This window comes from Pseudomonas sp. NPDC088890 (assembly GCF_044900155.1).
GTDB classification, from domain to species: Bacteria; Pseudomonadota; Gammaproteobacteria; order Pseudomonadales; family Pseudomonadaceae; genus Aquipseudomonas; species Aquipseudomonas urmiensis.
The window spans coordinates 1-112,460 of record NZ_JBJDNG010000013.1 but is presented as its reverse complement, the minus strand read 5'-3'; the positions used below and the strand labels follow the sequence as shown (position 1 = coordinate 112,460).

Annotated in this window: 99 protein-coding genes and 2 pseudogenes; 37 read left to right on the top strand and 64 right to left on the bottom strand. The window is 63.2% G+C overall.

The features are described from left to right. The first annotated feature begins 336 nt into the window (after positions 1 to 336). The gene (locus ACI2JX_RS22225; protein WP_404690995.1) at positions 337 to 1,104 is read left to right on the top strand and encodes an SDR family oxidoreductase; all 768 of its coding nucleotides are present in this window, start codon (positions 337 to 339) and stop codon (positions 1,102 to 1,104) included. A 75-nt stretch (positions 1,105 to 1,179) separates the two neighbouring features. On the opposite strand, the gene ACI2JX_RS22220 is transcribed toward ACI2JX_RS22225, so the two are convergent. From ACI2JX_RS22220 to ACI2JX_RS22210, 3 genes are all read right to left on the bottom strand, one after another. Continuing rightward, positions 1,180 to 2,289, bottom strand: coding sequence for an AGE family epimerase/isomerase (locus ACI2JX_RS22220; protein ID WP_404690994.1), 1,110 nt, complete (start codon positions 2,287 to 2,289; stop codon positions 1,180 to 1,182). Between the two features lie 96 nt (positions 2,290 to 2,385). Continuing rightward, positions 2,386 to 3,018 (bottom strand): TetR family transcriptional regulator, encoded by a 633-nt coding sequence (locus ACI2JX_RS22215; RefSeq protein ID WP_186555576.1) that lies wholly within the window; start codon positions 3,016 to 3,018, stop codon positions 2,386 to 2,388. A 121-nt stretch (positions 3,019 to 3,139) separates the two neighbouring features. After that, positions 3,140 to 3,550, bottom strand: a complete 411-nt coding sequence (locus tag ACI2JX_RS22210; protein ID WP_264236783.1) for a phage infection protein — start codon at positions 3,548 to 3,550, stop codon at positions 3,140 to 3,142. 341 nt (positions 3,551 to 3,891) lie between these two features. Between ACI2JX_RS22210 and ACI2JX_RS22205 the strand changes: the two genes are divergently transcribed. Beyond that, a complete protein-coding gene (locus tag ACI2JX_RS22205; RefSeq protein WP_404690993.1) occupies positions 3,892 to 5,955 on the top strand; it encodes an AsmA family protein in 2,064 nt (687 codons plus the stop codon). A 103-nt stretch (positions 5,956 to 6,058) separates the two neighbouring features. Here ACI2JX_RS22205 and ACI2JX_RS22200 read toward each other — a convergent pair whose 3' ends face one another. Beyond that, a complete protein-coding gene (locus tag ACI2JX_RS22200) occupies positions 6,059 to 6,589 on the bottom strand; it encodes a bacterioferritin (protein WP_186555573.1) in 531 nt (176 codons plus the stop codon). A gap of 43 nt (positions 6,590 to 6,632) precedes the next feature. Further along, positions 6,633 to 6,974, bottom strand: coding sequence for an osmotically-inducible lipoprotein OsmE (osmE, locus tag ACI2JX_RS22195; RefSeq protein WP_186555572.1), 342 nt, complete (start codon positions 6,972 to 6,974; stop codon positions 6,633 to 6,635). 121 nt (positions 6,975 to 7,095) lie between these two features. On the opposite strand from osmE, the gene ACI2JX_RS22190 reads away from it, so the two are divergent. Continuing rightward, entirely contained in the window at positions 7,096 to 7,986 is an 891-nt protein-coding gene (locus ACI2JX_RS22190) for an alpha/beta fold hydrolase (protein WP_404690992.1), read from the top strand. Here ACI2JX_RS22190 and ACI2JX_RS22185 read toward each other — a convergent pair. Further along, positions 7,967 to 8,860 (bottom strand): DMT family transporter, encoded by an 894-nt coding sequence (locus ACI2JX_RS22185; protein ID WP_186555570.1) that lies wholly within the window; start codon positions 8,858 to 8,860, stop codon positions 7,967 to 7,969. The genes ACI2JX_RS22190 and ACI2JX_RS22185 overlap by 20 nt on opposite strands. A 165-nt stretch (positions 8,861 to 9,025) precedes the next feature. Here ACI2JX_RS22185 and ACI2JX_RS22180 point away from each other — a divergent pair, with 165 nt between their 5' ends. The 3 genes from ACI2JX_RS22180 to ACI2JX_RS22170 all read left to right on the top strand — a co-directional run bounded on the left by ACI2JX_RS22180 (position 9,026) and on the right by ACI2JX_RS22170 (position 11,237). Beyond that, on the top strand, positions 9,026 to 9,811 hold the full coding sequence (locus ACI2JX_RS22180; RefSeq protein WP_404690991.1) for an AraC family transcriptional regulator: 786 nt from the start codon (positions 9,026 to 9,028) through the stop codon (positions 9,809 to 9,811). Positions 9,812 to 9,885: 74 nt separating this feature from the next. Then, the gene (locus ACI2JX_RS22175; protein WP_186555568.1) at positions 9,886 to 10,158 is read left to right on the top strand and encodes a PsiF family protein; all 273 of its coding nucleotides are present in this window, start codon (positions 9,886 to 9,888) and stop codon (positions 10,156 to 10,158) included. A gap of 71 nt (positions 10,159 to 10,229) precedes the next feature. Next, positions 10,230 to 11,237: an AI-2E family transporter gene (locus ACI2JX_RS22170; protein ID WP_264235520.1), complete on the top strand. Its 1,008-nt coding sequence runs from the start codon at positions 10,230 to 10,232 to the stop codon at positions 11,235 to 11,237. Positions 11,238 to 11,415: 178 nt separating this feature from the next. Here the strand turns inward: ACI2JX_RS22170 and ACI2JX_RS22165 are convergent, their stop codons facing one another. Further along, on the bottom strand, positions 11,416 to 12,687 hold the full coding sequence (locus ACI2JX_RS22165; protein ID WP_186555566.1) for an Hsp70 family protein: 1,272 nt from the start codon (positions 12,685 to 12,687) through the stop codon (positions 11,416 to 11,418). A gap of 163 nt (positions 12,688 to 12,850) precedes the next feature. On the opposite strand from ACI2JX_RS22165, the gene cbpA reads away from it, so the two are divergent. Together cbpA and ACI2JX_RS22155 are read left to right on the top strand one after the other, a co-directional pair. Then, entirely contained in the window at positions 12,851 to 13,816 is a 966-nt protein-coding gene (gene cbpA / locus ACI2JX_RS22160; RefSeq protein ID WP_264235522.1) for a curved DNA-binding protein, read from the top strand. A gap of 2 nt (positions 13,817 to 13,818) precedes the next feature. Continuing rightward, on the top strand, positions 13,819 to 14,124 hold the full coding sequence (locus ACI2JX_RS22155) for a chaperone modulator CbpM (protein ID WP_264235523.1): 306 nt from the start codon (positions 13,819 to 13,821) through the stop codon (positions 14,122 to 14,124). A 754-nt stretch (positions 14,125 to 14,878) separates the two neighbouring features. On the opposite strand, the gene ACI2JX_RS22150 is transcribed toward ACI2JX_RS22155, so the two are convergent. The 17 genes from ACI2JX_RS22150 to cbiE form a co-directional block, all read right to left on the bottom strand. Continuing rightward, the gene (locus ACI2JX_RS22150; RefSeq protein ID WP_368971290.1) at positions 14,879 to 15,394 is read right to left on the bottom strand and encodes an N-acetyltransferase family protein; all 516 of its coding nucleotides are present in this window, start codon (positions 15,392 to 15,394) and stop codon (positions 14,879 to 14,881) included. Between the two features lie 32 nt (positions 15,395 to 15,426). Continuing rightward, positions 15,427 to 16,125, bottom strand: coding sequence for an urea ABC transporter ATP-binding subunit UrtE (gene urtE, locus ACI2JX_RS22145; RefSeq protein ID WP_264235526.1), 699 nt, complete (start codon positions 16,123 to 16,125; stop codon positions 15,427 to 15,429). 110 nt (positions 16,126 to 16,235) lie between these two features. Next, the gene (urtD, locus tag ACI2JX_RS22140) at positions 16,236 to 17,093 is read right to left on the bottom strand and encodes an urea ABC transporter ATP-binding protein UrtD (protein WP_264235527.1); all 858 of its coding nucleotides are present in this window, start codon (positions 17,091 to 17,093) and stop codon (positions 16,236 to 16,238) included. Next, the gene (urtC, locus tag ACI2JX_RS22135) at positions 17,090 to 18,169 is read right to left on the bottom strand and encodes an urea ABC transporter permease subunit UrtC (protein WP_264235528.1); all 1,080 of its coding nucleotides are present in this window, start codon (positions 18,167 to 18,169) and stop codon (positions 17,090 to 17,092) included. The genes urtD and urtC overlap by 4 nt, the downstream gene beginning before the upstream one ends. Then, positions 18,169 to 19,656, bottom strand: a complete 1,488-nt coding sequence (gene urtB / locus ACI2JX_RS22130; protein WP_404690990.1) for an urea ABC transporter permease subunit UrtB — start codon at positions 19,654 to 19,656, stop codon at positions 18,169 to 18,171. The genes urtC and urtB overlap by 1 nt, the downstream gene beginning before the upstream one ends. 138 nt (positions 19,657 to 19,794) lie before the next feature. After that, positions 19,795 to 21,060, bottom strand: coding sequence for an urea ABC transporter substrate-binding protein (gene urtA, locus ACI2JX_RS22125; protein ID WP_264235530.1), 1,266 nt, complete (start codon positions 21,058 to 21,060; stop codon positions 19,795 to 19,797). A gap of 294 nt (positions 21,061 to 21,354) precedes the next feature. Next, on the bottom strand, positions 21,355 to 22,767 hold the full coding sequence (gene cycA / locus ACI2JX_RS22120) for a D-serine/D-alanine/glycine transporter (RefSeq protein WP_186555558.1): 1,413 nt from the start codon (positions 22,765 to 22,767) through the stop codon (positions 21,355 to 21,357). 194 nt (positions 22,768 to 22,961) lie between these two features. Continuing rightward, on the bottom strand, positions 22,962 to 24,326 hold the full coding sequence (locus ACI2JX_RS22115; RefSeq protein WP_368971285.1) for a PepSY-associated TM helix domain-containing protein: 1,365 nt from the start codon (positions 24,324 to 24,326) through the stop codon (positions 22,962 to 22,964). Between the two features lie 57 nt (positions 24,327 to 24,383). After that, positions 24,384 to 26,450: a TonB-dependent copper receptor gene (locus ACI2JX_RS22110; protein WP_404690989.1), complete on the bottom strand. Its 2,067-nt coding sequence runs from the start codon at positions 26,448 to 26,450 to the stop codon at positions 24,384 to 24,386. Positions 26,451 to 26,516: 66 nt separating this feature from the next. Further along, positions 26,517 to 26,954, bottom strand: a complete 438-nt coding sequence (locus ACI2JX_RS22105) for a DUF2946 domain-containing protein (protein WP_404690988.1) — start codon at positions 26,952 to 26,954, stop codon at positions 26,517 to 26,519. 19 nt (positions 26,955 to 26,973) lie between these two features. Next, positions 26,974 to 27,456: a copper chaperone PCu(A)C gene (locus ACI2JX_RS22100; RefSeq protein WP_404690987.1), complete on the bottom strand. Its 483-nt coding sequence runs from the start codon at positions 27,454 to 27,456 to the stop codon at positions 26,974 to 26,976. Between the two features lie 49 nt (positions 27,457 to 27,505). Next, on the bottom strand, positions 27,506 to 27,895 hold the full coding sequence (locus ACI2JX_RS22095; protein WP_264235540.1) for a DUF2946 domain-containing protein: 390 nt from the start codon (positions 27,893 to 27,895) through the stop codon (positions 27,506 to 27,508). Between the two features lie 246 nt (positions 27,896 to 28,141). Then, positions 28,142 to 28,993: an SPFH domain-containing protein gene (locus ACI2JX_RS22090; RefSeq protein WP_264235541.1), complete on the bottom strand. Its 852-nt coding sequence runs from the start codon at positions 28,991 to 28,993 to the stop codon at positions 28,142 to 28,144. 26 nt (positions 28,994 to 29,019) lie between these two features. Continuing rightward, entirely contained in the window at positions 29,020 to 29,457 is a 438-nt protein-coding gene (locus ACI2JX_RS22085) for an NfeD family protein (RefSeq protein ID WP_404690986.1), read from the bottom strand. Between the two features lie 166 nt (positions 29,458 to 29,623). After that, a complete protein-coding gene (locus ACI2JX_RS22080; protein ID WP_404690985.1) occupies positions 29,624 to 30,346 on the bottom strand; it encodes a cobalt-precorrin-6A reductase in 723 nt (240 codons plus the stop codon). Beyond that, positions 30,343 to 31,437 (bottom strand): cobalt-precorrin-5B (C(1))-methyltransferase, encoded by a 1,095-nt coding sequence (locus tag ACI2JX_RS22075; protein ID WP_264235546.1) that lies wholly within the window; start codon positions 31,435 to 31,437, stop codon positions 30,343 to 30,345. The genes ACI2JX_RS22080 and ACI2JX_RS22075 overlap by 4 nt, the downstream gene beginning before the upstream one ends. Further along, the gene (cbiE, locus tag ACI2JX_RS22070; RefSeq protein WP_404690984.1) at positions 31,430 to 32,641 is read right to left on the bottom strand and encodes a precorrin-6y C5,15-methyltransferase (decarboxylating) subunit CbiE; all 1,212 of its coding nucleotides are present in this window, start codon (positions 32,639 to 32,641) and stop codon (positions 31,430 to 31,432) included. Before cbiE ends, ACI2JX_RS22075 begins: the two co-directional genes overlap by 8 nt. 252 nt (positions 32,642 to 32,893) lie before the next feature. On the opposite strand from cbiE, the gene cobG reads away from it, so the two are divergent. The 4 genes from cobG to cobJ are packed head-to-tail and all read left to right on the top strand — an operon-like array spanning position 32,894 to position 37,263. Further along, complete coding sequence (gene cobG / locus ACI2JX_RS22065) at positions 32,894 to 34,219, top strand: precorrin-3B synthase (protein ID WP_404690983.1); 1,326 nt, start codon at positions 32,894 to 32,896, stop codon at positions 34,217 to 34,219. Continuing rightward, positions 34,212 to 34,838 carry a precorrin-8X methylmutase gene (locus ACI2JX_RS22060; RefSeq protein WP_368972698.1) on the top strand — a complete coding sequence of 209 codons (627 nt, stop codon included), beginning with the start codon at positions 34,212 to 34,214 and terminating at the stop codon, positions 34,836 to 34,838. The genes cobG and ACI2JX_RS22060 overlap by 8 nt, the downstream gene beginning before the upstream one ends. Beyond that, positions 34,835 to 35,569: a precorrin-2 C(20)-methyltransferase gene (locus ACI2JX_RS22055; protein WP_186555545.1), complete on the top strand. Its 735-nt coding sequence runs from the start codon at positions 34,835 to 34,837 to the stop codon at positions 35,567 to 35,569. Before ACI2JX_RS22060 ends, ACI2JX_RS22055 begins: the two co-directional genes overlap by 4 nt. Beyond that, positions 35,557 to 37,263 carry a precorrin-3B C(17)-methyltransferase gene (cobJ, locus tag ACI2JX_RS22050; protein ID WP_404690982.1) on the top strand — a complete coding sequence of 569 codons (1,707 nt, stop codon included), beginning with the start codon at positions 35,557 to 35,559 and terminating at the stop codon, positions 37,261 to 37,263. The genes ACI2JX_RS22055 and cobJ overlap by 13 nt, the downstream gene beginning before the upstream one ends. Before the next feature lie 6 nt (positions 37,264 to 37,269). Here cobJ and ACI2JX_RS22045 read toward each other — a convergent pair whose 3' ends face one another. From ACI2JX_RS22045 to ACI2JX_RS22005, 9 genes are all read right to left on the bottom strand, one after another. Beyond that, positions 37,270 to 37,866 (bottom strand): MarC family protein, encoded by a 597-nt coding sequence (locus ACI2JX_RS22045; protein ID WP_264235552.1) that lies wholly within the window; start codon positions 37,864 to 37,866, stop codon positions 37,270 to 37,272. A gap of 172 nt (positions 37,867 to 38,038) precedes the next feature. Next, the gene (locus tag ACI2JX_RS22040; protein ID WP_264235553.1) at positions 38,039 to 40,810 is read right to left on the bottom strand and encodes a hybrid sensor histidine kinase/response regulator; all 2,772 of its coding nucleotides are present in this window, start codon (positions 40,808 to 40,810) and stop codon (positions 38,039 to 38,041) included. A 138-nt stretch (positions 40,811 to 40,948) separates the two neighbouring features. Further along, positions 40,949 to 42,241: a phosphoribosylamine--glycine ligase gene (gene purD, locus ACI2JX_RS22035; RefSeq protein ID WP_264235554.1), complete on the bottom strand. Its 1,293-nt coding sequence runs from the start codon at positions 42,239 to 42,241 to the stop codon at positions 40,949 to 40,951. A 121-nt stretch (positions 42,242 to 42,362) separates the two neighbouring features. Continuing rightward, positions 42,363 to 43,970 (bottom strand): bifunctional phosphoribosylaminoimidazolecarboxamide formyltransferase/IMP cyclohydrolase, encoded by a 1,608-nt coding sequence (gene purH, locus ACI2JX_RS22030; RefSeq protein WP_404690981.1) that lies wholly within the window; start codon positions 43,968 to 43,970, stop codon positions 42,363 to 42,365. A gap of 79 nt (positions 43,971 to 44,049) precedes the next feature. Next, complete coding sequence (gene fis / locus ACI2JX_RS22025; protein WP_101316071.1) at positions 44,050 to 44,370, bottom strand: DNA-binding transcriptional regulator Fis; 321 nt, start codon at positions 44,368 to 44,370, stop codon at positions 44,050 to 44,052. Further along, positions 44,367 to 45,380: a tRNA dihydrouridine synthase DusB gene (dusB, locus tag ACI2JX_RS22020; RefSeq protein ID WP_404690980.1), complete on the bottom strand. Its 1,014-nt coding sequence runs from the start codon at positions 45,378 to 45,380 to the stop codon at positions 44,367 to 44,369. The genes fis and dusB overlap by 4 nt, the downstream gene beginning before the upstream one ends. 175 nt (positions 45,381 to 45,555) lie before the next feature. Further along, on the bottom strand, positions 45,556 to 46,893 hold the full coding sequence (locus tag ACI2JX_RS22015; RefSeq protein ID WP_404690979.1) for a DUF3426 domain-containing protein: 1,338 nt from the start codon (positions 46,891 to 46,893) through the stop codon (positions 45,556 to 45,558). Positions 46,894 to 46,920: 27 nt separating this feature from the next. Continuing rightward, entirely contained in the window at positions 46,921 to 47,814 is an 894-nt protein-coding gene (gene prmA, locus ACI2JX_RS22010) for a 50S ribosomal protein L11 methyltransferase (protein WP_404690978.1), read from the bottom strand. 191 nt (positions 47,815 to 48,005) lie between these two features. Then, positions 48,006 to 48,404 (bottom strand): ketosteroid isomerase-related protein, encoded by a 399-nt coding sequence (locus tag ACI2JX_RS22005; protein ID WP_404690977.1) that lies wholly within the window; start codon positions 48,402 to 48,404, stop codon positions 48,006 to 48,008. 115 nt (positions 48,405 to 48,519) lie between these two features. On the opposite strand from ACI2JX_RS22005, the gene ACI2JX_RS22000 reads away from it, so the two are divergent. Continuing rightward, positions 48,520 to 49,110, top strand: coding sequence for a GNAT family acetyltransferase (locus ACI2JX_RS22000; protein ID WP_404690976.1), 591 nt, complete (start codon positions 48,520 to 48,522; stop codon positions 49,108 to 49,110). Between the two features lie 256 nt (positions 49,111 to 49,366). Here ACI2JX_RS22000 and accC read toward each other — a convergent pair whose 3' ends face one another. From accC to ACI2JX_RS21970, 6 genes are all read right to left on the bottom strand, one after another. Further along, positions 49,367 to 50,722: an acetyl-CoA carboxylase biotin carboxylase subunit gene (gene accC / locus ACI2JX_RS21995; protein ID WP_186555534.1), complete on the bottom strand. Its 1,356-nt coding sequence runs from the start codon at positions 50,720 to 50,722 to the stop codon at positions 49,367 to 49,369. Between the two features lie 17 nt (positions 50,723 to 50,739). Further along, a complete protein-coding gene (accB, locus tag ACI2JX_RS21990) occupies positions 50,740 to 51,201 on the bottom strand; it encodes an acetyl-CoA carboxylase biotin carboxyl carrier protein (protein WP_186555533.1) in 462 nt (153 codons plus the stop codon). Positions 51,202 to 51,301: 100 nt separating this feature from the next. Then, positions 51,302 to 51,754 (bottom strand): type II 3-dehydroquinate dehydratase, encoded by a 453-nt coding sequence (gene aroQ, locus ACI2JX_RS21985; RefSeq protein WP_011535870.1) that lies wholly within the window; start codon positions 51,752 to 51,754, stop codon positions 51,302 to 51,304. A 178-nt stretch (positions 51,755 to 51,932) separates the two neighbouring features. Next, a complete protein-coding gene (locus ACI2JX_RS21980) occupies positions 51,933 to 53,708 on the bottom strand; it encodes a protein-disulfide reductase DsbD (protein WP_404690975.1) in 1,776 nt (591 codons plus the stop codon). A 312-nt stretch (positions 53,709 to 54,020) separates the two neighbouring features. Continuing rightward, positions 54,021 to 55,868: a methyl-accepting chemotaxis protein gene (locus tag ACI2JX_RS21975; protein ID WP_404691000.1), complete on the bottom strand. Its 1,848-nt coding sequence runs from the start codon at positions 55,866 to 55,868 to the stop codon at positions 54,021 to 54,023. Positions 55,869 to 56,145: 277 nt separating this feature from the next. Then, complete coding sequence (locus ACI2JX_RS21970; protein WP_264235564.1) at positions 56,146 to 57,762, bottom strand: PleD family two-component system response regulator; 1,617 nt, start codon at positions 57,760 to 57,762, stop codon at positions 56,146 to 56,148. Between the two features lie 249 nt (positions 57,763 to 58,011). Between ACI2JX_RS21970 and ACI2JX_RS21965 the strand changes: the two genes are divergently transcribed. From ACI2JX_RS21965 to speA, 4 genes are all read left to right on the top strand, one after another. After that, on the top strand, positions 58,012 to 59,079 hold the full coding sequence (locus ACI2JX_RS21965; protein ID WP_186555529.1) for a DUF2333 family protein: 1,068 nt from the start codon (positions 58,012 to 58,014) through the stop codon (positions 59,077 to 59,079). Between the two features lie 2 nt (positions 59,080 to 59,081). Beyond that, positions 59,082 to 59,618, top strand: a complete 537-nt coding sequence (locus tag ACI2JX_RS21960) for an NUDIX hydrolase (protein ID WP_404690974.1) — start codon at positions 59,082 to 59,084, stop codon at positions 59,616 to 59,618. A gap of 190 nt (positions 59,619 to 59,808) precedes the next feature. Further along, complete coding sequence (locus ACI2JX_RS21955) at positions 59,809 to 60,180, top strand: translation initiation factor Sui1 (protein ID WP_186555527.1); 372 nt, start codon at positions 59,809 to 59,811, stop codon at positions 60,178 to 60,180. A 152-nt stretch (positions 60,181 to 60,332) separates the two neighbouring features. After that, a complete protein-coding gene (speA, locus tag ACI2JX_RS21950) occupies positions 60,333 to 62,246 on the top strand; it encodes an arginine decarboxylase (protein WP_264235567.1) in 1,914 nt (637 codons plus the stop codon). Positions 62,247 to 62,267: 21 nt separating this feature from the next. On the opposite strand, the gene ACI2JX_RS21945 is transcribed toward speA, so the two are convergent. Continuing rightward, the gene (locus ACI2JX_RS21945) at positions 62,268 to 63,605 is read right to left on the bottom strand and encodes an MATE family efflux transporter (RefSeq protein WP_404690973.1); all 1,338 of its coding nucleotides are present in this window, start codon (positions 63,603 to 63,605) and stop codon (positions 62,268 to 62,270) included. Between the two features lie 194 nt (positions 63,606 to 63,799). Between ACI2JX_RS21945 and ACI2JX_RS21940 the strand changes: the two genes are divergently transcribed. Further along, positions 63,800 to 68,701 (top strand): alpha-2-macroglobulin family protein, encoded by a 4,902-nt coding sequence (locus tag ACI2JX_RS21940; RefSeq protein ID WP_404690972.1) that lies wholly within the window; start codon positions 63,800 to 63,802, stop codon positions 68,699 to 68,701. A gap of 90 nt (positions 68,702 to 68,791) precedes the next feature. Here ACI2JX_RS21940 and ACI2JX_RS21935 read toward each other — a convergent pair whose 3' ends face one another. Beyond that, complete coding sequence (locus ACI2JX_RS21935) at positions 68,792 to 69,085, bottom strand: hypothetical protein (protein ID WP_186555523.1); 294 nt, start codon at positions 69,083 to 69,085, stop codon at positions 68,792 to 68,794. A gap of 59 nt (positions 69,086 to 69,144) precedes the next feature. Here ACI2JX_RS21935 and pbpC point away from each other — a divergent pair, with 59 nt between their 5' ends. Together pbpC and ACI2JX_RS21925 are read left to right on the top strand one after the other, a co-directional pair. Further along, a complete protein-coding gene (gene pbpC, locus ACI2JX_RS21930; RefSeq protein ID WP_264235572.1) occupies positions 69,145 to 71,499 on the top strand; it encodes a peptidoglycan glycosyltransferase PbpC in 2,355 nt (784 codons plus the stop codon). A 112-nt stretch (positions 71,500 to 71,611) separates the two neighbouring features. Beyond that, positions 71,612 to 73,282, top strand: a complete 1,671-nt coding sequence (locus tag ACI2JX_RS21925; RefSeq protein WP_404690971.1) for a ShlB/FhaC/HecB family hemolysin secretion/activation protein — start codon at positions 71,612 to 71,614, stop codon at positions 73,280 to 73,282. A 17-nt stretch (positions 73,283 to 73,299) separates the two neighbouring features. Here the strand turns inward: ACI2JX_RS21925 and ACI2JX_RS21920 are convergent, their stop codons facing one another. Then, complete coding sequence (locus ACI2JX_RS21920; RefSeq protein WP_186555520.1) at positions 73,300 to 73,710, bottom strand: response regulator; 411 nt, start codon at positions 73,708 to 73,710, stop codon at positions 73,300 to 73,302. Positions 73,711 to 73,761: 51 nt separating this feature from the next. After that, positions 73,762 to 73,944: a Flp family type IVb pilin gene (locus ACI2JX_RS21915; RefSeq protein WP_264235575.1), complete on the bottom strand. Its 183-nt coding sequence runs from the start codon at positions 73,942 to 73,944 to the stop codon at positions 73,762 to 73,764. 286 nt (positions 73,945 to 74,230) lie between these two features. On the opposite strand from ACI2JX_RS21915, the gene cpaB reads away from it, so the two are divergent. From cpaB to ACI2JX_RS21875, 8 genes are all read left to right on the top strand, one after another. Next, positions 74,231 to 75,163, top strand: coding sequence for a Flp pilus assembly protein CpaB (gene cpaB, locus ACI2JX_RS21910; RefSeq protein WP_404690970.1), 933 nt, complete (start codon positions 74,231 to 74,233; stop codon positions 75,161 to 75,163). Between the two features lie 18 nt (positions 75,164 to 75,181). Further along, complete coding sequence (locus tag ACI2JX_RS21905) at positions 75,182 to 76,426, top strand: type II and III secretion system protein family protein (protein WP_264235577.1); 1,245 nt, start codon at positions 75,182 to 75,184, stop codon at positions 76,424 to 76,426. Next, positions 76,423 to 77,613 carry a pilus assembly protein gene (locus tag ACI2JX_RS21900; RefSeq protein WP_264235578.1) on the top strand — a complete coding sequence of 397 codons (1,191 nt, stop codon included), beginning with the start codon at positions 76,423 to 76,425 and terminating at the stop codon, positions 77,611 to 77,613. The genes ACI2JX_RS21905 and ACI2JX_RS21900 overlap by 4 nt, the downstream gene beginning before the upstream one ends. Then, a complete protein-coding gene (locus ACI2JX_RS21895; RefSeq protein WP_264235579.1) occupies positions 77,610 to 78,866 on the top strand; it encodes a CpaF family protein in 1,257 nt (418 codons plus the stop codon). Before ACI2JX_RS21900 ends, ACI2JX_RS21895 begins: the two co-directional genes overlap by 4 nt. Further along, a complete protein-coding gene (locus ACI2JX_RS21890; RefSeq protein WP_404690969.1) occupies positions 78,863 to 79,744 on the top strand; it encodes a type II secretion system F family protein in 882 nt (293 codons plus the stop codon). The genes ACI2JX_RS21895 and ACI2JX_RS21890 overlap by 4 nt, the downstream gene beginning before the upstream one ends. 2 nt (positions 79,745 to 79,746) lie before the next feature. Next, positions 79,747 to 80,634 carry a type II secretion system F family protein gene (locus tag ACI2JX_RS21885; protein WP_312152763.1) on the top strand — a complete coding sequence of 296 codons (888 nt, stop codon included), beginning with the start codon at positions 79,747 to 79,749 and terminating at the stop codon, positions 80,632 to 80,634. Between the two features lie 13 nt (positions 80,635 to 80,647). Next, positions 80,648 to 81,325, top strand: a complete 678-nt coding sequence (locus ACI2JX_RS21880) for a tetratricopeptide repeat protein (protein WP_404690968.1) — start codon at positions 80,648 to 80,650, stop codon at positions 81,323 to 81,325. 88 nt (positions 81,326 to 81,413) lie between these two features. Beyond that, positions 81,414 to 81,668, top strand: a complete 255-nt coding sequence (locus ACI2JX_RS21875; protein WP_186555511.1) for a DUF3613 domain-containing protein — start codon at positions 81,414 to 81,416, stop codon at positions 81,666 to 81,668. 51 nt (positions 81,669 to 81,719) lie between these two features. On the opposite strand, the gene ACI2JX_RS21870 is transcribed toward ACI2JX_RS21875, so the two are convergent. After that, positions 81,720 to 82,502, bottom strand: a complete 783-nt coding sequence (locus ACI2JX_RS21870; protein WP_189661855.1) for a response regulator transcription factor — start codon at positions 82,500 to 82,502, stop codon at positions 81,720 to 81,722. Positions 82,503 to 82,614: 112 nt separating this feature from the next. Continuing rightward, on the bottom strand, positions 82,615 to 83,085 hold the full coding sequence (locus ACI2JX_RS21865; RefSeq protein WP_186555509.1) for a prepilin peptidase: 471 nt from the start codon (positions 83,083 to 83,085) through the stop codon (positions 82,615 to 82,617). Positions 83,086 to 83,160: 75 nt separating this feature from the next. On the opposite strand from ACI2JX_RS21865, the gene ACI2JX_RS21860 reads away from it, so the two are divergent. Both ACI2JX_RS21860 and ACI2JX_RS21855 read left to right on the top strand, forming a co-directional pair. Continuing rightward, the gene (locus ACI2JX_RS21860) at positions 83,161 to 83,598 is read left to right on the top strand and encodes a TadE/TadG family type IV pilus assembly protein (protein ID WP_186555508.1); all 438 of its coding nucleotides are present in this window, start codon (positions 83,161 to 83,163) and stop codon (positions 83,596 to 83,598) included. Beyond that, positions 83,595 to 86,219, top strand: a complete 2,625-nt coding sequence (locus ACI2JX_RS21855) for an ATP-binding protein (protein WP_404690967.1) — start codon at positions 83,595 to 83,597, stop codon at positions 86,217 to 86,219. The genes ACI2JX_RS21860 and ACI2JX_RS21855 overlap by 4 nt, the downstream gene beginning before the upstream one ends. On the opposite strand, the gene ACI2JX_RS21850 is transcribed toward ACI2JX_RS21855, so the two are convergent. The 7 genes from ACI2JX_RS21850 to ACI2JX_RS21820 all read right to left on the bottom strand — a co-directional run bounded on the left by ACI2JX_RS21850 (position 86,216) and on the right by ACI2JX_RS21820 (position 92,602). Further along, positions 86,216 to 87,946: a pilus assembly protein TadG-related protein gene (locus tag ACI2JX_RS21850; protein ID WP_404690966.1), complete on the bottom strand. Its 1,731-nt coding sequence runs from the start codon at positions 87,944 to 87,946 to the stop codon at positions 86,216 to 86,218. The two genes, ACI2JX_RS21855 and ACI2JX_RS21850, sit on opposite strands and share 4 nt — an antisense overlap. Positions 87,947 to 88,034: 88 nt before the next feature. Beyond that, on the bottom strand, positions 88,035 to 88,595 hold the full coding sequence (locus ACI2JX_RS21845) for a DUF4136 domain-containing protein (protein WP_264235585.1): 561 nt from the start codon (positions 88,593 to 88,595) through the stop codon (positions 88,035 to 88,037). A gap of 19 nt (positions 88,596 to 88,614) precedes the next feature. Continuing rightward, entirely contained in the window at positions 88,615 to 89,247 is a 633-nt protein-coding gene (locus ACI2JX_RS21840) for a DUF4136 domain-containing protein (RefSeq protein WP_264235586.1), read from the bottom strand. Positions 89,248 to 89,269: 22 nt separating this feature from the next. After that, positions 89,270 to 90,019, bottom strand: a complete 750-nt coding sequence (locus tag ACI2JX_RS21835; RefSeq protein WP_368972792.1) for a methyltransferase — start codon at positions 90,017 to 90,019, stop codon at positions 89,270 to 89,272. Beyond that, complete coding sequence (locus ACI2JX_RS21830; protein ID WP_186555503.1) at positions 90,016 to 90,321, bottom strand: MazG-like family protein; 306 nt, start codon at positions 90,319 to 90,321, stop codon at positions 90,016 to 90,018. Before ACI2JX_RS21830 ends, ACI2JX_RS21835 begins: the two co-directional genes overlap by 4 nt. Before the next feature lie 74 nt (positions 90,322 to 90,395). Then, positions 90,396 to 91,247: a MaoC family dehydratase gene (locus ACI2JX_RS21825; RefSeq protein WP_368972791.1), complete on the bottom strand. Its 852-nt coding sequence runs from the start codon at positions 91,245 to 91,247 to the stop codon at positions 90,396 to 90,398. A 2-nt stretch (positions 91,248 to 91,249) separates the two neighbouring features. Beyond that, positions 91,250 to 92,602 carry a 3-oxoacyl-ACP reductase gene (locus ACI2JX_RS21820; RefSeq protein WP_186555501.1) on the bottom strand — a complete coding sequence of 451 codons (1,353 nt, stop codon included), beginning with the start codon at positions 92,600 to 92,602 and terminating at the stop codon, positions 91,250 to 91,252. Between the two features lie 118 nt (positions 92,603 to 92,720). On the opposite strand from ACI2JX_RS21820, the gene ACI2JX_RS21815 reads away from it, so the two are divergent. Together ACI2JX_RS21815 and ACI2JX_RS21810 are read left to right on the top strand one after the other, a co-directional pair. Further along, the gene (locus ACI2JX_RS21815; protein WP_264235591.1) at positions 92,721 to 93,998 is read left to right on the top strand and encodes an acetyl-CoA C-acetyltransferase; all 1,278 of its coding nucleotides are present in this window, start codon (positions 92,721 to 92,723) and stop codon (positions 93,996 to 93,998) included. Positions 93,999 to 94,086: 88 nt separating this feature from the next. Continuing rightward, positions 94,087 to 94,875, top strand: coding sequence for a helix-turn-helix transcriptional regulator (locus ACI2JX_RS21810; RefSeq protein ID WP_264235592.1), 789 nt, complete (start codon positions 94,087 to 94,089; stop codon positions 94,873 to 94,875). A gap of 3 nt (positions 94,876 to 94,878) precedes the next feature. Here the strand turns inward: ACI2JX_RS21810 and ACI2JX_RS21805 are convergent. The 5 genes and pseudogenes from ACI2JX_RS21805 to ACI2JX_RS21785 form a co-directional block, all read right to left on the bottom strand. Beyond that, positions 94,879 to 95,475: pseudogene (locus ACI2JX_RS21805) on the bottom strand (methyl-accepting chemotaxis protein); the annotation flags it as partial. A gap of 261 nt (positions 95,476 to 95,736) precedes the next feature. Then, positions 95,737 to 96,669, bottom strand: a pseudogene (locus ACI2JX_RS21800) (cache domain-containing protein); the annotation flags it as partial. Positions 96,670 to 97,023: 354 nt separating this feature from the next. After that, the gene (gene cueR, locus ACI2JX_RS21795; protein ID WP_186555497.1) at positions 97,024 to 97,428 is read right to left on the bottom strand and encodes a Cu(I)-responsive transcriptional regulator; all 405 of its coding nucleotides are present in this window, start codon (positions 97,426 to 97,428) and stop codon (positions 97,024 to 97,026) included. Further along, complete coding sequence (locus ACI2JX_RS21790) at positions 97,425 to 99,824, bottom strand: heavy metal translocating P-type ATPase (protein WP_404690965.1); 2,400 nt, start codon at positions 99,822 to 99,824, stop codon at positions 97,425 to 97,427. Before ACI2JX_RS21790 ends, cueR begins: the two co-directional genes overlap by 4 nt. A gap of 53 nt (positions 99,825 to 99,877) precedes the next feature. Further along, a complete protein-coding gene (locus ACI2JX_RS21785) occupies positions 99,878 to 100,264 on the bottom strand; it encodes a hypothetical protein (RefSeq protein ID WP_186555495.1) in 387 nt (128 codons plus the stop codon). Between the two features lie 146 nt (positions 100,265 to 100,410). Here ACI2JX_RS21785 and ACI2JX_RS21780 point away from each other — a divergent pair, with 146 nt between their 5' ends. Then, positions 100,411 to 100,608 carry a heavy-metal-associated domain-containing protein gene (locus ACI2JX_RS21780; protein WP_264235599.1) on the top strand — a complete coding sequence of 66 codons (198 nt, stop codon included), beginning with the start codon at positions 100,411 to 100,413 and terminating at the stop codon, positions 100,606 to 100,608. A gap of 106 nt (positions 100,609 to 100,714) precedes the next feature. After that, on the top strand, positions 100,715 to 101,896 hold the full coding sequence (locus ACI2JX_RS21775) for a multidrug effflux MFS transporter (RefSeq protein ID WP_264235600.1): 1,182 nt from the start codon (positions 100,715 to 100,717) through the stop codon (positions 101,894 to 101,896). Here the strand turns inward: ACI2JX_RS21775 and ACI2JX_RS21770 are convergent. Further along, positions 101,847 to 102,044, bottom strand: coding sequence for a hypothetical protein (locus ACI2JX_RS21770; RefSeq protein WP_264235601.1), 198 nt, complete (start codon positions 102,042 to 102,044; stop codon positions 101,847 to 101,849). The two genes, ACI2JX_RS21775 and ACI2JX_RS21770, sit on opposite strands and share 50 nt — an antisense overlap. A 601-nt stretch (positions 102,045 to 102,645) precedes the next feature. Here ACI2JX_RS21770 and ACI2JX_RS21765 point away from each other — a divergent pair. Continuing rightward, positions 102,646 to 103,362 (top strand): helix-turn-helix transcriptional regulator, encoded by a 717-nt coding sequence (locus ACI2JX_RS21765; RefSeq protein WP_264235603.1) that lies wholly within the window; start codon positions 102,646 to 102,648, stop codon positions 103,360 to 103,362. A 29-nt stretch (positions 103,363 to 103,391) separates the two neighbouring features. Here ACI2JX_RS21765 and ACI2JX_RS21760 read toward each other — a convergent pair whose 3' ends face one another. The 6 genes from ACI2JX_RS21760 to ACI2JX_RS21735 all read right to left on the bottom strand — a co-directional run bounded on the left by ACI2JX_RS21760 (position 103,392) and on the right by ACI2JX_RS21735 (position 109,237). Further along, positions 103,392 to 104,339, bottom strand: a complete 948-nt coding sequence (locus ACI2JX_RS21760; RefSeq protein ID WP_404690964.1) for an adenosine deaminase — start codon at positions 104,337 to 104,339, stop codon at positions 103,392 to 103,394. 83 nt (positions 104,340 to 104,422) lie between these two features. Continuing rightward, positions 104,423 to 105,778 carry an 8-oxoguanine deaminase gene (locus tag ACI2JX_RS21755; RefSeq protein WP_264235606.1) on the bottom strand — a complete coding sequence of 452 codons (1,356 nt, stop codon included), beginning with the start codon at positions 105,776 to 105,778 and terminating at the stop codon, positions 104,423 to 104,425. A 120-nt stretch (positions 105,779 to 105,898) separates the two neighbouring features. Beyond that, on the bottom strand, positions 105,899 to 106,585 hold the full coding sequence (locus ACI2JX_RS21750; RefSeq protein ID WP_404690963.1) for an SDR family oxidoreductase: 687 nt from the start codon (positions 106,583 to 106,585) through the stop codon (positions 105,899 to 105,901). Between the two features lie 407 nt (positions 106,586 to 106,992). Further along, entirely contained in the window at positions 106,993 to 107,577 is a 585-nt protein-coding gene (locus ACI2JX_RS21745; RefSeq protein WP_404690962.1) for an IMPACT family protein, read from the bottom strand. 9 nt (positions 107,578 to 107,586) lie between these two features. Next, positions 107,587 to 108,249 (bottom strand): TetR/AcrR family transcriptional regulator, encoded by a 663-nt coding sequence (locus ACI2JX_RS21740; protein WP_186555488.1) that lies wholly within the window; start codon positions 108,247 to 108,249, stop codon positions 107,587 to 107,589. Between the two features lie 70 nt (positions 108,250 to 108,319). Further along, positions 108,320 to 109,237, bottom strand: coding sequence for a LysR family transcriptional regulator (locus ACI2JX_RS21735; RefSeq protein WP_264235609.1), 918 nt, complete (start codon positions 109,235 to 109,237; stop codon positions 108,320 to 108,322). Positions 109,238 to 109,355: 118 nt separating this feature from the next. Between ACI2JX_RS21735 and ACI2JX_RS21730 the strand changes: the two genes are divergently transcribed. Both ACI2JX_RS21730 and ACI2JX_RS21725 read left to right on the top strand, forming a co-directional pair. Then, entirely contained in the window at positions 109,356 to 110,702 is a 1,347-nt protein-coding gene (locus ACI2JX_RS21730) for an aspartate aminotransferase family protein (protein ID WP_404690961.1), read from the top strand. A 69-nt stretch (positions 110,703 to 110,771) separates the two neighbouring features. Next, positions 110,772 to 112,265, top strand: a complete 1,494-nt coding sequence (locus tag ACI2JX_RS21725; protein ID WP_186555485.1) for a CoA-acylating methylmalonate-semialdehyde dehydrogenase — start codon at positions 110,772 to 110,774, stop codon at positions 112,263 to 112,265. Positions 112,266 to 112,460 lie beyond the last annotated feature (195 nt).

Sequence of the window (112,460 nt, the reverse complement as noted above, 5' to 3'; positions counted from 1 at the left end):
GGCCCCCACCAAACGCCAACTATCTGTGGATAACTCTGTGCAAAAGCCTTGGACAGACTGCTGCAAGCGGCACCGCTGAAAGCCTTGCGCCATCAGCGATGGGATATCCCCAGGCTGCTTGCCTGAACATCCATTCACTCCCCTGACAAGTTGCCCCCATTCTGTGGGGAAAGCCCTGTGGATAACATGCGCATAGCCCGCGCGCTCCCCTCTGCTACAAGGCTTTGCCAGGTTTGTACGTTTTTTGAGCAGGGTACAAAACGGCTTGCTGGCGCCGCCAGTGGCGGGCATGCTTCAAGGCCTGTCGACGACCCCCTTATTGCGAAGGAGAACCGCATGACGTCCACCCTATTCATCACAGGTGCCACTTCTGGTTTTGGCGAGGCGACTGCCCGTCTGTTTGCCGATGCCGGCTGGAAACTGGTCCTGACTGGCCGACGTAAAGAGCGCCTGGATGCGCTGTGTGCCGAACTCTCGGCCAAGACCGAAGTGCATGGCATCGTTGTCGACGTGCGTGATCGCGCGGCCATGGAGCAAGCCATCGCCAACCTGCCGCCGGCCTTCGACAAGCTGCGCGGACTGGTCAACAACGCAGGCTTGGCGCTGGGCGCGGACCCGGCGCAGAAGTGCGATCTGGACGATTGGGAAACCATGGTCGACACCAACATCAAAGGCCTGATGTACACCACCCGCTTGCTGCTGCCACGGCTGATCGCCCATGGTCGCGGTGCGTCGATCCTCAACGTCGGCTCGGTGGCTGGCAACTATCCGTATCCGGGCAGCCACGTGTATGGCGGCACCAAGGCTTTCGTCGGCCAGTTCTCGCTGAGCCTGCGCTGCGACCTGCGCGGCACGGGCGTGCGCGTCAGCAACATCGAACCGGGGCTGTGCGAAAGTGAGTTCTCGCTGGTGCGCTTTGGTGGCGACCAGGCCAAGTACGACGCCACCTACGCTGGCGCCGAAGCGATCCAGCCGCAGGACATCGCCGAGACCATCTTCTGGATTCTCAATCAGCCGGCGCATATCAACATCAACAGCCTGGAGCTGATGCCAGTGAGCCAGGATTGGGCCGGGTTCTCGATCGATCGTTCGGCCAAGGGCTGATTTTAAGACCAGCGCGGGCAAGCCCGCTCCGACAGGGATAGCGACACCCTGGAGCGGACTTGCCCCGCGATAGCTTCAGCTCAACCGCTGCAAGCCTTCCAGGCAAGTCGCCAAGTGATAAGGCGTCGTCGACGGCATGTCATGCCGGCTGACGGTGCCGCTGGCATCCAGGCATTCGTTCCAGCCACCGGCGTGCAGGAATTGCTCTTCCATCGCGACCAACTGCTCCAGCAACTTGCCATCACTGCCTGCACGCAAGGCCAATGCCCGCAGATATTCCGCCTTGGCCCAAATGCGTTGGGTCGGGTCGATGACTTTGCCCTCGACATCCAGCATCGCCAGAACCGCTGAATCCTTCACCCCATACTGCTCGGCGTAGCCGAATGCCCGGCTGATGGACACGTGCAGCGGGCTGTCACGCAGCAGTGGCGAGGTATCGAGCAGGAAGAACCATTCGAACTGATGGCCCGGCTCGAACCAGTTATCCACAGCGCCGCGCGGTTTTTCCAGCATCAGGCCCTGTTCGGGCTCGATGAAGTGCGTTTGCAGCGCCTCGCACAGCTGCAGCAAGGCCTGCTGAACCGCTGCGTCGTCACGTACTTGCAAGGTCTGCAGGAAGGCTTCGGCCAAGTGCATCTGTGGATTCTGCAATGGGCCGCTGCCCAGGTCCGACCAGTCCTCGGCAAGGCTCGCTTCATACAAGCCGTCGTCGCGAGCGAAGCGCTCGGCGACGATTTCCAGCGCGGCGTTGAGCGTGGACTCGACCAGACTCTCGCGCACCTTGCCCAAGTAATGGGCACAGGCGAAGACGATGAAGGCGTGGGTGTACAGGTCTTTGCGGCGGTCCAGTGGCTGGCCGGCGGCGTCGACGCTGTAGAACCACCCGCCGTGTTCGGCGTCGTGAAAGTGCCGTTGCAGGGAACGAAACAGCGCTGCGGCCCGCTCGGCTGCGCCCGGTTGCTCGATGCGGCTACTGAACAGGTACAGCTGACGAGCGACGGCCATGGCGCGGTAGCGCTGTACCGGCAGTGGCTGATGCTGTGCGTCGAGCGCCTCAAAGGGCAGCGCCAGCTCGGCATTCCACCCCGGACCCTGCCACAGCGGCACGATCCGCTCGGCAAAATGCTGGCGGAAGCGGGCCAGGCGGGTGGTCAGCTCGGGCAGGGTGGGGCGGGGGTCGGACATGGAAGCGCTCGTCGCAATCGGGCAGTGCGCCATGGTAGCAGAACTGGTGAATGACTCTTGATTCTCAGGCGCATGCAAGGGGCGAAAATGTCTGCTTCAAGGCGAAGGGCTAAGTCCCTGCCAATGGCGCGCACCGACAAAGATGAAGCGCAGCTGTTGAGTGATCTTTTCCTGCGCGGTCAGCGGCTGCGGGTCCAGCGGGTCGGGGCTGTCGATCAGTTCGGGCAGGGTGGCGAACACGGTCTTGACCACCAGATCGGCCATCACGCTTAGCGCGGCTGCGTCCAGGTGCTTCCAGCGTGGCATCAGGCCGAGGTCGGTGGCCAGGTCCGAGCTGATGTCCTGGCGCAACCTGGCGATGGCCTGGCGCACCGGCTGCGAACCGCCGTATTGCTCGCGGGCGAGGAACAGGAACTGGGCGCGGTGGGCAGCAACCATGTCGAGGAAGATCCGCACCGAGGCATCGGTAATGCCGCCTAGCTCGAATTCGTTTTGTCGCACCAGGCGGATGGCGTGGCGGAAGGTGGCGTCGACCTCTTCGACCAGCGCCAGGCCGAGGGCGTCCATGTCCGGGAAGTGTCGATAGAAGCCAGTTGGCACGATGCCAGCGGTCTTGGCCACTTCGCGCAGGCTGATGCTGCCGAACCCGCGGCCACTTTCCATCAACTGGCAGGCGGCATCGAGCAGGGCCTGGCGGGTCTGGAGCTTCTGTTCGGCGCGCGGCAGCATGGGCAGGATTCTGTGACTGTACGGCTGGGCATTCTGGATAAAAAAACAAAGCCCGGTCAATGGACCGGGCTTGGAGGATAGCAGGCGCAGTGTCGAGGGTTGTTCTTTTCGGCCATGGCGATCAGCTCATACGGCTGATTTCAACCAGACGATCCGAGCCACCTTCGGCAACCCGGCCAGTGCGTTCGATCAGGCGATCCGAGCCACCCTCGGCAACCCGGCCAGTGCGTTCGATCAGGCGATCCGAGCCACCTTCGGCAACCCGGCCAGTGCGTTCGATCAGGCGATCCGAGCCACCTTCGGCAACCCGACCAGTGCGTTCGATCAGGCGATCCGAGCCACCTTCGGCAACGCGCGCTGCACGTTCCTGCAAGCGTTCAGCGCCACCTTCGGCCAAGGTGTTCAGCGGTTGGGCAACTGTAGCCGAGCTCGAACGCGATTCGGCGGTCAGGTGTTGATCCTGAGCGGGCAGGGCGAAGGCGTTGGCGGCGGCGATGGACAGGGTCAGGCTCAGCAGCAGATGGCGTTTCATGATTTCGGTGCTCCTCTGGGGGGCTGGAAAGTGGGTACGAAGCCAATGCTACTCCCGGTAACTCCAGAGAAAAGTTCATAAGGCTAATGGTAACAATCGACGGTATTGATACTCAGTTGCGACCCGTCTATCTCGCGTGTTTCTGGGGCTTAGGTGGCGATTTAATGGTTGGCTCGATGGGTAACAGCCGAGCTGGGAACAGACCAAAAGCTGAGAGGGGTGTCAGGAAATTCTTGGTTATCATGGGTTGTTCGATTAAACCCCGCAGCTTTTCATCAGTCCGACATACTAAGTGCCATCGTCGTGCCCGCCTTGTGCCATGCAGTCAGGAGAATTACGCAATGACGCGCCCTGCCAGAATCTTCACCTGGATCTTCACCAGCCTGATCACCGTGCTGGCGATACTGGTGGTGGTCATCGCCACGTTCGATTGGAATCGCGCCAAGCCGCTGCTCAACGAGAAGGTCTCCGAGGCCTTGCACCGGCCCTTCGCGATCAACGGCAACCTCGCTGTGCAGTGGCGCACGGAGCCTGAAGAGGGCGGTTGGCGAGCCTGGGTGCCCTGGCCGCACTTCATCGCCGAAGACCTGACTCTGGGCAACCCTGACTGGCTCAAGGAGCCCACCATGGTCGGCCTGGAGAAGGTTGAATTCCGCCTCTCGCCGTTACCGCTGATGTTCCAGCAGATCGTCATTCCGCGCATCGACCTGACCAAGCCTACTGCCAACCTCAATCGGCTGGCTGATGGCCGTGCCAACTGGACCTTCGATTTCGGCCCGAAAGATGAAAACGCCGAGCCGTCGAAATGGGTGCTGGACATCGGCGCCATCGGTTTCGACCAGGGCAACGTCAGCTTCGATGACCAGACCCTGAAAACCAGCATGAAGGTGCAGATCGATCCACTGGGCAAGCCAATCCCGTTCAGCGAGATCGTCGGCAAGGCCAGCGCCGAGAAAGCCGGTGGCGCCCAGGACTATGCCTTCGGCCTCAAGGCGCAAGGCCGCTACAAGGGCCAGCCGGTGTCCGGTACCGGCAAGATCGGTGGCCTGTTGGCCCTGCAGGACGCCCGCCAGCCGTTCCCGCTGCAAGCGGATGTGCGCATTGCCGACACCCATGTGGTGCTCGCCGGCACGCTCACCGACCCACGTAACCTGGGCGCGCTCGACCTGCGCCTGCGCCTGGCGGGGAGCAGCCTGGGCAATCTCTATCCGCTGACCGGCGTGACCTTGCCGGATACCCCGGCCTATTCCACCGACGGCCACTTGCTCGCCAACCTGCATGCGCCTAAAGGCGCGCGGTTCAGCTACGAAGGCTTCAACGGCAAGATCGGCGACAGTGACATCCATGGTGACCTGGCCTTCGTCGCCAGCCAACCGCGGCCGAAGTTGACTGGCAAGTTGGTCTCCAACCAGCTGTTGTTCAAGGATTTGGCGCCGCTGATCGGCGCTGACTCCAACGCCGAGCAGAAGGCTCGTGGCGGTGCCAGCAAGCAGCCCACCGGCAAGGTGCTGCCGGTCGAAGAGTTTCGCACTGAGCGCTGGCGCGCCATGGACGCTGACGTCAGCTTCAGCGGCAAGCGTATCGTGCACAGCGAGCAATTGCCGTTCAACGACCTTTCGGCCCATGTCCTGTTGGAGGATGGCGTGCTGCGCCTTGAGCCGCTGCGCTTTGGCGTGGCAGGTGGCAACCTGGCGTCGAACATCCGCCTCGATGGGCGCAGTGTGCCCTTGCAGGGCCGAGCCAAGCTCACTGCCCGGGGCTTCAAGCTCAAGCAATTGTTCCCCAGCTTTGCGCCGATGCAGACCAGCTTTGGTGAGCTCAATGGCGATGCCGACTTGAGTGGCCGGGGCAATTCGGTGGCGGCCCTGCTGGGTACTTCCAACGGCGATCTGCGCCTGTTGATCAACGATGGCGCGATCAGCCGCAGCCTGATGGAGATCGCCGGGCTGAACGTGGGTAACTATGTGGTCGACAAGTTGTTTGGCGACAAGGATGTGAGGATCAACTGCGCTGCGGCGGATGTCGGTATCAAGGATGGCCTGGCGACCACCCGGCTGTTCGTCTTCGATACCGAGAACGCGATCATCTACGTCAACGGCACGGCCAACTTTGCCAGCGAGCAGTTGGATCTGAAGATTACCCCGGAGTCGAAGGGGGTGCGCTTGTTCTCGCTGCGCTCGCCCTTGTACGTGCGCGGGCCGTTTGCCAAACCCAATGCTGGCGTGCAGGCAGTGCCGCTGGCATTGCGTGGGGCAGGGATGGTGGCGTTGGGGCTTGCTGTAGGGCCTGCGGCGGGGTTGTTGGCGCTGATTGCGCCGAGTGGCGATGTGCCTAATCAGTGTACGCCGCTACTGGAGCAGATGCGGGCGGGGAAGGCGCCGACGGCGGTCAAAGCCAAGAAGTGAAGCGAATCGTACACATACGTGGGAGCGGGCTTGCCCCGCGATAGCGATAGTGAATTCACCGACGCTATCGCGGGGCAAGCCCGCTCCCCCGTAAGGGTTTGAATCAAAGGCCTTGGAGCAGATCCGCCATGTCATCGGCGTGCTCTTCTTCCTGCGCCAGGATGTCCTCGAAGATCCGCCGAGTCGTTGGGTCACTCTCACCAATGAACTGAATGATCTCGCGATAGCTATCGATCGCGATGCGTTCAGCCACCAGGTCTTCCAGCACCATTTCCTTCAGCGAGTTACCCGCCACGTACTGTGCATGCGAGTTCTTGCTCAGGTTGTCCGGATTGAAGTCCGGCTCGCCGCCCAGCTGGACGATCCGCTCGGCCAGCTTGTCGGCATGCTCCGACTCTTGGTTGGCGTGCTCGAGAAACTCCGCGGCAGCAACACTGGCCTTGATACCACTGGCCATGAAGTAATGGCGCTTGTAGCGCAGGACACATACCAGCTCGGTTGCCAGCGACTCGTTGAGCACACGCAGGATCTTCTCGCGATCAGCGCTGTAGCCCTCGGTCACCGCCCCTTGCTCGACATGCTGGCGGGCACGCTCGCGCAGGGTTTTCACATCGGTCAGTTCAACGTTGCTCATGGTTATCTCCGAAGATTCAGGGTGGTCAGGGTGTCAGGAGGGCTCAGGCGCCGGGCACGGCTTCCTTGTCCTCTTCTCGTTGCTTGCAGGTCTTGAAGCCCTTGGCGTCGACATGGCCAGTGGCATCGAAGCGCACGTAGTAGGGCTGTTGGTGGCCGTCGCGGTTGAGGATGTAGTCGTTGCAGGTGCCGCCGTGGGGCAGATCGATGACATTCGATGGGCTGCCGCCGATGGCAATCACCTTCTGCATGGTCATGCCGTGTTCGACCTGCTTGACCAGCGGTTCATCGCGGTAGGTGACGTAGTCGACCGGGTTCTCTGGGCGGCTGCCGCAGGCGGCCAGAGTGGCGCTGGCCAGAAGGATTGCCAGGGTCTGCTTGTACATGGTCCCGCTCCTTGCTCAGGGTCTGTTTGGTTTGGAACCGCACGACGCGCCAGGAGTTCGATTGCGATGTTCATCGACATGGCGCTAGTGTTGGCCGACTGACCATGGAGAGGGATGGGCGATGAACCAGGATCTGGCCACGCGTTACCCGTTGGTGCTGGTGCCGGGAATGCTCGGCTTTGTGCGGCTGCTGCTCTATCCCTATTGGTTCGGCATCGTCACCGCGTTGCGTAAAGGTGGCGCGCAGGTGTTCCCGGTGCAGGTGTCGCCGCTGCATTCGAGCGAAGTGCGCGGGGAGCAGTTGCTGGCGATCATCGAGGACATCTGCCAGCGTACCGGGGCTGAGCGGGTCAATTTGATCGGCCACAGCCAGGGCGCGCTGAGCGCCCGCTATGCGGCGGCCAAGCGGCCAGACCGAGTGGCCTCGGTGACCTCGGTGGCAGGCCCCAATCATGGCTCGGAGCTGGCCGATTACCTCGATCACAAGGCACCTGGCGACTCACCCCACGGACGCATCCTCAAGGCTCTGCTACATGGCTTGGCAGTGTTGCTGGTGTGGCTGGAGACAGGTTGGCGCCGCGATCCACTGCCAATCGATGTGCACGCCTCGCATCAATCGCTGACCCACCATGGCGTGGCTCGCTTCAACCAGGCTTATCCACAGGGCCTGCCAGAGGTGTGGGGTGGCGAGGGCGCGTATGAAGTCAATGGCGTGCGCTACTACTCCTGGTCCGGCACCCTGCAACCAGGGCGCACTGATCAAGGACGCAATCGCTTCGATGGCAGTAACCGCTTCTGCCGCTTGTTCGCCCGCACCTTCGAGCGCGAGAAGGGCCAATGTGACGGCATGGTCGGGCGCAACAGCTCGCACCTGGGCCAGGTGATCGGCGATGACTATCCGCTGGATCACCTGGACATCGTCAACCAGTCACTGGGCGCGGTCGGCAAGGGCGCCGAGCCGGTGCGACTGTTCACCGAACACGCCGCTCGGCTCAAGGCTGCCGGGCTGTAGCGGCGCGGCGTACGGGGGTGGTCCAACGCTCGGCGAGCAGTACCCCGGCCAGGGTCAGCAGGCCGCCATACAGGTGATAGGCGGCCAGCTGTTCGTCCAGCACCCAGGCGGCGATCAGCGCCGTCACTACCGGCAGCAGGTTGAAGAACAAGGTCGTGCGGCTTGGCCCCAGGCGATGCACGGCCTGCATCCACAGTAGCGGGGCGATCATCGAGGCCAGTACGCAGGCGTACAGCACCAGGCTGAGGTTGTGTGGGTTGAGCCCGGTTTTCGCCGACAGCAGGAACAGCGGCAGCAGTACGATGATTGCCACCAGCACTTGCAGGTACAGCAACTGCAACGGCGGCAGGCGCAATTGCCACTTCTTCAGCAGGAAGCTGTACAGGGCGTAGGCGAAGGTCGCCACCAGCATCAACAGGTCGCCGCGATTCAAACCCTGGTCGAGCAACCCCAGCGGGTGGCCGGCCGACACCACTTCCAGGACCCCAACGAAGGACACCAGCGCCCCCAGCAGTGCGCCGAAGGTCAGCCGCTGGCCGAGCCAGGCGATCGACAGGGCCAGGGACATCAACGGCATCAGCGAGAGAATGATGCCCATGTTGGTGGCGCTGGTGATCTCTGCGGCGAAGTAGGCCAGGCTCTGGTACAGGGCCATGCCGAGGATGCCGAGGATGAAGATCTTGCCCAGGTGCGGGCGGATTGCCGGCCAATTGCGCCAGACCTTGGGCAGCAGGAACGGGGTGAACAGCAGGCCAGCCAGCAGCCAGCGGTAGAAACCGATTTCGGCCGGGAAGATGGCACCGGCCGAGAGCTTGGTGACTACTGTGTTGCCGGCCCAGATGAGGATGGCCATGAGGGGGAATGCGTAGTTCATGTAGCGGGGGCTCTTTGGCTAACGATGAGCGTGGGAGCAGGCTGCGGTGGTGAGTTCACTGCCGCTATCGCGGTGCAAGCCCGCTCCCACGATGACCGCCATTATCCTTCTGTCTGTATGCAGACCTATACTCGTATCCAGACAACCCACCCCTAGATCCAGACAATGGCCGGCAAATACCTCGACATCCCCCAGTTCGACCAGCTCCCTGCCCCGGTCTACTTTCGCTACGACGAATTCGGCGCCGACACCATCAGCGCGCCCCATCGCCACACCTGGGGCCAGCTCAACTACGCCGCCCACGGCGTGATGCACCTGGATGTCGACGGCCAGCGCTTCATCTCACCGCCGCATCTGGCGGTGTGGGTGCCGCCCGGCTGCGAGCATGGTTGTTACAACCCCCAGGCCATCGTCTATCGCTCGGTCTATCTGCACCGCGACCTGTGCCACGACTTGCCGCAGCAGCCCTGTAGCCTGGTGATCAGCGACATCCTCAAGGCGATCCTCAGCGATTTTGCCCGTCGCGACCTCAAGGTCGCCCAGGATCAATGCGACCTGCGCCTGACCCAAGTCCTGCTCGATCAGCTGCACCTGTCGCCGACCCAGGCCTGCTACCTGCCGTTCGCCCGCAGCGAAGGCTTGAGCCAGATCCTCGACGCCCTCAGCGCCGAGCCAGGCGACAACCGCCCCTTGGCCGACTGGGCCGCGCGCATCCATGTCAGCGAGCGCACCCTGGCCCGGCAGTTTCTGCGCGAGCTGGGCATGAGCTTTGGCGAGTGGCGGCTGCGCTTGCGCTTCTTGCGCGCGATCGAGGCGCTGGAGGTCGGCACGCCGATCCAGTCGATCGCCTTCGATCTTGGTTACAGCAGCGCCTCGGCGTTCATCGCCATGTTCCAGCGCCAGGCGCACTGCACGCCGCAGCAGTATCGCCGGCAGGCGCGCGCGGCCTGAGCAGGGGGTGGCCATTGTTGGCTACACTCAGGCGCATGTCCGTGCATCGGGCGCGGAGACAAGGAGACCACTCCATGAAGATGCTGCAAGTGCCGTTGCTGGTGTTGGGTGTGCTGATCAGTGCACAGGGATTCGCCGCCACTGCCCAGCAGGAAAAAATGAAGACCTGCAATGCCGAGGCTACCGAGCAAACCCTCAAGGGCGATGAGCGCAAGGCGTTCATGAGCAAATGCCTGAAAGCCACCCAGCAGGAAAAGATGAAGAGCTGCAACGCCACCGCGACCGAAAAGGCGCTCAAGGGCGATGAGCGCAAGGCCTACATGAGCGACTGCCTGAAGAAGAAATGACCTGCGCCTATGTTTGCCGGGCGAAGGCTGGCAGACTGCGGATCTTTTCCGCTGTCTGCCCCTGAGGCTGTATGACTTTCACCCCTCGCCAAGTCACCCTGGCCAGCTGGATCATCGTGTTTGCCGGCCTGCTGCTGGCGCTGCCGCTGAAGTTGCTGCCGAGCCTGCTGGCCGGCCTGCTGGTTTTCGAACTGGTCAACATGCTTACCCCCAGGTTGCAGCCATTGATCGCCGGGCAGCGTGCGCGCTGGCTGGCCGTGGCGCTGCTGGGCACCCTGGTCGTCACTACCCTGACCCTGTTGATTGCCGGCGCTTTCAGCTTCCTGCTGCACGAAGCGGAGAACCCTGGCGCCTCGTTGGACAAGTTCATGGGCCTGGTTGAGCGCGCCCGTGGCCAGCTGCCGCCGTTCATCGAAGGCTACCTGCCGGCCAGTGCGGCCGAGTTCAAAGTGGCGATTGGTGACTGGCTCAAGAGCCATCTGGGTGAGCTGCAGCTGGTAGGCAAGGGCATGGCGCACATGTTCGTCACCTTGCTGATCGGCATGATTCTCGGCGCCATCGTCGCCTTGCAGCGTATCCCGGACATTTCCCGGCGCAAACCACTGGCCGCCGCGCTGTTCGAGCGTCTGAGCCTGTTGGTCCAGGCGTTTCGCAATATTGTTTTCGCCCAGATCAAGATTTCCCTGCTCAACACCTTCTTCACCGGGATCTTCCTGGCGGTGGTGTTGCCGATGTTCGGCGTGCACCTGCCGCTGACCAAGACCCTGATCGTGTTGACCTTCCTGCTGGGGCTGCTGCCGGTGATCGGCAACCTGATGTCCAACACCCTGATCACCATCGTTGGCCTGTCGCTGTCGATCTGGGTGGCGGTGGCGGCGTTGGGTTACCTGATCGTGATCCACAAGGTCGAGTATTTCCTCAACGCGCGGATCGTGGGTGGGCAGATCAGTGCCAAGTCGTGGGAATTGCTCTTGGCCATGCTGGTGTTCGAGGCGGCGTTTGGTTTACCGGGGGTGGTGGCGGGGCCGATCTACTACGCCTATTTGAAGAGTGAGTTGCGCCGGGCTGAGTTGGTCTGAGGGTTGAGTTCGTCAGTACCTGCCTCTTCGCGGGCAAGCCCGCTCCCACAGGGTTCAGTGCAACGGTTACTACGCTGCTGAGCCTGTGAAATTTGGTTCAGCGCAATCATCAGAACAACGCTGAACCTGTGGGAGCGGGCTTGCCCGCGAAGAGGCCGGGACAGACTGGCGAAATGACTCAGACAGTTCCGTAGCGCTTGCGCGCCTCGATTGCCAGACCACTACCAATGCTGCCAAAGATATTGCCTTCGACATGCCGGGCATTGGGCAGCATCGCCGCCACGCTGTTACGCAGCGCCGGAATCCCGCTCGAACCACCGGTAAAGAACACCGTATCCACCTGGCTCTCAGTGACCCCGGCCTTGTTCAGCAACTCGCTGACACTGCCGCGTACCCGCTCCAGCAAACCGTCGATGGCCTCCTCGAACACCGCCCGAGTCAGCTCCACGCCCAGCTCAGGCTCGATCCGCCGCATGTCGATGCGCCGGCTCGGCTGCTCGGTCAGTTCGATCTTGCTGGCTTCCACTTCCATAGCCAGCCAGTGCCCGGCGCGCTGCTCGATGACCTTGAACAGGCGGTCGATACCCAACGCGTCTTCGATGTCATAGCGCATGCTGCCCAACGCCAGCTGCGATTTCTGCGAATACACCGAGTTGATGGTGTGCCACGTCGCCAGGTTCAGGTGGTAGCTGGTCGGCATCAGGGCGCCGCTCTTCATCCGGCTGCCATATCCGAACAGCGGCATCACGCCCTGCAGGCTCAGCTGTTTGTCGAAGTCGGTCCCGCCGATGTGCACACCGCCAGTGGCGAGGATGTCGCTCTGGCGCTCATCCAGCAGATGACGTTCCGGCGACAGGCGGATCAGCGAGAAGTCGGAAGTACCCCCGCCGATGTCGACGATCAGCACCAGCTCTTCGCGGTCGATGCCCGACTCATAGTCGAAGGCCGCAGCGATTGGCTCGTATTGGAACGACACGTCCTTGAAGCCGATCTTGCGCGCGACGTCGGCCAGGGTGTCCTCGGCCTCCTGGTCGGCAGCCGGGTCTTCATCGACGAAGAACACCGGACGGCCCAGTACCACCTGCTCGAACTCACGGCCGGCAGCGGCCTCGGCACGCTTTTTCAGCTCGCCGATGAACATCCCCAGCAGGTCCTTGAACGGCAGCGCGGTGCCCAGCACGCTGGTATCGTGCTTGATCAGCTTGGAGCCGAGCAGGCTCTTGAGCGAGCGCATCAAGCGCCCTTCGTAGCCTTCCAGGTATTCGTGCAGGGCCAGGCGGCCGTATACCGGGCGACGCTCCTCGATATTGAAGAAGACCACCGAGGGCAAGGTGATCTTGCCTTCTTCCAGGGCGATCAGCGATTCGGCACCCGGGCGGTGCCAGCCGACCGTGGAGTTGGAGGTACCAAAGTCGATGCCCAGGGCGCGGGCCGGGGATACGTCGGACATGAAAAATAGCTTCCGGAGGCAAAACGGCCGCGCAGTTTATGCCAGTGGCCAGCAGAATCAAGACCAGTCGTCTGCTCTCGAGCAACCCCAAGCGGCCCTTGAAAGGCTATGCTTGACCCCTATCTTCAGAAGCAACGTGCAATTTCTCATTGGTGATCCATAGATGGACTTCAAAGACTATTACAAGATACTCGGCGTAGAGCCTACTGCGGACGACAAGGCGATCAAGGCCGCGTACCGCAAGCTGGCGCGCAAGTATCACCCCGATGTCAGCAAGGAGCGCGACGCCGAGGACAAGTTCAAAGAGGCCAACGAGGCCTACGAAGTGCTCGGCGACGCGCAGAAACGCGCCGAATTCGACGAGATCCGCAAGTATGGCGGCCAACATGGCCGGCCGTTCCAGGCCCCCCCTGGCTGGCAGAGCCGGGGAGGCGCGGGGGCTGGCGGTGGCTTCGAAGGCGGCGATTTCTCGGATTTCTTCAGCTCGATCTTCGGCGCCCGTGGCGGCAGCCCGTTCGGTCGTGGCCAGCAGCAACAACAACGTAGCGCGGGCAGGCGAGGGCAGGACGTGGAACTGGAGCTGGCAGTCTTTCTTGAAGAGACGCTGAACAATGAGTCCAAGCAGATCAGCTTCCAGGTCCCGCAGACCAATGGCGCCGGCCAGCGTACCGGGTTCACCACCAAGACCCTCAACGTCAAGATTCCAGCCGGCGTTGCCGACGGCGAGCGTATCCGCCTCAAAGGCCAAGGCGCGCCCGGTGTCGGCGGCGGCGCCAATGGCGACTTGTTCCTGACCATTCGCATGGCACCGCACCCGCTGTTCGATGTCGAAGGTCATGACCTGATCATCACCGTGCCGCTGGCTCCGTGGGAGGCTGCGCTGGGTACCAAGGTTGAAGTGCCGACCCTGAGCGGCAAGATCAACCTGACCATCCGCCCCGACAGCCAGAGCGGCCAGCGCCTGCGGATCAAGGGCCGGGGCCTGGCGACCAAGCACGGCGAGCGTGGTGACTTGTACGCCCAGCTCAAGGTGGTCATGCCGACCCAGTCGGATGCCGAGACCCGCGAATTGTGGAGCAAGCTCTCCGAGAAAGCCGCGTTCAATCCGAGGACACAATGGAGTAGTTGATCATGAGTAGCACCCTGATCGTTCAACTGGACATGCGTACCCTCTGTCAGGAAGCCAACCTTTCGGCCGACTGTGTGATCGAAATCGTCGAACATGGGATTGTTGAACCTTCAGGGCGAACGCCTGAAGACTGGCTGTTCGACGACCGCGCGCCGGTGACGGTCAAGCGTGCGGTGAAGCTGCATGATCAGCTTGAGCTGGAGTGGGAAGGGGTAGCGCTGGCGCTGGAACTGCTTGAAGAAGTGCAGCATCTGCGCAGTGAGAACAGCATGCTCCGGCAGCGGTTGGGTAGATTCATCCAGATGTGATGTCGCCTGTACCGGCCTCTTCGCGGGCAAGCCCGCTCCCACAGGTGCTGCACAGGCCATGAGTGTTGTGCGGCCTCTGTGGGAGAAGTTATGTCGCCTGTACCGGCCTCTTCGCGGGCAAGCCCGCTCCCACAGGTGCTGCACAAGCCATGAGTGTTGTGCGGCCTCTGTGGGAGATGTTATGTCGCCTGTACCGGCCTCTTCGCGGGCAAGCCCGCTCCCACAGGTGCTGCACAGGCCTTGAGTGTTGTGCGGCCTCTGTGGGAGAAGTTATGTCGCCTGTACCGGCCTCTTCGCGGGCAAGCCCGCTCCCCCAGGTGCTGCACAGGCCATGAGTGTTGTGCGGCCTCTGTGGACGATGTGATGTCGCCTGTACCGGCCTCTTCGCGGGCAAGCCCGCTCCCACAGGTGCTGCACAGGCCTCGAGTGTTGTGCGGCCTCTGTGGGAGATGTGATGTCGCCTGTACCGGCCTCTTCGCGGGCAAGCCCGCTCCCACAGGTGCTGCACAGACCATGAGTGTTGTGCGGCCTCTGTGGGAGATGTTATGTCGCCTGTACCGGCCTCTTCGCGGGCAAGCCCGCTCCCACAGGTGCTGCACAGGCCTCGAGTGTTGTGCGGCCTCTGTGGGAGATGTTATGTCGCCTGTACCGGCCTCTTCGCGGGCAAGCCCGCTCCCACAGGTGCTGCACAGGCGATGAGTGTTGTGCGGCCTCTGTGGGAGCGGGCTTGCCCGCGAAGAATCCAACACGGAACTCAGGTTGGATCGGCACCCGGATTTAGCACCAGCTGCATGAAGGTCAAATCCAGCCAGCGGCCAAACTTCACCCCCACCTGCGCCATCTGCCCGGTGATCACGAACCCCAGCCGCTCATGCAGGCGCACCGACGCCGCATTGCCACTTTCGATCGCGGCCACCATCACATGCTTGCCACACGCCCGTGCCCGTTCCAGCAGTGCCTGCATCAGCACCGGGCCCAGGCCCTTGCCGCGCTGGTCATCGCGCACGTATACCGAATGCTCGACGGTGTAGCGAAACCCTTCGAACGGCCGCCAGTCGCCAAACGAGGCATAACCCAGCACGCCACTGGCATCCACCGCCACCAGGATCGGATAAGCCTGCTGCGCCCGCGCCGCAAACCAGGCTTGGCGGTTGGCCAGGTCGACCGGGGTTTCATTCCATATCGCCGTGGTGTTGCGCACGGCATCGTTGTAGATGTCGAGGATGCCCGGCACATCGCCTGGCAGGGCATCGCGGATCTCGTAACTCATGACAAGCGTCTCGCAGGGGGAATGGATGCAGATTAAATGGTTACCAGCCCGCGTACACCTTCGGCCTGCATGTTTTCACCACGCCCCTGCTGGATGATCTCGCCACGGGCCATGACCAGGTAGTGGTCGGCAAGCTCGGCGGCAAAATCGTAGAACTGCTCGACCAGCAAGATAGCCATGTCACCGCGGTCGGCCAGCGTGCGGATCACCGCGCCAATCTCCTTGATCACCGAGGGCTGGATGCCCTCGGTCGGTTCGTCGAGGATCAGCAGCCGCGGACGGCTGGCCAGGGCGCGGCCGATGGCCAACTGTTGCTGCTGTCCACCGGAGAGGTCGCCGCCGCGGCGTTGCTTCATCTGCTCCAGCACCGGGAACAGCTCGTAGATGAACGCCGGCACCTCGCGGGCTTCGCGCGCCGGGAAGCGCGACAGGCCCATCAGCAGGTTTTCCTCGACGCTCAGGCGCGGGAATATCTCGCGGCCCTGGGGCACATAGGCGATGCCGGCGTGGACCCGTTGTTGCGGCTTGAGGTTGGTGATGGTTTTGTTTTCCCAGTGCACGCTGCCTTCGCGTGCCGGGACCAGGCCCATCAGGCAGCGCAGCAGGGTGGTCTTGCCCACCCCGTTGCGCCCGAGCAGGCAGGTGACTTCACCGATCTTGGCCTCGAACGACAGGCCGCGCAGAATGTGGCTGCCGCCGTAGTACTGGTGCAGGGTGTCGATTTTCAGCATGAGTAGTCCCTTGATGTCCGTGGGAGCGGGCTTGCCCCGCGATAGCGACGGTGAATCCACTACCGCCATCGCGGGGCAAGCCCGCTCCCACGTAATGAAAATGAACGGCTTCAGCGGCCTAGATAAACCTCGATCACCCGCTCATCTGCCTGCACCTGCTCCAGCGATCCTTCGGCCAGCACACTGCCCTGGTGCAGCACAGTCACATGGTCGGCAATGCTGCCGACAAAGCCCATGTCGTGCTCCACCACCATCAGCGAATGCTTGCCCGCCAGGCCTTTGAACAGCTCGGCAGTGAATTCGGTCTCGGCATCGGTCATGCCCGCCACCGGTTCGTCGAGCAGCAACAGCTGCGGCTCCTGCACCAGCAGCATGCCGATCTCGAGAAACTGCTTCTGCCCATGCGACAACAGTCCGGCCTGGCGCGCAGCCAACGGCAGCAGGCGCACGGTGCTGAGCACCTCGTCGATACGCTCTCGCTGCTCGCCCGACAGCCGCGCAGCCAGGCTGGCCCACACCGACTTGTCGGTTTTCAGCGCCAGCTCGAGATTTTCGTACACGGTCAGCGCTTCGAACACGGTGGGTTTCTGGAACTTGCGGCCGATCCCGGCCTGGGCAATCTGGTACTCGCTCATGCGGGTCAGATCGAGGGTGTCGCCGAAGAACGCCGTGCCGGTATCCGGCCGGGTCTTGCCGGTAATCACGTCCATCAGGGTGGTCTTGCCGGCGCCGTTAGGGCCGATGATGCACCGCAGCTCGCCGACCCCGATGTACAGGTTCAGTGCATTGAGCGCCTTGAAACCATCGAAACTGACGCTGATGTCTTCCAGGCTCAACACAGTGCCGTGGCGTACGTCCAGGCCTTTGCCGCGGCGCTGGCCGAGGCCGATGGCATCGCGGCCAGCACCCAACTGGTCGAACACTGGCTCGAGCATGAACTCGGGGTGTACCGGGGGTACGCCTCTCATGGCTGGCTCCTTTTCTTCAACAGGCCGACCACACCCTTGGGCAGGTACAGGGTGACGACAATGAACAGCGCACCGAGGAAGAACAGCCAAAACTCCGGGAAGGCCACGGTGAACCAACTCTTCATGCCATTGACCAGACCAGCGCCGAGTAGCGGCCCGATCAGCGTGCCACGCCCGCCCAACGCGACCCACACCGCGGCTTCGATGGAGTTGGTCGGCGACATCTCGCTGGGGTTGATGATGCCCACCTGCGGCACGTACAGCGCCCCGGCCAGGCCGCACAGCACGGCGCTGAGCACCCACACCAGCAGCTTGAAGCCGCGTGGGTCGTAGCCGCAGAACATCAGCCGGTTTTCCGCATCACGCAGCGCGGTGAGCAGCCGGCCAAACTTGCTCACGGTCAGCCGCCAGCACAGGAACAAGCTCGCCAGCAACAAGCCGACCGTGAGCAGGAACAACACCGCCCGGGTGCCTTGCGCGGCGATGTCAAAGCCCAGGATGGTGCGAAAGCTGGTAAAGCCGTTGTTGCCGCCAAAGCCGGTCTCGTTACGGAAGAACAGCAGCATGCCGGCGAACGTCAGCGCCTGGGTCATGATCGAGAAGTACACGCCCTTGATTCGCGAGCGGAAGGCGAAGAAGCCGAACACCAACGCCAGCAGGCCGGGCGCCAGCACCACCAGGCACAAGGCCCAGGCAAAATGCTGAGTACCGGCCCAGTACCAGGGCAGCTCGGTCCACGACAGGAAGGTCATGAAGCCCGGCAGGCCATCGCCTGCGGCCTGGCGCATCAGGTACATGCCCATGGCGTAGCCGCCCAGGGCGAAGAACAGCCCGTGGCCGAGCGACAACAGCCCGGCGTAGCCCCAGACCAGGTCCAGGGCCAGGGCGACGATGGCGTAGCAGAGGATCTTGCCAACTAGCGTCAGGGTATAGGCCGATACTTGCAGCGGGTGATCTGCCGGCAGCAGCGACAGCAGCGGCAGGGCCAGCAACAGCAGGACGACGGCGATGCCGATAGCCAGCGACAAGCGCGGTCCGGCCTTTTGCGTGGCGGTGACAAGCAGTGGCTGGTTCATCAGTCGATTACCCGTCCCTTGAGGGCGAACAGGCCTTGCGGACGCTTCTGGATGAACAGGATGATCAGCGCAAGGATGAGGATTTTGCCCAGCACCGCACCTATCTGCGGCTCCAGCAATTTGTTGGCGATGCCCAAGCCGAACGCGGCCCACAGGCTACCTGCGAGTTGGCCGACACCGCCGAGCACCACCACCAGGAACGAGTCGATGATGTAGCTCTGGCCAAGATCCGGGCCGACGTTGCCGACCTGGCTCAGGGCCACCCCGCCAAGGCCTGCGATCCCCGAGCCGAGGCCGAAGGCAAGCATGTCTACCCGGCCCGTGGAGACGCCGCAGCAGGCGGCCATGTTGCGGTTTTGGGTCACCGCACGCACGTTAAGGCCCAGACGGGTGCGATTGAGCAGCAGCCAGGTCAGCAGCACCACAGCCAAAGCGAAGCCAATGATCACCAGGCGGTTGTACGGCAAGACCAGGTTGGGCAGCACCTGGATGCCGCCCGATAGCCAGGCCGGGTTGGCCACTTCGACGTTCTGCGCACCGAACAGCAGGCGGATCGCCTGGATCAGGATCAAGCTGATGCCCCAGGTCGCTAGCAGGGTTTCCAGCGGCCGGCCATACAGATGGCGGATCACCGTGCGCTCCAGCGCCATGCCGACCCCGGCACTGACGGCGAAGGCCACAGGCAGGGCGATCAGCGGGTAGAACTCGATGGCGCCGGGCATGTAGCGCTGCAGCAGCACCTGGACCATGTAGGTGCTGTAGGCGCCGAGCATGAGCATCTCGCCATGGGCCATGTTGATCACCCCGAGCAGGCCGAAGGTGATGGCCAGGCCCAGTGCCGCGAGCAACAGGATCGAACCCAGCGACAGGCCGCTGAAGGCCTGGCCGAGCAGCTCGCCGATCAGCAACTTGCGTTTGACCTGGGCCAGGCTGGTTTCAGCCGCGGTGCGTACGGCTGCATCGTTTTCGGCGCCAGGCTGCAGCAGCGCCTCCAGGCGCGTGCGGGCCAAGGGGTCGCCGGTTTCACCGAGCAAGCGCACGGCCGCCAGGCGTACGGCCGGTTCGCTGGCGCCCAGTTGCAGGTTGGCCAGGGCCAGGCCGAGGGCGGCGTGCACGGCGGCGTCCTGTTCGCTGGCGAAGCGTCGGTCGAGAAAGGCCATTTGCGCGGGTTGGGCGCTGCGTTGCAGTTCACTGGCAGCGGCCAGGCGCACGCTGGCATCGTCGCTGAACAGTTGGTGGCTGGCCAAGGCGTTGTCGATCAGCCCGCGCAGACGGTTGTTCAGGCGCACTTTGCGGGTATCGTCGGGCGCGATGCGGCCTTGCTTGAGCGAGCTGAGCAGGGCCAGCCGAGTGGGGTCTGGCTGCGCCGCCCAGTCCTGGAGCAGGCGCGCCTGCTCAGCGGGTTTGGCGCTGAGGAAGAATTCGCCTTCGCTGGCCTGGGTTGCCAGGGGCAGCAGCAGGAGCAGGGCGAGCAGAAGTCGATACATGGGGTATCCCTGGAAAAGGGTGGTGTATTCATCGCGGGGCAAGCCCGCTCCCACGGAGATTGCACAGGTTTTCGAAACGTGCTCGTTACCTGTGGGAGCGGACTTGCCCGCGAATGGCCGCGTAGCGGCCACAGCCAATCAGTTACCTTTCACGGCGTAATCAGGCCGCTTGTCATTCCCCGGAATGAACGGGCTCCAAGGCTGCGCCCGCAGTGGCTGCTCGGTTTCCCAGACCACGCTGAACTGACCGTCATCCTGGATCTCGCCGATCATCACTGGCTTGTGCAGGTGGTGGTTGGTCTTGTCCATGGTCAAAGTGAAACCGGACGGTGCCTTGAAGCTCTGCCCGGCCAGCGCCTCGCGCACTTTGTCGACATCGGTCGATTTGGCCTTCTCGGCCGCCTGCGCCCACATATGGATACCGACGTAGGTGGCTTCCATCGGGTCGTTGGTCACGGCTTTGTCAGCGCCTGGCAGGTTCTTGGCCTTGGCATAGGCCTTCCAGTCGGCGACGAACTGCTGGTTGACCGGGTTATCCACCGACTCGAAGTAGTTCCACGCCGCCAGATGCCCCACCAATGGCTTGGTGTCGATGCCGCGCAGTTCTTCTTCGCCGACCGAGAACGCCACCACCGGCACGTCGGTCGCCTTCAGGCCCTGGTTGGCCAGCTCTTTGTAGAACGGCACGTTGGAGTCGCCGTTGACGGTGGAGATCACCGCCGTCTTGCCGCCTGCGGAGAACTTCTTGATGTTGGCGACGATGGTTTGGTAGTCGCTGTGGCCGAACGGCGTGTAGACCTCTTCGATGTCCTTGTCGGCCACGCCTTTGCTGTGCAGGAAGGCGCGCAGGATCTTGTTGGTGGTGCGCGGATAGACGTAGTCGGTGCCCAACAGGAAGAAGCGCTGGGCGCTGCCACCGTCTTCGCTCATCAGGTACTCGACCGCCGGGATCGCCTGCTGGTTGGGCGCGGCGCCGGTGTAGAACACGTTCGGCGACATCTCTTCGCCTTCATATTGCACCGGGTAGAACAATAGGCCATTGAGCTCTTCGAACACCGGCAGCACCGACTTGCGCGACACCGAGGTCCAGCAGCCGAACACCACCGCCACCTTGTCCTGGGTCAGCAGCTGGCGGCTCTTCTCGGCGAACAGCGGCCAGTTGGACGCCGGGTCGACCACCACCGGTTCGAGCAGCTTGCCATTGACCCCGCCCTTGGCGTTGATCTGCTCGATGGTCATCAGGGCCATGTCCTTGAGCGAGGTCTCGGAAATCGCCATGGTCCCGGACAGCGAATGCAGGATGCCGACCTTGATGGTCTCGGCGGCCTGGATGCTCCAGCTAAGACCCATCGCCGCAATCGATGCGCTGAGGGTAAAGGCCTTGATCAGACTGCGACGCTTCATGTGCTCTCTCCGTTGAGTTTTTTTATGGTGTTGGCAACCCGGGAGAGGGCATGTGCAAGGGGTGTGCCCAGTTTTTGGACACGGCAAAGCCGCCGTTTTTCGGGGCGTGCAGAGGTGGGGGTGGAGAAATGAGGTCCAGCTTGGTGCCAGTAGGCCCTGCGTGCACAGGATTGGGGCCGCTGTGCGGCCCTTCGCGGCGGTTCGGCGTCCTAACAAGCCCACCCTAACAGGTGCGCGCTATCCCTGTGGGAGCGGGCTTGCCCGCGAAGGGCCGCACAGCGGCCCCAAAGGTTTTCAGTCTTGCGCGTTGCTGACAGCCGCACGCGGATGACGACGGCTACGCACGAACTGATAAGTCACCGCCAGGATCACGAACCACAACGGCGTCACGATCAACGCCTTGCGCGTGTCGTCTTCCAGGGCCAGCAGCACCAGGATGCCGGCGAAGAACACCAGGCACACGTAGCACATGAAGCGCCCGCCCGGCATCTTGTAGGTCGAAGCCTGGTGCAGCGCCGCGCGCTGGACGCGGTACTTCAGGTACGACAGCAGGATCAGCGTCCAGACGAACATGAACAGCAGCGCCGATACGGTCGTGACCAGGGTGAACGCCTCGACCACATCAGGGATCACGTAGATCAACACCGCCCCCAGCAGCAGGCAGGTACACGAGAACAACAGACCATTGGCCGGTACCGCACGGCGCGAGAGTTTCTCGAACGCCTTGGGCGCATCGCCTTCCTGGGCCAGGCCGAACAGCATGCGGCTGGTGGAGAACACGCCGCTGTTTGCTGAAGAGGCCGCCGAGGTCAGCACCACGAAGTTGATGATGCTCGCCGCTGCCGGTAGGCCAGCCAGCACGAACAACTCAACGAATGGGCTCTTGCCCGGCACCACGTCGCGCCATGGCGTGACGGCCATGATCGCGATCAGCGCCAGCACGTAGAACACGATGATGCGAATCGGGATCGAGTTGATCGCCCGTGGCAGGGTGCGTTGCGGATCCTTGGCTTCGGCGGCAGTGGTGCCGACCAGCTCGATGCCGACGAAGGCGAACACGGCGATCTGGAAGCCGGCGAAGAAGCCCATCAGGCCATGCGGGAACATTCCGCCGTCGTTCCATAGGTTGGCCAGTTGTGCGGTGCGCCCGCTTGGCGATTCGAAGCCGGTGATGACCATGTACAGGCCAGTGGCGACCAGGCCGAGAATGGCGACGATCTTGATCATGGCGAACCAGAACTCAAGCTCGCCGAACATCTTCACGGTGACCAGGTTCAACGACAGCAGCAGCGCCACGCAGGTCAGCGCCGGTATCCACTGGGGCAGGTCAGGAAACCAGAACTGTGAATAGGCGGCGATGGCGACGACGTCGGCGATACCCGTGACCACCCAGCAAAACCAGTAGGTCCAGCCGGTGAAGTAGCCGGCCCAAGGCCCGAGCAGGTCGGCCGAGAAGTCGATGAAGGATTTATAGTTGAGGTTCGACAGCAGCAGCTCGCCCATCGCCCGCATGACGAAGAACAGCATGAAGCCGATGATCATGTAGACAAAGATGATCGACGGGCCGGCGAGGCTGATGGTCTTGCCCGAGCCCATGAACAGGCCGGTGCCGATCGCGCCGCCGATGGCGATCAATTGGATGTGGCGGTTGGTCAGGTTGCGTTGCAGGTGCTGGTCATCAGCAGGCGTGGAGGAGGTCCGGGTCATTGGCTGCATTCCATTGAGGGTCAGTCTTTTTGTGCGAGCCGAGTAGGCTAACACGCGCGTCCCAATTCGGGGCGCGACAGATCGACACGACATCTGTGCTGTTTTTGTCCTCATCGCGGGGCAAGCGCGCTGCCACGAATTGCAAATGCTTCGTGGGAGCGGGCTTGCCCCGCGATGAGGCCATCAGTTCAGAATCAGGCCCTAGCCATCACCCTGCGCCGCACCACCAGGCTATCGACCACCCACATCACCAGCATCGACACCCCCACCAGCGGGAACGCCACACCCAGCACCAGCATCACTACCGTTGCCGTCTTCCAGCGCGGCAGGTCATGACGCAACGGCGGTACCCCCAGCCGCCCCGTTGGCCGGCGTTTCCACCACATCACCAGGCCACTGACCGAGCCCAGCAAAATCATCAGGCATACCAGCAAAATGATGATCTGGTTCAGCGCCCCGAACATCTTGCCCTCATGCAACATCACCCCAAGCTCGGTGGCCCGGGCGACTGGGCTGTAGTCCTGCCAGCGCACATCCGCCAGCACCTTGCCGGTGTACTGGTCGACATGGAGGGTGGCGTCGTTACGCGGATCATCAGCGAACACCGCCAGCGTGAACACACCATCGGCAGTGGTCGGCAGGGTAATGCTGTAGCCAGGCTCGACCTGGCGATGGGTGGCGATGTCCTCAACGTGCTGCAGGCTGACCTGCGGCGCGGCCGGGGCGCTCGACATCATGTGATGGCCAGCATGTTCGGCATGTGCGCCGGACTGCGGCATGGGCGTGTTCTCCATCGCCCAAGGCACGGTCTGGCGATGCGCCTGGTTGAGCACGCGGGCTTGTTGGTCAGACGTGGGCACGTCATTCCACATGGCCGCCGGGAAGCGATTCCACAAATCGGCATACTGCTTGCCCCACAGGCCGGTCCAGGTCATGCCGCTGAGCAGCATCAACAGCAGCAGCGCCGAGCCCCAGAAGCCACTGACCGCATGCAGGTCGCGCCACAGCACCCGGCCGCGGGCAGACAGGCGTGGCCACAGCACACCGGCACTGTTGCGCCCGCGCGGCCACCACAGGTACAGCCCCGACACGACCAGGACGATGCCCCAGCCAGCCGCCAGCTCCACCAGGCGATCGCCCACGGTGCCGACCATCAGCTCGCCGTGCAGGGCGCGGGCCACGGCTTGCAGGTTCTGCTTGGCGTCTTGCTCACCGAGCACCTTGGCGCTGTATGGGTCGACGAACACGTTCAGTTCGCGGCCGCCGTCATGCACCACGAACTGCGCGCTACGCTCGGCGTTGAGCGGGGGCAGGTATTGGGCCACATGCCCCTGCGGGTAGGCCTGGTGCACCTGGCTGAGCAGGGTGTCGGCGTCTTGGCGGTGATGACCGGCCTCGACCACCATCAGCTCGCGGTACATCAGCGGGTCGAGCTGTGGCTTGAACAGGTAGATGATCCCGGTGATCGCCAGCAGGATCATGAATGGCGCGACGAACAGCCCGGCGTAGAAATGCCAGCGCCAGGCCAAGTTATAGAAGGAAATGCGTGGTCCGCTCATGGAACCTCCCATCGGCAAGGTGAAAGGGCGCGTCCGTAGCCGCGCCCATTGTTGTTGTCAGAAGCTGATATCGACCTTGGTCCAGAAGGTCCGGCCTGGTTCGCTAACCGGCTGTGGATCGCTGGCCGGATAGCCGAACCCGGCGTTCCCGGCCAGGTTCAAGTGCTCGGCGTAGGCTTTGTCGAACAGGTTGTCGACGCCCGCGCTGAGCTTGAGGTTGTTGTTCACCTTGTAGGCACCATTGAGCGAGAACACCCCAAAGCCTGCGCTTTTTTCGTAGTCCTTGCCGACCACGTTGCCTTGGTTTTCGGCGATGCGATTTTGCGCCGCCACCAGTCGCCACAACGCCCCGGTGCTCCACTTGTCCTGGCTGTAGGTCAGGCCCAGGCGGCTTTCCAGGGGCGGCATCTGTGGCAGCGCTTTGCCATCACTGCTGTTCTTGCCCCAAGCGTAGGCCAGGGTCGCGTCGGCTTTCCAGTTTTCCGACAGCTTGTAGGCTGCGCCAAGTTCGCCGCCCATGATCCGAGCGTCGATGTTCTGCGCCTGGGAGGTGCTCATGCCCATCATGCCGGTGCGGTAGTCGAACAGGATGTAGTCGCGGATCTGCCCGACATAGCCCGAGGCCCAGGCCTCCATGCGCTCGTCGCGGTACTGGATACCGAAATCGAGTTGGGTGGTCTTCTCTGGCTTGATGCCGTCAAAGGCATTGGCTGCGCCGGCCGGGCCTTGCTTAGGCGAGAACAGCTCCCAGTAATCGGGGAAGCGCTGGGCATGGCCGAGGCCGATGTAAGTGGTTGCAGAGAGCGCCGCCAGATCATGCTCATAACGCACGAAACCGCTGGGCAGGGTATCGGCGCGGGTGGCGCCGCCGGTGGCGCTGGTCTGGCGGAAATCGCGGGCAGAGGCGCGGTCCAGGCGTGCACCGGTAATCAGGCGGTCAGCACCTGTGGCGTACCAGGTCAGTTCGCTGAACAGCCCATAGTTATGGAAGTCGGCATCCTTGGTCCAGGACTGGCCCTTGTGCGCATCGACGCCCATGCCGCCGCGCTTGCGGTGCTCGTTGGTCTGCGCATCGATACCGCTGATCAACTGCACATCGGCCCAGCGCCAAGTGGCCTTGATCCGCGCGCCCAGGGTGCGACGGTCGACGTTGCTGACCATCGGCATGCCCATCATGCCGCTGCCTGACGGTGTGCGCAGGCTGTAGTTGTCCATCACGTGGTCGGCGTAGTTGTAGTAGACCTGCGCCTCGATCTTGTCGAGCACCTCGCCGAGGTTGGATTTCTCGAAACGCAAGCCAAGGCTTTCGCGCTTGAACTGCGAGCCGTCCATGCCACGTCCGGCGTAGCGCGCTTCGCCATCGCCCTTGCCGGCGGTGAGTTCAAGCAGGGTGTCGGCGTCCGGGGTCCAGCCGAGGGTGACGTCACCGTTCCACTTGTCCCAGCGCGAGGGCACGCTGTCGCCGGTGCCGTCTTGATAGTCGTCGGAGCGCGACTGGTTGCCGACAAAGCGCGCATAGGCCTGGCTGTTGCCGGCGGCTGCGTCGAGGACTTTGTCGAAGCGGCCGTTGGAACCGGCCAGCAGGCTGGCGTTGACCCGGCTGCCGAGCGTGCCGAAGCGTTCCGGCTCGCGTTCGAAGAGGATGGTCCCCGCCGAACCGCCCGGCCCCCAGATCACGCTTTGCGGGCCTTTGATCACGGTCAGGCGGTCGTAGGTTTCCGGCGAAATGTAGGAAGTCGGGGCGTCCATCCGGTTGGGGCAGGCGCCGAGCATCACACCGCCGTTGGTGAGGATGTTCAGGCGCGAGCCGAACATGCCGCGCAACACCGGATCGCCATTGGTGCCACCGGAGCGAATCGCCGAGAAGCCCGGGATGGTCTTCAGGTAATCGGCGCCGTCGCTGGCCGGTACTGGCTGGCGTGGGTCCTTGGGGTTGGTGACGATGGTCAGCGGCGAGCTGGGCGCGACAGCGGTGATTACCGTCGGGCTGAGCTCGGCAGAATCGTGCTCATGGCCCTCGTGGCCGGGCTCGGCCGCTAGCGCCAAGGGGGCCAGCAGCGAGCCGCAGAGCACGGCGATGGTCCCGCGCAAGGACAGGGCAAATACAGGGGTGCAGCCGGACATAATGATTCCAGTCGATCAGTCATGAGTGGGCGCGAAGCCTCCTGGCTCCGTGCGGTCAATAGGTGTTCAGACGTCGATCGACAAGACGGGCGGGGCGCGGCTGCGCGCACCAGGGAAGACGGCCTGGCCGGCGTGGCCCTGGCGGGTAAGCGCATGCAGGGGTGGGGCGGGTGGGGTACTACTGGCGTTGAGCGGGCTGAAGGTCTGCGGCAGGGCTGGGCAGTTGAACAGCAGGCTGCAATAGCCGCACTTTTCCCACAGTGCGTGCAGCTCGCCATTGCTGCCATGGCCAGGGTGCCCGGCGTCGGCATGGCTGTGGCCGGCGGACATGCTCATGTCCATCGGCATGGTCATACCGGCGTGGTGATCCATCGGCATCGACTGGGAAACCAGTGGGCCGATGAAGATCATCCACATGGCGAACAGGCTCAGCCAGCCGCCACCGGCGCGCCTGCGATCAGGGCGGGTGGTACGGCGGGTGGGTCGTTCGCGCAGCACGCTCATGGCGAGTGCCTGTCAGCGATCAGTGCGCGTGCTGGTGCTCTGGCTGGTCAGCCGGTGGTTGTTTCTGCACCGCGACCTGCACGGTGATGTCACCGGCCTTTTCGAAGTGCAAGGTCAGCGGGAAGCGCTTGCCGTCGCTGAGCAGGCTGCGGTCCTTGGGCTGCATGAGCATCACGTGGTAGGCGCTGGGGGCGAATACCAAGTCCTGGCCTGCTGGGATCGCCACGCTGGGCACCTGCTGCATTTTCATCAGGCCTTCGGCGGTCTTGGCGTGCTCGTGCAGTTGCGCGTCATCGCTGATCGGGCTGGCCACGCTGAGCAGGCGATCCTCCTGCTTGCCGTTGTTGTGCACGACGAAATAGGCCGCCACGTTGGGCGCGTTGGGCGGCAGTTCCAGCGACCACGGGTGGGCAATGTGCAGGTCGCCCTGGGTGTATTCATGGGCGTTGGCGAAGGTGCCGGGCAACAGCAGGGCGGCCAGGACGAGGGCTTGCTTGAGCATGGAATGAGATCTCCGATCTGTGCAGGTTCAGGGCGATAGCGTCGAGAACTCAGGCCAGCGGAGAGGCACGCGGGTTTAACGCCGGCCAGAGCTGGCGAGGCGTAGGTTGATAGCGGGCGAGGTTGGGTAGTTGGCCAATGCTCAGGTGCGCCGGGCTGTGCAACTGCGGCGGCTGGCCGGGTAGGGCCAGTAGCGGCGCTGCGCCCGAGCAGCACCAGCAGTGCTGCATGTTGGCGTGCGCGTCGCCTTGATCGCCGAGATCGATCTTGGCCAGGGCCTTTACATCGAGCTTGGCTTTGGCGCCCATGCTGGAACAGAAGGCCCCCCACAGCAGCTGCTCGGCCGCGCTCTTGGGCACGGCCGATGACAGCGGCATGGCCAGCAGATTGAACAGCACTGCAAGGCAGGCTATCCAGGCGATGTGCCGACGTGGGGGCATGGAGAGATCCGGTCAGGAATCGTGGCGGGTATTGTACGGCGGAGTATAGGTAAAAATGCTGGGGTGCGGTGAAGTGCCGCAGGTATGAGATGAGTGTTGCCGTATCGGCAGGCCCGATACCTTCCAGCGGGTGTCGTTTGGTTGGGGGCCGCAGCGCGGCCCTTCGCGGGTAAACCCGCTCCCACAGGTATCGCGTTGATCTTGCGCTCGATGCTATGCCTGTAGGAGCCGAGTTGTCGGGGTGCCTTAGGCCTTGCGCCCAAGCAACCCGCGCACGGTCTCTTGCAGATCCGCAGGCAACACCACAACCTTGGCGTTGTCGCTGCCGGCCAGGTTCTCCATCGCGCCAATGTAGCGTTCACCGAGCAGGTACATGGCCGGGGTAGTTTCCGTCCCCACTGCGTCGCGTACCAGCGAAATCGCCCGCGCCGACGCTTCTGCCAGGTTGATCTGCGCCTCGGCATCCAGCTTGGCCGACTGCAGGCGGGCTTCGGCTTCCAGAATCGCCGCCTGCTTGGCGCCTTCGGCACGGGTTACATCGGCTTTACGCTCACGCTCGGCAGCCGCCTGGCGCTCCATGGCCATCTGCATGTTCTCGGACGGCTTGATGTCCTGGATCTCTACCGAGCGTACGGTCACGCCCCAGTCTTCGGTTTGTTCGGACATCGCCTCGCGCAGGCGTGCCTTGATCTGTTCGCGGCTGGACAATGCTTCGTCCAAATCCATCGCGCCGACGATGGCCCGCAGCGAAGTCATGGTCAGACTGGTCACGGCGAAGGAGAAATTCTGCACGCCGTAGGAGGCTTTTTGCGGGTCGACCACCTTGGCGAAGCACAGGGCGTTGGCGACGATCACCGCGTTGTCCTTGGTGATGATTTCCTGCTGCTGCACATCGAGGATGATGTCTTTGGTCGGCAAGCGGTAGGCGACCACGTCCATGTACGGGATGACGATATTCAGGCCGGGCTTGAGGGTGCTGTGGTAACGCCCCAGGCGCTCGACGATCCACTCCTCGCCCTGAGGCACGATGCGCACCCCTTTGAACACGGTGATGAGAACGAACACCGCGAGGGTGCCGACGACGATAAGACTGCTCATGCTACGAACTTCCTTTTAGTACGGATTCAGGCCCGGCTGACCCGGGCGGTGTTGCCTTCGATGGCGGTCAGGCGCACGCGCTCGCCAGCGGCGATGTCGCTGTCGGCGATGCAGGTCCATTCTTCATTGCCGAGGATCGGCTTCTGGAAACGCACTCGGCCTTTCTGGAACTCAGAGACACTGGCGGTGAGCAAGCCGACTTCACCAAGCACGCTATCGGCGGTCCAGCGCACATCGGCCTTCTTGCGCCGGAATAGCTTGAACCACAGAACGGTGGTGACAGAGGAAAACAGCACCCACAGCAGCACCTGCATATCCAGCTGCAGGTCTGGCGCGAGCAGGGCAATCAGCGACACCAGTACGGCACCGATGCCGAACCAGAGGATGAAGAACGTGGGCAGGACCAGTTCGAGTAGGATCAGGGCCACGCCGAAGACGAGCCAGATCCACCATTGCATTTCCATATGGGTGGGCCTTCCAGGAGAGGAGGGCGGAGTTTACGGCAGATTGCAGGCACAGGGCCATCTGCTTGTACGGTATGAGGGGGCTGAAAACTCTGAATATTGCGTAGGGCGAAACCTGGGAAAAGCTAGATCGATGTCACCCAGTCTTCGACCCCAGGGCGCGCTCCTAGTCGGTAGCTAGCGCCGTCAGCAACGACTCGATCTGGCTGAACTCGCGATCCACAGCCGGTAACGCCGGCCGCTTGAGCACCAGCACAGGCACGCCCAGCTCGCGTGCCACCTCAAGCTTGGGCTCTGTGGCCACGCTGCCGCTGTTCTTGCTGACCAGCACATCGATGCGCCGTCGTGCGAACAGTGCGCGTTCATCGGCAATCTGGAAAGGACCGCGGGCGCCGATGACTTCGCAGCGATCATTGCCAGGGCAGGCGTCGAGGGCGCGCAAGGTCCAGAACTGCTGCGCGGGGATTTCGTCCAGATGCTGCAAGGGCTCGCGGCCCAGGGTGAACAGCGGGCGCGCGAAGGGTTCGAGCGCTTGCATCAGCTCAGCCCAGTCCGCCACCTCACGCCAGTCATCACCGGGCTGCGCCTGCCACGCAGGGCGGCGCAAGGCCCAGCACGGGATGCCCGCCGTCTGCGCCGCGCGGACTGCGTTGCGGCTGATCTGGGCGGCGTAGGGATGGGTGGCGTCGATCAGCAGCGTGATGCGCGCCTCGCGCAAATAGGCGGCAAGCCCTTCGGCACCGCCATAGCCGCCGACCCGCACCGTGCAGGCCAGGTCCTGCGGCACCCGGCCGACTCCGGCCAGACTATAGACGTGCTCGGGGCCCAGGCGCCGGGCGATCGCCAAGGCCTCGGTGACGCCGCCTAGCAGCAGGATGCGCTCGCTCATTGCACACCTGCCTGGCCAACGATACCGCCTTGGCGGTCGATGGCGAAGACTTCGACGTGCACCTGAGCGGGGACCACACTGCGGGCGAACGCCTGGGCATGAGTGCACACTGCGTCGCCCAGTTTGATCCCTGCTGCATGGGCCAGGGCCAGCGCTTGCTGGCTGGTATTGGCGGCAATGATCGCCTCTTGCAGGGGTTGATCGGCGCCAATCTCCCGCGCCCAGCCGGCCAGTTGCGGCAGGTCGATACTCGAGTGGCGGCTGTGCAGGTCCATGTGCCCGGCGGCGAGCTTGCTGATCTTGCCAAAACCACCGCACAGACTCAGGCGCGCCACCGGCACTTTGCGCAGGTGCTTGAGTACCGCGCCGACGAAGTCGCCCATCTCGATCAGGGCGATCTCCGGCAGGTTGTAGACCCGGCGCATGGTGTCCTCGCTGGCATTGCCGGTGCAGGCAGCGATGTGCGTGTAGCCATTGGTGTGGGCGACATCGATGCCCTGGTGGATCGAGGCGATGTAGGCCGAGCAGGAGAACGGTCGGACGATCCCGCTGGTGCCGAGGATCGACAGGCCGCCGAGAATACCTAGTCGTGGGTTCATGGTTTTCAGCGCCAGTTGATCGCCATCGCGCACATTCACCGTAACCTCGAAACCGCCGCTGTAGGCGCAATCGCTGGCCAGCTGTTGCAGGTGCTCGGTGATCATCCGGCGAGGCACCGGGTTGATCGCCGGCTCCCCAACCGCCAGCACCAGCCCTGGGCGGGTGACAGTGCCGACGCCGATGCCGGCGACAAAGCGGATACCTGGGGCATCGAGCAGGCGCACCTGGCTGTAGAGTAGCGCGCCGTGGGTGACGTCGGGATCGTCGCCGGCATCTTTCAGGGTGCCGGCCTCGGCGCACTCGCCATTGCGTCGACAGAACTCCAGGCGCATCTGTACTTCCTTGCCCTTGGGCAGGGTGATGGCTACGGCGTCATGGCGCTGCCCGGTCAGCAGCAACCGGGCAGCAGCCAAGCTGGTGGCGGTCGCGCAGCTGCCAGTGGTCAGGCCGCTGCGCAGAGGCGCGGGTTGTTCGCGGGTCTCTTCACGCATCGAAGGGTTTCACCACGTCGAGCAGGGTGATCGGCAAGGCCTGGCGCCAGGTATCGAAGCTGCCCAGGGGGTGCGTCTGGGCGACATGGATGCGGGTCAGCTCGCCGCCATGCTGCTGGCGAAACTGCGCCAGGGCCACTTCGCTTTGCAAGGTCACCGCGTTGGCCACCAGCCGGCCGCCGGGGCGCAGGCGCTCCCAGCACAGCGGTAACACGCCTTCGCGGGTGACGCCGCCGCCGATGAAAATGGCATCGGGCCGTTCCAGCTCAGCCAGGGCTTGCGGAGCCTTGCCGCAGATCAGTTGCAGGCCGGGCACGCCGAGCGCGTCGCGGTTGTGTTCGATAAACCCCTGGCGGCCTTCGTCGGCCTCGATCGCCAATGCCCTGCAGCTGGGATGGGCTCGCATCCATTCGATGCCGATCGAACCGCAGCCGGCGCCGACATCCCACAGCAGCTCGCCGGGCTGTGGGGCCAGGCGGGCGAGGGTGATGGCGCGGACATCGCGCTTGGTCAGCTGGCCATCGTGACGAAAGGCGCTGTCGGGCAGTCCGCAGGCTGTCGACAAACGCGGTGCGTCGGGCGTTGCCAGGCACTCGATGGCTACCAGGTTGAGGGCGGCGCTGTGGGCATGCGGCCAGTCTTCAGCGGTGCCGCTGAGCTGGCGCTCTTGAGGGCCGCCCAGGTGCTCGAGGACGTGCATCCGGCTTGGGCCAAAGCCGCGTTCGCGTAGCAGTGCGGCGATCTGCGCAGGGCTGTCGCCATCGTTGCTCAGCACCAGCAGGCGCACGCCGCTAAAGAGCTGGGCATTGATCGCGGCCAAGGGGCGGGCGACGATCGACAGTATGTGCACCTCCTGCAATGGCCAGCCGAGGCGGGCTGCGGCCAGGGCGCAGGAAGAGGGCGTGCTGAGCACGCGCATGTGCTCGGCAGGTACCTGCCGCGCCAGGCTGGCACCGACGCCGTAGAACATCGGGTCGCCGCTGGCCAGGACACACACCGGTTCGCCGCTTTGGGCCAGCACGGGGGCCAGTGAGAATGGGCTCGGCCACTGCACGCGTTCGCCGTTCACACAGCGTGGCAGCAAGGCCAACTGGCGTGGGCTGCCGAAGATCCGCGAGGCGCCCAGCAGAGCACGCCGGGCGGGTTTGCCCAGGCCGCTGAAACCGTCTTCACCGATACCTACTACTGTCAGCCACGGGGCCATTAATTTCACTTCCATCATTTTGGGGCCGCTTCGCGGCGGTGCGGCGCTCCGACAAGCCCGCTCCTACAGGATTAGCGCAGCTCTTGCGGCTGGCGCAGTCCCTGTGGGAGCGGGCTTGTCGGAGCGCCGAGCCGCCGCGAAGGGCGCGAAGCGGCCCCTGAATTCCATACGATCTTCGACCGCCGGTTTTTCATGCCGCCGGACAAAGCAGGCATAATACCGCGCCTTCTACACTCAAGCGCACTTTGACGATTGCCGGATGCCCTCTTGAACCCGTCCCTGCCCCCCACCATTTCGCCCCGCCCCTCGGCCTGCCCGGGGTTGTGGCGTATCGTCGCCGCGCGCGATGGCGGTATCTGCCGGATCAAGCTGCCCGGTGGTGTGCTGCTGGCCGATCAGGCCGATGCCGTCGCCGAGGCGGCAGAGCGATTTGCTGGCGGCGTGATCGAGGCGACCAACCGCGGCAACCTGCAGATTCGCGGCATTGGCGCGCAGCATCGCCAGCTGATCGAGCACCTGCTCGCAGCCGGCCTTGGCCCGCGTGAAGCGGCGGGCGACGATGTGCGCAACCTGATGCTCAGCCCATTGGCCGGCCTCGATCCGCTCATGCTCGTCGATACCCAGCCGCTCGCTGCGCAGATTTTGCAGATGCTCGAAAGCACCCCGCGTTTGCACCAGCTGTCGGCCAAGTTCGCCGTGCAGCTCGATGGCGGCGAAGGCCTGGCGATGCTTGAACACCCGCATGACCTGTGGCTCTCGGCTGTTGAACTCGATGGCGAGCGTTGGTTGGCATTCGGCCTGGCAGGTTGCCCAGGCCGAGCATTGGGTGCAGTCCCTGTGCAGGCTGGGCTGGCGCTGACCCGTGCCGTGCTGGAGCGCTTCCTCGACTTGGCCAGCCCTGAGCAATCGCGGATGCGCCAGTTGCTCGAAACCTGTCCGGCCGAACACTTCATCGCGGGACTCGGGCTTGAGATCCGTCGCGACGCCGCGGTGCTTGGCTGGCAGCGCTCAGCGACCCGCACGAGCTGGTTAGGCAGACTGACGCAACGGCAGGGCCTGGCCCTGGGCATCGCCCCGCCCTTGGGCCGCTTGACCCCCACCATGCTGCGCGGTGTTGCCCGTATTGCGCGCGAGGCAGGCGACGGCCAACTGCGCCTGAGCCCCTGGCAGAGCGCGGTACTGACCAATATCGACCCCGCGCAGATTGATGCCGCCCAAGCCGAACTCAACGCCCTCGGCCTGCTTTGCGATGCTGCGCAGCCCTTGGCGCGTCTCACCGCCTGCACCGGCTCCAGCGGCTGCGCCAAAGCCCAGGCCGACACCAAGAACGATGCCCTCACCCTGGCCAGCGGGCTGCCTGCTGGCGCACTGGGCAGTGTGCACCTGTCCGGCTGCAGCCGCTCCTGCGCCGCCGCCCATGTCGCGCCGGCCACCCTGCTGGCCCGCGCGCCGGGCCGCTATGACCTTTATCTGCGCGATGCGCGCCTGCCGGGCTTCGGCGCCCTGCGCGCGAGCGACCTTACCTTGAAAGAAGCAGGCGCCATGCTCGACCTGCCCACGGAGCACCTTGATGATTGACTACATCCGCGATGGTCAGGAGATCTATCGCAATTCCTTTCGGATCATCCGTGAGGAAGCCAGGCTCGAGCGGATCCCCGCTGACCTGGAAAAACTCGCTGTACGGGTGATCCACGCCTGCGGCATGGTCGAGGCCATCGACGGCCTGCAATTCTCCGAAGGTGCGGGTACGGCGGGGCGTGAAGCCCTGGCCAAGGGCGCGCCAATCCTGTGCGACGCGCATATGGTCGCCGAAGGCATCACCCGCGCGCGGCTGCCGGCCAACAATCCGGTGATCTGCACCCTGCGTGACCCGAGCGTGCCAGACCTGGCCAAAGCGCAGGGCAACACGCGCTCGGCCGTGGCCCTGGAACTGTGGCGGCCGCACCTGGAAGGCAGCGTGGTGGTGATTGGCAACGCGCCGACCGCACTGTTCTACCTGCTGGAAATGATCGATGCCGGCGCGCCGAAACCGGCACTGATCCTGGGCTTCCCGGTGGGCTTCGTCGGCGCCGCCGAATCCAAGGCCATGCTGGCTGCCGACAGCCGTGGCGTACCGTTCGTGATCATGCAGGGCCGCCTGGGTGGCAGCGCCATGGCGGCGGCGGCGGTCAACGCACTGGCCACGGAGGTCGAATGATGCAGGCACGTGGACGTCTTCTCGGCCTGGGCGTAGGCCCTGGCGATCCTGAACTGATCACCGTCAAAGCCCTGCGCCTGCTGCGCGAGGCGCCGGTGGTGGCCTATTTCGTCGCCAAGGGTAAGCGCGGCAATGCCTTTGGCATCATCGAGGCGCACCTGCAAGCCGAGCAGACCCTGCTGCCGCTGGTGTACCCGGTAACTACCGAAGTGTTGCCGGCGCCGTTGTCCTACGAGCAGGTGATCAGCGATTTCTATGATGAAGCCGGCCAACAAGTGGCCGCGCATCTGGACGCCGGCCGGGATGTGGCGGTGATCTGCGAGGGTGATCCGTTCTTCTATGGCTCCTACATGTACCTGCATGATCGCCTGGCCCAGCGCTATGAGGCCGAAGTGATCCCAGGCGTGTGTTCGATGCTCGGTGGTGCTTCGGTGCTGGGTGCGCCGCTGGTCTATCGCAACCAAACGCTGACCGTGCTGTCTGGCGTGCTGCCTGCCGAAGAGCTCAAGCGTCGCCTGGCCGATGCCGATGCAGCGGTGGTGATGAAACTGGGGCGTAACTTGCCCAAGGTGCGCCAGGTGCTTGGCGAGCTCGGTCTGCAAGGGCGTGCGCTGTACGTTGAACGCGCGACCATGGCCAACCAGAAGATCGTCCCGCTGCAAGAGGTCGATCCGCAGTCTTCGCCATATTTCTCGCTGATCATCGTGCCGGGGGAAAAATGGCAGGGATGAACATGCGCAAGACCCCCGCAATCGTCATCCTCGGCGTTGGCAGCCTGGCCACCGCGCAGCGGATCCAGCAGCTTTATCCACAGGCCACCCTTCACGGCCTGCGCGGTCGGGTCGAGGCGGTCGACAGCCTGTATGAATCCTTTGGCGAGACGCTGCGTGGCCTGTATCAGCAGGACACGCCGATCATTGCCCTGTGCGCGGCGGGTATCGTGATTCGCACCCTGGCCGGCCTGCTCAGCGAAAAGGACGTCGAGCCGCCCGTGCTGGCCGTAGCCGAAGATGGCAGTGCAGTGGTACCGCTGCTCGGCGGCCTGGGCGGGGTCAACCTCATGGCACGGGAGATCGGCGAGGCGCTGGGTGTGGCGCCTGCCATCACCACCAGTGGTGAGCTGCGCTTCGGCACCTGCCTGCTCAACCCGCCAGAGGGTTACACCCTGGCCGATCTGGAGCAGGGCAAGCGGTTCGTTTCTGATCTGCTGGCCGGCCAGAGCGTGCGCATCGAAGGCGATGCGCCGTGGCTGGCGCACGCGCAGCTGCCGGCTGATGCTCACGCGCAGCGCACTATCCATGTGGGCTACCAAGCCCGCCCGGACCATCGCGATGAGCTGCTGATCCACTCGCGCTCGGTGCTGGTGGCGGTCAGCGCCACCCAGGCGGACCTCACCACTGAAGTGCGCGCGGCGCTGGCCGAAGCCAACATCGCCGAGCAAGCTTTGGCCTGCTTGCTGGCCAGTGAGCAGGATATGGCCGCCCCCGCGCTGCACCAAGCTGCGCGCGCCCTGGACGTACCGCTGCGTTTCGCGGCGCCAGCCGGCAGCCTGCAGAGCATGGTCGCGCACGTCTTGCCTGAGGCGCAGACGCTGGCAGTTTCAAACGTGGTAATCGCCGCGACCCCAGCACCCATCGAGGTCGCCAAGCTCGGGCGAGCACGGGGCCGGCTGGCGGTGATTGGCCTCGGCCCAGGCGCGGCCGAGCTGATGGTGCCGGCGGTCAAGGCCGAGCTGGCGCGCGCCGAGGATGTGCTGGGTTATGAAACCTATGTGCGCATGGCTGGCCCGTTCCGCGCTGATCAGGTGCTGCACTGCACCGATAACCGCGAAGAAATGCAGCGTGCCCGGCATGCGTTCGAGCTGGCCGCTTCCGGGCGTTCGGTGGTGGTGGTGTCGTCGGGTGATCCGGGCGTGTTCGCCATGGCTGCGGCGGTGCTTGAAGCGCTGCACGAGTCCAGCGATCCGGCCTGGCATCGGGTCGATCTGGAGATCCTCCCAGGCGTCTCGGCATCGCTGGCCACCGCTGCGCAAGCGGGAGCGCCGTTGGGCCACGATTTTTGCGTGATGTCGCTGTCCGACAACCTCAAGCCGTGGTCGATCATCGAGAAGCGTCTGGACCTGGCGGCTCAGGCCGACCTGGTCTTGGCGTTCTACAACCCGATCTCCAAGTCCAGGCCGACCCAACTGGGCGTGGCCCTGGATATCGTCCGTCGCCATCGCCAGGGGCAGACGCCGGTAGTGCTGGGGCGCGACATTGGCCGGCCAGGGCAGACGCTACGGGTGGTGACCCTCGCCGAGCTGCAGCCGGAAATGGTCGACATGCGCACCATGGTGCTGATCGGCTCGTCGCTGACCTGTACCTTCGCGCGTGACGGTGGTGGTCAGTGGGTGTACACCCCGCGCTGGTATGGCCAAAAACCCTGATGGGGTTCAGGACACCAGGTAGCCTTTGATCCCGGTGAAAATGATCTGCGCCGCCAGGGCGCAGACGAACAGCCCCATCAGCCGGCTGACGATCTGCAAGCCCTGGTCGCCGAGGATCCGCTCGATGCGGTGGGACAGGTAGAGGACCAGGCCGACGGTGAAGCTGGCCAGGGTAATGCTGACGATGGCCAGCAACTTATCGTCCCAGTGCGGCTGGCCGACGCCCATCACCAGCAGCGCGCCGATGGTGCCGGGGCCGACGGTCAGGGGGATGGTCAGCGGTACGATGGTCACATCCTGCTGGACGTTGTCGGCCTGCACTGCCGGCTTGCCTTGAGCCATGCCCAGCGCCGAGATGAACAGCACGCTGCCCGCGCCGATGCGAAAGGCGTCGGCGGTGATGCCGAACACGCCGAAAATCACCCGCCCGAACAGGTACAGCAGGACGCTGGCGATCAGCACGGCAATGGCCACGCGCCAGGCCAGTTGCTTGCGCTCTTTGCTGGAGTGGCCGCGGGTCAGGCTGATGAAGCAGGACAGCACGAAGAACGGGCTGTAGAGCACGAGCATTTTCAGGTAGACGCTGAACAACTCATGGAGCATGGCCGAGGTCCATGGCGGGGGAGGGTGCGAGGAAGTGTATCAGTTGTGCAGGCCGTAGCGCGTTGAGCAGTACAGGCGCTATCGCGGGGCAAGCCCGCTGCCACGAGGATCATGTAATCACCCTGCGACTGCGTGGGAGCGGGCTTGCCCCGCGATAGCGCCCACATTGTCATCATGAGGTATGCAGTGTGTCGGACTTGGCCTCACGCTGCCCCGCCCAATACTGGATCAGCTCGCGCAACTGCGACAATTCCACCGGCTTGGCCATATGCCCATCCATCCCGGCCAGGCGCGCGCGTTCCTTGTGCTCGTTGAGAATGTGCGCGGTCAGGGCCACCACCGGCGTGCGCTGGCGCTGATTCTCGGCCTCCCAGGCACGCAACTGCTGGGTCGCGGAGAAGCCATCGAGTACCGGCATTTCACAGTCCATCAGCACCAGGTCATAGCGCCGCGCCTTCATCGCGCGCAGGGCTTCTTCGCCATTGCTGGCGGTGTCCGGCTCCAGGTTGAGCTTGCCGAGCATGCCGCGGATGACCTTGGTCGAAATGCTGTTGTCCTCGGCCACCAGCACATGGAAATCGACCGGCAGTTCCACCGCTGGCGTCGGTGCGGCGAACGCCGCTGGGATCGCTTGTTCGCGCCCCCGCTGGGCCAACTCTTCGGCCAGGGTGGTTTTCAAGGTATAGCCGGCCACCGGCTTGGCCAGGATGCGTTTGACGCCCGCGTTGCGGGCAATCACTTTGCTCGGTGCATTGCTGATACCAGTGAGCATCACCACCAGGATGTCGTGGTTAAGGCTTGGGTCTTCCTTGATCTTCGCCGCCAACTGCATACCGGTCATGCCGGGCATGTTCTGGTCCAACAGCACCGCATCGAAGTAGTCGCGCAAATGCGCCTTGGTGCGCAGCAGGGCAAGCGCTTCCTTGCCCGAGGGCACGGCACTGACGTTCATGCCCCAAGCGCTGCACTGCTGCACCAGCACCTTGCGGCAGGTGTCGTTGTCGTCCACCACCAACACCCGCGCATCGCGCAGCGGGCCGTCGAGGTCGGCCGGTGGTTGCTCCAGGCGCGAGGGGTCGAGTGGCAGGGTCAGCCACAGGGTGTTGCCCATGTTGCTGCTGCTCTTGATGCCGAACTCGCCCTGCATCAGGCCGATCAGCTGCTTGGCAATCACCAGGCCCAGGTGGCCACCGAGCTTGTTGCTGGAAAGGAACTGGTGGCTGTGCAATTCGGCCTGCAGTAGCGCTTCGCGCTCGGCTTGGGGCATGGCTGTACCGCTATCCTGCACAGCGATGCGCAGGCGTGGCTGGTCGGCGCGTTGGTCGAGCGCCACTACCAGCAGGATCTCGCCTTGCTCGGTGTTTTTCAGGGCGTTTTCCAGCAGGCTCGACAGGGCCTGGCGCAGCCGCGTCGGGTCGCCGCTGATAACCCGGGGGACTTGCGGCTGGGTAAAGCTGATCAACTCGATATTCTGTTGTTCGGCTTTGGCCCGGAAGATGTTCAGGCAATCTTCGATCAGGGCGTTGAGGTCGAACTGCACATCGTCCAGCTCGATCTGCCGCGACTCCAGCTTGGAGATGTCGAGGATCTCGTTGATCAGCGTCAGCAGCTCGTTGCCGGCGCTATGGATGGTCTGCACGTAGTCGCGTTGCTTGACCGACAGCGGCGTGCCGAGCAGCAGTTCGGTCATGCCCAGCACACCGTTCATCGGGGTGCGAATCTCGTGGCTGATCTTGGCCAGGAATTCGGCCTTGGCGTTGATCTCGGCATCGCTGGCGGCCAGTGCGCGGCTGGCACGGAAGCGCTCCTCGCTGATCCTGCGCAGGCGCTCGCTGACCGCCAGGTTGAGCAGCAGGCCACTGGTTACCGTCAAGGCCATGAGGATGCACAGCAACCAGGGCGTCGAGGTCCGCGTGAGGCCCAGCAGGGCCGGCAGCAGCACCAGGCCGCCGAGGTTGAACACCAGCATCGCCAGGGCAAACAGGCGCGCCGGGCCGTAGCCTTTGTACCAGTGATAGCTGCTGACCAGCAGCATGCTCACGCTGCCCACGGCGAGCAGGGCGTAGGTCATCAGGTTCAGCGGCAAGGTGTCGACGAACAGCAGCACCAGGCCGCTGACGGCAGCCACCAGCATCTCGCCTTGCAGTAGCCGGTTAAGCCGCGGCGAGCCACAGGGGCTGAAGAAGTGTTGGGTGAAATACAAGCCGGCCAGGCCCGCCAGCACCAGGGTCAAATAGGCGGCTGGGGTCTGGGCGCTATGCCACAGGTGCCACCAGGGCCCGCTGAGGTTGAGCAGGATCAACCCACTGAGCAGCATCAGGCCGTGATACAGCGCCAGGATCAGGGTGGTACTGGAGCGGCTGTAGAAGAAGCGAATCAGGTTGTGCAGGATCAGCATCACCAGCCCGCCGAACAGCAGGCCGAACAACAAGGGGCGGGTCTGGTCGGTCGCGGCCGAGGCCGCGGTCTCCAGGCTGATCGCGGGACGCAGTTGATGTTCCGAGACCAGGCGCAGGTAGATATCCAGCGGCTGGCTGCTATTGGGTAGCGGTAACACGTGATCACTGCCGCGCAGGGTCGGGCTGGCATCGCCGGCCTGTTGCCCATGGTGCAGTTGGCGCAGCAGCTTTTCGCCGTTCAGTGCGTAGAGATCAAGGCGCGACAGGTCTGGGGCGAATACCCGCAGTAGGCGTTCTTGCTCGCCGGGCTCCAGGCGATAGTGCAGCCAGAGTGCTTGATCGGCGGCGGAGGCTTGTAGCTCGTTGAGCTGCAAGGGACTGAATTGGTTGCGGTAGCGGTCCGAGCGCACATCGCTCAATTGCAGGTTGGCCTGTTCGTCGAGCAGCACCGTCCAACCACCGCCTTGATCGGCCGAAGCCGGGAGCAGGCAGAGCAGGGTCAGCAGGCTGACGATAAGGGCAGTGGCAATCCGAAGCCGACGCACGACGAAATCCCTTCTTAGCTAATGTGCCGGATAACAACTATGCGCGGCGCGCCAAGGCGAAGGCAAGGCCCATCGGGGCCTTGTCGACGAGCCGAAGGCCGCGCGCCAGGGGCTTCACGGCCATTCGGTAATGCAATGTTACTGTTGCTCACCGCGCTCGCGGGCAATGGCCCGGTAGCCGATGTCGCTGCGATGGAAACTACCGTCCCAGCTGACTTCCTTGGTCAGGCGATAGGCTTGCTGTTGCGCTGCCTCGACAGTCTGGCCCAGGGCAGTGGCGCACAGCACGCGGCCGCCGTTGGTCACGACCTGGCCATCCTTCAGGGCGGTACCAGCATGGAACACCTTGCCTTCCAGCTTGGCGGCAGCATCCAGGCCGTTGATCACCGCGCCTTTAGCGTAGTCGCCCGGGTAGCCACCGGCAGCCAGCACCACGCCCAGGCTCGGACGCGGATCCCACTGTGCTTCGACCTTGTCCAGGGCCTTGGCGAAGGCCGCTTCGATCAGCAGCACCAGGCTCGACTCCAGGCGCAGCATGACTGGCTGGGTTTCTGGGTCGCCGAAGCGGCAGTTGAACTCGATGACCTTGGGGTTGCCCGCCTTGTCGATCATCAGGCCGGCGTAGAGGAAGCCGGTGTAGACGTTGCCTTCTTCGGCCATGCCGCGCACGGTCGGCCAGATCACCTGGTCCATGACCCGCTGGTGCACATCGGCAGTGACCACTGGCGCCGGGGAGTAGGCACCCATGCCGCCGGTGTTCGGGCCGCTGTCGGCATCGCCAACGCGCTTGTGGTCCTGGCTGGTGGCCATTGGCAGCACGTTGTGGCCGTCGACCATGACGATGAAGCTGGCTTCTTCGCCATCGAGGAATTCTTCGATGACGACGCGCGAACCGGCTTCACCGAAGGCATTGCCGGCGAGCATGTCGCGTACAGCGTCTTCGGCTTCCTGCAGGGTCATGGCGACGATCACGCCTTTGCCCGCGGCCAGGCCGTCGGCCTTGATCACGATCGGTGCGCCTTTTTCCTTCAGGTAAGCCAGGGCAGGCTCGATCTCGGTGAAGTTCTGGTAGTCGGCGGTAGGGATCTTGTGGCGCGCCAGGAAGTCCTTGGTGAAGGCCTTCGAGCCTTCCAGCTGGGCGGCGCCGGCGGTTGGGCCGAAGCAATCCAGGTTGCGGCTGCGGAACAGGTCGACGACACCGGCGACCAGCGGCGCTTCCGGGCCGACGATGGTCAGTTGGACATTCTTTTCGGCGAAGTCGGCCAGTTGCTCCAGGGCAGTGACCTGGATGTCGACGTTCTCGCACTTGGCTTCGGTGGCGGTGCCAGCGTTGCCGGGAGCGACGAAGACTTTCTCAACGCGTGGGTCCTGGGCGACTTTCCAGGCCAGGGCGTGCTCACGGCCGCCGTTGCCGATGATCAAAACTTTCATGTCAAAACCTCGAATTCTGTAAGCGCTGTGATCTATAGGGGCGGTAACGTGGGAGCGGGCTTGCCCCGCGATCGCTATCGCGGGGCAAGCCCGCTCCCACGTTCTACACACTCACTGGTGATCAGTGGCGGAAGTGGCGCATGCCGGTAAACACCATCGCGATGCCAGCTTCGTCGGCAGCGGCGATGACTTCAGCATCACGCATCGAACCACCTGGCTGGATAACCGCGGTGATACCAACTTTAGCCGCATTGTCGATGCCATCACGGAACGGGAAGAACGCGTCCGAGGCCATGACCGCGCCCTGTACCTGCAGACCCGCATGCTCGGCCTTGATCGCAGCGATACGGGCGGAGTTGACGCGGCTCATCTGGCCGGCGCCGACGCCGATGGTCTGGCGCTGCTTGGCGTAGACGATGGCGTTGGATTTGACGAACTTGGCCACTTTCCAGGCGAAGATCAGGTCGTGGATTTCTTGCTCGCTCGGCGCGCGCTGGGTGACGATCTTCAGGTCGTCAGCGCCAATCATGCCGATATCGCGGCTCTGTACCAGCAGGCCGCCGTTGACGCGCTTGAAGTCCCAACCGGCAGTACGCTCGGCTGGCCATTCGCCGCACTCGAGCAGACGCACGTTCTGCTTGGCCGCGACCACGTCACGGGCAGCTTGGGAGATTTTCGGCGCGATGATCACTTCGACGAACTGGCGCTCGACGATGGCTTTGGCGGTCTCGCCATCCAGCTCGCGGTTGAAGGCGATGATGCCGCCGAAAGCCGACTCGGTGTCGGTGGCGTAGGCCAGCTCGTAGGCCTGGCGGATGCCGCCTTCGTTTTCCGGGACCACGGCAACGCCGCACGGGTTGGCGTGCTTGACGATCACACAGGCCGGCTTGACGAAGCTCTTCACGCATTCCAGCGCGGCATCGGTGTCGGCGACGTTGTTGAACGACAGCTCTTTGCCCTGCAATTGAACGGCAGTCGAGATGCTCGCCTCGCCCTTGTTCGCTTCAACGTAGAACGCCGCGCTCTGGTGCGGGTTCTCGCCGTAGCGCATTTCCTGGGCTTTGACGAACTGGCTGTTGAAGGTGCGCGGGAAGGCGCTGCGCTCTTGCGTCGACAGGGTGTCTTTGGCCTGGTCGATGGTACCCATGTAGTTGGCGATCATGCCGTCGTAGGCGGCAGTGTGCTCGAACGCCTTGAGCATCAGGTCGAAGCGCTGGGCGTAGGTCAGGCCACCGGCCTTGAGGCTTTCGAGTACTTGGCTGTAGTCGCTGGCGTTGACCACGATGGCCACGTCTTTGTGGTTCTTGGCCGCCGAGCGGACCATGGTCGGGCCGCCGATGTCGATGTTCTCGATCGCGGTCGGCAGGTCGCAGCCTGGCTTGGCGATGGTGGCTTCGAACGGGTACAGGTTGACCGCAACCAGGTCGATCGGCTTGATGCCGTGCTCGTTCATGATGGCGTCGTCCGTGCCGCGACGGCCGAGGATGCCGCCGTGGATTTTCGGGTGCAGGGTCTTGACCCGGCCGTCCATCATTTCGGCAAAGCCGGTGTAGTCGGCCACTTCCACCGCGTCGACGCCGTTGTCCTTGAGCAGCTTGTAGGTGCCACCGGTGGACAGGATCTCGACACCGAGCTGTTGCAGCTCACGAGCGAATTCGAGGATACCGGTCTTGTCGGAGACGCTGATCAGGGCGCGGCGGATCGGCAGGCGGGTAGTCTGGTCGGTCATTTCGGATTCCATAACGCGGTGGAGTCAGCAAAAAAGGCGCCTCCTTCGGGAGCCGCCTTTTCTGATTGGGATTCTGGCTTTACAACAAGTCGTACTGCTTGAGCTTCTTGCGCAGGGTGCCTCGGTTGAGTCCGAGCATCTCGCTGGCCTTGGTCTGGTTACCCTTGACGTAGTTCATCACACTTTCGAGCAGCGGCGCCTCGACCTCCGAGAGCACCAGGTTGTACACGTCCGTGACGGAAGCGCCTTCGAGGTGGGCGAAGTAGTTATGCAGCGCCTTCTCGACGCTGTCGCGAAGGGTCTGGCCCTCTTCGCTTGGCGTATTGAGGTGCTGTTTGAGGTTGGCGTTGTCGCTCACGGGCGTTGTTCCACTCACTAAAGTCTCGGTCATCATCGTCATGCGGCCACCCCTTGTTCGTCCTTTGTTTCAAGGCTCTGTCGACATTCACGAAAGAACTCGCGAACGTTGGCGCACTGCGCTTGTGTCTCTTCCAAAGCGTTGAACCGGGAGCGAAACTCCTTGCCGCCGGGTCGTGTTGCCAGGTACCAGCCAACGTGCTTGCGGGCGATACGTACGCCCATCACATCGCCATAGAAGGCATGCAACGCGGCCAGGTGCTCCAGCAGAATGCGTTCCACCTCGTCCAGCTCGGGAGCTGGCAGGTGTTGGCCGGTCCGCAGGTAATGCTCGATCTCGCGGAAGATCCACGGCCGCCCTTGGGCGGCACGGCCGATCAGCAGGCCGTCGGCACCGGTGGCGTCGAGCACCAGTCGGGCCTTTTCTGGCGAGGTTACATCGCCGTTGGCAAACACCGGGATCGACACCGCCTGCTTGATCGCAGCGATGGTGTCGTACTCGGCTTCGCCGGTGTACAGGTCGGCGCGTGTGCGGCCATGCACCGCAAGCGCCTGGATGCCAGCCTGCTCGGCGATCTTCGCCACGTTCAGGCCGTTCTTGTTCGCCCGGTCCCAGCCGGTACGAATCTTCAGCGTCACCGGGACCTCCACTGCGCCGACCACGGCATGGAGGATCTCGCTGACCAAGGCTTCATCTCTCAATAAAGCAGAGCCTGCGGCCTTGTTGCAGACTTTTTTTGCCGGGCAGCCCATGTTGATATCGATGATCTGGGCGCCCGCCTCGACATTGGCCAGGGCCGCCGCTGCCATCATCTGCGCATCACCGCCGGCGATCTGTACCGAGCGTGGCTCGGGATCGCCTTCATGGATGCGGCGCAGACGCGACTTGCGGCTGTCCCACAGGCTCATGTCGCTGCTGACCATTTCCGAGACCACCATGCCTGCGCCGAGGCGTTGGCAAAGCGTGCGGAAAGGTTGGTCCGTAACCCCGGCCATGGGCGCAAGGATCAGGTTGTTTCGCAGTGTATAAGGGCCGATGCGTACCGCCGACATAGGTGTTCCCTGTTGTGGGGCCGAATCATTGGAGTTCGAAAAAGGGTTGGCATAATACCCGCTCTCGATGACCGGATAAAGATGAATCTGGATAAAATCTGAACAGCTGCGGCCTTATGCCCCTGGGTTTGGGACAGCCCTCCGGCGCCGGTAAACCGGCGCCCGGGTGGGGTGGTTATTCCGGAGAGCGGAAGCTGAGGCTGTAGTTCACCGCCTTCGGGCCTGGGTCGAGGATATCCAGGGCGATGTGGATGGGCGTCTGGCTGGGCATTTCGCCGCGACCGGCCAATTCGCCGGAAAGGTATTCGCTGGGTTTGAAGCGACGGCTGGCAATCAATTGACCGTTGAGGTCGGCGAAGCGCAGCTCCAGCAGCGGGAAGGGCTGGGAGAATGGTGCGCGGTTGTAAATGATTGCATCGACGATCAGGGCACCTTTGAAGTCCGGGTGGCTGCGTACTACCAGGTTACTGCTCTTGATCCGGGCGATATCGACCCGGGTGGGTACTTGGCAGCCGACCAGCGGACACAGCTGCTGGAACCACGGGCGGTACTGATCCTGACGGGCCATCTCGTCGAAATGAAACCACACATACTGGAACGCCAGCAGCCCGGCAGCGAGCAAGGTCAAGGTGCCCCACAGCAGGCGCTTGGCCCAATTGGCCTTGGGTTTTTGCCAGTCCAGTTGCAAGGGGTCGTCGACCACATCGATCAATGGCTCTTTGCGCCGCGTGGCGCGGGCGCTGAGGCCGGGTTCGATGCGATCGTTGCGGGCGGGGTCGAGGTCGTCGTCGGCATGGGCCGAGAGGTGCTCGCTGCGCATTTCGTCGTCGAGCGCGGATATGCCTTTTTCCGTCAGCTCGTCGTCATCGCGCGCGGCCAGCCGGTCGTGCTGATGCAGTTCAGGCTCCGGCTGGTCCAGGGCAATGGTCGGTTGCTGGCGAACCGGTTCGTCGTCGGCTTGCAGGTCCAGGCTTAGCGTTGGCTCGGTGCGCTCGCCGGGGGCCGGTTCCAGGTCCAGTGGTTGTGCCTCGATCAACGGCGGCTGTGGCTCGAGCAGCGCCGGGAGCTCTTGCGCGGGCTCGTCGGTGGCATTGCCGAACGGCTGGTCGTGGTGGTCGTCCAGGCTGTGATCGTCACGCCGGGCTTGCAACGCATCGTTGCGGCCTTCGGCCTGGCTTTCTACCGGCTGGTCACGGCGCTCCAGATGAGCCAGCGCCTGGTCCAGGTCGAGATCATCCAGGGCTTGCGAGGTGGCCGCCCAGTTGTCGGGGAGTGGCGCTTGGACCGGCGCTGGTGCTGGCGCTGCGACAGCTTCAGGGATCGGCGCGACGGCCGTCGCCGGAGCGGGCTGGGCAGTGCCGGCGCGGTTCTGCTCAAGCAACTGCTTGGCGGCGTTGAACACCTGTAGGCACTGGCCGCAACGAACCACCCCACGGGCCACGCTCAACTGATGATGAGTGACGCGAAAGCTGGTCTGGCAATGCGGGCACTGGGTGACGAAACTGTCGGTCATGCGGCAATCCGGGGGTTGTGCAAGGAATTATTCTAGGCCGGCCGAACGACGGCGACCACTGATGCGCACCCAACCGTCGCGTTCAGCGATCGGATCCAGGTCGAAGTCCTTGGTGTAGGCTGCGGCGACTTCCTCACCTTGTTCGGCGAGGATCCCCGACAACGCCAGCAGGCCACCGGGGCGAACCAGCCCGGACAATTGCGGGGCCAGCGAAACCAATGGGCCTGCGAGAATATTGGCGACCAGCACGTCGGCCTGCAGGGCCGGCATGTGTTCCGGCAGGTACAGCGGGAAGCGCCCTGCGCCTATGCCATTGCGCCCGGCGTTGTCGCGCGAGGCTTCCAGCGCCTGTACGTCGATGTCGGTGCCGACCGCTTCGCGGGCGCCGAGCAGCAGCGCGGCGATGGCCAGAATGCCCGAACCGCAACCGAAGTCCAGCACTTGGCTGTCCTGGAGCTGTTGGCCATCGAGCCATTCCAGGCACAGCGCGGTGGTCGGGTGGGTGCCGGTACCGAAGGCCAGGCCCGGATCGAGCAGCAGGTTCACCGCATCTTTTTCCGGCGCTTCATGCCAGCTCGGCACGATCCACAGACGACGGCCAAAACGCATCGGCTGGAAATTGTCCATCCAGCTGCGTTCCCAGTCCTGATCCTCGATCACCTCGGCGTGGTGCTCGGGCAGTTCGGCGTTGGTCAGCAGGCGCAGGTGGGCGAATACCTGCTCAGGCTCGGCATCGGCTTCGAACAAGGCCAAAAGGTGGGTGTGCGACCACAGCGGGGTGGTGTTGAGGTCCGGCTCGAAGATCGGCTGGTCCTCGGCGTCCATGAAAGTCACCGAGACAGCACCCACTTCCAGCAGGGCATCTTCGTAGGTTTCGGCTTGTTCTGGGCTGATGGCCAGGCGTACTTGCAGCCAGGGCATGGCGGGTACCTTTGATGAATCGAGTTGGGGGCAGCACTGGGCTGCGCGAAGGGGTGCAGTTTACTTGAGTGCGTGGGGTTTGTGCGATTTGCTGCTAGTGGCAGAGTGGATGATGGCGCACCAGGCAGATGCCGTTTTGGCTCTGGCGCGCCTTGAATCAACAGCACGCGGGCTACAGCGCTGGCCAGGCCTCACACCACTTGCTCAAGCCAATCATTGAGGTTGGAGTAATGACTTACCCGGGCAATCTTGCCGCAGTGAATATAGAAGAACGCCCCAGCCGATAGCACGTACGTCTGCCCTTTGGCTGAGGGCAACCCAGGGGCATCGGCAAAATAGGTCCCATGCACGGTAAATTCGGCCGCTGCGCGAGTGCCCTCGGCATTTTCCATGACCACCAGATCGGCCAAGCGCTCGCTATAGCAGTGGTTGAAGTTGTCCATGAACGCGGCAAACGCTCGCTTGCCCATCTGCCGCTCGCCTTGGTTGATGTCATGGATCACATCTTCGCTGAGCAGGGCGAGCAAGGCTGGCAGGTCCTTGGCGTTGAGGGCGCGGTAGTAGGCGTTGACCAGTTCAGTAGCGGTCATGGCAATGTTCCTGTCGTGTTCGGGAAAGGAGGGGGCATGCAAGCGATGATAGGGTCTTGACTCAGGCCCGGCTTAGCCGAGTACGTCATCCACATCGACAAAACGACCGCCCCGCATGGAAATCCGCCTGCTGCACGGCGCCGCGATTGCGCCTTACATCGATGACCTCGCTCGCCTGCGCCTGACGGTGTTTCGCGAATTTCCCTACCTCTATGATGGCACCCTGGAGTCTGAGGCCGACTACCTGGCCAGTTACGCGCGCTCTGGGCGTAGTCTGGTGGTCCTGGCACTGGACGATGGCAAGCTGGTTGGTGCCTCGCTTGGCCTGCCGCTGGTCGATGGATCGAGCCAGTTGCAGCAGCCGTTCCTGGCGCAGGGGCGGGATCCGGCAAGCGTTTATTACTTTGCTGAGTCGGTGTTGCTGCCCGCCTATCGAGGCAGGGGCCTGGGGGTGCGCTTTTTCATCGAACGCGAGTCTTATGCGCACAAGCTGGCTGAATTCGACTATTGCACGTTCTGCACGGTGGAGCGCCCGAATGGTCATCCACTAAGGCCGACGGACTACAAGCCACTGCACGGGTTCTGGCGCAACCGGGGGTTTCTCCACGAGCCATCCTTGCGCAGCTCACACGCCTGGCGCGATCTGGATGAGCAGGAGGAATCGGCCAAGATCATGTCGTTCTGGCTCAAGCCGCTGCCGCTATGAGCGTCAGGCGTCCTGAAGGCTGTGTAGAGAGGCTACTAATTCGAGGAGATGCGCCGTGCAACCACGGCGAATAATGCTGTTCACTTAAGATTTTGGGGCCGCTTTGCAGCCCTTCGCGGGCAAGCCCGCTCCCACAGGTACGGCGCCGACCGTCAGAGCGGCGCCGTACCTGTGGGAGCGGGCTTGCCCGCGAAGGGCTGCAAAGCGGCCCCAAAGCAGGCGACAAGAGCCTTAAGTGGACAGCATTAGCTCAAGATCAATCCTGGTTAGCCAGTTTGTGCTCGAGGTAATGGATGTTGACGCCACCTTTGCAGAAACCTTCATCACGCACCAGGTCGCGGTGCAGTGGGATGTTGGTCTTGATGCCGTCGACGACGATCTCGTCCAGGGCATTGCGCATGCGCGCCATGGCCTCGTCGCGATCCTTGCCGTAGGTGATCAGCTTGCCGATCAGCGAGTCATAGTTCGGCGGAACCGAATAGCCGCTGTACAGGTGCGAATCGACCCGCACGCCATTGCCACCTGGGGCATGGAAGTGCTTGACGGTACCTGGGCTTGGGATGAACTTCTTCGGGTCTTCGGCGTTGATCCGGCACTCCAGCGAGTGACCGCGGATCACCACGTCTTCCTGGGTGAACGACAGCTTGTTGCCAGCGGCGATGCTGAGCATCTCCTTGACGATGTCGATACCAGTGACCATCTCCGAAACCGGGTGCTCCACCTGAACACGGGTGTTCATCTCGATGAAGTAGAAACGACCGTTCTCGTAGAGGAACTCGAAGGTGCCAGCGCCACGGTAGCCGATCTCGATGCAGGCATCGACGCAACGCTTGAAGACTTCCTGGCGGGCCTGTTCATCGATGCCTGGGGCCGGAGCCTCTTCCAGCACCTTCTGGTGACGGCGCTGCAGGGAGCAGTCGCGATCGCCCAGGTGGATGGCATTGCCTTGGCCGTCGGACAGCACCTGAACTTCCACGTGACGTGGGTTGGTCAGGAACTTCTCCAGGTAGACCATCGGGTTGCCGAAGGCTGCACCGGCTTCGGTACGGGTCAGTTTGGCCGAGGAGATCAGATCCTCTTCCTTGTGCACCACGCGCATACCGCGACCACCACCGCCGCCGGCGGCCTTGATGATCACCGGATAACCGACTTCGCGAGCGATCGCCAGGGCGGTTTCTTCGTCTTCCGGCAGTGGGCCGTCAGAACCCGGTACGGTTGGCACGCCGGTCTTGATCATCGCGTCCTTGGCCGAAACCTTGTCGCCCATCAGGCGAATGGTGTCGGCTTTCGGGCCAATGAAGGCGAAACCGGATTTCTCCACTTGCTCGGCGAAGTCGGCGTTTTCCGCGAGGAAGCCATAGCCAGGGTGGATTGCGGTAGCGCCTGTCACTTCGGCAGCGGCGATGATCGCCGGGATGTGCAGGTAGGAATCTTTGGACGAAGCAGGACCAATGCAGACCGACTCGTCTGCCAGGCCCAGGTGCATCAGTTCGCGGTCAGCCGTGGAGTGCACGGCGACGGTCTTGATGCCCAGCTCTTTGCAGGCACGCAGGATCCGCAGGGCAATTTCCCCACGGTTGGCGATCAGGACTTTTTCCAGCTTCCCAGACATCGTTGGCTCTCCGCGAATCAAACGATGGTGAACAGCGGCTGGTCGAACTCAACCGGCTGACCGTCTTCTACCAGGATGGCGTCGATGACACCGCCGATTTCGGCTTCGATGTGGTTCATCATCTTCATCGCTTCGACGATGCACAGGGTGTCGCCCTTCTTGATGCTCTGACCGACTTCAGCGAAGTTCGGCGAGGTCGGCGAAGGCTTGCGGTAGAAGGTACCTACCATCGGCGAACGGACCACGGTGCCTTTCAGTGCAGGTGCGGCTGCAGCGGCTTCAGCCACTGGTGCGGCTGCAACTGGAGCGGCGGCGACGGGCGCTGCGTGCATCGGTTGTGGAGCGAAGTACTGCTGGGCAGCTGGGGTCTTGCTGTGACGGCTGATGCGAACGGACTCTTCGCCTTCCTTGATCTCCAGTTCGTCGATGCCGGACTCTTCCAGCAGTTCGATCAGTTTTTTGACTTTACGGATATCCATTAATCAGCAACTCCCAAGGTTCGGTCGGGGACGTAATTTGAAAACGTGTCGAAAACGTTTCTCTATGACCTCGGCCCAAAAGGGCCAAGGCCTTGTGTCATCAGGGCTGTGCGTTGGCAGCCAAGTGTTCCAGCGCAGACTCCAGGGCCAACCGGTAACCGGTGGCGCCCAAGCCGCAGATCACCCCTACAGCAACATCGGAAAAGTAGGAGTGATGACGGAACGGTTCACGCTTGTGCACGTTGGACAGGTGCACTTCGATGAATGGGATGCTCACTGCCAGCAATGCGTCACGTAATGCGACGCTGGTGTGGGTGAAAGCAGCCGGATTGATCAGGATGAAGTCGACGCCTTCGTTACGCGCGGCGTGGATACGGTCGATCAGTTCGTATTCGGCATTGCTCTGCAGGTACTGCAGATGGTGGCCTGCGGCGCGGGCACGCTGCTCCAGGTCCTGGTTGATCTGGGCGAGGGTGGCGGCACCATAGTGACCTGGCTCGCGGGTACCGAGCAGGTTGAGGTTGGGGCCATGCAGCACCAGTAGGGTTGCCATCTGCGGGTTCCTTGGTCTTGTAGGGCAATTCGACATGCGCGGCGACTATGCCGCAAAGCGACCACGAGTGTCCAGTTCCCTGCAATAGCCAGCACGATGTCCGAGATTCGCGCAAAGTATGTGACCAAATGATTAATTTTGGTCACCTATGCAGAGAAAAGTCCCAGTCAGCGGGAAGTTATAGACCGAGTTTGCCGCGCACGCGCGTGAGAACGTCTGCAAATTCGCCGGCGTTTATTTCGCCAATGACCCGATCACTGGTCATTTCGCTGCCGTTCGCGGCAAAGAACAGCAGTGCTGGCGGGCCGAACAGCTGGTAACGGTCGAGCAGACTGCGCTGCTCGGCGTTGCTTTCGGTGATATCGAAACGCAGCAATTTGAAGGTGCCCAGCTGAGCTTGCACCTGGGGTGCGCTGAGCACTTCGTGCTCGATCACCTTGCAGCTGATGCACCAGTCGGCGTACCAGTCGAGCAGCACCGGCTGGCCTGCGGCCTTGGCCTGAGCCAAGGCCGCATCCAGCGCTGCGGGGGTGGTAATGGTCTGCCAGGCATCGGTCTTGCTCACCGATGTGCCTGCGCTTGTCGCCACCGCGCCTTGCGGCAGTGGCCGCAGCGGATCGCCCTGGCCGCTCATGGCGCCGTACCAGCAGGCCAGCGCATACACCAGCAGGGCCAGGCCCAGCAGTTGCGCCAGACGCTCCCGGGGCGTTTTGATGACAAACTCCAATGCGCCAAGGAACAGCGCCACGCCTGCCGCCAGCAGACCAATCAGCAGCAGTGTCACAGGGCCTGGCAAGACTCGGCTGAGCAGACCGATCGCCAGGCCCAGCAGCAGTACGCCAATCGCGTTCTTGACGGTATTGAGCCAAGCACCGCTCTTGGGCAGCCAGGCTGCACCGCCGGTCGCCACCAGCAACAGTGGCGCACCCATGCCCAGGCCCAGGGCGAACAGCTTCAAGGCACCGCCCAGCGCATCGCCACTGGCGCTGATATACAGCAGGGCGCCGGCCAGCGGCGCCGAGACGCAAGGCGAAACCAGCAGGCTGGAGAGTATGCCGAGCACCGCCGCGCCCAGCAGCGAGCCACCTTTGGTGCGGTTGGCGACGCTGTCCAGGCGATTGCTCAAGGCTTGCGGCAGCTTCAGCTCGAATAAGCCGAACATGGCCAGGGCGAAGATCACGAAGAACAGCGCAAACGGCACCAGTACCCAGGCCGATTGCAGGCGCGCCTGCAGGTTCAGGCTGGCACCGAAGACGCCCATCAGCGCACCGAGCACGGCGAAGCAGGCGGCCATCGGCAGCACATAGGCCAGCGACAGGCTCAGGCCACGCCATCCGCCCACCTGACCGCGCAGGACCACCCCAGAGAGGATTGGCAGCATCGGCAATACGCAGGGGGTGAAGGTCAGGCCGACCCCGGCGAGGAAGAACAGCAACAGCGATTTCCAATTCCAGCCTGCTTCAGCTGAGTCAGGTGCTACGCCACCTTCGCCAGTGATTGGCAGTCGCGCGGTTTCCGGCGGATAGCACAAACCCTTGTCGGCGCAGCCCTGGTAGCCCACCAGCAGGGTGAAGGCACGTTGATCGGCGGCTGGGCGTGGGAGGGTGATGTCGAGGACACCGTGATACACCTCGACATCGCCGAAGAACTCGTCGTGCTTGGCCTCGCCAGGCGGGATCTGCGCTGCGCCCAGGGCGATGTCGGCCGGCTCGCTGCGGAACTGGAAGCGGTGGCGATAGAGGTAGTAGCCGTCGCTGGCAACGAAACGCAGCTTGATGGTGTGCGCGTCGCTACTGACCAGGCTGAGCTTGAAGGCCTCGTGCACCGGCAGGAAGTCGGCGCTGTTGCTCAGCGAAGACGCGCCGAGGGTGGCGCTGGGGCGGTTATCGAGCAGGCCGCTGGCGAAGGCGGGGCTGGCCAGCAGCAGGAACAGCAGGAAAAACAGGCGGCGCATGGCGGACTCGCGAGGTGGAACGTGGGGGCATGATAGCGGAGTTGCTCTTGATTGGGGCTGTGCCGGGCTGTGGCGCGACACATGGCCGCTGGGGTTGTGCTGCCTGGACCATCGCTATCGCGGGGCAAGCCCGCTCCCACGCGTGACCCCTCAAGGCGCTCGGCGCTATCGCGGGGCAAGCCCGCTCCCACGTATAACCCCTTGCAAGGCGCTCGGCGTTATCGCAGGGCAAGCCCACGTGTAACTCCTGGCAAGGCGCTCGGCGTGGGAGCGGGCTTGCCCCGCGATAGCGTCGGTACGGGCGAGGCCCCCTCAGAGCCTGAACGCTCGCACCGCGCTATTGAGCTGCCCACCCAGCTTGAGCAGTTGTTCGCCCTGCTCGCGGCCTTCGCCAATGCGCTGCAGATTGTCTTCGCCCAGCTCATGGATTCGCTCACTGTGATCCCGGATTTCGCTCACCGCCCCTGTCTGCTGGGCGGTGACATCGGCAATTCGCACGGCGGTATCGGAGATGGTTCGAATCGCACTGACAATCTCATCCAAGGCGCCGTCGGCGGCCTGCGCCTGGCTGGCGGTCGCCTCGGCATGCTCAAGCTGGATGCGCATGCCATTGACCGATTCGCGCGCAGCCTGTTGCAGCCGGTCGATCAGCGCCTGGATCTCACCGGTAGCGCCGGTGGTGCGCTGGGCCAGTGAGCGTACCTCGTCGGCCACCACGGCAAAGCCGCGGCCCATCTCACCCGCACGAGCGGCTTCGATGGCGGCGTTGAGGGCCAGCAGATTGGTTTGTTCGGCAATCGAGCGAATCACTGTCAGGACGCCGCCGATGGTCGCCGACTCTTCGGCCAGTTGCTCGATCATCTGCGCATTGCCCTGCACTTCATCGACCAAGGCACGTAACCCGGAAAGGCTTTGGCCAATCACCGCCTGGCCATGCTCGACGGCGCGCCCGGCATCGTGGCTGGCATCGGCGGCGGAGCTGGCGTCCCCCGCCACCTGTTGAATGGTCGCTTCCAGCTCGCCCAGGGCATCGCGGATCTGCGCAGTGTCGCCGGCCTGGCGCTCGGCGCCATCGTGCAGGGCACTGCTCATGCTGGCCAGGGCATGGCTGCTGCCGGCCACTTGTTCGGCGTTGGCGCGCAGGGTGCCGACCAGTTCGACCAGGTACAGGCGCAGGCGGTTGAGCGACTCCTGGATATCGTGCAGTTCACGGTTGGTCTTACCCAACGCAATGGCTTGGCCGAAGTCGCCCTCGGCCCAGCGTGACAGCGCTGGGGCCAGGTGGGTCAGGGTGCGGGTGAGGCGGCGCTGGAGGGTGTCGATGAGCAGCGCGATCAGCAGGATCAGGCCGATCATCAAGCCTTGGATGATGCGCACCTCGCTGGCGATCTGGCCATGTTGCGCACGTACCTGAGGCTCTAGGGCCGCGATGGCCTGTTGCACCTCATCCAGGCGTTCGCCGGTGCTGGTGGCCAGGGCTGCGCGGCGCTGGATCTGTTCGCGGGTGCGTTGCAGTTCAGCAGGATAACGACTGAGCAGGCTCTGTAGCTCGCGCTTGAGGCCTACGGCAACGTCTTCCTGTTGCTCGCTGGCCTGGGTTTGCAGGCCCATCAGCGCGGCGAAGTCGTCGGCGTTGGACTCGGCAGCGCGGGTCACGCCGAGCAGCGGTAGGGCGTCGATCGCCTCGGCCTGGGTGCGGATCAGCTGCAGTTCACGCTCGACTTCGTCGGCCAGCTCTGCTCGGCCGCTGCTGACCAGTTTGTCGCGTGCCAGTGACAAGCGCCCCAGGTGCACGGCGGCGTCCAGCACGGGAGCAAGATAGCGGGGAGCATCGCTGCTGCCGCTGTCACGGGCGTAGCTCGCCAATTGTTCGAGGTTGGCCCCCAGCTCACGTTCGGCTTGCAGCAGCAGGGCTTGCGGATCGCCTGCAAGCTTGCCGGCGGCAAGCAGCTCGTTAGTGGTGAAGGCCTGCAAGTTATCCAGGCTCGGCCGCAGTTGTTCTGCCAGTGGTTGCGGCCATTGAGCTAGCGCCTGGTGTAATTGTTGGTTGGCTTCGGTGGCGGCTGCGTGGCGCAGGGCGTCGCCACTGGCCAGATACGCCTGGATGTTGCGTGCGGCTTGGTTCTGGAACTGCTGCGACAGGCCCAGGTAGCGCTCCATCAATTGATAGGGACGCTCGAGAGCGCGTTGCGACCACCACAAGGTTGCGCCCAGGGCAATGCACACGGTTACCAGCAAGAGGGTATTGAAATTGGTCAGCCACTTCAGGCGCATGGCGCGAACTTCCGGCGGGAGTGGAGAGGTAGGTGCCTGAACTTATTGCGATTTTGTGACGCGGTGATGACGGCGGAGGGGTGGCGCCATAAAAAAGTGGCTATGTGCCTTTATCTGGGCGCTGAACGGTTTGTTGGGGCGCCGGGGCGCTAAGGCGAAGGCGCTACGGCTCCACTCGCACCACACAGTTACGGCCCGCATGTTTGGCTCGGTACAGCGCCTCGTCTGCGGCACTGGCCATGGTCAGCGCATCATGCTGTTCATCCAGTTGCACCACCCCAGCGCTGAATGTGCAATGCAGGTCCTGCGGCTGGGCTGGATAGAGAATCTCGGAGAACCGCCGACGAATTTCGTCGAGCACCTTATGCGCTGCCGCCAGGTGGGTATTGGGCATGACAATGGCGAACTCTTCACCGCCATAGCGGCCGATATAGTCGGTCTTGCGCAACCGTTGCTTGAGAAACAACGCCAGGCTCTTGATCACCCGATCGCCCATGGGATGGCCGTGGCGGTCGTTGATCTTCTTGAAGTGGTCGATATCGAGCATGGCAAAGCTCAGCGGTAGTTCTTCGCGGCGGGCGCGAAAACTGCAGTCCTCCAGCAGTTGGAGAATATGGGTGTGGTTGTACAACCCAGTCAGGCTGTCACGAACCATCCGCGCCTTGAGATGGCGCGCACGGGCGGCGCGGTTGCGCACGGTGGTGATCAGGTGGCGCGAGCGGATCGGCTTGGTCAGGAAGTCATCGCCGCCTTCGCTCATGGCATCGAGCTGCTTGTCCAGGTCATCCTCGGCCGACAGGTAGATGATCGGCACACTGACATAGCGGTCGTTGTGGCGTATCACTTTAGCCAGCTCAGTGCCGGTGCAATCGGGCATGTACATATCGAGGATGATCAGGTCGGGCTGAAAATCGGCAAGCTCGGCCATGGTGCGGATCGGTTCGGTGAGCGTACGGGTGATCATTCCGGCGCCGTTGAGCAGGCGTTCGGTGTGCATGGCTTGGGCGCGCGAATCGTCGATGATCAGCACCCGAAACGGGTCGTACTGGGCGGCGCTGGTCAGCAGTTCGACTTTCTCCAGCAGGCTGGAGGCTTCCAGGGTACCGGTGAGAAACTCCTGGCCGCCGGCGCGCACCGCGGCCAGGCGGGTAGGGGTGTCGGTTTCGTGCAGGCTGAAGAACAGCAGCGGGATGTGCTGCTCCAGGCCCTGCTGGGCCTTGGCCGCTAGCTGCAAGCCGCAACCTGGGCCGCTGAAGTCGACGTCCATCACGATCGCCGCAGGCAGCCGTTCATTCATCGACGAGCAGAACGCCTCGGCGCTGAACAAGGCCTGCACGCCCAGGCCAAAGAATTCCAGCTGCTGGGCCAGGCGTTCGGCGCGATCGTGATCTTGCAGCAGGATATATACCGGCTTGCGCAGGGGTGGCAGCGGCACGTTATCGAGCTGATCACCTTTGCGCAGGCCGGTGCGCGACAGGCGCTGCATCAAGCGGTTGAGCTCAGCGATCGACTCGGAGTTGAGTCGCGCACTGTTGGCTTCGATGGCGCGCAAGGTTTGCCCGATCGCCACCGACAGGCTGCCATGCTCGGGCTGTTCGAAGCGCTCGGCGTACCGTTGCAGGCGCAGGTTGGCCTCACTCAGCTCGCCCAGGTCGCTCGCTGACCACTCGCCACGTTGCAGGCGCTGCCAGATCTCGAGGATCTGTCGGGCCTGGTGGATGACCCGCTGGGCGAAGTGCTGCTTGAGGCGCTCGTGGCTGGGCTCTGCTGGCTGGGTCATGTCCTGACTACTTATAGATTGGGAATATGCAGGTGCGATGATGGCTCTATGCTAGCACCGCTTTTCCGACAAGCGAGTGCTTCGTGTCAACAAAGCGTTCAAGTCTGCTTATTCAGTTGCTGACCGATTGGTCGCTTATGCGTAAGGCGGTGTCTGCTTTATAGTGCTGCGACGCGGGCTTGCCGTGGCACCCTGGGGCAGACCTGAGGTCCAAGCCCTCAACCGTCGTGACAAATTAAGGACAAAGCCATGCTGGACTGGAAAAACCGCGAGGCCAAAGCTGAGCCCCGCGAGCGGGCCGACACCCGTGGCGCCGCTACTCGTAGCTACCTTGGTGGCCTTTGGAGCCGTGCCCTGGGCACCCTGATCGGGCTGTACCTGCTGGTATGCATCGGCCTGGGTTGGTACTGGAGCCAGGAGCCGGAGTTGTTCCCGGTGCAGCAAAATGCCCAGGCTGCCTCCGAGCGCACTGGCCACAAGATGGTCGTCGGCTACACCACCATCGAAACCCTCAAGACTGTCGCCGGCACGCTGCTCGACAAGCCCGGTGGCTACATTTCCAACGACCGCTTCCCACCAGGCTTGTGGATGGACAACATGCCGAGCTGGGAATATGGCGTGCTGGTCCAGGTGCGTGACCTGTCGCGTGCGCTGCGCAAGGACTTCGCCCGTTCGCAGTCGCAGTCCACCGAGGATGCTGACCTGGCCAAGGCCGAGCCGCGCTTCAACTTCGACAACAAGAGCTGGATCCTGCCGTCGAGCGAATCGGAGTTCGAAGAAGGCATCAAGTCGCTGAACCGCTATCAGGCGCGCCTGGCCGCTGGTGACCAGGGCGCGATCTTCTACACCCGTGCCGACAACCTGAACAACTGGCTGGGCGACGTCGCCACGCGTCTGGGCTCGCTGTCCCAGCGCCTGTCGGCCAGTGTTGGCCGGGTCAAGCTCAACAGCACCCTGAAGACCGAAACGGTGGTTGCCGGCCAAGCGCCGCAGCTCGATGAGGAGCTGGTCGAGACGCCGTGGCTGCAAATCGACAACGTGTTCTACGAAGCCCGTGGCCAGGCCTGGGCGCTGTCGCACCTGCTGCGTGCGATCGAGGTCGACTTTGCCGACGTGCTGGCGAAGAAGAACGCCACGGTCAGCGTGCGCCAGATCATTCGTGAGCTGGAAGCCTCGCAGGAAGCGCTGTGGAGCCCGATGGTGCTCAATGGCAGTGGCTTTGGCATGTGGGCCAACCACTCGTTGGTGATGGCCAACTATATTTCCCGCGCCAACGCCGCTGTGATCGACCTGCGCCAGCTGCTGTCGCAAGGCTGAGTATGCCCATCACCCCAGCCGAGGCCGCCCACCGCGCGGCCTCCGACCTTGAGCAGATTGCCTGGGTCGATGCCGCCGACCAACTGCTCGGGGCACTGCCCCGGGCCGAGTTGCGCGAGCGTGGCTTGATCGGTCGTGGCACCTTCATTCTGCTGTTCAACAGTGCCGGCGAGCTGTGCATCAACCGCCGTTCGTTGAGTAAAGCCGTGTACCCGGGGTATTGGGACGTGGCGGCGGGTGGCATGGTCGCGGCCGATGAGAGCTATGCCGAGTCGGCGGCCAGGGAGCTTGAAGAAGAGCTTGGCGTTTGCGGCGTCGAGTTGCAGTTTCACGAGAAGTTCTTCTTTGACCAGCCGGGCAATCGGCTCTGGTGCGCGGTGTTCTCGGCGGTCTGGGATGGCCCGCTGCGGCTGCAACCGGAAGAAGTCATCGAGGCCCGCTTTGCCAGCCTCGAACAGGTCGAGATCGATCAGCAGCAGCTGGCGTATTGCCCGGATTCTCTGGCCGCGTTGCAGCGCTACCGGCAGCGCTTGGCCTGACGTCGCGAATGCTTCGTAAAATGGCGCATTCCAGTACTTAGCAACCGGCGCATTTATCGTTACACTGCGCGCCCTTTTCGGGCTGTCGCAAGATCTGCGTCAGTAGCGCCGCCCCTGCCAGAGTGGGGCTTCGCGGTCGGTTCCAGGCAATGGCGTCGACCAGTTTTTGTCCTCAGCAAGAGGAACAAAAGTGGCCAAGAAAGCTTCTTCCTTCTCCGCCCTTGGCGGTCTCGTGTATTCCACCGATGCCGGTCGGCATTGCCCAGCGTGCGGCAAGCCGGCGGATGCCTGCATCTGCAAGCAGCACGTCATCCCCGAAGGTGACGGAATCGCCCGCGTGCGCCGCGAAAGCAAAGGCCGCGGCGGCAAGACCGTGACTACGGTCAGCGGCGTACCGCTGGCCCTCGAACAGCTCAAGGAGCTGGCCACCAACCTCAAGCGTCGCTGTGGCACGGGCGGAGCGCTGAAGGATGGGGTCATCGAGATTCAGGGCGACCACGTCGAGCTGCTGCTCGGCGAGCTGACCAAGCTGGGCTTCAAGGCGAAAAAATCCGGCGGTTGATCCGCCTGGACGCATTTTCCCCAGGGCTTTCTAAACTCGTTTCCGTAGTCAGGGTCTATCCCTGGACATGGACGAACCGTCATTTTCAGTTTCTACACTGCCAGCGCCCTTTCGGTAGGGCAGTGTCTTCGACTTTTCTACAGGGGACTTGAATGTCCGTACGACGCACACGCAAAGACGATGGTAGCCAGTGGACCGTGGCCGATAGCCGCAGTGTTTATGGCATCCGCCATTGGGGCGCAGGGTATTTCGCCATCAATGAAGCCGGGCGCGTCGAAGTGCGCCCCAATGGCCCCAACAGCGCGCCGATCGACCTGTTCGAGCAGGTCGACGAGTTGCGCCAGAGCGGCCTGTCGCTGCCGCTGCTGGTGCGCTTCCCCGACATTTTGCAGGACCGCGTGCGCCAGCTGACCGGCGCCTTCGACGCCAACATCGCGCGCCTGGAGTACCAGAGCCAGTACACCGCCCTGTACCCGATCAAGGTCAACCAGCAAGAAGCGGTGGTGGAAAACATCATCGCCACCCAGAACGTCTCGATTGGCCTGGAAGCCGGCTCCAAGCCCGAGCTGCTGGCCGTGCTGGCGCTGGCGCCCAAAGGCGGCACCATTGTTTGCAACGGTTACAAGGACCGCGAGTTCATTCGCCTGGCGCTGATGGGCCAGAAGCTTGGCCACAACGTGTTCATCGTCATCGAGAAAGAATCCGAAGTCGCCCTGGTGATCGAGGAAGCCGCTGATCTGAAGGTCAAGCCGCAGGTCGGCCTGCGCGTGCGCCTGTCGTCGCTGGCGTCGAGCAAGTGGGCCGATACCGGTGGCGAGAAGTCCAAGTTCGGTCTGTCTGCGGCCCAGCTGATCTCGGTGGTCGAGCGTTTTCGTGGCGCCGGCCTGGATCAGGGCATTCGCCTGCTGCACTTCCACATGGGTTCGCAGATCGCCAACCTGGCGGACTACCAGCACGGCTTCAAGGAAGCTATCCGCTACTACGGCGAGCTGCGCGCCTTGGGCCTGCCGGTCGATCACATCGACGTCGGCGGCGGCCTGGGGGTCGACTACGACGGCACCCACTCGCGCAACGCCAGCTCGATCAACTACGACATCGACGATTACGCCGCAGTCGTGGTGGGCATGCTCAAGGAGTTCTGCGATGCCCAGGGCCTACCGCACCCGCACATCTTCTCGGAAAGCGGCCGCGCCCTGACTGCGCACCACGCGATGCTGGTGGTGCAGGTCACCGACGTCGAGAAGCACAACGACGAAGTGCCCACCATCGAAAACAAGGAAAGCCTGCCGGAGACCGTGCAGTGGCTGGTCGACCTGCTCGGCCCGACCGATATCGAGATGGTGACCGAGACCTACTGGCGCGCTACCCACTACATGGGTGACGTGGCCGCGCAGTATGCCGACGGCAAGATCAGCCTGGCCGAGAAAGCCCTGGCCGAGCAGTGCTACTTCGCTGTATGCCGCCGCCTGCACAACTCGCTCAAGGCTCGCCAGCGTTCGCATCGCCAAGTGCTCGATGAGCTCAACGACAAGCTGGCCGACAAGTACATCTGCAACTTCTCGGTGTTCCAGAGCCTGCCGGACACCTGGGCGATTGGCCAGGTACTGCCGATTCTGCCGCTGCATCGCCTCAACGAAGAGCCGCTGCGCCGCGCCGTGCTGCAGGATCTGACCTGTGACTCGGATGGCAAGATCAACCAGTACGTCGATGAGCAGAGCATCGAGACCAGCCTGCCGGTGCATGGCATCAACGAAGGTGAAGACTACCTGTTGGGGATCTTCCTGGTCGGTGCCTACCAGGAGATCCTGGGCGACATGCATAACCTGTTTGGTGACACCGATTCGGTGAACATCTACCAGAATGCCGATGGCAGCGTGTACCACGCCGGGATCGAGACCCATGACACCATCGAAGACATGCTGCGCTACGTGCACTTGTCGCCGGAGGAGTTGATGACGCATTACCGTGACAAGGTGGCCAGCGCCAAGATCACTGCGCGTGAGCGTACCCAGTATCTGGATGCGTTGCGCCTTGGCTTGACCCGCTCTTCCTACCTGTCGTCGTAAGCTTCAATGGCTTGGGTGCTCTCAGGGCACCCACTGCCCCTGCCGCTCCAACCGCCACCCCAACCACCCCAGCGTCACCGCCCGCAACCCCATGAAGGCGAGAAACGCCAACCACAATCCATGGTTGCCGAACCCGCTCGCCATCCACGCCAGTGGGCAAGCCAGCACCACGCTTAACAGCATCGCATTGCGCATTTCCTGCGCTCTGGTCGCGCCAATGAACAAGCCATCGAGCAAATAACTCCACACCGCCACCAGCGGCAGCAACGCCAGATAGGGCAAGAACGGATACGCCGCCGCCCGTACGCTCTGGATATCTGTCTGCAAGTCGATGAACAGATGCCCGCCCAGCAGGAACAACAGCGCAAAGCCGATACTCACGATCAACGACCAGCCGCCCGCCACTACCAGCGAGCGGCGCAGGGTCTGGCGATCACGCGCGCCGATGGCGTGGCCGCATAACGCCTCGACCGCATGGGCCAGGCCATCCAGGGCATAAGCCGTCAGCATCAGCCCATTGAGCAGCAAGGCATTGGCCGCCACTGTCGCCTCGCCCAAGCGCGCGCCTTGTACCGTCAGCAGCAGGAACACCAGCTGCAAGGCCAGGCTGCGCAAAAAGATATCGCGGTTGACCGCCAGCAACGGCCGCCAGGCCTGCCAACGCTTCAACCCCGCCCAGGCGATCTGCCCAGGGTAGGCACGCAACGCCGGGCGGGTAAGGGCCAGGCCCAACAGCGCAGCACTCCATTCAGCAATCACCGAGGCCCGCGCCGAACCGACCACGCCCCAGTCCAGGCCAAGGACGAACCACAGGTTCAGGGCAATGTTCAGCAGGTTGGTAGTGAGCAGGATGGCCAGTGGCGCGCGGGCGTTCTGGGTACCGAGGAACCAGCCGACCAGGGCGTAGCTGGCCAAGGCTGCCGGCAAACCCAGCAAGCGTGTGTGGAAAAAATCTTCGGTGGATTGATGCAGCGCCGTGCTCGGCTGCATCGCGTGCAACGCCAATTGGCTGAAGGGCAGGGCGAGCAGGCCGATGACGATGGCAAAGCCCAGTGCCAGCAGCAGCCCTTGCACCAGCACCTGGCGCAACGCTGCACCGTCGGCGCGCCCCGCAGCCTGGGCGGCGAAGCCCGTGGAGCCCATGCGCAGGAAGCCCATCAGCCCGACCATGAAGGTGAACAGGGTGGCGCCCACCGCCACTGCGCCGAGCTGGTGAGCATGCGGCAGATGGCCGATGACGGTGCTGTCGACCAGCGCGACCAGGGGCACCGAAATGTTGGACAGGATCATAGGCGCGGCCAGGCCCCAGACCTTGCGGTGGCTCGGGCGATCATGCCAGTCGGCGATAAGAGAAAACATGCGAAGTCCTGGAAGTGGAACTGCCTGTAAGACTGTTTCGGGTAAGGGGTGGATTTGCCCGACGGCATTGTAGCGGCCAGGCAACCAAACTGCGCGAACGCGGTCTCACTTGCCGCTCCATACCGGGTACGGCGCTCGCGGTTGCGCTATAGTTGGTGCCCTTACGAACACGCTGCCGAAGAGTCCCCTCTCTCATGCTCAACAAAGGATTGTTGCTGGCCTGCGCGCTGGCCCTGCTCAGTGCCTGTGATTCCTCCTCCAAGGACACCCCTGCACCCGCGGAAAAACCGCCGGCCACTGCGCCTGCCGAAGCTAAACCGGCCAAGCGCGAAGACCCCGCCGTTCTCGCAAAACGCTATGCCGGTCGCGAGCTGACAGTGCTGGATGTTTCGGAAACCCAGGTCGATGGCGCCAGTGCGTTGTCGATCAGCTTTTCCGCACCGCTGGATGCCAGCCAGGACTTCGCCGCCAAGGTGCACCTGGTCGATACCGTCAAAGGCAAGGTCGATGGCGCCTGGGAGCTCTCGGACAACCAAATGGAGCTGCGCCTGCGCCACCTCGAGCCGCAGCGCAAGCTGGTCCTGACCGTCGACAAGGGCCTGCTGGCAGTCAATGGCAACGCGCTGGCCAGTGAATCGGTCAGCCGTCTGGAAACCCGCGACATGCAGCCGACCATCGGCTTCGCCAGCCGTGGCTCGTTGCTGCCCACCCGCTTGGCCGAAGGCCTGCCGGTGATCGCCCTGAACGTCGACAAGGTCGATGTCGAGTTCTTCCGCATCAAGCCGGAAATGCTCTCGACCTTCCTGGTCAACTGGGGCCGTAACAGCAGCTTGTACTACTACCAGTCCAAGGAAACGTTGCAGATGGCCGAGCTGGTGTACAGCGGCCGCTTCGACCTCAACCCTGCGCGCAACACCCGTGAAACCGTGTTGCTGCCCATCGCCGGGATCAAGCCACTGCAAGACCCAGGCGTGTACCTGGCGGTGATGCGTGCCTCCGGCACCTACGACTACTCGCAGCCGGCGACCCTGTTCACCCTCAGTGACATTGGCGTCTCCGCGCACCGTTACCGTGACCGTCTGGACGTGTTCGCCCAGGCCCTGGAAGGCGGCAAGGCGCTCAACGCAGTCAACCTCGAACTGCACGATGACAAGGGCAAGCTGCTGGCCCAGGCCAAGACCGACAGCGACGGCCATGCGCAACTGCCGATCACGGCCAAGGCCGACACCCTGATCGCCACCCAAGGTGTCCACACCACCTTGCTGCGTCTGAACACCGCTGCCCTGGACCTGGCTGAATTCGATATCACCGGGCCGCAAGCCAATCCGCTGCAATTCTTCATCTTTGGCCCGCGCGATTTGTATCGCCCGGGTGAAACCGTATTGCTCAATGGCCTGTTGCGCGATCAGGACGGCAAGCCCATCAAGGCCCAGCCGGTGAGCGTGGAAGTGCGCCGACCGGATGAGCAGGTCAGCCGCAAATTCGTCTGGGAGGCCGATGCCAATGGCCTTTATCAATATCAGCTGCAATTGGCCACTGAGGCGCCTACCGGTCGCTGGCAACTGCTGCTGGACGTGGGCGGTGGTCGCAAGCAGGTGTACGAGTTTCTCGTCGAGGATTTTTTGCCCGAGCGTCTGGCGCTGGAACTCAAGGGCAGCAGCACGCCGCTGAGCCCTGAGCAAACCGCACACATCCAGGTCAACGGCGGCTACCTCTATGGCGCGCCTGCTGCCGGCAACCGCCTGAGCGGCCAGGCCTATGTGCGGCCGCTGCGTGAGGCAGTGCCGGCGTTGCCGGGTTATCAGTTCGGTTCGGTCACCGAGACCGAGCTCAATCAGGATCTGGAACTGGACGAAGTCACCCTCGACCAGGCCGGCAAGGCAACAGTGGACATCGAGAGCCGCTGGGCCGAGGCTCGTTCGCCCCTGCAACTGACTGTGCAGGCCAGCCTGCAAGAGTCGGGTGGTCGGCCGATTACCCGCCGCCTCGAACAACCGATCTGGCCGGCCGAGCGCCTGCCGGGCCTGCGCGGGCTATTCGAGGGGGAAGAAACCGACAGCGACGGCCCAGTCGAATTCGAAGTGCTGGTGGCCGACCGCAACGGTAAAAAGCTCGCAGTCGATAACCTCAAGGTGCGCCTGATCCGCGAGCGTCGTGACTACTATTGGAACTACTCGGACAGCGACGGCTGGAGCTACAACTACAACGAGAAGTTCCTGACCCAGAGCGAGGAGACTGTCAGCGTCAAGGCCGGCTCCACGGCCAAGCTCAACTTCCTGGTCGAGTGGGGCCCATACCGGGTCGAGGTGGAAGATCCGCAGACTGGCCTGGTGTCCAGCGCACGCTTCTGGGCTGGCTACCGTGCCCAGGACAACGCCGAAGGCGGCGCGGTACGTCCCGACCAGGTCAAGCTGGCGCTGGACAAGAAGTCCTACGCCGATGGCGCCACTGCCCAGGTCACCGTCACCCCACCGGCCGCCGGCAGTGGTTACCTGATGGTCGAATCCAGCGACGGTCCGCTGTGGTGGCAAGAGATCGATGTGCCTGCCGAGGGCAAGACCTTCGACGTCAAGCTCGATAGCAAGTGGGCGCGCCACGACCTGTATATCAGTGCCCTGGTGATCCGCCCCGGTGAGCGCAAGGCCAATGCCACGCCCAAGCGCGCGGTTGGCGTACTGCACCTGCCGCTCGATCGCGCCGAGCGCAAGCTGGCGGTGACCTTGCAAGCGCCGGAGAAAATGCGTCCCAAGCAGCCGCTGACGGTCAAGTTCAAAGCCGTCAATGCCGATGGCAGCGTTCCCAAGCAGGTGCATGTGCTGCTGTCTGCGGTGGATGTCGGCATCCTCAATATCACCGACTTCAAGACCCCAGACCCGTTCGCCAGCCTGTTCGGCCGCAAGGCCTATGGTGCTGACCAATTGGACATCTACGGCCAGTTGATCGAAGCTGGCCAAGGCCGTCTGGCCAGCCTGGCGTTCGGTGGCGATGCGGGCATGGCCAAGGGCGGCAAGCGCCCCAATACCACGGTGACCATCGTCGCTCAGCAGAGCCTGCCAGTGACCCTGAACGACAAGGGTGAAGGCGAGGCCACTGTCGACATCCCCGATTTCAACGGTGAGCTGCGGCTGATGGCCCAGGCCTGGAGCGACGAGCACTTTGGCATGGCCGAAGGCAAGACGGTGGTCGCCGCGCCGCTGATCGCCGAGTTGTCGGCGCCACGCTTCCTGGCCGGCGGCGACCGCACCAACCTGGCGCTGGATTTGGCCAACCTGTCCGGTCGCGCCCAGCAACTGACTGTGCAACTGAGCACCGAAGGTCAGCTCGGCCTGGTTGCCGCCAATCAGCAAAACATCACCTTGGCCGAGGGCCAGCGCAGCACCTTGATGATTCCGGTTCAAGCCCAGGGTGGCCTTGGCCAGGGCAAGGTCCATGTGCAGGTCAACGGCTTGCAACTGCCAGGCGAGCCTGCCATGGCCTTCGAGCGTGAATGGACCTTGGGCATTCGCCCGGCCTACCCGGCGATGCTCAAGCACTACCGGGTGGCACTCAAGGATCAACCCTGGAGCTTGCCGGAGAGCGATCTGGCCGAGTTCGAACCAGCGGGCCTGGAAGCCAGCCTCGCCCTGTCGAGCCGCCCGCCATTGAACCTTGCCGAGCAGATCCGTGCGCTTGAGGCGTATCCCTATGGCTGCCTGGAGCAGACCACCAGTGGCCTGTATCCGTCGCTCTACGCCGACGCCGAAAGCCTCAAGCGCCTGGGCATCAAGGGCGAGCCGGCCGATGTGCGCAAACGCAAGATCGAGATGGGTATCGAGCACCTCTTGGGCATGCAGCGCTACAACGGCAGCTTCGGCCTGTGGAGTTCGGACAGCGAGGAAGAGTACTGGCTGACCGCCTATGTCACCGACTTCCTGCTGCGCGCTCGCGAACAAGGTTATGGCGTGCCGGCCGAAGCGCTGAAGAAAGCCAACGAGCGCCTGCTGCGTTATCTGCAAGAGCGCAACTTGATCGAAGTGAACTACAGCCAGAACGCCGAGCACACCCGCTTCGCGGTACAGGCCTACGCCGCGCTGGTGCTGGCCCGCAGTCAGCAGGCGCCACTGGGTGCCTTGCGCAGCCTGTTCGAGCGCCGCAGTGACGCCCGCTCCGGCCTGCCCCTGGTGCAACTGGCGGTGGCGCTGGACAAGATGGGCGACAAGCCGCGTTCGCAGCAAGCCTTGCAGGCCGGCCTGGGCATTGGCCGCAGCGACGGCTGGATGGCCGACTATGGCAGCGCGGTGCGCGATCAGGCGCTGATCCTGGCGTTGTTGCAGGAGAACAACCTGGCCAGTAACCAGGTCGACCAGCGTCTGTTCGCCTTGTCCGATGAGTTGGCGGCCAATCGCTGGCTGTCGACTCAAGAGCGCAACGCGCTGTACCTGGCTGGCCGTGGTCTGCTGGGTAAACCCGAAGGCAAATGGCAGGCGCGTCTGGACAGTGCCGGTGAGATTCGTGAGCTGGACAACGCAGAATCTGGCATGAAGCTCGAAGGCCCTCTGCTGGCATCGCCACTGACGGTGCAGAACCAGGGCAGCGAGACCCTCTACCAGCAACTGACCCTGTCCGGTTATCCGCGCCAGGCGCCTGCGCCAAGTGGCAACGGCATGGAGATTCGTCGCGAGTACCTGGGCATGAACGGCCAGTACCTTGATCTGCGTAATCTGCGCAGTGGTGATCTGGTCCTGGTGCATCTTGCGCTCAAGGCGCACAGCCAGGTGCCGGACGCGCTGGTTGTCGACCTGCTGCCTGCGGGGTTGGAGCTTGAGAACCAGAACCTGGCCCAGAGCGCGGCCAGCCTGGAAAACGCCAGCAGCGCGGTGAAGCAGTGGCGCGAGTCGATGCAGAACGCCAACGTGGTGCATCAGGAATACCGTGATGACCGATACGTAGCGGCGCTCAAGCTCGATAGCTACGGCACCACGCACCTGTTGTACCTGGCGCGTGCGGTCACCCCGGGCACCTATCGGGTGCCGCCACCGCAGGTCGAGTCGATGTACCGGCCGAACGTGCAGGCGGTGGGCGAAAGCCAGGGTGAGTTGGTGGTCAAGGCGCGCTAGGGGCCGCTGGCCTCATCGCGGGGCAAGCCCGCTCCTACAGGGGAGGCCCATGTAGGAGCGGGCTTGCCCGCGATGAGGACCGATCCTGGATCAATGAATGATCCAGCTCAGCACCCACAACCCTAACACCAACCAGATGATCCCAAGGATGATCGAAGCGCGCATGAACGCGCGGATCGCCGAGTACAGCAGCAACAGGCCGACGATCAGGGCCAGGATGCTGACCAACGAGGTGTCCATGCCCAAGGTGCGTGCCAGACCATCGATAAAGTTGCCGCCGGCATTGGCCAGCAGGTTGAACAGCCCGCTCAATGCGTCGACGATAAAGCGGATCAACGCGCCCAATGCCTGGCCCAGCCAATCGAAAAAACCTTCTACATGCATAATCGCTTCCTGATGATCAATCCAAGGCTTTGGCCATCACCTGGCCAGGTCGGTTCCCGATGCCAAGCTTAGTACGCCCACATAGCCGTGCGGGACGGCTACTGCGCGGCATTGTCGTGGGCTGCCTGCTGGCGATGGGCCTGCTGTGGTTGGCCGATCGTATCTGGCCATTGCCGATGCCCGCCGATGACCTGGCGCGGGTGGTCCTGGCCGAAGATGGCACGCCGCTTTGGCGTTTTGCCGATGCCGAAGGCGTCTGGCGTTATCCCATCAGCCCCGATGAGGTGTCGCCGCTGTATTTGCAGGCGCTGCTGACCTACGAAGACCGCTGGTTCTACCGCCACCCCGGGGTCAACCCGCTGGCGCTGGTGCGCGCGGCCTGGCTTAACCTCAGCGGTGGCCGGGTGGTGTCCGGGGGCAGCACCTTGTCGATGCAGGTGGCGCGTTTACTCGACCCGCACGAGCGCACCTTGCTGGGCAAGTCGCGCCAGTTGTGGCGAACGTTGCAGTTGGAGTGGCACCTGTCCAAGCGCGAGATCCTCCAGCTGTATCTCAATCGAGCACCGTTTGGCGGCACCCTGCAAGGCGTGGCGGCGGCCAGTTGGGCGTATCTGGGCAAATCACCCAAACACCTCACCCCAGCGGAGGCGGCCATGCTCGCGGTATTGCCGCAGGCGCCCAGCCGGTTACGCCCAGACCGCCATCCGCAACGGGCCCAGGCGGCTCGCGACAAAGTCCTGCAGCGCTTGGCCGAGTATCAGGTGTGGCCCGCGCAACAGGTCGATGAGGCACGCGAGGAGCCCTTGCTGCTGGCGCCGCGCCAGGAACCGGCGCTGGCTCCGCTGCTGGCGCGAAGGCTCAATAGCGCCAACAGCCCACCGCTGATTCGCACCACCGTCGATGCCTCGTTGCAGCGGCGCCTGGAAGATTTGCTGCTGGGCTGGCGCGCGCGGCTGCCCGAGCGCACTTCAGCGGCGATCCTGGTGGTCGATTCGCAGACCATGGCAGTGCGCGCCTACCTGGGTTCAATCGACCTCGCCGATGAGCGCCGCTTCGGCCATGTCGATATGGTTCACGCGCTGCGCTCGCCGGGCTCGACGCTCAAGCCGTTCCTTTACGGCATGGCCTTGGATGACGGTCTGATCCATTCCGAATCGCTGTTGCAGGACGTACCGCGCCGCTATGGCGACTACCGTCCGGGCAACTTCTCCATGGGCTTCAGTGGGCCGGTCTCTGCAAGCTCAGCCTTGGCCCTGTCGCTCAACCTGCCGGCGGTGCAATTGCTGGAGGCCTACGGCCCTAAGCGGTTCGCTGCGCAACTGCGCATGGGCGGCATGCCGCAGATACTGCCGCCATTGGCCGAACCGAACCTGTCGCTGATTCTGGGCGGTGCCGGCAGCCGTCTGGAAGACCTGGTCGGCGGCTATGCGGCCCTGGCCCGCGCCGGGAACAGTGCGCGTATTCGGCTGCAACCGCAGGATCCTCTGCTGGAGCGCCGATTGCTCTCACCTGGGGCAGCGTGGATTATCCGGCGTATTCTCAGCGGCCAGGCGCGCCCGGACCGCGACCCGCACGCAGAACTGGTACAGCGCCCGCAGCTGGCCTGGAAGACCGGCACCAGCTACGGCTTTCGTGATGCCTGGGCGGTAGGGGTAGGACCACGATATTTGATCGGGGTGTGGATTGGCCGCCCCGATGGCACTCCGGTGCCTGGCCAGTTCGGCCTGGCCTCGGCGGCGCCGTTGATGCTGCAAGTGCATGACCTGTTGAGCAATCGCGACGCCCAGCGAGGTATCAGTGCGCCAGTCGAGCAGGTGCCAGCGTCGGTTGGCGTTGCCGCGATCTGCTGGCCGTTGGGCCAGCCGATGAATCGGCAAGACCCCAATTGCCGGCGCCAACGCTTTGCCTGGACCCTCGACAACACCACCCCGCCGACCTTGCAGGCGGCTGACCAGCCATTGGGCCTGAGCCTGCGCGAAACCGTCTGGGTCAATGACCAAGGCTTGCGTGTGGATGCCAGCTGCGCCGGAGCCAAGGCGCAAGACATCGCCCTCTGGCCGGCCCCATTGGAACCTTGGCTGGCCCGGGTCGAGCGGCGTGCAGCGCGTCTGCCGCGAGTCGACCCGGCCTGCCCGCCGCAGGTGCCGGCCAGCGCGCCACCGCTGTCGATCGTCGGCGTTCGCCCCGGTGATAACCTGCGTCGCCCGGCGACCAGCAGCGAGCCTCTGCAGCTGCATGTTTCGGCGTTAGGCGGCGCTGGCCAGCGCTGGTGGTTCGTCAATGGCCAGCCGCTGGGTGAAACCCGCGGCCAGGAGAGCATGCTGGTGCGTTTCGAACAGGCCGGGCGCATCGAACTCAGCGCCTTGGACGAGAGCGGCGAGACGGCGCGTGTAGAGTTCCAGGTCAGCGAATGATTCAACGGCGCCAGGCGCGCACAAGGTTCGACGTTTACTAGGCCAGCGCCTAGGCTTTGCACGTGACGGGCGGCAATTGCGGCCCTTATCCACGGGATCATGGAGTGTCCGAATGCGCCCTCTGGTCGTGTCCCTGCTGATGCTGTCCTGGTCGGGGCTGGCCGGGGCCCAGCCTTTGCCCAGCTTTCTCAACGGTAACGACATCGAGCGACGCCTACCCAGCGCGAATTTGCCGGTCGACGCCTATCGCCCGAACATCCCGGTAATGCACGTTGCGCCGATAGCTGGCGGTCAGCCACAGGCACTGCCCCTGAGCAGCCGGTTCGAGTTGCGCAAAGTCCGCTTCGAGGGCGGTACGGTGTTCCCCTTGAGTGATCTGCGCGAGCATTACCGGCCATTGATCGGCCGCATGGTTACCTTGAGCGAACTGGTCGCGTTCACCCAGCGCTTGACCCAGCGCTATCAGCAGGATGGCTACCTGCTCTCATACGCCTACTTGCCACCCCAGGACTTTGCCGATGGCCGGGTGCGCGTGGTGCTGGTGGAAGGTTATATCCGTGATTACCAGATAGAGGGCGACATCGGTCCGGCTGCCACCTACCTGGACACCCTGATGGGCAAGCTCAAGGCTGAGCGGCCGCTGACCCGAACCACCTTCGAGCGCTATACCAGCCTGATCAATCGCATCCCGGGAGTGAGCTTTGCCGCGCATTTAGCTGCGCCAGCGAGCGCTGATGGCGCTGCGCGGCTGGTCGCCCAGGCCTCGCGCAAACCGCTCAGCACTGCCGTGCAGGTCGGCAAGGGCAGTCGCGATGATCTACAAGCGCTGATCGCACTGACCAGCAATGGGCAAACCCGTTTCGCCGAACAGCTCTCGGCCAGCGTACTGGTGCCACCTGGAGAGGATGACAGTCGTTATGGCCGGCTGGATTATGGTCAGTACCTGGATGGCGAGGGCAGCCGCCTGCTGCTTTCGGCTGCGCGCTACCGCAGCGAGCCTAGTACGCGGGTACGCCTGGACAATGGCATCGATCTGAGCCAGCAGCACGAGACGGATCGCTATTCGGTCGGAATTAGCCAGACCCTGATCGCCTCGCCCAGGCAATGGCTGGACGTGGTGGGACGCTTCTATGTGGTCAAGGACCGGATCGACTACCAGCGGGCTGGCTCTGGGCTGAAGTCAGATAGCCAGACCCACCTGCGTGCGCTGTCCTTCGAGGGCGACTGGCGCCAGGCCGACCCTGGCCGCCTGCGGATTGTCAGCGCCGGCGTGTACCAGGGGTTGGACTATTTCGGGGCGCGGACCAATGCCGACTACGACCTGGATTTTCTCCGTCTGCGCCTGTCTGCCCTGCAGAGCGATCAGTGGTTCGACAACTGGCAAGGCGTGGCTTCGGCGGCGTTGTCCTGGAGCGGTGACAGCCTGCCTGAGAGCGAGCGCGTGGTGTTTGGTGGGCAGAGCTTCGGCCGTGGTTATCCCAGTGACCAAGCCTGGGGTGACAAGGGCTGGGGTGTGGCCTATGAGCTGAACTACAGCTTCAAGCGAGAAGGCCATTGGGTGAAGGTGCTGCAACCCTACGTCGTGGTGGACGCCGCCCGCACCTGGTTCAACGAGGTTGATATCCGCGAGGCACGCCTGTCATCGGCAGCGCTCGGCGTGAGGCTGGGTGATGCGCGGTACTACAACGTCGCACTTGAAGTCGCCAAGCCGTTATCTGACATCGCCCTGGACAGCCTTGATCGGCGGCCGCGGATGACCTTGAGTTTCAGTTGGCAGTTGTGAGCTGTTAAAGGGCGACATTACTGGCGAACCACCTGCATCCTCGGTGTGGGGAACAGGTTCTCCAGCGTCTCCAGCAGGCGGGCGTGGAAGATCGGCTTGCGAAACAGATCCAGTACCTGCAAGCGCAGCAGGTCGCTGACATCTTCCAGATCGGCATGCCCGGACATGACGATCACCGGCAGGTGTTGGCGGGAGGTGTGGTCGCGCAGGCGCTTGATCAGGCCGATGCCGCTTTCTTCGGGCATACGCAGGTCGGTGATGACCAAGGCGACGTCAGGGTAGCGCGTGAGTTGCTGCAGTGCGGCTTTGACGGAGGTGGCGGTGTGGCACTTGAAACCTTCGTTTTCCAGTAATTCGGCAAGTTCGAGCAGTGCCTCTTCCTCGTCGTCGACTAGAAGGATCTGTTGACGCAAGGAAGAGGTTGGCATCGTCGGCTCCTGACGGGTAGGTAGCGCAGGGCATGCGGGTGCGGCTTGCGATCAAGGCGTGATGGCGGTCTGGATGGTAGTCATCATGGCTTTGACTTGTGCGGAGATCGGATCGACGAAGGCCGCCAGCGCTACGGCAACCATTGCCGCAATGACTGCGTACTCGATACCGGAGGCTCCGTCCTTGCGTTGCAGGAAGTTCTGGCAGTGGATGAGGATCTTGAGCAGCAACATGGCACATCTCCTTGCGCGGGCGGCGCCGGTTTGTGGGGCGTAAAGCGGTGATGCCCCTTTGCTATCACAGAATCGTCAAGCTACGCCGGAGTGCAAATGTAAGAAGGCATTAATTACAAAGTATTAGGTTGGTTCAGCGATGCTAAGCACCTGTTTTGCCTCAGCGTCAAATTCATGGCTGGAAAAACTTAGTCTCGCTCATGGCGATTTAGCCGCTCTGAACTACCGTGCAATAGCGAAATAGTTACTTTTTGCCATCATGGGTTTCAGGTGCGGGAGAGCGGTAATGAGCAGTCGCTTGACCATGATCCTTGCCGGGCTGTTTCTGGTTGCGGCATTGCTTGCAGGGTATTGGGGGTTGGTGCTGAGTCGACCGCCCGCGCCCGTCGCTGCGCCGCCGAGTGTCGAGGTGACGACTCAGCCAGTAACCGCTCCGGCACCGATTCAGGTGGAGGAACCGCGCCGCTCGCCCATCGTCGTGTTGCGCCGCGACGTGGCCGCCAATACGCCTCTGAGCGAAGACGATCTGCTGATCGAGCGCTTGCAGGTGGTGCCTCAGGGCGCTTTCCAGCACATCGAGCAAGTGCTTGGCCGGCGCAGTGAGCGCGCCTTGGCTCAAGGGGCCTGGCTCGACGAGCACAGCTTTCAATCAGGTGGCCCGCTGGCGCGGATGATCCGCAGCCATGAGCGGGCGGTGGCTGTCGCAGTCGATGATGTCGTTGGCGCGGCAGGGCAGGTGCGCCCCGGCGACTATGTGGATGTGTTGCTGTTCTTGCGTGAAGAAAACCACAACCCGCAGTCCTCCGCCCAGGTCATCTTGCCTGCGCTGCGGGTATTGAGCGTCGGTGAGCAGACGGGCTTGGCCAATGACGGCCGCCCGGCGCAAACCGCCGAAGAGCAGCAGGGGCGGCATGACCCGATCGGCACTGGCAATCGCACCGTGGCCTTGGCCGTGCCTGAAGCCTTCGCCAGCCGCCTGATGCTGGCAGCCCAGGCCGGCACCCTGCGCTTGGCCGTGCGTAGCGCCGATGAGCAGTTGCTGGCGGGCTATTGGGCCAATCCACAGGCCAAGCCCCAGGTCGAAACTGCCAGTCGCGATCTGTTTCGCTTTAGCCAATTGTCCCAAGTGCCTATCGCTAACGTCGCGCCTGCGGCTGGCAACCCAGGTATGCAGATCATTCGCGGCGCCCAGAGCAACGATTCAGCCAAGACACCCTGAACCAGCAAGGATGCAGCCATGCGTAGTTCCGCGCGGATATTCACCCCGTTGTGCCTGGCCCTGTCGCTGATAACGAGCTTGCCCATGGCACAGGCGGCGGACAAGGGCTGTGCGGCGTTTGCCGACTTGCCCTCGGTGATCGAGATGGACCAGGGCCTGCAACAAGAGCTGCGCCTGCCGGTGACTATCAGCCGGGTGGCGGTGGGCGAGCCGAAGGTCGCCGATGTCCAGGCAAGTGGCGAGCGTGGCGTGCTGCTCACTGCAGTGGGGCCGGGGAGCACCACCTTGATGCTGTGGACCGCCTGCACCCCTTCGCCGCATCGGGCGATGCTGTTCGTCAAGGGCAGGGCCAGTGCCGACATGGCCGAAGACGCGCTGCTGCCTTCGCAGGATGAGCAACTGCCGACCCAGGTGCAGGCCGATATCCGTTTCGTCGAGGTGCGCCGGAGCAAATACAAGGAAGCCGGCGCACGGTTGTTCTTCAAGGGCTCGAACAACAGTCTGATCGGCTCGCCCAATACCGTGCCAAATACCGCTGTCACCCCTGGCAACGTGCCTATCGCGCGTCCTGCCATACCGCTTGATGACAGTGTGTTCAATATCGTCTGGGGCGGCGGCAGCAGCCGCTTCCTGGCTGCGATCAACGCGCTGGAAAATAGCGGCTTTGCCTACACCCTGGCGCGCCCGAGCCTGACCGTGCTCAGCGGCCTTACCGCGAGCTTCCTGGCCGGTGGCGAGATTCCTATCCCGGTGCCCAGTGCTGGCAGTGACAACGTCTCGATCGAGTACAAAGAGTTCGGCGTACGCCTGGCCCTGACCCCGACGGTGATCAGTCGCGACCGCATTACCCTCAAGGTGGCGCCGGAAGTCAGTGAGCTGGACTACAACAATGCGGTGACTATCGCCGGTACCCAGGTGCCTGGCTTGAGCGTGCGCCGCACGGATACCAGCATCTCCCTGGCCGACGGCGAGAGCTTCATCATCAGCGGTTTGATCAGCAGCAACACCCGCTCTTCGGTAGACCGTCTGCCCGGGCTGGGCAGCTTGCCGATATTGGGCGCGTTCTTTCGCCAGTCGGCCTTGGTCCGGGATGAGACCGAGCTGCTGATGATCGTGACCCCGCACTTGGTCCAGCCATTGGCTGCCAACGCCCGCCTGCCCGAGCTGCCGGGTGAGCACCTGCGCACCTACGACCCCAGCTGGGGCCAGCTGTTCTTCCTGGAAAACGGCAATTTCGATGGCCGCAGTGGGTTATCACGATGAACGAGAGCCTCAACCAGACGTACCTGGCGATCACCCGCAATGAGCAAGACCTCAACTGGTTGCAGGGCGCTTTGACCCAGCAGGGCCAGGTGATCGGCGCCAGTGGTGGCAGCCTCGACGAGTTGCTGGCGCTGGTCGACGTGACCTTCAGCAACCTGGTGTTCATTGGCTTGGACCGCGAGCAGTTGGTCACGCAGTGCGCCTTGATCGAGGGCGTTTTGGAGGCCAAGCCGATGCTGGCGATCGTCGCCCTCGGCGATGGCATGGACAACCAGTTGGTGCTGCATGCCATGCGCGCTGGCGCCCGCGACTTCGTTGCATACGGCTCGCGGGCCAGCGAGGTGGCTGGCCTGGTCCGGCGCCTGGGCAAGCGCTTGCCAGCGGTGACCAGCAACCCCAGCCTGGGTGGCCTGACCGTGCTCTACGGCGCCCAGCGCGGTGCCGACGGTGCGCTGCTGACCACTCATCTGGCGCGGGTGGTGCAGGACAGCGGCCAACAGACCCTGCTGCTCGACCTCGGTTTGCCGCGTGGCGACAGTCTGGCCTTGCTGGGCTTGGAAGCGTCGTTCTTCTTCGGCGACGCCTTGCGCCATTTGCGTCGGCTGGACGCCACGTTGATCGACAGCGCCTTCACCCGCGACAAGAGCGGCCTGCGCATTCTTGCCTATGCCGAAGCCGACGAGCCGCTGCGCAAGACCAGTGCCGCCGAGCTGTACATGCTGCTCAGCGCGCTGCGCCAGCACTTCCAGCACATTGTCCTCAACCTCACCGGGCAGACCGACAGTGAAGCGTTGCGCACTATCGTCAGCCATTGCGACAAGCTGATTCTCTACACCGATCAGAACATCCTCGATTGCCGGCGCAACCTGGAAGTGCTCGATCAATGGCGCGACCGCGGGATCAAGCTGGAGCACGCCAGCTTGCTGGTTGACCGCTACCTCAAGCATGTCGCGCCGGACGCCGAGGCCTTGGCCAAACGTTATGGGTTGCCGTTGCTCAAAGTCATGCCGTACAGCCCTGAGGTGCGTCTGAATGCCAAGAACCAAGGCCTGAGCCTGTTCGAACTGGCCCCGCGCGAAAGCCTGACACAAGCCTTGCAGGGCCTGGGCGAGCGCCTGGCGCAGCGTTCGCAAAGCCTTGAAACGCCCACGCTGACCTGGCTGCGACGCCTGTGGGGGAGCAAATGAGCGGCGACGAACCCTTTGGCGGTCAACGCCATGCTGCGGCTGAGCCGCAAGCGCTCAAGCGCGCCTTGCACCGCCACGTCATCGACAGCATCGAGGACAGCGGGCGCAACTTGCTCGAAGGTGCCCGGCCAGCCCTGACGCAGTTCGTCTTCGAGCAGGTTGGCGACTATGTGGCGCGTATGCGCCTGGCCCTGTCGCGCTACGAAATGGAGCGCATGGCCGAGGAGCTGGTCGACGAACTGACCGGCTATGGCCCACTTGAGGTGCTGCTACGTGATCCCAGCGTTACCGAAATTCTGGTCAACGGCCCGCACCGGGTGTTCGTCGAACGCGCCGGTTTATTGCAGCTGACGGACCTGCGCTTTATCGACGCGCACCATGTCGAGCGGGTCATGCAACGCATCCTGGCGCCCTTGGGGCGGCGCCTGGATGAGTCTTCGCCAATGGTCGATGCGCGCCTGCCCGATGGCAGCCGGGTCAATGCCATCATCCCACCGGTGGCCTTGGATGGGCCGTGCCTGTCGATCCGAAAATTTCGCCGCGACATGCTCAAGAGCGCCGACCTGCTCGCGACCCGGGCGATCGATCAGGCCATCTTCGACTTTCTTGAACGCGCGGTGGGACGGCGCTGCAATATTCTGGTCAGTGGCGGCACCGGGACCGGCAAGACCACCTTGCTCAATATCCTCAGCCTGATGATTGCCCCGCAGGAGCGCCTGGTGACCATCGAAGACGTCGCTGAACTGCAGCTCAATCACCCCCATGTGGTACGCCTGGAGACGCGCCCGCCGAACGTCGAGGGGCATGGTGAGATCAAGGCCAGCGAGCTGATTCGCAACGCCTTGCGGATGCGCCCGGATCGCATCCTGCTGGGTGAGATCCGCGGCGCCGAAGTGCTCGATGTGCTCACGGCGATGAACACCGGTCATGATGGCTCGATGAGCACCGTGCATGCCAACACCGCCCAGGACGCCTTGTTGCGCCTGGAAACCCTGGTCGGCCTGAGCGGCCGGCAGATTGCCGAGAAGACCTTGCGCCAGATGATCTGCGCGGCGCTCGATGTGGTGATTCAGCTGACGCGGCTGGCCGATGGCCGTCGCTGCGTCAGCGAAGTGCTCGAAGTGGTGGGGGTGCGCGACGATGTGTACGTGACCAACACGCTGTTTCGTCTCGACCGCCGCGGCGGCACCAGCTTTCTACGCGAAGCACCGAACCCGGCTGGCGCCAAGTTGCGCAACGAAGGTGTGCTGTGACTGGCGCCCTGCTGCTGGCGCTGTCGCCGCTGTTGCTCGGCGTCGCCCTGCTGCTGTTTCGCCTGGCCCTGTACAAGCGCGGCGAGGAGCGCATTCTGCAGCGCCTGGGCCGCGCCTATCGCTCGGTGCGCAGCGGCAAGGCGCGGCGTGACTGGTTCGACCCGCTGCTGCAACGGGCGGGCGTGGATACTGCCGCGTTCAATCCCAGGCCATGGCTGCTGGCGTGGGGCGGATTGGTCATGGCTGGCTTGCTGGTCTCTGGCTGGGCGGTCGGCTTGATGGTGCTGTTGAGTGGGCCTGCGCTGGGCTACTTGTACCTGGGCTGGCGTTATCGGCTGCGCGTGCGCCAGATCATCCAGCAACTGCCGGGCCTGTTGGACTACAGCGTGCGTAGCTTGAAGGCTGGGCGGACGTTGAACGATTCGGTGCTGGGCGGAATCGATGGCACTCGCGAACCACTGCGCTCGGCCATGGAGCGGGTGCGGCGCAGTGTCCGCCTGGGGGTAGCGCTGGAGGTGGCGGTCAGCGAGCTGGCCGAACTCTATGACCAGGACGAAATGCGCCTGTTCGCCCTTGGTCTGCGGATCAACCAGCAGTATGGCGGCAATGCCAGCGAGTTGATGGAGAACCTCATCAAGCTGATCCGCGAGCGCGAACAAGGCACGCGCCAGCTCAAGGCGTTGACCGGTGAAACGCGGGTCACCGCATGGATTCTCGGGGCGCTGCCGTTGAGCATGGTCGGCTACTTCCTGCTCGGTAACCCCGGCTACTTGCTGGGTATGTGGCGCGATAGCCAGGGGCAGATGCTGTTGTTACTGGCCTTTGCCTTCCAGGCACTCGGTTGCCTGGTGCTATGGCGCATGATGAGGAGCCTGTGAGCATGGCCTGGCTGATCTGCGCGGTGTTCCTGCTGGCTGGATTCGCCTTGCTCGGCATGCAGGCCTTGAAGCAGTTGCGCGGACGTTTGCTGATCGCGCGGCGCTTGCAAGGTCAGCTGGCACGCGAGGAGCGGTTGGGCGACTGGCTGCACTGGCTAGGCAGCAGCAACCTGGGGCGGCGCTTGCAGCGGCTCGATGGCGAAACCCAGGCGCTGCTCGATCGTGTGGGTTGGCGCCGCAGTCGCCAGCGAGCGCTGTTTGCCGCTGTCCAGTTGGGGCTGCCGCTACTTGCAGTGGGCCTGACGCTGCTGTTGCAACACGGATTGATGGGCGCCTGGACTGGCCATTGGTTGGTGCTGCCGTTGTGTGCCTTGGGGGTCGGCTATCTACTGCCCAAGCGCCTGCTGGCGCTGGCGGCTGCGCGTCGTCAACAGCGCATCGCCCTGGAAGTGAGCTTGCTGATTCCCTTGTTGCGCATCCTCTTTGAAACCGGCCTGGCCGTCGAGCAAGCCCTGCGGGTGCTCAGTCACGAAGGGCGTACCTTGGTGCCCGAAATCAGCGAAGAGCTGCGCCTGGTCCTGCAACGGGTGGACTCCGGCCTGGCGCTGGCGCCTGAGCTGGAAAAGACCGCGAAACTGCTGGCGGTCGATGAGCTGATCGACACCTGCGTGATCCTGCGCCAGTTACTGGTGCAGGGCAGTGGGGCGATGAAGTCGCTGCAAGCCTTGAAGACCTTGCTCGATGACCGCCGGATGACGCGTTTGCAGGAGCGGGTGTCGAAGATGTCGGCGAAGATGTCGGCGGTGATGATGATATTTCTGTTTCCGGCCCTGCTGATTGTTTTGGCCGGGCCTGGCTTGACCGCGTTGGCGCGGGCTTTGGGATCGTGAGGGGAGGGTGGGGATGAGAACAATACTGATAGCCCTGGGGCTGTTGCTGCTTAGCGGTTGCGCCGGGCACTCGCCGGAGGGCCTGGCGCAAGTGTTCGCTGGCAACAAATGCGGCAAGCCCGACGCTGACCAGCAGTTGGCCCTGAACCTGGCGGATGAAATGCTCAACGACGGCCGCCCGCATGCCAGCCTTGCGCATTTGCAACAGTTGCCAGATGAACTCGATCAGGTGCGCCTGCGCAAAGCCAAGGTCCTGCGTCTGCTCGGGCGTAGCGAGGCCGAGCCGCTGTACCGCAGCCTGCTCGGCGGCTGCCTGGCCTCTGAAGGCGAGCACGGCCTTGGCCAGCTGGCATCGGCCCGCGGAGACGACGCTCAAGCCCTGCGCAATTTACAGCGGGCTGTGCGCCTGGCGCCGACCGATGAAAAGGTGCGTAACGATTTGGGCGTGGTGCTGATGAACCTTGGCGATCATGAGCAGGCGCGCTTTGAGTTTCTGACGGCGATCGAGCTCAAGGATGACAACCCACTGCCGGCGGTCAACCTGGTGGCCTTGTCGTTACTGCAGGACAACTGGCAGCAGGCGGCAGATCTGGTGGCCCGCCTGCGGCTCAAGCCTGCGCAGTTTGCCGAGGCCCAGGCGCGCGCCAAGCAGTTGAAGTTGACCGGGCGGGGTGTTCTGCCGGTCAGTTGAAGGGCCGGCCAGCGAATCCTATAGGCGCTGGCTTGGCTGCGATGGGCCGCAAAGCGGCCCCAATCCACGCAACAGGAGGCACTTTCCGATGCTTAGATCCTTAATTCTCCTGGCCTGCATTCCCCTGGCAGCAGTGGCCGAAGAGCCGCCACGCCAACCGCCAGCGCAAACCGCCACCGAAGCCCTGTTGCGCGTGCAATCGAGCAATCAGCAAGCCTCGACCAAGCTCCAGCGGCAAACCGCCAGCGAGCGCGACCAATCGATGTACCGCTGGCTGGAAACCTACAAGTACCCGATCCCCGACCATTTCCGCTGGGTGAAGATCAGCACTGAGAACAACTAGAGCACCGTTTCAACGCAGTATGGGCGAGTGCGGATGCATTTCGTACAGAGCCTAGTGAGTAGTGAAACGCTGGTGCAGGGGTGATGAGCGTGGCGTCAGGGCCAGCGCCAACTGGGTGCGGTTGTGCATGTGGGTCAGGCGCAGCACCTGCGACACATACAGCTTCACAGTGTTCTCGGTGATGCCCAGCTCACAGGCGATCTGGTAATTGGTCTTGCCCTTGCTGACCAGCTTGGCCACTTCCAGCTGACGTGGCGAGAGTTTCTCGAACACTGCCGGCAGTTCACCCTCTGGCTCTTCGGCATCGGTGGCGCGTCGGTGCACACCTTGGCCGCGGGCCTTTTCCAGATCCTGGTAAAGGTCGTCGATGGAGTCCGCCAGATACTGCAGGCGTTGGTTCAGGCTGCCCAGCTCGCGGAAATTGCGCCGCCGCTCCAGCAGCGCCTGCTCCTGACGACGTACGCCTTCGAGCAGTTCGTTGAGGTCCATCGGCTTTTGATAGTAATCGGCAAACCCCTCGCGCAGGGCACGGATCACATCCTGTTTGTCGGCGCGGCCCGTGAGCATGATCGCTTCGAACATGCGCTGGCGGCCAGCAATCTCTTTCAGCGCCCGGACCAGTTCGATGCCATCGCGCCCGGGCATGTGCAAATCGCAAAGCACCAGGCCGATTGCGTCTTCGGCTTGGTAGCGTTCGATCGCTTCGCCAGTCGAGTGGGCGGCAACGCACACATAGCCTTGGCTTTCGAGAAATTCACATAACTCTTCGACAATTACCGCCTGGTCATCGACAACCAGAATCTTCACCTCACTCACGGTCTTGTTCACGATCAACTCCCTGTTCGATTCGCCCCGCTCCCGTGCCAGACGCACTGACGCTTAAGAAAGTAGTCGCACTTTGCGGTTATGTACAAGGGCTGTACAAGTTATCCGACCGCATGGTCACTCATTGGATCCATACCGCGGTCAATAAAAAGCCCACCAGTACATAGGGAGCGAAGGGCTGTTTGTCGCCGACCTGTTCGGCCAGGACTTGTAGGCGTTTCTTGACCTTGGGGTTGAGCAAGGTCCATAGCCGGCGTCGGCTGAGCATCCACAGCAACACGGCAATGCCGGCACCGATGAAGGTGCCGAGCACGTATTGATGACTGGTCGCCAGCGCCAGCGCGCCCAACAACTTGACGTCGCCCGCGCCAAAGCGCCCAAGCATGTAGCCAGGCAGGGTGAGCAGCATGACGATGGCCAGCGCCCAGCCCGCATCACTGGGCTCGGCGCCGATCCAGCTGTGGCCGGTCGCGAATAGCCAGGCCAGGGCGCAAGCGGCAGCACCCAGCGTCAGGGTGTTGGAAATCTGCCGTTCACGGACATCTTGTTCAGTACACAAGGCAAGCCACATCAAGAGAACAATGCTGTGCATTGGCAAATTGCCATCCCTATTCGTTGAACGGTTCTATGCTGTCAGTCAGGTTTCATAGTCAGGGTAGACGCGATCATGCAAGCAGGCCTGGCAGGACGGCAAAAAGGCGCAGCAGCCATCGAATTTGTCGCGGTATTCATGGTGTTTTTTGCGGTGTTCTATGGTCTGGTCAGCTATGCGCTGCCGATGCTCATGTTGCAGTCGTTCAACCAGGCCAGCAGTGAGGCGGTGCGCCGCTGCGTGGCGCTCGATCCGGCTACGGCCAACTTTCAGGCGCAGGCGCAGACCCTGGCGCGCCAGGTGGTGGCTCAGCAACTGGCGTGGATGCCCAAGTCGTTGGCCTTCCAGGCCAACGATACCCAGGTCAGCCTGGTCGATGACTTGCTGACCGTGACGATCACCTACCCCAAGCAGCGCCTGACTGCCGTGGTCCCGGTGTTGGTGCTGCCGGTAATCGGTGAGGTACCGCGCTTGCCTGCACAGTTGAAGGCGCAAGCGAGTTTGCAACTGTGAGTGGCCTGTTCGATCGTTGGCGCACAGCGCCTCTGCCTGTCACCGAAGCTGCGCCGCCGGTGGCCATCGGACTACAGGTCTGGCTGGACGATCAGGCGCGGGTATTACGTCTGTCCGGCCCGCTGCGCAGCGCACTGGCGTTGCCTAGCCACAGTGGTGCGCGGGTCCATGACTATCTTGAGCGACACAGCTGGCTGGTGCTCGAAGGTGAGCCTGCCGATTGGCAGGGTTTGGCCTTGGACCTGGATTTTCATACCGTGCTTGGCCATGTCTTGCATACCCGCGGCTGGTTGCTACGCCAGGGCGAGGGCTGGATGCTGCAACTGTTCGACATCGGCGATCTGCTGCATGAGCGTGACAGTGGCCGCCACGAGCATGCCGAACATCAGTTGGCGGTTCAGATCGGTGATGCCCTGCGCGAAGCCGGCGAGGCGCATCTGGTGCAGGCAGCGACCGAACAGTTGCAACGGCTAGCCGAGCACTGGCAAGCGGCGTCGTTGCGATTGATGCTGCATGAGGGCGGACAATGGCGCAGTTACGCCAGCAGTGATGACTGGCCTTGGCCCGAGCAGCAGCGGCTGCAGTCCTGGTTGGAGCAGTTACCGCCGCACGCGCTGCTCGACACGCGTGCTTACCCTGATTGGCTGACACGCAGCGCCGGTGCCACGCTTTGCCTGTTGCCTTACCGGCAGGGCGCGCAGGTGCACGCCTGGTTGCTCTGCGCTGGCGCCAAGCAAAGGTTGCAGCTGGAGTCGGCGGAGCCGTTGATGCAGGCGCTAGCCCAGCCATTGGTCAGCCGTTTGCATCAGGCCCAGGCGCAGCGTCTGGCGTGTCATCTGGATCAATTGCAGGCTCAGCTGGGTGCCGGTTGGTGGCAATGGCCACGACAAGAGCCGCTGCAGTTGGACCCCAGTCTAGCCGCCAGCCTTGGCCTGCCGCGTGCGCTCAGCCAGGTGCAATGGCTGGCACTTGTGCACCCCGCTGATCGAGAGCCCGCGCAGTTGGCCCTGGAACAGGCCTGGGCAGGGCGCGAGCTGAACCTCAGTCTGCGCCTGGTGCACGCCGAGGTAGCGCGCTGGGTGCATTGGGCAGGGCAACTGCACGCCGGCCAGTTACGCGGATTTCTACTCGATATCAGTGCGCTCAAGGAGCAAGAGCAGCAGGCCGGCGCTGCGCGTGAGCGGCTGGAGAACCTGATCGCCAGCTCACCGGCGGTGATCTACGTTCAGCGCTGCGTCGAGGGGGCCTTGCTGGGCGAGTTCTACAGCGCCAGCCTTACGCCCCTGCTGGGGTGGGCCAACGACAGTGAGCAGGCGCGCCAGCCAGGGCTGGCGGTGCATCCCGATGATCACGGCCTGTGGTTGCAGCGCACCCGCAGTCTGCTACGCGACGGCCAGGTACGCTGTCGCCTGCGTCTGCGTGACAGCCTTGGTGGCTATCACTGGATCCTCGATGAAGCGCGCCTGCTGCGTGACGACCTTGGCCAACCGCGGGAGGTGGTCGGGCTGTGGCTGGACGTCAGTGAGGCGACCGAAGCGGCTGAACGGGTCCGTCAGAGCGAGGAGCGCTACCGGGTGCTGGTGGAAGATTCACCGGCGATGATCTGCCGCTACCGTCCAGATTTGAGCCTGGTTTTCGGCAACCGGCCCTTGGCCGATTACCTGCACTGTAGCCCAGAGCAGCTGGTCGGCATGAACTTGGGTCAGTGGATGTCCCAGGGCCAGCGCGATGACTTTCTCCAGCGCTTGCAGGCGCTGACGCCGCAGCAGCCGATGAGCAGCGCGGAAATCTGTTTGCAGTTGCCTGGGCGTGAGCATGCCTGGTGGATCTGGGCCGACCGCGGTCTGTTCGACGAACAGGGCCAGTTACTGGAAGTCCAGGCGGTAGGGCGGGACAACACCGAGGTGCGGCGCAGTCAGCGGCAATTGTTGCAGGGGGCCAAGATGGCCACCTTGGGCGAGTTGGCCACAGGCTTGCTGCACGAAATCAATCAGCCGCTCAATGTCATGCGCATGGCAACCGCCAATGCGATCAAGCGTCTGCAAAATGGCGATGCAGACCCGGCCTACCTGGAGCAGAAGCTGCAGCGTATCGAGGCGCAGATCGAGCGTACGGCGCGGCTGGTGGACCACATGCGGGTATTTGGCCGGCGCTCGGAGGTCGAAGGCACGCGCTTTGCCGCCTGGTCGGCGGTGCAGGGGGCGGTGGCACTGCTCGAGGAGGGGCTGCAAGGCAAGGGCGTGACCCTGCAGGTTGAGCAGCCCAGCGATCAGCCGCAGGTGATGGGCCATGCGGATCAGTTGGAGCAAGTGCTGATCAACCTGATGGTCAACGCCCGTGACGCGTTGCTCGATAAGCGCGGTGGCCAAGGCACGCTCTGCATTCACCAAACCCTCACTGCCGGGCAGGTATTGCTGTGGGTGCAAGACAACGGCGGTGGTATCGACCCATTGCTACTGGAGCGGATCTTCGAGCCGTTCTTCACCACCAAGGCAGCCGGTGTCGGCACCGGGCTTGGCTTGTCGGTAAGCCATGGCATCGTCGCAGCGATGGGCGGTAGCTTGAGCGTCGACAACCGCAATGGCGGTGCCTGTTTCTGCATCAGCTTGCCGTGTGCCTAGATCAGCAGCTCTGGCCGGCCGCTCTGGCAGCTGAGGTGGGCGTCGATGGTGACTGCGTTGAGATCTATGCCCAGCAGTGCCAGCAGGTTGTTGACCAGCGGATCGAGCAACGAGCCCAGCAGCCCGCCGATCAGCCCGGTGATGATATTCAGTAAGGCGCTCACCAGCGGTATCTGTGGTGAAAGCTCCAGCCCACCGAGCGTCGCGCCCAGGCTGGCAACGATGTTCTTGGTGTCCATGGTGCGGCTTGCCGGGGGTGACTGGTCGATATTCGGCGGCTTGAGGTAGTCGTAGGTTTCCGCCTGGGAAAACACCGGCGAGTTGGCGCCCAAGCCGACATCGAGGCCCAGCAGCGGCACGCGCAGCAGCACCAACGGGCTGGCGGTTACCGGCTGGTTGGAAAAGAACTTGCTGTTGTCGATGGTGCCGATCATCAGCTTGGCGGCAGCGCCGTCGTTCTTCACGCGCAGGCGTTTGCTCGAGGCGCTGCTGCAGTCGTAGCCGCGTACATGGCTACTGGCGCTGGCCACTTCCAAGCCCACGTCCAGGCTGGGGCTGGGCACCAGCTGGATGATGCCCAGGTTCAGCCCGCCCAGCAGCGGGCCGAGATTAACCTGGATAAGAATCCGGGTCTGCGCGGTGCGCACATAGATCTGCCCGGCTGCCATCGGGTTGGCCTGCGCCAGCGAAGGGTCGCCCAGGGCGGAGAACTGCGGCGGCTCGATGATTTTCAAGCGCGTGGTGATGTTCGCCAGCCCCAGCACACTGACCGGCAGCGTGGTTTCTACGGCGTGCTTGCTGTTGGCCAGCTGGATGGTGCCCTGGACCAGTTGCAGCACCTGCAAGGTTGCATCCAGCCCTGCATGGGTGCCGCCGTTCTGGATGTTGAGCAGTTCGCCCAAGACGATCCCGCCCGCATCCTTGCCTGCGACGGCCAGGTCGACCAGGCCGCTGACATTCACCAGCGGATTGTCCTGCGCGGCCACTTCGGCCATGACGTCGAGTACATCGCCTACTTTCAAGGTTTTGTGCAGCAGCTCGGTGTAGTTGCCGGCGGCCACTTTCGCCTCGATGGCGAGCGCGTCGAGAAAACGCAGCAGATTGAGATCCGCGTCGAGCAAGCCCTGCCATTGCGCCACGCCCAGGTTGATCTGTGTCCCCAACAGGGCGCCGAGCAGCTTGTTCAGTTGATCGCTCTTGGCCGTGTTGATGGTCAGCAGGCTGCTGCGAATCGACAGTCGCGCCAAGGCCGGGCCTGTGCGCCCCGCTGTTGCTTGGGCTTGCAGGCGGGTTTTGCTCTGCAGGCCGTTGCCGTCGGCCAGGGCCCAGACCCCTGCGGCAATGCTGGTCGCCACCTGGTGCGTAGCGGTGACGCGGATGGCCTGGGTCTGCTGCGGATCAACGGTGAATGCCCGGATACCGTTAGCCGCCGCTTTGACACTGCCGCATTCGACCAAGAGGGTTCTATCCGGCGAATCAGCATGGCCGTTGCGCAGCGCCGCGCGACGGGCCAGGGCATTGGCATCCGCGACCCCGGCAACACAGCTGCCGCCGCCATTGAGCGCTTCCAGGGCGGCCATGTCAGCGATGCGCTGGAGCTTGCGCTGTTCCAGGTAGAGCCGGCCGCTATCGACCACCAGCAGCATGAACAACAGCGCCATACCCAGGGTAATGGCGGCCATCAGGCCAATCGCGCCGCGTTGGCGGACAACGGAACGAACAACCACGGGCACTCCTTTGCCGGCCATGGCCATACAGCGTGGCGGCGGTCAAAGGAGTGTAGCCAAGGTGATGGCAAGTTGCCTTGATTGCGCTTCAGTGCGGTGGGTACTGGCTCAGCACCTGGGCGACGGTTTTCTGGATGGCCGCATTACGCTCCTGTGGGCTGGGCGGGTAGTTGTTCATGATCTGCTCGGCACTGCCGCGCCAGACCAGTTTGCCGTCGCGGCTATCGAACAGGTCGACCTGGATGGTGGCCACCTTGTAGTCGACGCTGCGGGTTTCGTTGTACATCGGCCCACCCCAGTAGCCGCCCCAGTAACCTCCCCAGCCGCCGCCGTAGTTGGTGGTGATCTGCTGCTGGCGTTGCTCGACGATCAGGTAGGCGCGCACGTTGACATCGGCCTGGGCATTGCCTTGTACCGGGCGTAGGCCGCGCTGGTCGAGTTGGTCGGCCACGGCTTGGCGAATGCGTTGCTCGGTGAGGTCGCTCTTGATCCGTGGGTCGTCCGGGCGGTACTGCAATCCAGGTTCCTGCCAGGCCCAACTGCGATAACCGGCGAAATCGCGACTGGCGTCGAAATCCTGCTGAACGTTGTTGCTTGAGCAGGCGGCAAGCAGCAGCGCGAATGACAGTACAACGAGACGGCGCAACATGATGATTCTCCGTTAAGCGTTAACTGGGAGGGTAGCCGCTGAGGGCCTTGTGCACCGACTCGCGCAGGGCGCTCTCGCGATCGCGGGGTGAGTCCTTGTCGCTGCCGCTTTCGGCACTGGCACTCCACACCGGTTGGCCGTTGCGCGCATCGAACAGGTCGATACGCACGACCATCACCTCGACTTCATAGGTGCGCACGATCGGCACGCTGCCATAGGCGCCATAACCATTGCGGTAGCCGCCGTAACCGACGCTGCCGTAGGGGTAGGGGCCATAGTAGGGGTCGTAGTCATAATCGCGCACTTGGCGCAGGCGCCGCTCCAAGCGCAGGTCTGCGCTTACCAGCAGGTCTGCGTCGTTATTGCGCGCTGGGCGAAGCCCGTGCTGGTCGAGCGCGCCGCTTATCGCGTCGGCCAACTGCGCCGGATCGGCATTGGCGCTGCCGCTGGGCAACTGGCCGTTGCGCCAGCTCCAGCTGCGATAGCGGCCGTAGTCGCGCGGCGGCGCTGGGTAAGCGCTGCTGTCGAAGGTGTTGGCAGCCTGAGCAGGTGCAGGCGGGATCGGGCGGCCGCTGGCGACATAAGGGTTGCTGCCCTGGCAGCCAGCCAGGGCAAGGGGTAGCAGGGCCAGGCACAGCAGACGATACGGCATGTAGTCCTCCCGGCGGGCGGGGTCAACGTGGTCGGCAGATCCAATGCAGGTAGCGGCCCAGCCCGGCGAAGCTTGGATGACGGCGGTGGGCCAGTTCCATTTCCAACAGGTCGAGCAGCTCGGCTTTGGCCTGGAACTCCTTGGGCATGTAGTCGTGGAACACCCTCACCCCACTTTCGCTTTCGACCGTCCACATGGGTTCAAGTTGCGCCTTGAGTTCACGCGGATCAAGCGGTTTTTGCGGGGTCAGGCTCTGCTTCTCACCCGCCAGGTGATTGCTGCGTAACTTGCGGAAATGGCCCTTGAGCAGATTGCGATACACCAGCGCATCGCGGTTGTAGAACGCCAGTGACAGCCAGCCGCCTGACGCGGTCAACTGATGCAGGACCGGCAGGATGCTCTCGGGCTCGGCGAGCCACTCCAGTACGGCGTGGCACAGCACCAGGTCGTAGGGCTCGGTCAGTTGGCCGAGCAAATCCTGCCAGGGCGCTTGAATGAAGGTCGCTTGCTGGCCGGCTTCGGCAAACCGCGCTCGGGCACCGTCGAGCATGGGCGCGGCCGGCTCGGCGAGGGTCAGCTGATGGCCGCGCTGGGCCAGCCACAAGGCCATGTGGCCAAGGCCCGCGCCGATATCGAGAATGCGCAGTGGACGATCCGGCAAGGTTTCAGCGAGGTCTGCCTGGAGCACCGCGAGGCGAATCGCGCCTTTGGCGCCGCCGTAGATTTTCTCGGCGAAGCGGGTCGCCAGTTGATCGAAGTGACGGTCGTTCATACGGCGAAACGCCTTTCGCTGTCGGCCAGCTTGGCGCGTACCACCTGCTCCATGTCCAGGCCCAGCTCACTGCACAGCAGCAACAGGTAAAGGACGATGTCGCCGACTTCCTGGCCGGCATGGGCGAGTTGTTCCGGCGGCAGCTGGCGCGACTGGTCCTCGCTCAGCCATTGGAAGATCTCCACCAGCTCGGCCATTTCCACGCTGGCCGCCATGGCCAGGTTCTTCGGGCTGTGAAAACCCCGCCAATCGTTATTGTCGCGGATCTGGTGCAGGCGTTCTGTCAGTTCTTGCAAGTTCATCGGGGCTCTCCTCATGGCGCATAGCTTCGGACGAGCCCCGGCGTAAAGCAAGTGAACTACAAGCGCGGCAACACTCAGAGCGAACGCCAGTGGCCGACCATGTGCAGCAACTCGCCATGCCCGTCCAGGCGCAGCTCGCCTTCAGGCCCGGCAGGACTGGCGCTGAGGATCACTTCCGACGGTAAGCGCACCGGTTTGCGGAAGTCGACGGCGAACTCAAACCCTGCACGCGGCAGATGCCCACCCAAGGCGGCCAGGCTCATGGCCTTGCTCCACATGCCATGGGCAATCGCTTTGGGAAAACCAAACAGCCGTGCGCTGGGTGCGCTGAGGTGAATCGGGTTGTAGTCGCCACAGACCTTGGCGTAGCGCCGGCCAATGTCGCTGTCGGCGTACCAGCGGGTGGCTTCGGCCAAGTTGCCGGGCTCGACCTCGACGTCTTCGCTGGCCCCGCCGTCCAGCTTCAAACCTCGCACCAGCATGCGGCTGGTCTCGCGCCAGAGCAGGCCGAGGCCGTCTTCCGCTTCGGTGATCAGGTCGAAGGTGCCGCCTTTGGCATGCGCTTGCAGGTTGTCGGCATATACCGCAAAGCGCAGCCCATCGATGCCGCCCAGCGGGCGCAGGACCTGAATGCTGTTGTGCAGGTGAACCAGGCCGAGGAGCGGGAAGGGGAAGTCACGGCCGGTGAGCAACTGCAGTTGCAGGGTGAATGCCATGACATGGGGATAAGTGCCGGGCAGGCGGCCGTCGTCGGCGAAATGACAAAGCCGTCGATACGCCGCCACATGCTCGGGATTGACGCGCAGGAAGCAGCGCAGGCCTTGCTCGGGGAGGCTGGCGCCGCTGATCTTGCGCTTGCTGGCGGCGCGCAGGTAGAGGCTGGCGCTAGAGTCGGGGCTGTGCAGGTCGTGCCATTGGCGTGTCATGGTCAGGCTCCCATCAAGGCCTGGCCACACACCCGCAGGACCTGGCCATTGACGGCACCGGAGCCGGGTTGGCTAAGCCAGGCGATTGCCTCGGCGACATCCTGTGGGCGACCTCCCTGGCCCAGCGAGCTCAGACGCCTGCCAGCCTCGCGCAAGCCCATGGGCATGGCGGCGGTCATGTGCGTCTCGATAAAACCTGGGGCCACGGCGTTGATGCTGGCGCCGCGCTCAGCCAGCTTTGGCGCCCACGCCTGGGCGAAGCCGATCAGGCCGGCCTTGCTCGCCGCATAGTTGGCCTGGCCACGATTGCCGGCGATGCCGCTGACCGAAGCCAGCAGGGTGATGCGAGCCTGCTCGCCCAGAGTACCTGCGTCAAACAGTGCCTGAGTCAGAACCTGCGGCGCCTTGAGATTGACTGCCATGACTGCGTCCCAATATTCGGGCGTCATGTTGGCCAGGGTTTTGTCGCGGGTGATGCCGGCGTTGTGCACAACGATGTCGATGCCGTCGGGCAGGGCTTTGATCAATTGTGCAGCGGCATCATTGGCGCAGATATCCAGCGCCAGTGCCCGGCCGCCCAAGCGGGCGGCGAGGCCATCAAGGTCCTTCTGCGCCTGGGGAACGTCGAGCAGCACCACATCGGCGCCATCTCGGGCCAGGGTTTCGGCGATAGAGGCGCCGATGCCGCGAGCGGCACCGGTCACCAGCGCCCGCCGTCCCGCCAGTGGTCGGGTCCAGTCCTGGACCTGGCTGGCGCAGGCTTCCAAGCGCAGCACCTGGCCGGAAACAAACGCGCTTTTAGGCGAAAGGAAGAAACGCAGGGCGCCTTCGAGTTGATCCTCAGCCTGCGGGCTGACATACAACAGCTGCGCGGTGGCGCCATTGCGCAGCTCTTTGCCCAATGAGCGGCTGAAACCTTCCAACGCGCGTTGGGCGACGCTGGCCAGCGGGTCATCGATGCGCTCGGGGGCGCGACCAAGAATCACCACGTGGGCGCAGGGGGCCAGGCTGCGCAGCAGCGGCTGGAAAAATTCTCGCAACTGGCTGAGCTGGTCGCTGTCGGACAAGTGACTGGCATCGAACACCACCGCCTTGAGCTTCGGTCCAAGCCCTGCGACCCAGGCCGGTGCTTGCAAGTCGTTGCCGGCAAAGCTGTAGAGCTCATCGGTCAGGCGCGGCGCAATGGCTTCAAGCTGGTTCGCCAAAGGCCCGCCGCCCAGCACCAGGGCGCCCTCTACCGGGCGCAGCCGGCCTGCCTGCCAGCGCTCCAGCGGTGCCGGGTGCGGCAGGCCCAGAGCGTCGACCAGGCGGCGGCCGAGGTTGGAGTTGGCAAAGCCGAGATAGCGATCACTCATGTGCGGGTCTCCCTGAAGGCAAGCATGCAAGTGTGGACCAAGTTTATGTAACGGTCGTTCGAATGCTTTAAAAAGACCTAGGCTGTACGGATCAAATTGTTTCAGGAGGAACCTACACATGCGTTCACCTCGCCGGGTCGCGATCCTGGGTGGCAACCGAATTCCCTTCGCCCGTTCCAACGGCGCCTATGCCAACGCCAGTAACCAGGCGATGCTGACTGCCGCCCTCGAAGGCCTGATCGAGCGCTACCGCCTGCATGGCCTGCGTTTGGGCGAAGTGGTCGCAGGCGCTGTGCTCAAAGCCTCGCGGGACATGAACCTGTCCCGCGAGTGCGTGCTAGGCTCGCGCTTGTCCGCGCAAACCCCTGCCTATGACATCCAGCAGGCCTGTGGCACCGGTCTGGAGGCCGCCTTGCTGGTGGCTAACAAGATCGCCTTGGGGCAGATCGACAGCGGCATCGCAGGCGGCGTGGACACCACCTCCGATGCGCCAATCGGGGTTAACGAAGGCTTGCGGCGTATCTTGCTGCAGGCCAACCGCGGCAAGAGCCTGGGCGAGCGGCTCAAACCGTTTTTAAAGTTGCGACCAGGACACCTGAAACCTGAATTGCCGCGCAACGGCGAGCCGCGTACCGGGCTGTCGATGGGCGAGCATTGCGAGCGTATGGCGCAGACCTGGCAGATCGAGCGGGCGGCGCAGGATGAGTTGGCTTTGCTCAGCCACCAGAACCTGGCCGCGTCCTTTGCCGAGGGCTGGCACGATGACCTGCTCACCCCTTACTCGGGCCTGAGCCGGGATAACAACCTGCGCACGGATCTCACGCTGGAACAGTTGGCCAAGCTCAAGCCGTCGTTCGATCGCAGCGGTCTGGGCACGCTGACGCCAGGCAACTCGACGCCGCTGACAGATGGTGCTTCGCTGGTATTGCTCGGTAGCGAGCAGTGGGCCGAGCAGCAGGGGTTGTCGGTGCTGGCCTATCTGGTCGATGGCGAGACCGCGGCCGTGGATTTCGTCAAAGGCCAGGAGGGGCTGCTGATGGCCCCAGCGTATGCGGTGCCACGCCTGCTGGCGCGCAATGGCCTGAGCCTGCAGGACTTTGACTATTACGAAATCCATGAGGCATTTGCCGCGCAGGTGCTGTGTACCCTCAAGGCTTGGGAAGATGAAGCGTTCTGCCGCACGCGGCTGGGGCTGGCTGCGCCGCTGGGCTCGATCGACCGCAGCAAACTCAATGTGAAGGGCAGTTCGCTGGCAGCCGGGCATCCGTTTGCCGCTACTGGCGGGCGGGTATTGGCCAATATGGCCAAGCTGCTGGCTAGCGCGGGCAAGGGGCGCGGGCTTATTTCAATTTGTGCAGCGGGTGGGCAAGGGGTTACGGCGATCGTGGAGCGTTGAGAGGCGGCGGCTTGCCCCGCGATGAGGCCGGGGCTGACACCCTGGCAAACCTGATACGCTTGTCTGATCACAACTACAAGATTAGGTCATGCCGAGCATCGGACAACTTTCTGCGCCCCGTCCCATTCCGAATCTGGAGCAGTTACCCAGGCCAGTCTATGCCCGCGCCGAAAGCCTCGGCGCAGGCTCTTGGACCACCCGCCATCGCCACGACTGGGTGCAGTTTTCCTACGCGATCAGCGGCGTGCTCGGCATTTACACCAGCGACGGCAGCTATTTCGCGCCGCCGCAGTGGGGCGTGTGGATCCCTGCTGATACCGAGCATGACGTTGCCAGCTCGATGCAGGCCGAAATGCGCAGCCTGTACGTGCGGCGCGACGCTTGCCCATGGGCGCCAGATCATTGCCGAGTGCTTGAGGTAACCCCCCTGGCGCGTGAGCTGATCAAGCAGTTTTGCCTGTTGCCGGTGGAATACCCGGAAGGCGACAGCGCCGAGGCGCGTTTGGTGGCCGTGCTGCTTGACCAGCTGCAAGCGCTGCCGGAGGTGGGGTTTTCCTTGCCGCTGCCGCGTCATCCCGGGCTGCTGAAGCTGTGCAACGGGCTGATTGCCGCGCCCGACCTGCCGCAGACCCTGCAGCAATGGGCGCTGGAGCTGGGTTGCTCGGAAAAGACCCTGATGCGCCTGTTCCAGCGTGAAACGGGCCTGAGTTTTCGCAGCTGGCGCCAACGCATGCGCCTGCTGTCGTCGCTGGCCTTGCTGGAGTCGGGCGAGAACGTCACTGAAGCGGCGCTGGGCTGTGGTTATGACTCAACTTCAGCCTATATCGCCGCATTCAAGCAGCTCTTCGGTTTCACCCCCGGAGAGCTGCGGCTGTAGCGCCTAGGTGCGGAAACGCCGCACCAGGGTATCGAGCTCGTTGGACAGGCCGGCCAGGCTTTCGGAGTCCTGGCGCGCCGCATGGGCAAGCTCTGCTACCAGCTGCGCATCCCCGTGGATCTGGCTGATATGGCGATTGATGTCTTCGGCGACCTGGTGTTGCTCTTCGGCGGCAGTGGCGATCTGGGTGTTCATGTCGCGGATGATGTCCACCGATTCGCGGATCTGGCCGAAGCTGTCGCGGGCCAGGCCAATGCGACTGACCGACTGCTGCGAGACATCCAGGCTGGCGTGCATCTGCTGGGCGACTTCAGCGGTGCGGCTGGCCAGGTTGCCGAGCAGGCCGTCGATCTCGGCGGTGGAGTCGGCAGTGCGCTTGGCCAGGGCCCGGACTTCATCGGCGACCACGGCAAAACCACGGCCTTGCTCGCCGGCGCGGGCAGCTTCGATGGCCGCGTTGAGGGCGAGCAGGTTGGTCTGCTCGGCGATCGAACGGATGGTGCCGAGGATCGACTGGATGGCATTGCTGTCGCGTTCCAGTTGCTGGATCGACTGCGCCGATTGCTCGATTTCCTGGCTCAGACGGTCGACGCTTTGCACGGCGGCGTCGATCTGCTGCTGGCCTTCACGGGCTTGCTGCTGGCCGCTGTCGGCCGATTGTGCGGCCTGGCTGCACGAGCGGGCCACTTCGTTGGCGGTGGCAACCATTTCGTGGAAAGCAGTCGAGACCATATCCACCGCTTCGCGCTGACGTCCGGCGGCTTCGGACATATCGGCCGACACCTGGGTCGAGCGGCTCGAGGTACTAAGGATCTTGCCGGCGGCCGAGCCAATGTGCTGGATCAGGCTGCGGATGGCGCCGAGGAACTGGTTGAACCAGCTGGCCAGTTGCGCGGTTTCATCACGGCCGCGGATTTCCAGGCTGCGGGTCAGGTCGCCTTCGCCCTGGGCGATGTCTTCCAGGCCGCTGGTGACGCTGTTGATCGGGCGCACGATGAGCTTGGCGAATGCAGCGCCGACGATGGCGAACACCGCGGCCAGCACCAGGGCGATGATGCCGATCAGCCAGGTCAGGCGGGTGGTGGTTTGCATCACTTCGTCTTGCTGGATCAGACCGATGAAGGTCCAGCCCAGTTGCTCGTCAGGGTAGACGTTGGCCATGTAGCGCTCACCGTTAAGCGTCACTTCGACCAGGCCTTTGCCTGCCTTGGCCAAGTCGACATAGCCATCGCCAAAGCTCGCCAGCTGCTTGAAATTGTGGCTGGCGTCACGCGGGTCGACCATCACGTTGCCGCTGTTTTCCATCAGGATCAGGTAGCCGCTTTCGCCTAGCTTGATCTGCTTGACGATTTCGGTCAGGCCTTTGAGCGATACGTCGATGTTGACTACACCGCCTGGGTTACCCAATTGGTTGGCCACCGCGCGTACGGTGCTGACCAGCACGGCATCATCGCCGGCCCAGTAGTAGGGCGCGGTACGCAGGGTCTTGCCGGGGTTGGCCATGGCGGTCTGGTACCACGGGCGGGTGCGTGGGTCGTAGTTGGCCATTTTCGGATCGCCAGGCCAGAAGGCGTAGCCGCCGTCTGCCAGGCCATAGGAGACATAGGCGTAGTCGGGGTGACTCTTGGCCAGGCGGCTGAAGAAGTCGAACAGCGTCTTGTCCTGGTCATTGGGCGCAATTTGCGCAGCGTCGGCGGCGAGGTGCTTTTTCACGTTGCCGTCTGCCGCGGCGATCAACGGCTGCGCGGCGAGATACTCGACGTTTTGGGTGATGCCCTGGAAGAAGATGTTCATCGCGTTGCTGACCTGACGAATCTCTCGGCTGCTGTTGTCGAGAAAATCGTCACGGGCTTCACCGCGCAGGTTGAGGACCACCAGGGTGGCCACGAGGACGATGGGCAAGCCGGCGATAACGGCAAAGGCCCAGGTCAGTTTTTGCTTGATGTTCATCCACGCTCCCGGAATTTTTCTTGTCGATGCATGAGGCAGGTACTAGGGCATCGGCAGGATTCGGGATTGTTGTAGAAAAAAGCCCGTATTTATTGGGCGAGGGCGGGTTTGGTGACTATTCGGTCGTGTCAGGGCTAATATGGCATACCAAAATCAGGCTGCGGTGCTGGGGCCGCGAAGCGACCCCTTTTTTACACGTCAGTGGCAACAGCTTTTGCCATTGGCCAGATCCTTGAGGATCGGACAGTCCGGCCGGTCGTCGCCCTGGCAGTGGGCGACCAGCTCGCTCAAGGTATCGCGCAGGCTCACCAACTCTTCGATCCGCTGGTTCAGGGCCTGGATATGCTCGGTGGCCAGCGCCTTGACGTCGGCGCTGGCACGTTGCCGGTCCTGCCACAGGGTGAGCAGTTTCGCCACCTCATCGAGCGAAAACCCCAAGTCGCGGGAGCGTTTGATGAAGGCCAGGCTGTGCAAATCTTCTTGCTGGTACAGCCGATAACCACTGTCGCTGCGCTGAGCCGGCTTGAGCAAGCCAATCGACTCGTAGTAGCGAATCATCTTGGTACTCAGCCCACTGCGGCGGGCTGCCTGGCCGATGTTCATGGTGCCTCCTGCTGGTCGTCGCTAGGTTTCCAGGTCTTCAGCCACAGGGCATTGCTCACTACGCTGACACTCGACAGCGCCATGGCCGCGCCGGCCAGTACCGGATTGAGCAGACCAAAGGCAGCCAGCGGAATGCCGATCAGGTTGTAGATGAAGGCCCAGAACAGATTCTGACGGATTTTCGCGTAGGTCTTGCGGCTGATTTCCAGCGCCGCTGGCACCAGCCGTGGGTCGCCGCGCATCAGGGTGATGCCCGCCGCGTGCATGGCCACATCGGTGCCACCGCCCATGGCAATGCCGATATCGGCGGCGGCCAGGGCCGGGGCGTCGTTGATGCCATCGCCGACCATCGCGACCACGCCGTCGCGTTTGAGCTGGCCGACCGTGGCGGCTTTGTCGGCTGGCAGCACTTCAGCGTGCACATCATCGATGCCCAGTGCCTCGGCGACCACCTTGGCACTGCCGCGGTTGTCGCCGGTCAGCAAGTGGCTGCTGATACCTTTGCCATGCAAGGCGCGAATGGCGTATTCGGCGCCGGGCTTGAGGCTGTCGCCGAAGGCGAACAGCCCCAGCACCTGGGGTTTAGGGGCCTGTTCGATGAGCCACGACAGGGTGCGGCCTTCGGCCTCCCAGGCCTGCGCCTTGCTGGCCAGGTCGCCCGCGTGCAGCCCGCTTTCATCGAGCAGACGGCGGTTACCCAGCGCCAGTTGGCGATGTTCCACGTGACCGGCGATCCCACGCCCGGTCAGCGACTGGCTGTCGCTGACTTGCGGCACCATCAGGTCCTGCTCGCTGCAGGCATCGAGCACCGCCTTGGCCAGCGGATGCTCGCTGCCGCGCTGCAGGGCACCGGCCAGGCGCAGCAGGTCGGCGTTGTCACCCACCGCAGCCTGGCTATGGACGATGCGCGGGCTGCCGGAGGTGAGTGTGCCAGTCTTGTCGAACACCACCCGGTTGACGGCGTGGGCGCGTTCCAGCGCCTCGGCGTCCTTGATCAGGATGCCGTGCCGGGCAGCGACACCGGTGCCGGCCATGATCGCTGCCGGAGTGGCCAAGCCGAGTGCGCAAGGGCAAGCAATGACCAGTACGGCGACAGCGTTGATCAACGCGGTTTCGATCGGTGCGCCGGCCCACCACCAGCCGAGCAGGGTGAACAGGGCGATCACCAGTACTGCCGGGACGAACACCTGGCTGACCCGATCGACCAGCTTCTGGATCGGCGCCTTGGCCGCCTGGGCATCTTCGACCAGGCGAATGATGCGCGCCAGTACGGTTTCCGTGCCCAGGGCCAGGGTCCGCACCAACAGCCGGCCTTCGCCGTTGATGGCGCCGCCGGTGACGTGGTCGCCGGGCTGCTTGGGCACGGGCAGGCTTTCGCCGCTGATCAACGCTTCGTCGGCGTGGCTGCTGCCTTCGAGCACTTGGCCATCGACTGGGAAGCGTTCACCCGGCTTGACCAGGACTAGGTCGTCCAGGCGCAATTGGCTGATGGCCACGTCTTCCTCACGGCCATCGACCACCCTCAGCGCACGATCCGGCCGTAGCGCTTCAAGTGCACGAATGGCGCTAGCGGTCTGACGTTTGGCGCGGCTTTCCAGGTACTTGCCGAGCAATACCAGGGCGATGACCACCGCCGAGGCTTCGAAATACAGGTGTGGCGCGACGCCCGCTTCGGCCCTGGCCCATTCATACAGGCTTAGGCCATAACCGGCACTGGTGCCCAGCGCGACCAATAGGTCCATGTTACCGGCGCCGGCTCGTACTGCTTTCCAGGCGGCCACGTAGAAGCGAGCGCCGAGGATGAACTGCACCGGCGTGGCGAGCAGGAACTGCGCCCAGGCCGGCAGCATCCAGTGCAGGCCGAATGGCTGGACGATCATCGGCAGCACCAGCGGCAGCGCCAGTATCAGGGCTGCGCCGACTGCCAGGCGTTCTTTGCGCAAGCGCCGCTGCGCTTCGGCCTGGTCATCACGGGCGGCTTGGGGCAGCGCGGCGCTGTAGCCGGCCTGCTCGACTGCGCCGATCAGCACACTGTCGTCGACTGCCTTGAGCACTTCGATATGCGCGCGTTCGCTGGCCAGGTTGACGCTGATCTGCTCGACCCCCGGCACTTTACCCAGGGCCCGTTCGACGCGGCCAGCGCAGCTGGCGCAGGTCATGCCGCCGATCTGCAGCTCGACGCTGCGGGTGGGCACGCCGTAGCCGGCCTGACGCACGGCATCGACCAACTCAGGGAGGCTGTCGGCCGGGGCCTGGACCCGGGCCTGTTCAGTGGCGAGGTTGACGCTGACCTGCTCGGCGCCGGTGACCTTGCGCAGGGCGCGCTCGACTCGGCCGGCGCAGCTGGCACAGGTCATGCCGGAGATCGGCAGGTCGAAGATGGTGGATGCAGACATGGGCTCTCCTCCTTGGACAGGCCCTCAGCATCAACCTTGCCACACGGTCAAGGTCAATAGTCCAAACTGGCCTTGTTCAAATGCAGGCCACTGTGGTCCATGGCAATGCGGTATTTACTGATCTGCCCGGCGTGCAGGGTCAGGCGCTGGCTGTGCTGATTTTCCAGCCCCGGCGCGCAGCCCGGTGCCTGACCCGGCAATAGGCGCAGGCGGATATCCACAGGCCCTGGCGGCAGGTTGAACGAGGTCGATTGTTCTTGGAACAGACGTCCGGACAGTTGGTCATTGAGGTAGACGCCGATTTCGCAGGTGGTGGCCACTTCCAGGCGCTCTCGAGAAATGATCAGCACGCTGTAGTCCGAGTTGCCTTGGGCGCTGGCCTGGGGCACGGCGGCCAGTGCACCCATTAGTCCGACAAGGCCCAATGCTGCCTTGATCATGGTGAATCTCCTGCTTGGCAAAATCGTCAAAGGCGCAGCTTGGCCGAGCTGCGCGCGGATTTCCAGTCCGGTTGATTCACGGGCTACTTGACCTTGTCCCGATGGCAAGCTTGAAACTGCGAAAAACCCATGAGGAGACAGACCCGATGCAAGTATTCAATGTGCAAGGCATGACCTGTGGCCACTGTGTAAAGGCAGTGACAGCGGCGGTGCAGGGGCAGGATGCAGCGGCCAAGGTAGAAGTCGATTTGGCCGCCAAACAGGTGCGTGTGCAAAGCCAGGTTGGGGTTGAGCAGATTCTTGCGGCGATCCGCGATGAAGGCTATCCGGCGGAAGTTGTCTGAAGCCTGAGAGGGCCAGGGACGGTCGTTATTGTTACAAAGGTTTTCATGCTGGTGAGGTGTAGTGCAGGTAGACTAAGGCACTTGCTTAGCCAGCTATGGATTCCTGATGAACCTGCGTTTTGTGCTGATCCTGGGCGCCCTCAGTGCGTTCGGGCCGTTGGCGATTGACTTCTACCTGCCCGCCTTTCCGGCCATGGCGCAGGCTTTTGCGACTGACGAACAACATATCCAGACCACGTTAGCGGCCTATTTCCTGGGCTTGTCCATTGGACAACTGGCCTATGGCCCGGTGGCTGATCGCTTTGGCCGGCGCAAGCCACTGTTGTTTGGCGTGACCTTATTTACCTTGGCCTCGTTGGCCTGCGCCTATGCACCGAATCTGGATACCTTGATCGTCGCGCGCTTCGTCCAGGCCTTGGGCGGTTGCGCCGGCATGGTGTTGTCGCGGGCGATCGTCAGCGACAAATGTGATGCGGTAGCTTCGGCCAAGGTGTTCTCGCAACTGATGTTGGTCATGGGCTTGGCGCCGATTCTTGCGCCAATGCTGGGTGGGGTGCTGGTCAACCTGGCCGGGTGGCAATCGATCTTCCTTGCTTTGAGCCTGTTCAGTGCCGCATGCCTGTTGGCCGTGAGCTTGGGGCTGCCGGAGAGCTTCCCGGCGGGTATGCCACGCCAGCCACTCTCAGGCGCATTTCGCCAATACTGGCGTCTGTTGCGGGATCGGGTCTTCATCGGCCATGCGCTGACCGGGGGCACCGCCATTGCCGGCATGTTTGCCTACATCGCCGGCTCGCCCTTCGTGTTCATCAAGTTGTATGGCGTGCCGCCTGAGCATTACGGATGGCTGTTCGGCACCAACGCTGCCGGCTTCATCCTGATGGCACAGGTCAATGCGCGGCTGCTGGCCAAACGTGGTCCGGCATTCTTGCTGGCACGGGCGGTCTGGCTGTATCTGGCGGCGGGGTTGCTGTTGCTGGGCGTAGCGGCGTTGCGTCCCGCACAGCTTTGGCCGCTGTTGGTGCCATTGTTCGTCTGTATCGCCAGCCTGGGCTGCATCATCCCCAACGCTTCGGCCTGTGCCATGAGTGGTCAGGGCGCACGTGCCGGCAGTGCCTCGGCGTTGATGGGCTGCCTGCAGTTCAGCGTGGCCGCAGGCGCGGCAGCGTTGGTCAGCTTGCTGCACGATGGCAGTGCGGTGCCGATGGCGCTGGTTATCAGCCTGTGCGGCGCGCTGGTGGTCAGTGTCGCGATGATGACTCGGCGCTTGCAGGCCAAACATCGGGTGTAAACGAGTGGGGCGCCTGCAGGCGCGCTTCCAGCGTGGCGACAAACGCGCGCGCCTCAGCCTCACTGCGAAAACTCACCACATGCTGATCGAGCCGGACTTGCCAGGGGCAATTGGGCTGACGGTTCGACGCACTGACGACAATTTTCATCGCGGCATACCTCCAGAGATCGAGAGCGGCTCAAGTTTAGCGCTGCTGCTCGGCCTCGCCATGACTTCTAGGCGGTGTCCTGACTGGCGGTCGTGGCCGTAGCTTCTACGATCGAGCATGTCCAGTTGGGGCAGCCCTGAGGTCGAAGGGATGCATCTCATTTATGCGCTGTAATTGGGGAAGTTGCTTGTCAGTACAGTCTTCAGAGTTTTCTGACATGAGCGCCGGCTAATCTAGCTACGCCGTTGATTTGATGGATGTATTAGCCAAGTCGAGTCACTGGCTAGCCGTAATGTTCCTGATCGGCGCCTTGTTATGGGGCGCTATACCCAACCCATTTTCGGCTATTGGCCGCCGATTGCAGGTAAATGTGCAGGCCTGCACGCGGCTTATACTGGCTGCGGCCTCTAACGGCAGCGAGAGATACTTCCCCGCCAGGGAACGGCACTGCTTTGGCTCATCTGGGCCTTGGCTACTCATGCGTGAGCGTCGCCAAATTTGGCCTACAGCCTCTGGATGCGCGCCCTTGGCAGGTGCGTTAACCGCGCTGTCGTGGTTGGCCATCGCCATCAGACGTGATCTTCCAGGGAGTTACAGGGATATGAGTGCAGTGAGTAGTATCAGCCAGATTGCCGGCCTGATGGCCGACCCCAAGCGCAGCGCCATGTTGTGGGCGCTGATCGACGGTTTGCCGCGTCCTGCCGATGAACTGGCGTCGATGATCGGCGTCACCTCCTCATCAGCCTGTGCGCACCTTACCTTGCTGTCGTCGGCTGGCTTGTTGAAGCACGAGGCGCGTGGTCGCAAACGATTTTTCCGCTTGGCCACACCGGAAGTGGGGGCCGCGGTTGAAGCTCTGGCCAGCCTGCGGCTGGATGATCTTCGGTTGCGCAACAGCCAGTTCAAACCCTTGCAGGTACCGCTGTCGATGCGCCGGGCGAGACGTTGCTCAAGTCATATGGGTGGTGAGTTGGCCGCAGAGTTGCTCGAGCGGTTGATCGCTTCCGGCTGGTTGGAAGGACACGACCAGCAACTGCGGGTTAGTCAGGAAGGGCGCGTGCAACTGGCGGCCCTTGGCGTCTACATCGAAGCGTTGGCGCAGCGACAGCAGGGCAGTTGTACCGTGTGCCACTGCAATGAATGGAGTGACCAAGGGCCTCATTTAGGCGGCAGCCTAGGGCAGGCACTGCTGAAGTTGTTCCTACAATCGGGCTGGATACAGGAACAGGAAGGCTCCAGGGCACTGCAGATATCCCCATTAGGGATTCAGCAGATCAACCGTATCGCTCGGCTGCAGCCCACATTGCAGGTCGGTTAGGCCGCCTGCAATGCGCTGTCGCGGATAAGTCAGATCAGCCGGGCATCCAGGCTGTTCTGAGCCAGGCGGCGGGCTTGGTCTTCGGTCATGCCCAGGTGGGTGTGAAGCGCATGGAAGTTTTCGGTGACATAGCCGCCAAAGTAGGCCGGGTCATCTGAGTTGACCGTGACTTTCACGCCGCGCTCGAGCATGTCGAGGATGTTGTGTTGGCTCATGTGGTCGAACACGCAGAGCTTGGTGTTGGACAGCGGGCAGACGGTCAGCGGGATCTGCTCATCGATGATGCGCTGCATCAGGCGTTCGTCCTCGATGGCGCGTACGCCATGGTCGATGCGCTTGATCTTCAGCAGATCCAGGGCTTCCCAGATGTACTCAGGAGGGCCTTCTTCGCCAGCGTGGGCGACCGCCACGAAGCCTTCGCTGCGGGCGCGGTCGAAGACGCGCTGGAACTTGCTCGGTGGATGGCCCTTTTCCGAGCTGTCCAGGCCAACGGCAATAAAGGCATCGCGAAACGGCAGCGCCTGGTCGAGGGTCTTTTGTGCTTCTTCTTCACTGAGGTGGCGCAAGAAACTCAGGATCAGGCCGCTGCTGATGCCCAGTTGCTCATGGCCATCCTTGAGGGCCTGGCGAATGCCGGTCAAGACTACTTCGAACGGGATGCCTCGGTCAGTGTGGGTCTGCGGGTCGAAGAACGGCTCGGTGTGGATAACGTTCTGCGCTTTGCAGCGTTGCAGGTAGGCCCAGGTCAGGTCGTAGAAATCTTGCTCGGTACGCAGGACATCAGCGCCCTGGTAGTACAGGTCGAGAAATTCCTGCAGGTTGTTGAACGCGTATGCGCTGCGCAGGGTTTCCACATCTGCCCACGGCAGGGCGATCTTGTTGCGTGCGGCCAGGGCGAACAGCAGCTCAGGCTCCAGCGAGCCCTCCAGGTGCATGTGCAGTTCCGCCTTGGGCAAGGCGTTTAGCCAGTCGTACATGTATGCAAATCTCGAATCAGGAACGGTTGGCGGTCATTCTACAGGGCCAGGCCGCGCAATGCGCCCAGCCTGGCCCTAGAGCATCAACCGGCGATCAGTTGCGCCGCTGCCTGTCGGTGATTGGCGATCAGGCCTTGCACATCCAAGCCTTCGATTTGCCCATCGATCACCCGCCAATTGCCGCCAACCATGACCCGATCGGCGCGGTCGGCGCCGCACAGTAGCAGCGCCGACAGTGGGTCGTGGCTGCCGGAGAAGCGCAGTTCGTCGAGCTTGAACAAGGCCAGGTCGGCCTGCTTGCCTACTGCCAGCTGGCCAATATCGCTGCGTCCGAGCAGACGTGCCGAACCGCGCGTGGCCCAGCCCAGTGCACGCTCAGGGGTGATCTGTTCGGCGCCATAGCGCAAGCGCTGCAAGTACAGGGCCTGGCGCGCTTCAAGGATCATGTTCGAGGCATCGTTCGAGGCCGAGCCATCTACCCCCAGGCCGACTGGGGCTCCGGCGGTTTCCAGGTCGACAGTCGGGCAGATGCCGGATGCCAGGCGCATGTTGGAACTTGGGCAATGGCAAATGCCAGTACCGGCGGCGCCCAGGCGGGCGATTTCATCGGGGTTGAAATGAATGCCATGAGCCAGCCAGGTACGCGGGCCCAGCCAGCCGACGCTGTCGAGGTAATCCACAGTACGCAGGCCAAAACGTTGCAGGCAGAAGTCCTCTTCGTCGAGGGTTTCGGCCAGGTGGGTATGCAAGCGCACGTCCAGTTCTTCGGCAAGTACGGCGCTGGCGCGCATGATTTCTGGAGTGACCGAGAACGGCGAGCAGGGCGCCAGGGCGATCTGGATCTGCGCGCCATCGCCGCGCTCATGGTAGCTGTGGATAAGTCGCTGGCTGTCGGCCAGGATCACTTCGCCCTGTTGCACCGTCTGTTGCGGTGGCAGGCCGCCATCGTCCTCACCCAGGCTCATCGAGCCGCGCGTGAGCATGGCGCGCATGCCCAGTTTGCGCACTGCCTCGACCTGTACGTCGATGGCGTTGTCCAGGCCCTGAGGGAATAGGTAATGGTGATCAGCCGCAGTGGTGCAGCCCGACAGCAGCAATTCGGCCAAGGCGACCTGGCTGGCCAGCTCCAGCTTGGCCGGGGTCAGCCGCGCCCACACTGGGTACAGGGTCTTCAGCCAGGGGAACAGGGGTTGGTTGACCACCGGCGCCCAGGCGCGGGTCAGGGTCTGGTAGAAGTGGTGATGGGTGTTGATTAGGCCGGGCAGGATGACGTGCTCGCGGGCATCGAAAACCTGATCGCAGGGCGCGCTGGGGCTCTCGCCGAGGGCTAGAAGTTGAGTGATGCGGCCGTCTTCGATGACCAGTCCGCCGCGTGCGTCGGCGTCGTTGGCAGTGAAGATGGCAAGGGGGGATTTCAACCAGGTACGGGTCGCAGGCATGGTGCCGGCTCCTCTGAAAGTGGGTTCAGGTAAGCCAGCTCAGTTTTGCCCTGTCTGCTGATCCAGGTTCGCCGCGGGGGCGAGGCATCGAGTCTACTGCCTCGCCCGCCGGCTTTCAATTCACCAGATGAGGGCTTCGCCTTTGTAGTTGATGAAGCGCAGGCCACCATTACCGCTTTGCGCCTTGATCTGCTCAAGCATGCCGCGGGTGCTGGTGAGCACGTCGATCTCGGCGTTTTCGCCGCCCATGGCAGTCTTCACCCAACCTGGGTGCATGGCCAGCACGCTGAGGTCGGGGCGCTGCAGCTCGACCGCGAAGCTGTTGATCATCGAGTTCAGCGCGGCCTTGCTGGCTTTGTACAGAGGGATCTCGCCGCCATCGGGAATGGTTACGCTGCCGAGGATCGAGCTCATGAAGGCCAGCACGCCATGGCCTTCGCGCAACTGGTCAGCCAGGCGCCGGGCGACCCTGATCGGCGCCACGGCGTTGGTCATGAACAGATCGCCAATCTGCTGGCTGTTTACCGCTTCCAGATCCTGCGGCAACGGTCCCATCACACCGGCATTGACGAACAACAGATCCAGCACCTGGCCATGCAGGCGCTGTTGCAGTGCATCCAACTGCTCGGTGTCGTTCATTTCCAGGGTTTCGATCTGTACCCCGGCAATAGTGCCCAGCTCGCCGGGGTTTTGCGCATCGCGCACGGTAGCGATGATGTTCCAGCCATCTTCGTGCAGGCGCTGCACCAGACCCAGGCCCAGGCCACGCGAGGCGCCGATGATCAAGGCTGTCTTGTTTGCAGGCATTTCGATACTCCTTCACAAAAGGGGGGCGTGTTAGCGGCCGTTACCGGAATTCGCAGCGTAGCTGCTGCGCATTGCCCAGTCGCTGTTCCCGATGCACGGCTGATTAAAAAATGTACAGTTGGCCGGGAAGCTTACGGCGTCAGCTCCAAGCCAGATGGTTCACGGGTTATCCACAGGCTCCTCCACAGTATTTGTGTGCAAGCCCAAGCCTGTGAATTAGTGGGGCCTAGCGAGCTGAAATCCCTGCTGATTGGGGATAACTAACTGAAATATGGTCATTTGCATGACCGTCATGAAAATGTGATCAAAATATGCTCAATGGCTCGGATGCCTTGTGATTCGTGGCTTGCACGAGAGTGCCCCAAGCTTATCCACAGGCAGGCCCACAATAGCTGTGGGCAAACGCTTCAGCAGGGTTGCAGCAGGATCCGTCCACGACTGAGGTCGGCCAGCTGGCGTTGCAGTGCATCAAGATGCGCTGCGCCCACCGCCAGCTGCAAATCTACGCCATTGGCGGTGAACTGCTCATCGAGTACCAGCCCGTCGACTTCGGCCAAGCGCAACTTGAGTAGCGCAAGTTCGCTGAAGCTGCAGCTGCAGCGATACTCGCTGCGCTGCACCAACAAGCGTTTGGGCGCCTGTTGCAGGCATTTGTTCGCCCCGCCGCCATAAGCTCGGGCCAGGCCGCCGGTACCCAGTTGAATGCCGCCGTACCAACGAATCACCAACACCACCACCTGATCGCAATCCTGGGCTTCGATGGCCGCGAGTATGGGGCGGCCAGCGGTGCCGCCGGGTTCGCCGTCGTCGCTGCTGCGGTATTGGTCACCCAGCTTCCAGGCCCAACAGTTATGAGTCGCGGCCAGATCACTGTGGCGTTCGATGAAGCTCATCGCCTCGGCGGCGCTGCTGATCGGGCCGGCGAGGGTGATGAAACGGCTCTTGCGGATCTCTTCACGAAACTCGCAAAGCTCGAGCAGGGTAGAAGGCATAAGTCCGGGTCAGGCAGGCGAGTGAATGCCGCAGCCTTTAAGAATGATGTGGATAAGGTTGTTGCTGGCATCTTCCATGTCTTGCTTGGTCAGGCGGCTTCGGCCGGTAACCTGGCAGATCTGCGTGGAGAAGTCGGCATAGTGCTGGGTACTGCCCCACAGCAGGAAGATCAGGTGCACCGGGTCGACCGGGTCCATCTTGCCGGCGTCGATCCAGGCTTGGAACACGGCGGCGCGGCCGCGGAACCACTCACGGTAGTCGGCGCTGAAGTACTCGCTCAGGCATTCGCCGCCGCTGATCACTTCCATCGCGAAGATTCGCGAGGCCTGAGGGTTGCGGCGCGAGAACTCCATCTTGGTGCGGATGTATTGGCTCAATGCCGGGCCTGGATCGTCATCGACGCTCAGGGCGTTGAAGGTGCTGTCCCACAATTCGATGATGTTGCTCAAAACCGCGATGTACAGGCCCAGCTTGTTGGTGAAGTAATAATGCAGGTTGGCCTTGGGCAAGCCGGCTTTCAAGGCGATGGTGTTCATGCTGGTGCCCTTGAAGCCGTGGCGGGCGAACTCGTCTTCGGCGGCCTGGATGATGGCCTGTTCGTTCTTCTGGCGAATGCGGCCAGCGGGCTTGCCCGAGGCGGAGAGGCGATGCGCAGGGACTTCTAGGGTCATGGACGATTCCGTGCCAGTCGGAGTAAACGGATGTCCGACAGATTACCTGCCTGGGCCGAAGTGACAAGCATTAGCGTGTCGCCGCCAGGCTTTCCAGGAAACTTTCCAATACAAGATTTGGCCGGCGCCCTTTACGCGTTACCCAACTCAGGCTCAATTCGTAGTGGCGTTGGGACGGTTTGAGTGCCCGCAGGCGCCCCTGCTGGACCCAGAAGCTGGCGTAGTGGTCGGGCAGGTAGCCAATAAAGCGCCCGGTCAGGATCAGAAACGCCATGCCTTCGCGGTCCGAGGCACTCGCCGTGCAGTGCAAGGCCTGATAATGCGCCTGGATGTCGGCTGGCAGGCGGAAGGTTGGGGCGATGGCATCCTGACTATTCAAGCGCTCGTCGTCGATCTTCTGGTCTTCGGCGTAGAACAGTGGGTGGCCCACCGCGCAGTACAGCAGCGAACGCTCACTATACAGCGGTTGGTATTCCAGGCCTGACAGCGGACTGGTCTGCGGCACCACGCCGACATGCAGGCTGCCATCGAGCACGCCTTGTTCGACCTGGCTCGGGGCGATCATGCGAATCTGGATACGCACGTCCGGCCCGCGGTCCTTGAGTTCGGCCAAGGCATGGGTAATGCGCATGTGCGGCAGGGTCACCAGGTTGTCGGTGAGGCCGATGTTCAGTTCACCGCGCAGATGCTGGTGCAGGCCATTGACCTCGGTGCGGAAGGTTTCGATGGCGCTGAGCAGTTGCAGGGCCGAATGGTAGACATCGCGGCCTTCCTCGGTCAGCGAGAACCCGGCGCGACCGCGCTGGCACAGGCGCAGGCCGAGGCGCTGCTCAAGATCGCTCATTTGCTGGCTGATCGCCGAGCGGCCGATGCCCAGGACATTCTCTGCTGCCGAGAAACCGCCGCACTCGACCACGCTGCGGTAGATCTTCAACAGGCGGATGTCGAAATCACTGACCTGGGCGAGGGGATCGGGGCGTCGGCTCATTAGTTTAGTCCGCTGCTAACTTAAGATTAGAAATGTTGGCTTTTCTAGACTTTATCCGCGTGACAAGTTAGCTGCAACAACACACATCGTTGCCTAATCGTCTTCCGAGGAACCGCCGATGAACATGCCCGAAACCGCGCCTTCCGGTATCGCCAGCCAGCTCAAGCTGGACGCCCACTGGATGCCGTACACCGCCAACCGTAACTTCCAGCGCGACCCCAGGTTGATCGTGGCCGCCGAAGGCAGCTACCTGGTCGACGACAAGGGCCGCAAGATCTTCGACGCCCTGTCTGGTCTGTGGACCTGCGGCGCCGGGCATACTCGCAAGGAAATCACCGAGGCAGTCGCCCGCCAGGTCGGCGTGCTGGACTACTCGCCGGCGTTTCAGTTCGGCCACCCGCTGTCGTTCCAGCTGGCAGAAAAAATTACCGAGCTGACCCCGGGTGATCTGAACCATGTGTTCTTCACCAACTCGGGTTCCGAATGCGCCGACACCGCGCTGAAGATGGTGCGTGCCTACTGGCGCCTCAAGGGGCAGGCGACCAAGACCAAGATCATTGGCCGTGCCCGTGGCTATCACGGGGTGAACATCGCCGGCACCAGCCTGGGCGGCGTCAATGGCAACCGCAAGATGTTCGGCCAGTTGCTGGATGTCGATCACCTGCCGCACACCGTGCTGCCGGTCAACGCCTACTCCAAGGGTTTGCCGGAAGAGGGCGGTATTGCCCTGGCCGACGAGATGCTCAAGCTGATCGAGCTGCATGACGCCTCGAACATCGCTGCCGTGATCGTCGAGCCGCTGGCAGGCTCGGCCGGCGTACTGCCGCCACCGAAGGGCTATCTGAAGCGGCTGCGCGAGATCTGCACGCAGCACAACATCCTGCTGATCTTTGACGAAGTGATCACCGGTTTCGGTCGCATGGGCGCCATGACGGGTGCTGAAGCATTCGGTGTGACTCCGGACTTGATGTGCATCGCCAAGCAGGTCACCAACGGTGCGATTCCGATGGGCGCGGTGATCGCGACCAGCGAGATCTACCAGACCTTCATGAACCAGCCGACCCCGGAATACGCCGTGGAATTCCCCCATGGCTACACCTATTCCGCGCACCCGGTGGCATGCGCTGCCGGCATTGCCGCGCTGGACCTGTTGCAGAAGGAAAACCTGGTGCAGTCGGCCGCCGAGCTGGCACCGCACTTCGAGAAGCTGCTGCACGGCGTCAAGGGCAGCAAGAATATCGTCGACATCCGTAACTACGGCCTGGCCGGTGCGATCCAGATCGCCGCACGCGATGGCGATGCCATTGTCCGTCCATATGAAGTGGCGATGAAGCTGTGGCAGAAAGGCTTCTATGTCCGCTACGGCGGTGACACCCTGCAGTTCGGGCCGACCTTCAACACCCAGCCGCAAGAGCTCGATCGTTTGTTCGACGCGGTGGGCGAGACCCTGAACCAGATCGACTGATCCTTTCGACTTCGACGGCAGGCGCGCACAGCCGCGCCTGTTTCATCTTTCTTGTTTCTGGAGTTATGCATGAGCATCGTTCAGCACCTGATCAATGGCGAGCTGGTTACCAAGGGCGAGCGCACCGCCGATGTTTTCAATCCTTCCACCGGCCAGGCCGTGCGCAAGGTCGAGTTGGCCAGCCGGGCTACCGTGCAAGAGGCTATCGATTCGGCCAAGGCGGCGTTCCCGGCCTGGCGTAATACGCCGCCGGCCAAACGCGCCCAGGTGATGTTCCGTTTCAAGCAACTGCTTGAGCAGAACGAGGAAAAGATCTCGCAGATGATCAGCGAAGAGCACGGCAAGACCCTCGAGGACGCTGCGGGTGAGCTCAAGCGTGGCATTGAGAACGTCGAGTTCGCCTGCGCGGCACCTGAAGTGCTCAAGGGCGAGTACAGCCGCAACGTCGGCCCGAACATCGATGCCTGGTCTGATTTCCAGCCGCTGGGTGTGGTTGCCGGGATTACCCCGTTCAACTTCCCGGCCATGGTTCCGCTGTGGATGTACCCGCTGGCGATCGCTTGCGGTAACGCCTTCATCCTCAAGCCATCGGAGCGCGATCCAAGTTCGACCCTGTACATCGCCCAGCTGCTGCTTGAGGCTGGCCTGCCTAAAGGCATCCTCAATGTGGTGCATGGCGACAAGGAAGCGGTCGATGCGCTGATCGAGGCACCAGAGGTGAAAGCCCTGAGTTTCGTCGGTTCGACCCCGATTGCCGAGTACATCTATGCCGAAGGCACCAAGCGCGGCAAGCGCGTGCAGGCCTTGGGCGGCGCCAAGAACCACGCCGTGGTGATGCCAGACGCCGACCTGGACAACGCCGTCAGTGCACTGATGGGCGCTGCGTACGGTTCCTGTGGCGAGCGTTGCATGGCTATTTCGGTTGCGGTGTGCGTGGGTGACCAGGCCGCTGATGCGCTAATCGCCAAGCTCGAACCGCAGATCAAGGCGCTGAAGATCGGTGCCGGCACCTCTTGTGGCTTAGACATGGGCCCACTGGTGACCGCCGCTGCACGTGACAAAGTGGTTGGCTATATAGATGACGGCGTTGCCGCCGGTGCCAAGCTGGTGGTCGATGGTCGTGGCTACCGGGTTTCGGGAAATGAAGATGGCTACTTTGTAGGGGGGACGCTGTTCGACAACGTCACGCCTGAAATGCGCATCTATAAAGAAGAGATCTTCGGCCCGGTGCTGTGTGTGGTTCGCGTCAACAGCCTGGAGCAGGCCATGCAGTTGATCAACGATCACGAGTATGGCAACGGCACCTGCATCTTTACCCGTGATGGCGAGGCCGCGCGGCTGTTCTGCGACGAGATCGAAGTGGGTATGGTTGGCGTCAACGTGCCGCTGCCGGTACCGGTGGCCTATCACAGCTTCGGGGGTTGGAAGCGTTCGCTGTTCGGCGACCTGCATGCCTACGGCCCGGATGGCGTGCGCTTCTATACCCGTCGCAAGGCGATCACTCAGCGCTGGCCACAGCGCAAGAGCCATGAAGCCTCGCAGTTCGCTTTCCCTAGCCTCTAACAGAGGTGGGCAGAAGCGGGGAGGCCGAAGGCCTCCCCGCTTTGCTTTTAGCGCTTTAACTGCATTGCCGCTCTCTGTTGAGCCCTGCTGCACCTGTGGGAGCGGGCTCGCCCCGCGATTCTGACCCTAATTTCAACAATATTACGGTTTATTGAAATTAAGGGTTGACGGCCTCTCAGATCCCCTTATAATGCG

What these genes read in the sequence shown, in the direction of transcription:
- urtE (WP_264235526.1), bottom strand. Translation starts at nt 16,125, where the DNA reads ATGCTGAAAATCGACACCCTGCACCAGTACTACGGCGGCAGCCACATT.
- ACI2JX_RS21830 (WP_186555503.1), bottom strand. Translation starts at nt 90,321, where the DNA reads ATGAACTTGCAAGAACTGACAGAACGCCTGCACCAGATCCGCGACAAT.
- ACI2JX_RS21785 (WP_186555495.1), bottom strand. Translation starts at nt 100,264, where the DNA reads ATGATCAAGGCAGCATTGGGCCTTGTCGGACTAATGGGTGCACTGGCC.
- ACI2JX_RS22190 (WP_404690992.1), top strand. Translation starts at nt 7,096, where the DNA reads ATGAACCAGGATCTGGCCACGCGTTACCCGTTGGTGCTGGTGCCGGGA.
- ACI2JX_RS22210 (WP_264236783.1), bottom strand. Translation starts at nt 3,550, where the DNA reads ATGAAACGCCATCTGCTGCTGAGCCTGACCCTGTCCATCGCCGCCGCC.
- ACI2JX_RS21925 (WP_404690971.1), top strand. Translation starts at nt 71,612, where the DNA reads ATGCGCCCTCTGGTCGTGTCCCTGCTGATGCTGTCCTGGTCGGGGCTG.
- ACI2JX_RS21875 (WP_186555511.1), top strand. Translation starts at nt 81,414, where the DNA reads ATGCTTAGATCCTTAATTCTCCTGGCCTGCATTCCCCTGGCAGCAGTG.
- ACI2JX_RS21755 (WP_264235606.1), bottom strand. Translation starts at nt 105,778, where the DNA reads ATGCCTGCGACCCGTACCTGGTTGAAATCCCCCCTTGCCATCTTCACT.
- purH (WP_404690981.1), bottom strand. Translation starts at nt 43,970, where the DNA reads ATGACCGACCAGACTACCCGCCTGCCGATCCGCCGCGCCCTGATCAGC.
- ACI2JX_RS21845 (WP_264235585.1), bottom strand. Translation starts at nt 88,595, where the DNA reads ATGTTGCGCCGTCTCGTTGTACTGTCATTCGCGCTGCTGCTTGCCGCC.
- ACI2JX_RS21975 (WP_404691000.1), bottom strand. Translation starts at nt 55,868, where the DNA reads ATGGAGCGCTACCTGGGCCTGTCGCAGCAGTTCCAGAACCAAGCCGCA.
- ACI2JX_RS22015 (WP_404690979.1), bottom strand. Translation starts at nt 46,893, where the DNA reads ATGACCGACAGTTTCGTCACCCAGTGCCCGCATTGCCAGACCAGCTTT.
- ACI2JX_RS21780 (WP_264235599.1), top strand. Translation starts at nt 100,411, where the DNA reads ATGCAAGTATTCAATGTGCAAGGCATGACCTGTGGCCACTGTGTAAAG.
- ACI2JX_RS22075 (WP_264235546.1), bottom strand. Translation starts at nt 31,437, where the DNA reads ATGCGTGAAGAGACCCGCGAACAACCCGCGCCTCTGCGCAGCGGCCTG.
- ACI2JX_RS22175 (WP_186555568.1), top strand. Translation starts at nt 9,886, where the DNA reads ATGAAGATGCTGCAAGTGCCGTTGCTGGTGTTGGGTGTGCTGATCAGT.
- ACI2JX_RS21865 (WP_186555509.1), bottom strand. Translation starts at nt 83,085, where the DNA reads ATGCACAGCATTGTTCTCTTGATGTGGCTTGCCTTGTGTACTGAACAA.
- ACI2JX_RS22200 (WP_186555573.1), bottom strand. Translation starts at nt 6,589, where the DNA reads ATGAGCAACGTTGAACTGACCGATGTGAAAACCCTGCGCGAGCGTGCC.
- ACI2JX_RS21750 (WP_404690963.1), bottom strand. Translation starts at nt 106,585, where the DNA reads ATGCCTGCAAACAAGACAGCCTTGATCATCGGCGCCTCGCGTGGCCTG.
- ACI2JX_RS22090 (WP_264235541.1), bottom strand. Translation starts at nt 28,993, where the DNA reads ATGAGCAGTCTTATCGTCGTCGGCACCCTCGCGGTGTTCGTTCTCATC.
- ACI2JX_RS21840 (WP_264235586.1), bottom strand. Translation starts at nt 89,247, where the DNA reads ATGCCGTATCGTCTGCTGTGCCTGGCCCTGCTACCCCTTGCCCTGGCT.
- ACI2JX_RS21935 (WP_186555523.1), bottom strand. Translation starts at nt 69,085, where the DNA reads ATGCATGTAGAAGGTTTTTTCGATTGGCTGGGCCAGGCATTGGGCGCG.
- ACI2JX_RS22205 (WP_404690993.1), top strand. Translation starts at nt 3,892, where the DNA reads ATGACGCGCCCTGCCAGAATCTTCACCTGGATCTTCACCAGCCTGATC.
- pbpC (WP_264235572.1), top strand. Translation starts at nt 69,145, where the DNA reads ATGCCAAGCTTAGTACGCCCACATAGCCGTGCGGGACGGCTACTGCGC.
- ACI2JX_RS21790 (WP_404690965.1), bottom strand. Translation starts at nt 99,824, where the DNA reads ATGTCTGCATCCACCATCTTCGACCTGCCGATCTCCGGCATGACCTGT.
- ACI2JX_RS22085 (WP_404690986.1), bottom strand. Translation starts at nt 29,457, where the DNA reads ATGGAAATGCAATGGTGGATCTGGCTCGTCTTCGGCGTGGCCCTGATC.
- ACI2JX_RS22155 (WP_264235523.1), top strand. Translation starts at nt 13,819, where the DNA reads ATGAGTAGCACCCTGATCGTTCAACTGGACATGCGTACCCTCTGTCAG.
- ACI2JX_RS21905 (WP_264235577.1), top strand. Translation starts at nt 75,182, where the DNA reads ATGCGTAGTTCCGCGCGGATATTCACCCCGTTGTGCCTGGCCCTGTCG.
- ACI2JX_RS21765 (WP_264235603.1), top strand. Translation starts at nt 102,646, where the DNA reads ATGAGTGCAGTGAGTAGTATCAGCCAGATTGCCGGCCTGATGGCCGAC.
- ACI2JX_RS21760 (WP_404690964.1), bottom strand. Translation starts at nt 104,339, where the DNA reads ATGTACGACTGGCTAAACGCCTTGCCCAAGGCGGAACTGCACATGCAC.
- osmE (WP_186555572.1), bottom strand. Translation starts at nt 6,974, where the DNA reads ATGTACAAGCAGACCCTGGCAATCCTTCTGGCCAGCGCCACTCTGGCC.
- ACI2JX_RS21735 (WP_264235609.1), bottom strand. Translation starts at nt 109,237, where the DNA reads ATGAGCCGACGCCCCGATCCCCTCGCCCAGGTCAGTGATTTCGACATC.
- ACI2JX_RS22105 (WP_404690988.1), bottom strand. Translation starts at nt 26,954, where the DNA reads ATGAGCGTGCTGCGCGAACGACCCACCCGCCGTACCACCCGCCCTGAT.
- ACI2JX_RS22150 (WP_368971290.1), bottom strand. Translation starts at nt 15,394, where the DNA reads ATGAGTTACGAGATCCGCGATGCCCTGCCAGGCGATGTGCCGGGCATC.
- ACI2JX_RS21810 (WP_264235592.1), top strand. Translation starts at nt 94,087, where the DNA reads ATGCCGAGCATCGGACAACTTTCTGCGCCCCGTCCCATTCCGAATCTG.
- ACI2JX_RS22110 (WP_404690989.1), bottom strand. Translation starts at nt 26,450, where the DNA reads ATGTCCGGCTGCACCCCTGTATTTGCCCTGTCCTTGCGCGGGACCATC.
- ACI2JX_RS22185 (WP_186555570.1), bottom strand. Translation starts at nt 8,860, where the DNA reads ATGAACTACGCATTCCCCCTCATGGCCATCCTCATCTGGGCCGGCAAC.
- ACI2JX_RS21815 (WP_264235591.1), top strand. Translation starts at nt 92,721, where the DNA reads ATGCGTTCACCTCGCCGGGTCGCGATCCTGGGTGGCAACCGAATTCCC.
- urtC (WP_264235528.1), bottom strand. Translation starts at nt 18,169, where the DNA reads ATGAACCAGCCACTGCTTGTCACCGCCACGCAAAAGGCCGGACCGCGC.
- ACI2JX_RS21980 (WP_404690975.1), bottom strand. Translation starts at nt 53,708, where the DNA reads ATGCGCCGCCTGTTTTTCCTGCTGTTCCTGCTGCTGGCCAGCCCCGCC.
- accB (WP_186555533.1), bottom strand. Translation starts at nt 51,201, where the DNA reads ATGGATATCCGTAAAGTCAAAAAACTGATCGAACTGCTGGAAGAGTCC.
- ACI2JX_RS21885 (WP_312152763.1), top strand. Translation starts at nt 79,747, where the DNA reads ATGGCCTGGCTGATCTGCGCGGTGTTCCTGCTGGCTGGATTCGCCTTG.
- ACI2JX_RS22225 (WP_404690995.1), top strand. Translation starts at nt 337, where the DNA reads ATGACGTCCACCCTATTCATCACAGGTGCCACTTCTGGTTTTGGCGAG.
- ACI2JX_RS22045 (WP_264235552.1), bottom strand. Translation starts at nt 37,866, where the DNA reads ATGCTCCATGAGTTGTTCAGCGTCTACCTGAAAATGCTCGTGCTCTAC.
- ACI2JX_RS21725 (WP_186555485.1), top strand. Translation starts at nt 110,772, where the DNA reads ATGAGCATCGTTCAGCACCTGATCAATGGCGAGCTGGTTACCAAGGGC.
- ACI2JX_RS21880 (WP_404690968.1), top strand. Translation starts at nt 80,648, where the DNA reads ATGAGAACAATACTGATAGCCCTGGGGCTGTTGCTGCTTAGCGGTTGC.
- ACI2JX_RS22220 (WP_404690994.1), bottom strand. Translation starts at nt 2,289, where the DNA reads ATGTCCGACCCCCGCCCCACCCTGCCCGAGCTGACCACCCGCCTGGCC.
- ACI2JX_RS22005 (WP_404690977.1), bottom strand. Translation starts at nt 48,404, where the DNA reads ATGACCGCTACTGAACTGGTCAACGCCTACTACCGCGCCCTCAACGCC.
- aroQ (WP_011535870.1), bottom strand. Translation starts at nt 51,754, where the DNA reads ATGGCAACCCTACTGGTGCTGCATGGCCCCAACCTCAACCTGCTCGGT.
- ACI2JX_RS22100 (WP_404690987.1), bottom strand. Translation starts at nt 27,456, where the DNA reads ATGCTCAAGCAAGCCCTCGTCCTGGCCGCCCTGCTGTTGCCCGGCACC.
- ACI2JX_RS21835 (WP_368972792.1), bottom strand. Translation starts at nt 90,019, where the DNA reads ATGAACGACCGTCACTTCGATCAACTGGCGACCCGCTTCGCCGAGAAA.
- accC (WP_186555534.1), bottom strand. Translation starts at nt 50,722, where the DNA reads ATGTCTGGGAAGCTGGAAAAAGTCCTGATCGCCAACCGTGGGGAAATT.
- ACI2JX_RS21940 (WP_404690972.1), top strand. Translation starts at nt 63,800, where the DNA reads ATGCTCAACAAAGGATTGTTGCTGGCCTGCGCGCTGGCCCTGCTCAGT.
- dusB (WP_404690980.1), bottom strand. Translation starts at nt 45,380, where the DNA reads ATGTCGGCGGTACGCATCGGCCCTTATACACTGCGAAACAACCTGATC.
- ACI2JX_RS22165 (WP_186555566.1), bottom strand. Translation starts at nt 12,687, where the DNA reads ATGTCCGACGTATCCCCGGCCCGCGCCCTGGGCATCGACTTTGGTACC.
- ACI2JX_RS21970 (WP_264235564.1), bottom strand. Translation starts at nt 57,762, where the DNA reads ATGACCCAGCCAGCAGAGCCCAGCCACGAGCGCCTCAAGCAGCACTTC.
- ACI2JX_RS21770 (WP_264235601.1), bottom strand. Translation starts at nt 102,044, where the DNA reads ATGAAAATTGTCGTCAGTGCGTCGAACCGTCAGCCCAATTGCCCCTGG.
- cbiE (WP_404690984.1), bottom strand. Translation starts at nt 32,641, where the DNA reads ATGGCCCCGTGGCTGACAGTAGTAGGTATCGGTGAAGACGGTTTCAGC.
- ACI2JX_RS22055 (WP_186555545.1), top strand. Translation starts at nt 34,835, where the DNA reads ATGATGCAGGCACGTGGACGTCTTCTCGGCCTGGGCGTAGGCCCTGGC.
- ACI2JX_RS22115 (WP_368971285.1), bottom strand. Translation starts at nt 24,326, where the DNA reads ATGAGCGGACCACGCATTTCCTTCTATAACTTGGCCTGGCGCTGGCAT.
- ACI2JX_RS22215 (WP_186555576.1), bottom strand. Translation starts at nt 3,018, where the DNA reads ATGCTGCCGCGCGCCGAACAGAAGCTCCAGACCCGCCAGGCCCTGCTC.
- ACI2JX_RS21730 (WP_404690961.1), top strand. Translation starts at nt 109,356, where the DNA reads ATGAACATGCCCGAAACCGCGCCTTCCGGTATCGCCAGCCAGCTCAAG.
- ACI2JX_RS22170 (WP_264235520.1), top strand. Translation starts at nt 10,230, where the DNA reads ATGACTTTCACCCCTCGCCAAGTCACCCTGGCCAGCTGGATCATCGTG.
- purD (WP_264235554.1), bottom strand. Translation starts at nt 42,241, where the DNA reads ATGAAAGTTTTGATCATCGGCAACGGCGGCCGTGAGCACGCCCTGGCC.
- ACI2JX_RS22095 (WP_264235540.1), bottom strand. Translation starts at nt 27,895, where the DNA reads ATGCCCCCACGTCGGCACATCGCCTGGATAGCCTGCCTTGCAGTGCTG.
- ACI2JX_RS21915 (WP_264235575.1), bottom strand. Translation starts at nt 73,944, where the DNA reads ATGTTGCTGCTCAAGATCCTCATCCACTGCCAGAACTTCCTGCAACGC.
- ACI2JX_RS22180 (WP_404690991.1), top strand. Translation starts at nt 9,026, where the DNA reads ATGGCCGGCAAATACCTCGACATCCCCCAGTTCGACCAGCTCCCTGCC.
- ACI2JX_RS21820 (WP_186555501.1), bottom strand. Translation starts at nt 92,602, where the DNA reads ATGAGTGATCGCTATCTCGGCTTTGCCAACTCCAACCTCGGCCGCCGC.
- speA (WP_264235567.1), top strand. Translation starts at nt 60,333, where the DNA reads ATGTCCGTACGACGCACACGCAAAGACGATGGTAGCCAGTGGACCGTG.
- cueR (WP_186555497.1), bottom strand. Translation starts at nt 97,428, where the DNA reads ATGAACATCGGCCAGGCAGCCCGCCGCAGTGGGCTGAGTACCAAGATG.
- ACI2JX_RS21860 (WP_186555508.1), top strand. Translation starts at nt 83,161, where the DNA reads ATGCAAGCAGGCCTGGCAGGACGGCAAAAAGGCGCAGCAGCCATCGAA.
- prmA (WP_404690978.1), bottom strand. Translation starts at nt 47,814, where the DNA reads ATGCCCTGGCTGCAAGTACGCCTGGCCATCAGCCCAGAACAAGCCGAA.
- cycA (WP_186555558.1), bottom strand. Translation starts at nt 22,767, where the DNA reads ATGACCCGGACCTCCTCCACGCCTGCTGATGACCAGCACCTGCAACGC.
- cbpA (WP_264235522.1), top strand. Translation starts at nt 12,851, where the DNA reads ATGGACTTCAAAGACTATTACAAGATACTCGGCGTAGAGCCTACTGCG.
- ACI2JX_RS21965 (WP_186555529.1), top strand. Translation starts at nt 58,012, where the DNA reads ATGCTGGACTGGAAAAACCGCGAGGCCAAAGCTGAGCCCCGCGAGCGG.
- ACI2JX_RS21900 (WP_264235578.1), top strand. Translation starts at nt 76,423, where the DNA reads ATGAACGAGAGCCTCAACCAGACGTACCTGGCGATCACCCGCAATGAG.
- ACI2JX_RS21920 (WP_186555520.1), bottom strand. Translation starts at nt 73,710, where the DNA reads ATGCCAACCTCTTCCTTGCGTCAACAGATCCTTCTAGTCGACGACGAG.
- ACI2JX_RS21740 (WP_186555488.1), bottom strand. Translation starts at nt 108,249, where the DNA reads ATGACCCTAGAAGTCCCTGCGCATCGCCTCTCCGCCTCGGGCAAGCCC.
- ACI2JX_RS21745 (WP_404690962.1), bottom strand. Translation starts at nt 107,577, where the DNA reads ATGCCTTCTACCCTGCTCGAGCTTTGCGAGTTTCGTGAAGAGATCCGC.
- ACI2JX_RS21775 (WP_264235600.1), top strand. Translation starts at nt 100,715, where the DNA reads ATGAACCTGCGTTTTGTGCTGATCCTGGGCGCCCTCAGTGCGTTCGGG.
- ACI2JX_RS22000 (WP_404690976.1), top strand. Translation starts at nt 48,520, where the DNA reads ATGGAAATCCGCCTGCTGCACGGCGCCGCGATTGCGCCTTACATCGAT.
- ACI2JX_RS21960 (WP_404690974.1), top strand. Translation starts at nt 59,082, where the DNA reads ATGCCCATCACCCCAGCCGAGGCCGCCCACCGCGCGGCCTCCGACCTT.
- ACI2JX_RS21895 (WP_264235579.1), top strand. Translation starts at nt 77,610, where the DNA reads ATGAGCGGCGACGAACCCTTTGGCGGTCAACGCCATGCTGCGGCTGAG.
- ACI2JX_RS22060 (WP_368972698.1), top strand. Translation starts at nt 34,212, where the DNA reads ATGATTGACTACATCCGCGATGGTCAGGAGATCTATCGCAATTCCTTT.
- urtB (WP_404690990.1), bottom strand. Translation starts at nt 19,656, where the DNA reads ATGTATCGACTTCTGCTCGCCCTGCTCCTGCTGCTGCCCCTGGCAACC.
- cobJ (WP_404690982.1), top strand. Translation starts at nt 35,557, where the DNA reads ATGGCAGGGATGAACATGCGCAAGACCCCCGCAATCGTCATCCTCGGC.
- urtD (WP_264235527.1), bottom strand. Translation starts at nt 17,093, where the DNA reads ATGAGAGGCGTACCCCCGGTACACCCCGAGTTCATGCTCGAGCCAGTG.
- cpaB (WP_404690970.1), top strand. Translation starts at nt 74,231, where the DNA reads ATGAGCAGTCGCTTGACCATGATCCTTGCCGGGCTGTTTCTGGTTGCG.
- ACI2JX_RS21945 (WP_404690973.1), bottom strand. Translation starts at nt 63,605, where the DNA reads ATGTTTTCTCTTATCGCCGACTGGCATGATCGCCCGAGCCACCGCAAG.
- fis (WP_101316071.1), bottom strand. Translation starts at nt 44,370, where the DNA reads ATGACGATGATGACCGAGACTTTAGTGAGTGGAACAACGCCCGTGAGC.
- urtA (WP_264235530.1), bottom strand. Translation starts at nt 21,060, where the DNA reads ATGAAGCGTCGCAGTCTGATCAAGGCCTTTACCCTCAGCGCATCGATT.
- ACI2JX_RS21825 (WP_368972791.1), bottom strand. Translation starts at nt 91,247, where the DNA reads ATGACACGCCAATGGCACGACCTGCACAGCCCCGACTCTAGCGCCAGC.
- ACI2JX_RS22080 (WP_404690985.1), bottom strand. Translation starts at nt 30,346, where the DNA reads ATGAGCGAGCGCATCCTGCTGCTAGGCGGCGTCACCGAGGCCTTGGCG.